General features: G+C 72.1%; 103 protein-coding genes, 2 tRNA genes, 4 pseudogenes and 1 riboswitch (1 of these 110 running past the window's edge). Of the genes and pseudogenes, 47 read left to right on the top strand and 62 right to left on the bottom strand.

Annotation, left to right across the window (positions count from 1 at the left end; genetic code table 11):
* Positions 1-485, bottom strand: partial view of a hypothetical protein gene (locus tag ACIP98_RS03950; protein ID WP_319657436.1) — the 5' portion only. Its footprint begins 469 nt before the window's first position; the window shows 485 of its 954 coding nt (coding positions 1-485); it begins with the start codon at positions 483-485; the stop codon falls past the left edge of the window.
* Between the two features lie 307 nt (positions 486-792).
* Between ACIP98_RS03950 and ACIP98_RS03945 the strand changes: the two genes are divergently transcribed.
* Positions 793-1,137: a hypothetical protein gene (locus tag ACIP98_RS03945; RefSeq protein ID WP_319657435.1), complete on the top strand. Its 345-nt coding sequence runs from the start codon at positions 793-795 to the stop codon at positions 1,135-1,137.
* 284 nt (positions 1,138-1,421) lie between these two features.
* On the opposite strand, the gene ACIP98_RS03940 is transcribed toward ACIP98_RS03945, so the two are convergent.
* From ACIP98_RS03940 to ACIP98_RS03925, 4 genes are all read right to left on the bottom strand, one after another.
* Entirely contained in the window at positions 1,422-2,180 is a 759-nt protein-coding gene (locus ACIP98_RS03940; RefSeq protein WP_319657434.1) for a CbtA family protein, read from the bottom strand.
* A gap of 18 nt (positions 2,181-2,198) precedes the next feature.
* The gene (locus ACIP98_RS03935; RefSeq protein WP_319657433.1) at positions 2,199-2,420 is read right to left on the bottom strand and encodes a CbtB domain-containing protein; all 222 of its coding nucleotides are present in this window, start codon (positions 2,418-2,420) and stop codon (positions 2,199-2,201) included.
* Positions 2,421-2,480: 60 nt separating this feature from the next.
* Positions 2,481-2,560: riboswitch (cobalamin riboswitch) on the bottom strand.
* A gap of 124 nt (positions 2,561-2,684) precedes the next feature.
* Entirely contained in the window at positions 2,685-4,112 is a 1,428-nt protein-coding gene (locus tag ACIP98_RS03930) for a DEAD/DEAH box helicase (RefSeq protein WP_319657432.1), read from the bottom strand.
* Between the two features lie 391 nt (positions 4,113-4,503).
* Positions 4,504-5,610: a ricin-type beta-trefoil lectin domain protein gene (locus ACIP98_RS03925; RefSeq protein ID WP_319657431.1), complete on the bottom strand. Its 1,107-nt coding sequence runs from the start codon at positions 5,608-5,610 to the stop codon at positions 4,504-4,506.
* A 570-nt stretch (positions 5,611-6,180) separates the two neighbouring features.
* Between ACIP98_RS03925 and ACIP98_RS03920 the strand changes: the two genes are divergently transcribed.
* A complete protein-coding gene (locus ACIP98_RS03920; RefSeq protein WP_401973577.1) occupies positions 6,181-6,861 on the top strand; it encodes a response regulator in 681 nt (226 codons plus the stop codon).
* Positions 6,862-6,898: 37 nt separating this feature from the next.
* Here ACIP98_RS03920 and ACIP98_RS03915 read toward each other — a convergent pair.
* A pseudogene (locus ACIP98_RS03915) lies at positions 6,899-7,051 on the bottom strand (response regulator transcription factor); the annotation flags it as partial.
* Between the two features lie 30 nt (positions 7,052-7,081).
* On the opposite strand from ACIP98_RS03915, the gene ACIP98_RS03910 reads away from it, so the two are divergent.
* Positions 7,082-7,210: an NPCBM/NEW2 domain-containing protein gene (locus ACIP98_RS03910; protein WP_319657856.1), complete on the top strand. Its 129-nt coding sequence runs from the start codon at positions 7,082-7,084 to the stop codon at positions 7,208-7,210.
* Positions 7,211-7,328: 118 nt separating this feature from the next.
* A complete protein-coding gene (locus tag ACIP98_RS03905) occupies positions 7,329-8,069 on the top strand; it encodes an SOS response-associated peptidase (RefSeq protein ID WP_319657429.1) in 741 nt (246 codons plus the stop codon).
* Here ACIP98_RS03905 and ACIP98_RS03900 read toward each other — a convergent pair.
* The 9 genes and pseudogenes from ACIP98_RS03900 to ligA form a co-directional block, all read right to left on the bottom strand.
* The gene (locus tag ACIP98_RS03900; RefSeq protein ID WP_401973575.1) at positions 8,064-9,263 is read right to left on the bottom strand and encodes a cytochrome P450; all 1,200 of its coding nucleotides are present in this window, start codon (positions 9,261-9,263) and stop codon (positions 8,064-8,066) included. The two genes, ACIP98_RS03905 and ACIP98_RS03900, sit on opposite strands and share 6 nt — an antisense overlap.
* 31 nt (positions 9,264-9,294) lie before the next feature.
* On the bottom strand, positions 9,295-10,671 hold the full coding sequence (locus tag ACIP98_RS03895) for an NAD(P)/FAD-dependent oxidoreductase (protein ID WP_401973574.1): 1,377 nt from the start codon (positions 10,669-10,671) through the stop codon (positions 9,295-9,297).
* A complete protein-coding gene (locus tag ACIP98_RS03890; RefSeq protein ID WP_319657426.1) occupies positions 10,661-10,870 on the bottom strand; it encodes a ferredoxin in 210 nt (69 codons plus the stop codon). Before ACIP98_RS03890 ends, ACIP98_RS03895 begins: the two co-directional genes overlap by 11 nt.
* A gap of 41 nt (positions 10,871-10,911) precedes the next feature.
* Positions 10,912-11,456 (bottom strand): annotated as a pseudogene (locus ACIP98_RS03885) (hypothetical protein); the annotation flags it as partial.
* 214 nt (positions 11,457-11,670) lie between these two features.
* On the bottom strand, positions 11,671-13,929 hold the full coding sequence (locus ACIP98_RS03880; RefSeq protein ID WP_401973572.1) for a PQQ-binding-like beta-propeller repeat protein: 2,259 nt from the start codon (positions 13,927-13,929) through the stop codon (positions 11,671-11,673).
* A gap of 224 nt (positions 13,930-14,153) precedes the next feature.
* Positions 14,154-14,690 (bottom strand): NUDIX hydrolase family protein, encoded by a 537-nt coding sequence (locus ACIP98_RS03875; RefSeq protein WP_319657424.1) that lies wholly within the window; start codon positions 14,688-14,690, stop codon positions 14,154-14,156.
* 135 nt (positions 14,691-14,825) lie between these two features.
* Complete coding sequence (locus ACIP98_RS03870) at positions 14,826-15,332, bottom strand: hypothetical protein (RefSeq protein WP_401973570.1); 507 nt, start codon at positions 15,330-15,332, stop codon at positions 14,826-14,828.
* A gap of 226 nt (positions 15,333-15,558) precedes the next feature.
* On the bottom strand, positions 15,559-16,032 hold the full coding sequence (locus ACIP98_RS03865) for a carboxymuconolactone decarboxylase family protein (RefSeq protein ID WP_319657422.1): 474 nt from the start codon (positions 16,030-16,032) through the stop codon (positions 15,559-15,561).
* 115 nt (positions 16,033-16,147) lie between these two features.
* Entirely contained in the window at positions 16,148-18,166 is a 2,019-nt protein-coding gene (gene ligA, locus ACIP98_RS03860; RefSeq protein ID WP_319657421.1) for an NAD-dependent DNA ligase LigA, read from the bottom strand.
* A 284-nt stretch (positions 18,167-18,450) separates the two neighbouring features.
* Between ligA and ACIP98_RS03855 the strand changes: the two genes are divergently transcribed.
* The gene (locus tag ACIP98_RS03855; protein WP_319657420.1) at positions 18,451-19,452 is read left to right on the top strand and encodes a fatty acid desaturase; all 1,002 of its coding nucleotides are present in this window, start codon (positions 18,451-18,453) and stop codon (positions 19,450-19,452) included.
* Positions 19,453-19,605: 153 nt separating this feature from the next.
* Here the strand turns inward: ACIP98_RS03855 and ACIP98_RS03850 are convergent, their stop codons facing one another.
* The 3 genes from ACIP98_RS03850 to ACIP98_RS03840 form a co-directional block, all read right to left on the bottom strand.
* Entirely contained in the window at positions 19,606-20,148 is a 543-nt protein-coding gene (locus ACIP98_RS03850; RefSeq protein ID WP_319662479.1) for an EF-hand domain-containing protein, read from the bottom strand.
* 208 nt (positions 20,149-20,356) lie between these two features.
* Positions 20,357-20,926 (bottom strand): GNAT family N-acetyltransferase, encoded by a 570-nt coding sequence (locus ACIP98_RS03845; protein WP_319662477.1) that lies wholly within the window; start codon positions 20,924-20,926, stop codon positions 20,357-20,359.
* A gap of 9 nt (positions 20,927-20,935) precedes the next feature.
* Positions 20,936-21,541 (bottom strand): DUF3293 domain-containing protein, encoded by a 606-nt coding sequence (locus ACIP98_RS03840; protein ID WP_401973568.1) that lies wholly within the window; start codon positions 21,539-21,541, stop codon positions 20,936-20,938.
* 496 nt (positions 21,542-22,037) lie between these two features.
* On the opposite strand from ACIP98_RS03840, the gene ACIP98_RS03835 reads away from it, so the two are divergent.
* Together ACIP98_RS03835 and ACIP98_RS03830 are read left to right on the top strand one after the other, a co-directional pair.
* Entirely contained in the window at positions 22,038-25,463 is a 3,426-nt protein-coding gene (locus ACIP98_RS03835; protein WP_401973566.1) for a CARDB domain-containing protein, read from the top strand.
* Between the two features lie 115 nt (positions 25,464-25,578).
* A complete protein-coding gene (locus ACIP98_RS03830; protein ID WP_319662472.1) occupies positions 25,579-25,929 on the top strand; it encodes a hypothetical protein in 351 nt (116 codons plus the stop codon).
* 91 nt (positions 25,930-26,020) lie between these two features.
* On the opposite strand, the gene ACIP98_RS03825 is transcribed toward ACIP98_RS03830, so the two are convergent.
* The 4 genes from ACIP98_RS03825 to ACIP98_RS03810 form a co-directional block, all read right to left on the bottom strand.
* Complete coding sequence (locus tag ACIP98_RS03825) at positions 26,021-27,208, bottom strand: acyl-CoA dehydrogenase family protein (RefSeq protein WP_401973564.1); 1,188 nt, start codon at positions 27,206-27,208, stop codon at positions 26,021-26,023.
* 133 nt (positions 27,209-27,341) lie between these two features.
* Complete coding sequence (locus ACIP98_RS03820; RefSeq protein WP_401973562.1) at positions 27,342-28,760, bottom strand: cellulose binding domain-containing protein; 1,419 nt, start codon at positions 28,758-28,760, stop codon at positions 27,342-27,344.
* A 205-nt stretch (positions 28,761-28,965) separates the two neighbouring features.
* The gene (locus tag ACIP98_RS03815; RefSeq protein WP_319662466.1) at positions 28,966-30,345 is read right to left on the bottom strand and encodes a glycosyltransferase family 2 protein; all 1,380 of its coding nucleotides are present in this window, start codon (positions 30,343-30,345) and stop codon (positions 28,966-28,968) included.
* A gap of 249 nt (positions 30,346-30,594) precedes the next feature.
* A complete protein-coding gene (locus ACIP98_RS03810; RefSeq protein WP_401973560.1) occupies positions 30,595-31,389 on the bottom strand; it encodes an alpha/beta hydrolase in 795 nt (264 codons plus the stop codon).
* Between the two features lie 423 nt (positions 31,390-31,812).
* Here ACIP98_RS03810 and ACIP98_RS03805 point away from each other — a divergent pair.
* Positions 31,813-32,372: pseudogene (locus tag ACIP98_RS03805) on the top strand (phosphoesterase); the annotation flags it as partial.
* 316 nt (positions 32,373-32,688) lie between these two features.
* Here ACIP98_RS03805 and ACIP98_RS03800 read toward each other — a convergent pair.
* Positions 32,689-33,360, bottom strand: a complete 672-nt coding sequence (locus ACIP98_RS03800; protein WP_319662463.1) for an HAD family hydrolase — start codon at positions 33,358-33,360, stop codon at positions 32,689-32,691.
* Between the two features lie 604 nt (positions 33,361-33,964).
* On the opposite strand from ACIP98_RS03800, the gene ACIP98_RS03795 reads away from it, so the two are divergent.
* The 3 genes from ACIP98_RS03795 to ACIP98_RS03785 all read left to right on the top strand — a co-directional run bounded on the left by ACIP98_RS03795 (position 33,965) and on the right by ACIP98_RS03785 (position 36,567).
* Positions 33,965-34,801 carry a Rieske 2Fe-2S domain-containing protein gene (locus ACIP98_RS03795; protein WP_401973965.1) on the top strand — a complete coding sequence of 279 codons (837 nt, stop codon included), beginning with the start codon at positions 33,965-33,967 and terminating at the stop codon, positions 34,799-34,801.
* A 138-nt stretch (positions 34,802-34,939) separates the two neighbouring features.
* Entirely contained in the window at positions 34,940-35,590 is a 651-nt protein-coding gene (locus ACIP98_RS03790) for a DsbA family oxidoreductase (protein WP_319662461.1), read from the top strand.
* 620 nt (positions 35,591-36,210) lie between these two features.
* On the top strand, positions 36,211-36,567 hold the full coding sequence (locus ACIP98_RS03785; protein ID WP_319662495.1) for a DoxX family protein: 357 nt from the start codon (positions 36,211-36,213) through the stop codon (positions 36,565-36,567).
* Positions 36,568-36,586: 19 nt separating this feature from the next.
* Here the strand turns inward: ACIP98_RS03785 and ACIP98_RS03780 are convergent, their stop codons facing one another.
* The 8 genes from ACIP98_RS03780 to ACIP98_RS03745 form a co-directional block, all read right to left on the bottom strand.
* On the bottom strand, positions 36,587-37,666 hold the full coding sequence (locus tag ACIP98_RS03780) for a HAMP domain-containing sensor histidine kinase (RefSeq protein WP_319662459.1): 1,080 nt from the start codon (positions 37,664-37,666) through the stop codon (positions 36,587-36,589).
* Positions 37,659-38,354 (bottom strand): response regulator transcription factor, encoded by a 696-nt coding sequence (locus tag ACIP98_RS03775; protein ID WP_319662458.1) that lies wholly within the window; start codon positions 38,352-38,354, stop codon positions 37,659-37,661. The genes ACIP98_RS03780 and ACIP98_RS03775 overlap by 8 nt, the downstream gene beginning before the upstream one ends.
* 80 nt (positions 38,355-38,434) lie before the next feature.
* Entirely contained in the window at positions 38,435-39,139 is a 705-nt protein-coding gene (locus ACIP98_RS03770) for a VanZ family protein (RefSeq protein ID WP_401973557.1), read from the bottom strand.
* Positions 39,140-39,258: 119 nt separating this feature from the next.
* Positions 39,259-39,546, bottom strand: a complete 288-nt coding sequence (locus ACIP98_RS03765) for a DUF1905 domain-containing protein (RefSeq protein WP_401973555.1) — start codon at positions 39,544-39,546, stop codon at positions 39,259-39,261.
* Between the two features lie 99 nt (positions 39,547-39,645).
* Positions 39,646-40,614 carry an esterase-like activity of phytase family protein gene (locus tag ACIP98_RS03760; RefSeq protein ID WP_401973553.1) on the bottom strand — a complete coding sequence of 323 codons (969 nt, stop codon included), beginning with the start codon at positions 40,612-40,614 and terminating at the stop codon, positions 39,646-39,648.
* Positions 40,615-40,803: 189 nt separating this feature from the next.
* The gene (locus tag ACIP98_RS03755) at positions 40,804-41,370 is read right to left on the bottom strand and encodes a hypothetical protein (protein ID WP_401973552.1); all 567 of its coding nucleotides are present in this window, start codon (positions 41,368-41,370) and stop codon (positions 40,804-40,806) included.
* 72 nt (positions 41,371-41,442) lie between these two features.
* Entirely contained in the window at positions 41,443-41,724 is a 282-nt protein-coding gene (locus ACIP98_RS03750; protein ID WP_401973551.1) for a hypothetical protein, read from the bottom strand.
* 230 nt (positions 41,725-41,954) lie between these two features.
* Positions 41,955-42,290, bottom strand: coding sequence for a hypothetical protein (locus ACIP98_RS03745; protein ID WP_401973549.1), 336 nt, complete (start codon positions 42,288-42,290; stop codon positions 41,955-41,957).
* A 184-nt stretch (positions 42,291-42,474) separates the two neighbouring features.
* Between ACIP98_RS03745 and ACIP98_RS03740 the strand changes: the two genes are divergently transcribed.
* The 7 genes from ACIP98_RS03740 to ACIP98_RS03710 all read left to right on the top strand — a co-directional run bounded on the left by ACIP98_RS03740 (position 42,475) and on the right by ACIP98_RS03710 (position 51,495).
* Positions 42,475-42,978: a hypothetical protein gene (locus tag ACIP98_RS03740; RefSeq protein ID WP_401973547.1), complete on the top strand. Its 504-nt coding sequence runs from the start codon at positions 42,475-42,477 to the stop codon at positions 42,976-42,978.
* A complete protein-coding gene (locus tag ACIP98_RS03735; RefSeq protein ID WP_401973546.1) occupies positions 42,948-44,369 on the top strand; it encodes a hypothetical protein in 1,422 nt (473 codons plus the stop codon). The genes ACIP98_RS03740 and ACIP98_RS03735 overlap by 31 nt, the downstream gene beginning before the upstream one ends.
* Complete coding sequence (locus ACIP98_RS03730; protein ID WP_401973545.1) at positions 44,366-45,799, top strand: VWA domain-containing protein; 1,434 nt, start codon at positions 44,366-44,368, stop codon at positions 45,797-45,799. The genes ACIP98_RS03735 and ACIP98_RS03730 overlap by 4 nt, the downstream gene beginning before the upstream one ends.
* A gap of 18 nt (positions 45,800-45,817) precedes the next feature.
* Positions 45,818-46,930: an AAA family ATPase gene (locus tag ACIP98_RS03725; protein WP_401973543.1), complete on the top strand. Its 1,113-nt coding sequence runs from the start codon at positions 45,818-45,820 to the stop codon at positions 46,928-46,930.
* Positions 46,927-49,719: a DUF5682 family protein gene (locus tag ACIP98_RS03720; protein WP_401973542.1), complete on the top strand. Its 2,793-nt coding sequence runs from the start codon at positions 46,927-46,929 to the stop codon at positions 49,717-49,719. Before ACIP98_RS03725 ends, ACIP98_RS03720 begins: the two co-directional genes overlap by 4 nt.
* A 127-nt stretch (positions 49,720-49,846) precedes the next feature.
* Positions 49,847-50,953 (top strand): DNA alkylation repair protein, encoded by a 1,107-nt coding sequence (locus tag ACIP98_RS03715; protein WP_401973540.1) that lies wholly within the window; start codon positions 49,847-49,849, stop codon positions 50,951-50,953.
* A gap of 131 nt (positions 50,954-51,084) precedes the next feature.
* Positions 51,085-51,495 (top strand): DUF732 domain-containing protein, encoded by a 411-nt coding sequence (locus ACIP98_RS03710; protein WP_319662444.1) that lies wholly within the window; start codon positions 51,085-51,087, stop codon positions 51,493-51,495.
* Positions 51,496-51,505: 10 nt separating this feature from the next.
* Here the strand turns inward: ACIP98_RS03710 and ACIP98_RS03705 are convergent, their stop codons facing one another.
* From ACIP98_RS03705 to ACIP98_RS03695, 3 genes are read right to left on the bottom strand one after another with little or no spacing between them, the layout of a single operon-like run.
* A complete protein-coding gene (locus tag ACIP98_RS03705) occupies positions 51,506-52,219 on the bottom strand; it encodes an NADPH-dependent F420 reductase (RefSeq protein WP_401973538.1) in 714 nt (237 codons plus the stop codon).
* A 32-nt stretch (positions 52,220-52,251) separates the two neighbouring features.
* Positions 52,252-53,283 carry an LLM class flavin-dependent oxidoreductase gene (locus ACIP98_RS03700; RefSeq protein ID WP_319662442.1) on the bottom strand — a complete coding sequence of 344 codons (1,032 nt, stop codon included), beginning with the start codon at positions 53,281-53,283 and terminating at the stop codon, positions 52,252-52,254.
* Complete coding sequence (locus tag ACIP98_RS03695) at positions 53,276-54,325, bottom strand: LLM class flavin-dependent oxidoreductase (protein WP_319662441.1); 1,050 nt, start codon at positions 54,323-54,325, stop codon at positions 53,276-53,278. The genes ACIP98_RS03700 and ACIP98_RS03695 overlap by 8 nt, the downstream gene beginning before the upstream one ends.
* 106 nt (positions 54,326-54,431) lie before the next feature.
* On the opposite strand from ACIP98_RS03695, the gene ACIP98_RS03690 reads away from it, so the two are divergent.
* From ACIP98_RS03690 to ACIP98_RS03680, 3 genes and pseudogenes are all read left to right on the top strand, one after another.
* Complete coding sequence (locus ACIP98_RS03690; protein ID WP_319662440.1) at positions 54,432-54,902, top strand: MarR family transcriptional regulator; 471 nt, start codon at positions 54,432-54,434, stop codon at positions 54,900-54,902.
* Positions 54,903-55,048: 146 nt separating this feature from the next.
* Positions 55,049-55,126 (top strand): annotated as a pseudogene (locus ACIP98_RS03685) (hypothetical protein); the annotation flags it as partial.
* An 83-nt stretch (positions 55,127-55,209) separates the two neighbouring features.
* Complete coding sequence (locus tag ACIP98_RS03680; protein WP_401973992.1) at positions 55,210-56,091, top strand: hypothetical protein; 882 nt, start codon at positions 55,210-55,212, stop codon at positions 56,089-56,091.
* A gap of 231 nt (positions 56,092-56,322) precedes the next feature.
* On the opposite strand, the gene ACIP98_RS03675 is transcribed toward ACIP98_RS03680, so the two are convergent.
* Together ACIP98_RS03675 and ACIP98_RS03670 are read right to left on the bottom strand one after the other, a co-directional pair.
* Positions 56,323-57,072: a hypothetical protein gene (locus tag ACIP98_RS03675; RefSeq protein WP_401973536.1), complete on the bottom strand. Its 750-nt coding sequence runs from the start codon at positions 57,070-57,072 to the stop codon at positions 56,323-56,325.
* 226 nt (positions 57,073-57,298) lie between these two features.
* Positions 57,299-57,757: a helix-turn-helix domain-containing protein gene (locus ACIP98_RS03670; RefSeq protein WP_319662438.1), complete on the bottom strand. Its 459-nt coding sequence runs from the start codon at positions 57,755-57,757 to the stop codon at positions 57,299-57,301.
* Between the two features lie 111 nt (positions 57,758-57,868).
* Between ACIP98_RS03670 and ACIP98_RS03665 the strand changes: the two genes are divergently transcribed.
* Both ACIP98_RS03665 and ACIP98_RS03660 read left to right on the top strand, forming a co-directional pair.
* Positions 57,869-58,609 (top strand): DsbA family protein, encoded by a 741-nt coding sequence (locus ACIP98_RS03665; RefSeq protein ID WP_401973535.1) that lies wholly within the window; start codon positions 57,869-57,871, stop codon positions 58,607-58,609.
* Positions 58,610-58,694: 85 nt separating this feature from the next.
* Positions 58,695-59,366, top strand: coding sequence for an FMN-dependent NADH-azoreductase (locus ACIP98_RS03660; RefSeq protein ID WP_401973533.1), 672 nt, complete (start codon positions 58,695-58,697; stop codon positions 59,364-59,366).
* Positions 59,367-59,381: 15 nt separating this feature from the next.
* Here ACIP98_RS03660 and ACIP98_RS03655 read toward each other — a convergent pair whose 3' ends face one another.
* Positions 59,382-61,025 carry an aromatic amino acid ammonia-lyase gene (locus ACIP98_RS03655; RefSeq protein ID WP_401973531.1) on the bottom strand — a complete coding sequence of 548 codons (1,644 nt, stop codon included), beginning with the start codon at positions 61,023-61,025 and terminating at the stop codon, positions 59,382-59,384.
* Positions 61,026-61,035: 10 nt separating this feature from the next.
* A complete protein-coding gene (locus ACIP98_RS03650) occupies positions 61,036-62,001 on the bottom strand; it encodes an ABC transporter substrate-binding protein (RefSeq protein ID WP_319662433.1) in 966 nt (321 codons plus the stop codon).
* A 314-nt stretch (positions 62,002-62,315) separates the two neighbouring features.
* Here ACIP98_RS03650 and ACIP98_RS03645 point away from each other — a divergent pair, with 314 nt between their 5' ends.
* The 4 genes from ACIP98_RS03645 to ACIP98_RS03630 are packed head-to-tail and all read left to right on the top strand — an operon-like array spanning position 62,316 to position 66,354.
* Entirely contained in the window at positions 62,316-64,832 is a 2,517-nt protein-coding gene (locus ACIP98_RS03645) for an ATP-binding protein (protein WP_401973529.1), read from the top strand.
* Positions 64,829-65,290, top strand: a complete 462-nt coding sequence (locus tag ACIP98_RS03640; RefSeq protein ID WP_319662430.1) for a roadblock/LC7 domain-containing protein — start codon at positions 64,829-64,831, stop codon at positions 65,288-65,290. The genes ACIP98_RS03645 and ACIP98_RS03640 overlap by 4 nt, the downstream gene beginning before the upstream one ends.
* Positions 65,291-65,327: 37 nt before the next feature.
* Positions 65,328-65,765 carry a DUF742 domain-containing protein gene (locus ACIP98_RS03635; RefSeq protein WP_401973527.1) on the top strand — a complete coding sequence of 146 codons (438 nt, stop codon included), beginning with the start codon at positions 65,328-65,330 and terminating at the stop codon, positions 65,763-65,765.
* On the top strand, positions 65,752-66,354 hold the full coding sequence (locus tag ACIP98_RS03630) for an ATP/GTP-binding protein (protein ID WP_319662428.1): 603 nt from the start codon (positions 65,752-65,754) through the stop codon (positions 66,352-66,354). The genes ACIP98_RS03635 and ACIP98_RS03630 overlap by 14 nt, the downstream gene beginning before the upstream one ends.
* Positions 66,355-66,435: 81 nt before the next feature.
* Here ACIP98_RS03630 and ACIP98_RS03625 read toward each other — a convergent pair whose 3' ends face one another.
* The 4 genes from ACIP98_RS03625 to ACIP98_RS03610 form a co-directional block, all read right to left on the bottom strand.
* Positions 66,436-67,104, bottom strand: coding sequence for an ABC transporter permease (locus ACIP98_RS03625; protein WP_319662427.1), 669 nt, complete (start codon positions 67,102-67,104; stop codon positions 66,436-66,438).
* The gene (locus ACIP98_RS03620) at positions 67,101-67,754 is read right to left on the bottom strand and encodes an ABC transporter permease subunit (protein ID WP_319662426.1); all 654 of its coding nucleotides are present in this window, start codon (positions 67,752-67,754) and stop codon (positions 67,101-67,103) included. Before ACIP98_RS03620 ends, ACIP98_RS03625 begins: the two co-directional genes overlap by 4 nt.
* On the bottom strand, positions 67,751-68,899 hold the full coding sequence (locus ACIP98_RS03615; protein WP_319662425.1) for an ABC transporter ATP-binding protein: 1,149 nt from the start codon (positions 68,897-68,899) through the stop codon (positions 67,751-67,753). The genes ACIP98_RS03620 and ACIP98_RS03615 overlap by 4 nt, the downstream gene beginning before the upstream one ends.
* 156 nt (positions 68,900-69,055) lie before the next feature.
* Entirely contained in the window at positions 69,056-69,964 is a 909-nt protein-coding gene (locus ACIP98_RS03610) for a LysR family transcriptional regulator (RefSeq protein WP_401973525.1), read from the bottom strand.
* A 529-nt stretch (positions 69,965-70,493) separates the two neighbouring features.
* Here ACIP98_RS03610 and ssuE point away from each other — a divergent pair.
* Genes ssuE through ACIP98_RS03595 form a run of 3 tightly spaced genes read left to right on the top strand, consistent with a single transcriptional unit; the run spans position 70,494 to position 73,431 of the window.
* Positions 70,494-71,051, top strand: coding sequence for an NADPH-dependent FMN reductase (ssuE, locus tag ACIP98_RS03605; protein ID WP_401973523.1), 558 nt, complete (start codon positions 70,494-70,496; stop codon positions 71,049-71,051).
* On the top strand, positions 71,048-72,244 hold the full coding sequence (locus ACIP98_RS03600) for an SfnB family sulfur acquisition oxidoreductase (RefSeq protein ID WP_401973522.1): 1,197 nt from the start codon (positions 71,048-71,050) through the stop codon (positions 72,242-72,244). The genes ssuE and ACIP98_RS03600 overlap by 4 nt, the downstream gene beginning before the upstream one ends.
* A gap of 26 nt (positions 72,245-72,270) precedes the next feature.
* The gene (locus tag ACIP98_RS03595; protein WP_319662421.1) at positions 72,271-73,431 is read left to right on the top strand and encodes an LLM class flavin-dependent oxidoreductase; all 1,161 of its coding nucleotides are present in this window, start codon (positions 72,271-72,273) and stop codon (positions 73,429-73,431) included.
* 28 nt (positions 73,432-73,459) lie between these two features.
* Here ACIP98_RS03595 and ACIP98_RS03590 read toward each other — a convergent pair whose 3' ends face one another.
* Entirely contained in the window at positions 73,460-73,942 is a 483-nt protein-coding gene (locus ACIP98_RS03590) for a MarR family transcriptional regulator (protein ID WP_319662420.1), read from the bottom strand.
* Positions 73,943-74,003: 61 nt separating this feature from the next.
* On the opposite strand from ACIP98_RS03590, the gene ACIP98_RS03585 reads away from it, so the two are divergent.
* Together ACIP98_RS03585 and ACIP98_RS03580 are read left to right on the top strand one after the other, a co-directional pair.
* Entirely contained in the window at positions 74,004-74,891 is an 888-nt protein-coding gene (locus ACIP98_RS03585; RefSeq protein ID WP_401973520.1) for an alpha/beta fold hydrolase, read from the top strand.
* Between the two features lie 925 nt (positions 74,892-75,816).
* Positions 75,817-77,064 carry a hypothetical protein gene (locus ACIP98_RS03580; RefSeq protein ID WP_401973519.1) on the top strand — a complete coding sequence of 416 codons (1,248 nt, stop codon included), beginning with the start codon at positions 75,817-75,819 and terminating at the stop codon, positions 77,062-77,064.
* 39 nt (positions 77,065-77,103) lie between these two features.
* Here ACIP98_RS03580 and ACIP98_RS03575 read toward each other — a convergent pair whose 3' ends face one another.
* Positions 77,104-79,392: a hypothetical protein gene (locus ACIP98_RS03575; protein WP_401973517.1), complete on the bottom strand. Its 2,289-nt coding sequence runs from the start codon at positions 79,390-79,392 to the stop codon at positions 77,104-77,106.
* A 3-nt stretch (positions 79,393-79,395) separates the two neighbouring features.
* A tRNA-Pro gene (locus ACIP98_RS03570) sits at positions 79,396-79,467 on the bottom strand.
* Between the two features lie 245 nt (positions 79,468-79,712).
* Here ACIP98_RS03570 and ACIP98_RS03565 point away from each other — a divergent pair.
* On the top strand, positions 79,713-81,923 hold the full coding sequence (locus ACIP98_RS03565) for a UvrD-helicase domain-containing protein (protein WP_319662494.1): 2,211 nt from the start codon (positions 79,713-79,715) through the stop codon (positions 81,921-81,923).
* A 13-nt stretch (positions 81,924-81,936) separates the two neighbouring features.
* On the opposite strand, the gene ACIP98_RS03560 is transcribed toward ACIP98_RS03565, so the two are convergent.
* From ACIP98_RS03560 to ribB, 4 genes are all read right to left on the bottom strand, one after another.
* Positions 81,937-82,230: a hypothetical protein gene (locus tag ACIP98_RS03560; protein ID WP_319662415.1), complete on the bottom strand. Its 294-nt coding sequence runs from the start codon at positions 82,228-82,230 to the stop codon at positions 81,937-81,939.
* Positions 82,231-82,587: 357 nt separating this feature from the next.
* Positions 82,588-82,661, bottom strand: a tRNA-Met gene (locus tag ACIP98_RS03555).
* Between the two features lie 178 nt (positions 82,662-82,839).
* The gene (locus ACIP98_RS03550) at positions 82,840-83,532 is read right to left on the bottom strand and encodes an HAD family hydrolase (protein ID WP_401973515.1); all 693 of its coding nucleotides are present in this window, start codon (positions 83,530-83,532) and stop codon (positions 82,840-82,842) included.
* A gap of 4 nt (positions 83,533-83,536) precedes the next feature.
* On the bottom strand, positions 83,537-84,193 hold the full coding sequence (ribB, locus tag ACIP98_RS03545; RefSeq protein ID WP_401973513.1) for a 3,4-dihydroxy-2-butanone-4-phosphate synthase: 657 nt from the start codon (positions 84,191-84,193) through the stop codon (positions 83,537-83,539).
* A 303-nt stretch (positions 84,194-84,496) separates the two neighbouring features.
* Here ribB and ACIP98_RS03540 point away from each other — a divergent pair, with 303 nt between their 5' ends.
* Positions 84,497-84,874: a nuclear transport factor 2 family protein gene (locus tag ACIP98_RS03540; RefSeq protein WP_319662412.1), complete on the top strand. Its 378-nt coding sequence runs from the start codon at positions 84,497-84,499 to the stop codon at positions 84,872-84,874.
* A gap of 165 nt (positions 84,875-85,039) precedes the next feature.
* On the opposite strand, the gene ACIP98_RS03535 is transcribed toward ACIP98_RS03540, so the two are convergent.
* Together ACIP98_RS03535 and ACIP98_RS03530 are read right to left on the bottom strand one after the other, a co-directional pair.
* Positions 85,040-87,205 (bottom strand): OmpL47-type beta-barrel domain-containing protein, encoded by a 2,166-nt coding sequence (locus tag ACIP98_RS03535; protein ID WP_401973964.1) that lies wholly within the window; start codon positions 87,203-87,205, stop codon positions 85,040-85,042.
* Positions 87,206-87,252: 47 nt separating this feature from the next.
* Complete coding sequence (locus ACIP98_RS03530) at positions 87,253-89,550, bottom strand: ThuA domain-containing protein (protein ID WP_401973512.1); 2,298 nt, start codon at positions 89,548-89,550, stop codon at positions 87,253-87,255.
* A gap of 7 nt (positions 89,551-89,557) precedes the next feature.
* Here ACIP98_RS03530 and ACIP98_RS03525 point away from each other — a divergent pair, with 7 nt between their 5' ends.
* Both ACIP98_RS03525 and ACIP98_RS03520 read left to right on the top strand, forming a co-directional pair.
* A complete protein-coding gene (locus tag ACIP98_RS03525; protein WP_401973510.1) occupies positions 89,558-89,740 on the top strand; it encodes a hypothetical protein in 183 nt (60 codons plus the stop codon).
* A 217-nt stretch (positions 89,741-89,957) separates the two neighbouring features.
* The gene (locus ACIP98_RS03520; RefSeq protein ID WP_401973508.1) at positions 89,958-90,971 is read left to right on the top strand and encodes a multicopper oxidase domain-containing protein; all 1,014 of its coding nucleotides are present in this window, start codon (positions 89,958-89,960) and stop codon (positions 90,969-90,971) included.
* A 234-nt stretch (positions 90,972-91,205) separates the two neighbouring features.
* Here ACIP98_RS03520 and ACIP98_RS03515 read toward each other — a convergent pair whose 3' ends face one another.
* Together ACIP98_RS03515 and ACIP98_RS03510 are read right to left on the bottom strand one after the other, a co-directional pair.
* Entirely contained in the window at positions 91,206-91,733 is a 528-nt protein-coding gene (locus ACIP98_RS03515) for a GNAT family N-acetyltransferase (RefSeq protein ID WP_401973506.1), read from the bottom strand.
* A 268-nt stretch (positions 91,734-92,001) separates the two neighbouring features.
* A complete protein-coding gene (locus ACIP98_RS03510; protein ID WP_401973504.1) occupies positions 92,002-92,562 on the bottom strand; it encodes a hypothetical protein in 561 nt (186 codons plus the stop codon).
* A gap of 185 nt (positions 92,563-92,747) precedes the next feature.
* Between ACIP98_RS03510 and ACIP98_RS03505 the strand changes: the two genes are divergently transcribed.
* Positions 92,748-94,232: an MFS transporter gene (locus tag ACIP98_RS03505; protein ID WP_401973503.1), complete on the top strand. Its 1,485-nt coding sequence runs from the start codon at positions 92,748-92,750 to the stop codon at positions 94,230-94,232.
* Positions 94,229-94,792 (top strand): TetR family transcriptional regulator, encoded by a 564-nt coding sequence (locus tag ACIP98_RS03500; protein ID WP_319662404.1) that lies wholly within the window; start codon positions 94,229-94,231, stop codon positions 94,790-94,792. Before ACIP98_RS03505 ends, ACIP98_RS03500 begins: the two co-directional genes overlap by 4 nt.
* Positions 94,793-94,838: 46 nt before the next feature.
* Here the strand turns inward: ACIP98_RS03500 and ACIP98_RS03495 are convergent, their stop codons facing one another.
* Both ACIP98_RS03495 and ACIP98_RS03490 read right to left on the bottom strand, forming a co-directional pair.
* Positions 94,839-95,336 (bottom strand): signal peptidase II, encoded by a 498-nt coding sequence (locus ACIP98_RS03495; protein WP_401973962.1) that lies wholly within the window; start codon positions 95,334-95,336, stop codon positions 94,839-94,841.
* Between the two features lie 105 nt (positions 95,337-95,441).
* A complete protein-coding gene (locus ACIP98_RS03490; protein WP_401973500.1) occupies positions 95,442-95,930 on the bottom strand; it encodes a hypothetical protein in 489 nt (162 codons plus the stop codon).
* Positions 95,931-96,278: 348 nt separating this feature from the next.
* Here ACIP98_RS03490 and ACIP98_RS03485 point away from each other — a divergent pair, with 348 nt between their 5' ends.
* Positions 96,279-96,734, top strand: a complete 456-nt coding sequence (locus tag ACIP98_RS03485) for a MarR family transcriptional regulator (RefSeq protein WP_401973499.1) — start codon at positions 96,279-96,281, stop codon at positions 96,732-96,734.
* Positions 96,731-97,609: an aldo/keto reductase gene (locus tag ACIP98_RS03480; protein WP_401973497.1), complete on the top strand. Its 879-nt coding sequence runs from the start codon at positions 96,731-96,733 to the stop codon at positions 97,607-97,609. The genes ACIP98_RS03485 and ACIP98_RS03480 overlap by 4 nt, the downstream gene beginning before the upstream one ends.
* Here ACIP98_RS03480 and ACIP98_RS03475 read toward each other — a convergent pair.
* Entirely contained in the window at positions 97,603-98,184 is a 582-nt protein-coding gene (locus ACIP98_RS03475) for a helix-turn-helix domain-containing protein (protein ID WP_319662400.1), read from the bottom strand. The two genes, ACIP98_RS03480 and ACIP98_RS03475, sit on opposite strands and share 7 nt — an antisense overlap.
* A gap of 150 nt (positions 98,185-98,334) precedes the next feature.
* Between ACIP98_RS03475 and ACIP98_RS03470 the strand changes: the two genes are divergently transcribed.
* Together ACIP98_RS03470 and ACIP98_RS03465 are read left to right on the top strand one after the other, a co-directional pair.
* The gene (locus tag ACIP98_RS03470) at positions 98,335-99,243 is read left to right on the top strand and encodes an NmrA family NAD(P)-binding protein (protein WP_319662399.1); all 909 of its coding nucleotides are present in this window, start codon (positions 98,335-98,337) and stop codon (positions 99,241-99,243) included.
* Positions 99,244-99,317: 74 nt separating this feature from the next.
* On the top strand, positions 99,318-100,076 hold the full coding sequence (locus ACIP98_RS03465) for an SDR family oxidoreductase (protein ID WP_319662490.1): 759 nt from the start codon (positions 99,318-99,320) through the stop codon (positions 100,074-100,076).
* 130 nt (positions 100,077-100,206) lie between these two features.
* On the opposite strand, the gene ACIP98_RS03460 is transcribed toward ACIP98_RS03465, so the two are convergent.
* Positions 100,207-101,094, bottom strand: a complete 888-nt coding sequence (locus ACIP98_RS03460; RefSeq protein WP_401973495.1) for a helix-turn-helix domain-containing protein — start codon at positions 101,092-101,094, stop codon at positions 100,207-100,209.
* 194 nt (positions 101,095-101,288) lie between these two features.
* On the opposite strand from ACIP98_RS03460, the gene ACIP98_RS03455 reads away from it, so the two are divergent.
* Positions 101,289-102,116, top strand: coding sequence for an SDR family oxidoreductase (locus ACIP98_RS03455; protein WP_401973494.1), 828 nt, complete (start codon positions 101,289-101,291; stop codon positions 102,114-102,116).
* A 123-nt stretch (positions 102,117-102,239) separates the two neighbouring features.
* Here ACIP98_RS03455 and ACIP98_RS03450 read toward each other — a convergent pair whose 3' ends face one another.
* Positions 102,240-105,410, bottom strand: coding sequence for a discoidin domain-containing protein (locus ACIP98_RS03450; protein WP_401973492.1), 3,171 nt, complete (start codon positions 105,408-105,410; stop codon positions 102,240-102,242).
* Positions 105,411-105,689: 279 nt separating this feature from the next.
* On the opposite strand from ACIP98_RS03450, the gene ACIP98_RS03445 reads away from it, so the two are divergent.
* Positions 105,690-106,361: a TMEM175 family protein gene (locus ACIP98_RS03445; protein ID WP_401973491.1), complete on the top strand. Its 672-nt coding sequence runs from the start codon at positions 105,690-105,692 to the stop codon at positions 106,359-106,361.
* 43 nt (positions 106,362-106,404) lie between these two features.
* Complete coding sequence (locus ACIP98_RS03440) at positions 106,405-106,911, top strand: hypothetical protein (RefSeq protein ID WP_401973489.1); 507 nt, start codon at positions 106,405-106,407, stop codon at positions 106,909-106,911.
* On the opposite strand, the gene ACIP98_RS03435 is transcribed toward ACIP98_RS03440, so the two are convergent.
* From ACIP98_RS03435 to ACIP98_RS03425, 3 genes are all read right to left on the bottom strand, one after another.
* Complete coding sequence (locus tag ACIP98_RS03435) at positions 106,859-107,305, bottom strand: nuclear transport factor 2 family protein (protein ID WP_401973487.1); 447 nt, start codon at positions 107,303-107,305, stop codon at positions 106,859-106,861. The genes ACIP98_RS03440 and ACIP98_RS03435 overlap by 53 nt on opposite strands.
* 426 nt (positions 107,306-107,731) lie before the next feature.
* Positions 107,732-109,876 (bottom strand): PQQ-binding-like beta-propeller repeat protein, encoded by a 2,145-nt coding sequence (locus tag ACIP98_RS03430; RefSeq protein WP_401973485.1) that lies wholly within the window; start codon positions 109,874-109,876, stop codon positions 107,732-107,734.
* A 535-nt stretch (positions 109,877-110,411) separates the two neighbouring features.
* Positions 110,412-111,197, bottom strand: a complete 786-nt coding sequence (locus ACIP98_RS03425; protein ID WP_401973484.1) for a GNAT family N-acetyltransferase — start codon at positions 111,195-111,197, stop codon at positions 110,412-110,414.
* Between the two features lie 317 nt (positions 111,198-111,514).
* On the opposite strand from ACIP98_RS03425, the gene ACIP98_RS03420 reads away from it, so the two are divergent.
* Positions 111,515-111,700: a hypothetical protein gene (locus ACIP98_RS03420; RefSeq protein ID WP_401973482.1), complete on the top strand. Its 186-nt coding sequence runs from the start codon at positions 111,515-111,517 to the stop codon at positions 111,698-111,700.
* 55 nt (positions 111,701-111,755) lie between these two features.
* Here the strand turns inward: ACIP98_RS03420 and ACIP98_RS03415 are convergent, their stop codons facing one another.
* Positions 111,756-112,940, bottom strand: coding sequence for a serpin family protein (locus ACIP98_RS03415; protein ID WP_401973480.1), 1,185 nt, complete (start codon positions 112,938-112,940; stop codon positions 111,756-111,758).
* 265 nt (positions 112,941-113,205) lie between these two features.
* On the opposite strand from ACIP98_RS03415, the gene ACIP98_RS03410 reads away from it, so the two are divergent.
* Positions 113,206-113,409 (top strand): cold-shock protein, encoded by a 204-nt coding sequence (locus ACIP98_RS03410; RefSeq protein WP_319662387.1) that lies wholly within the window; start codon positions 113,206-113,208, stop codon positions 113,407-113,409.
* The last annotated feature ends 108 nt before the right edge of the window (positions 113,410-113,517 follow it).

Genomic DNA, 113,517 nt, shown 5'->3' with positions numbered 1-113,517 from the left:
ACCGTGCGGGGACGGGCGCCGCTGCCGGAGGCGATCTCCACGGTGCCGCCGCCGATGTCCAGCACGAGAAGCGGACCGTCGGCGGGGGCCGCCCAGCGGCGGGCCGCCGCATAGGCGAGCCGGGCCTCCTCCTCGCCGGACAGCACCCGCAGGCGCACGCCGGTGCTGTCCGCGACCCGTTCGATGACGTCGTCGCAGTTGGGCGCGTCCCGGATGACGGAGGTGGCGAACGCGAAGACCTCGGGCAGCCGGAGCCTGGGGTGTGCGGCGACCACCTCGGCCACGGCCTCCTGCACGGTCCTGACGCCCGACCTGCGCAACCGGCCCTCCGGGCCGAGGCTCTGGTGCAGTCCCAACCGCACCTTGCGGGAGAGCACCGGCTCCAGCTCGCTGTCCTCCGACCGTCGCACCACCGTCAACAGGGCGCTGTGGCAGCCGACATCGAGGACCGCCGCCTGCCGCTTCCCACGATCTTCCCGCACCACGAGCCTTTCCGTTCCCGGGTCAGGACCGTTCACCCCGGCCCCTGCCCGGGGCGGTTGCCAGGGGCGGTGACCTGCGCATCGGGGCACCGCGTAGCCATCATGTCACCGCCGGTGCCCCCCTCGGGCCACCACGGCCCTTCGCTACGCGTTTGTGTCGCCCGGCGTGCGGATGTTGACGCCACCCTGCCGCGTCGCCGAGGTGGTGGGAACCGGTCGCGCGGGCGGGCCGTCGCCCGTTCCCTCCTGCTCGGAGGGATGCCCGCCTTACCATGGTCCGGGGCCGAGGCGCGCACGGTGGGGGCGGAAGATGAAGCGCATGGTCGGGAGAGCTGCGGCAGCGGCGTACGTGGCGCTGATCGGGTGCCTTGCCGTGGCGGGGGCCGTCCAGGAACGAGCGGTCTACTACCTGGTGGCGGTCGCTCTGGCCCTGCCCTCGGGTGCCGTGGCGCTGCCGGCGATGTACGGAGGCTATGCGGCGATTTCGGCGATCGGCGCGCTCTGGCTGCCCGTTGCCGGGCCGGACGGCGAGGAAGCCGCTTGGTTGAGCGTCGGGAGCGCGGTGCTGAACGTGGTGGTTCTGACGGCTGCCGCGATCGTCAACGTCGTGCTCGCCGAACGGGTGTTGCGCAGGCAGCGGCTGCTCCGCCGCTGACGTTGCCGATCGGCGTGCGGAGGAAACGCGCTCCCGGGATGTCGGCGTCGCCGCCCATCAGCCGCGAGGACCCGCAAGGTGACCGACGCAGCTGGTTCGCCCCGTCCGCCGGGCGGGACGCGTCGTCAGAGGGAACCTGGTGGGAATCCGGGACTGCTCCGCAGGCGACGAATGGGAATGACCGCCGTCATACGCACTGGGCCCGGTCACCCCGGCCGGCCCGCGGACACGCGAAAGGGCCCGCGGACGGACGGTGCCGCGGGCCCTGTTCGACCGGTGGTGGCTCAGTTGGCCGCCGGTACCGCACGGCCGGACGCGGACGGAGCGGGACGGGGCGACAGCAGCCGGTGGGCCAGTTCGCCGAAGAGGAGTCCGAAGCCGCCCCACAGCGTGACCTGGATGGCCAGGGCGGACAGTCGGAACCGCCACAGCAGGGCGGCCGGGAAGTCCGCCGGCACCTCGTTGACGACCGGCAGGAAGGCGTAGGCCAGCCCGACGGCGACGACGAACGCCGCGACCGCGACCACGGTGGCGTACCAGTTGCCCACACGGGGCGCGAGGCGCTTGCCGAGGATCACGGCGCCGATCGCCAGCAGGACGCTGAGCACCATCATCAGGAAGTACAAGGTGGTGCGCTTGCCGATGGTGTCGGGGTCGCCCACCGACGGCGGATTGGCCGGGTACTTGAGGAACGGAACGACGTACACCGCCAGCAGCGCGCAGCCCGACAGCAGGAGCGCGGTCGCGCGCACCGAGAAGCGGCCGACGCGGCCGAGCGCGAAGCAGTAGGCCAGTGCGGCGATCCCGCCGAAGGCGACGCCGTAGAGGAGGACGCCGGTGGCCAGGCCGGCGGTGGACTGGAGGTGGCGGCTGACGAGTTCGACCTCGTGCTCGTGCGCCGGGGCGTGCGCCTCCTCGAAGCCGATGGCGTCGTCGACGCCGGGCTCACCGAGGAAGTAGGCGACGAGCAGGGCGAACACGCCCGCGGCGAGGCCCGCGAGCATGCCGCGGACGAGGAGGTTCCTCACGGTTGCCGAGTTCATGGGGGTACGGAGTCCTCGTCAGTGGCAGGGGAAGCCGAGCAGGTGACGGGCGTCGTGCACCCACTCGTGGACGTCCGCGCCGTTGACCACGGAGGTGGCGCCCTGCTCGGCGCCGACGAAGTACAGGAGGATCAGCATGAGGACGCCGATGAAGACCGCCCAGGGGGCTATGTCCTTCAGCGGCAGCTTGACCGGGATGACGGGGGTGGTGACTGGCGGCTGGGCGACAGGCTGCGCCATGGCAGGTCCTCCTCGGGAGTTCGCGTCCCATCTCGGTGGTGCACAGGACGGCGGCTGCGGGTCTGACTCACCGGGCGTCCCGCATCTGGGGGCTGCCTGGTTCACAGTGGCGCGACCGTGCCGGGTTCTCACCGGCTTCCGCCATGCCGTCGTCGTATCCGCCAAACCGTATCGCGCCGCGCGTCCGCGGCCAAGACCGCACCGTCTGCGGGGAGTCGCCGTCAGCGCGCCGGGCCCGATGTGCACGTCACCGCGGGACCGCGGTCACTTGCCCCGGCGGATCCGGGCGGCCTCGCGCGCCGCGGCCATCTGGCGGGCCTCGGCCGCCTTGCGCGACTCCCGCCCGGGCCGCGAGCCCAGGCCGCGGAACGGGGCACCGCCACGCGCCGGAGCGCTCACGGGCGCGGCGCCGGCGACGGGGACCCCGGACGGGGCCTGAGCCCCGGTGATCCGGCTCAGCGCCGCCTCACCGGAGCGCACCTGGGTGATCGTGGGGCGGATGCCCGCGTCGGACATGAGCCGCGTCACGGCCCCGCGCTGGTGGGAGGTGACCAGGGTCACCACCGTGCCGGACCGGCCGGCCCGCGCGGTCCGCCCGCCGCGGTGCAGGTAGTCCTTGGCGTCGGCGGGGGGATCGACGTTCACCACGAGGTCCAGGTCGTCGATGTGGATGCCGCGGGCGGCGACGTCGGTCGCCACCAGGGTCGTCACCTCGCCGGCCTTGAACCGGGCGAGGGTCCGGGTGCGCTGCGGCTGGGACTTTCCGCTGTGCAGCCCCGCCGCCGGCACCCCGGACCCCTCCAGGTGCCGGGTGAACTGGTCGACCGCGTGCTTGGTGTCCAGGAACATGATCACTCGGCCGTCCCGGGCGGCGATCTCCGTGGCGGCGGCGAACTTGTCGGCGGCGTGGACGTACAGCACGTGGTGTTCCATGGCCACGACGGCCGCGGCCGCGGGGTCGACGGAGTGGACCACCGGATCGGTCAGGTAGCGGTCGACCAGGGCATCGATGTTCCGGTCCAGGGTCGCGGAGAACAGCATCCGCTGGCCACCGGGGCGCACCTGGTCCAGGAGCTCGGTCACCTGCGGCATGAAGCCCAGGTCGGCCATCTGGTCGGCCTCGTCGAGCACCGTGATCCGCACGTGGTCCAGATGGCAGTCACGGCGCGCGACGAGGTCGCTCAGCCGCCCGGGCGTGGCGACCACGACCTCCGCCCCGGCCCGGATCGCCCCGACCTGCCGGCCGATCGACAGCCCGCCGACCACGGTCGCGAGCCTGAGGTCCAGCGACCGGGCGTACGGGGTGAGGGCCTCCGTGACCTGCTGGGCCAGCTCCCGCGTGGGCACCAGGACCAGGGCCCTGGGCCGCTTGGGCTCGGCCCGTTGCCCGGCGGTACGGGCCAGCAGCGCCAGGCCGAAGGCCAGGGTCTTGCCGGAGCCGGTGCGCCCCCGGCCCAGGACGTCCCGGCCGGCCAGCGCGTTCGGCAGCGTGGCCGCCTGGATGGGGAACGGCTCGTCCACTCCGAGCTCGGTCAGGGTCCTCAACAGGGGCGACGGCAGCTCCAGCTCCGCGAACGCCGCGACCGGCGGGAGGCCGGGGGTGACCGTCCGGGGTGCCGCGAATTCGCCCTGTGGTGCCGTGGGGCGGCCCCTGCCGCCCGAGCGGTGGTCGTTACGGGGCGAACGGTTCATGCGGAACCTTCCTCGACGGGGCTTCGCATCGAGGGATTCCCGGTGGAGCGGTGCGGCCGGAAAGTCGCCAGAACGAGCCGAAGACTGGACAGTGATCAGCAGCGGGCGGTCCCGCACCTTCGGCGCGGGTCCCAGGTGCGTCGTGCGTGCCGGCGCCGGGCGCCGACGCCCGGGCGACGGCGCTGCTCCCCGCGAGTTTACCCGCTGGGTCCGATTCGCCGGGCGGGCCGGCGTGAGCCGTGTGACGTGGGCCGCCGCGCCCGCTCCCGCCGCCGCGGGCGGGCGGCCGCCCGCGCAGGCAGGGCCTCCCGGGTGCTCGATGGTCCCCGACGACCCCGAGCTGCACGAGAGGCCCTGCTGTCACGCGTGTCCGACGGAAACTGCCTTTACGTCAGGAGGGCAGCGTCCACTGCTGGTTGGTGGAGCCGGCACAGGTCCAGATCTGCAGCCGGGTGCCGTTGGCCGAGCTCGGCCCGGTGGCGTCGAGGCACTTGCCGGACTGCGGGTTGACCAGCGTGCTGCCGGACTTCTGCCAGACCTGTGAGCCGGTTCCGTTGCAGTCGTACAGGTCCACCTTGGTGCCGTTGGCGGTGCCGGCGGCGACGACGTCCATGCACTTGCCGAGCGCCCGCAGGGTGCCGTCGCTGCCGACGGTCCACTTCTGGGCGTCGGTGCCGTTGCAGTCGTAGAGCTGGACCGCGGTGCCGTTGGTGCTGGCCGCGCCGGCGATGTCCACGCACTTGCCCGAGTACCCGGAGCGGATCGGCCCCGTGCCGCCCGGGGGCGTGGTGGTGCCGCCGACCCAGGTGGTGGCCGCGGACGCCCCGACGTTGTCGATGGCGGTGTTGCTCTCGATCGGGCTGGCCACCTTGCCCGGGAAGACGATGAACGTGACCGGGCCCTCGGTGCCGCCGGTGGCGGGGTTGGGGTCGATGCCGAGCGCGGTGGCCAGCGCGTAAGAGCCTTCGCCGATGATGTTGTCCGGGCCCTCGTCGGCGAAGGTGGCGTACACCACGTTGCCGTTGTAGACCACGGCCGCCACGCTGCCCGGGGAGATGCCTGCGGACTGGTAGTTGAAGCGGCTGCTCGGCAGCGGGATGACGTAGTAGTGCGTCGTCTCGGAGGTGAAGGGCTGTCCGGTGGAGGTCTCGAAGGACGTCTGCGGCTGGTACCAGGGGTCGGTGGCGGCATTGCAGTGCGTCGTACCCACGCCGTCGCAGTCGATGTCCATGTCCGACGTCCAGGTGTACGCGGAACCGTTCTTGCAGATCTGCACGGTCGCCGCTTCGCCGTCGTCGGTCGCGTATTTGCCGTTCGAGGCCGGTGTACAGCTCTGCGCCTTGGCCAGCAGCTGAGCCGCGGTCGGCCCCGCGGCCGCCGCGGCCTGCGTGGCTCCGGCGGCATTCGATGTGGTCGCGCCGATGCCGACCGTCGCGGTCAGCGTGGCGGCGGCGACGCCGAGGGCAGCGAGGCCCAGGCGAAAGCGAGTACGCGTCATGGGTCACCTCTTCCGATCGTTGGAGAACGTCCGAACGTGTGGGACAGGGGTGGCCACCGGATTGAAAGGAAACCTTACTGACGCATACCTGTCAATGCCTGGAACCTGTGCGTCCGCGGCATGGGGATCCGTGCCACTGAGACGTGTCAACGGGGCGGGGGGCCTGGGCGATTGCCCTTCGGTAGCCTCACTAGATGAACCTATTCTTACGGATAAATGAATGATTGCCGTACGAGGATGGAACGGGGGCGTCGTAGTGGGGGCGCGAGGGGGCCGGGCCGCGTGGTGCGGTCAGGGGCGGTGGCGCGGGGGTGCCGATGGGGCCGGCAGAGCAAGCGCGCGGGGCGGCGAGGTGGGTCACGGCGCGCGTCGCGCCGACGGTGCGAGGGCGGCAGGAAGGGTGCTTCCCGTCCGGGGCGGTTCCGGTGAGTGGCGCCGCTGCCGGGCGGTCGAGCGTGTCACAGGTCGCCGGGGCGTCAGGGGCAGGGTGGTGGACGACGCGCCGGCGCGGGCGTGGCGGCGTTCCGCTTCCGGCGCACACGGCGACCTGCGCCGGTTCCGGAGGTCCCCGTGACCAGGATTCTCGTCGTCGAGGACGATCGGGCGATCAGCCAAGCCCTGTGCCTCGTGCTGCGCGCGGAGGGATACGAAGTCGCCGTCGCGGACACCGGCCCCGACGCGCTGAGTCAGTTCGGCAGCGACGGCGCCGATATGGTCCTGCTGGACTGGATTCTCCCGGAATTGCCGGGACTCGAGGTCTGCCGCAGACTCCGTCAGACGTCGAATGTGCCAGTGATCATGGTCACCGCCAAGGACAGTGAGATCGACAAGGTGGTGGCACTGGAAATGGGCGCGGACGACTACGTGACCAAGCCGTTCTCCAGCCGGGAACTCATCGCCCGCATCCGTGCGGTGCTGCGCGGCCGAGGCAGTCTGGAGCAGGTCCCCTTGAACATACTCGAGGCGGGGCCCGTCCGGATGGACGTCGAAGAGCACCTCACCCTGGTCAACGGAAAGGAGGTCTACTTTCCGTTGAAGGAGTTCGAGCTGCTGCGTTTTCTGTTGCAGAACGTCGGTCGGGTTCTCACCAAGCAGCAGATCCTGGACCAGGTGTGGGGTGCGGACCATTTCGGCGACGGCAAGACCGTCGACGTGCACATGCGGCGCCTGCGCATCAAGATCGAGTCGGACCCGGGAAGGCCGCGTCATCTCCTCACCGTGCGAGGAGTCGGCTACAAGTTCCAGAGATGAACTCCCTCTCGTGCGAGGTGTCGTGCCGTGTGACGCCTCACACGATGCGGTAGCCGACGCCGGGGATGGTGGCCACCGGCCGCCCGCAGAGCGTGCGGCGCGGCCGTCCGACGGTCACCGTCACCGTGTCGGTGACGGGATCGGCGTTCTCGTCCCGGACGAGCAGCGCCTCGGCGCTCTCCGGGCCGCCCGGCCCCCAAGGACCGGCTCCGGCAGCGGCGTGGTCACCCGCGACGACGTCCTCCAGGCCGACGTCGACCTGACCGGCGTCCGGGTGCTCGACCTCGTGGTCGGCGACGGCGGCTACAACGACCGCGCCGACTGGGCCGGCCTGAACGCCACCTGCTGAACCGCCTCGGCCGCGCCCGGGCGACACCTCACCCGGGTGCGCCCGCCGGGCTGCGCAGTCCGCGGGACACCGTGGCGCGGCTGCTGCGGCTGTCACAGTGTCATGGCAGGGTGGGGGCATGTGCGGCCGCTACGTCTCGACTCGACGTCCCGAAGACCTGGTCCAGCAGTTCCGGGTCACCGAGTGGAACCCCGAAGCCCTGGTGGCGCCGAGCTGGAACGTCGCGCCGACCGATGACGTGTGGGCCGTCCTGGAAGGCGTCGACCGGGCGACCGGCGCGCTGGAGCGGCAGTTGCGGCCGCTGCGGTGGGGGCTGGTGCCGTCGTGGGCGAAGAGCCTGAGCGTGGGCTCAAAGATGATCAACGCCCGGGTGGAGACGGTGCACGAGAAGCCCGCCTACCGCCGGGCCTTCGCCAAGCGCCGCTGCCTGCTGCCCGCCGACGGCTTCTACGAGTGGCAGGCCGTCGCGGCGACCGAGGAGAGCAAGGCCCACAAGCAGCCGTACTTCATCAGCCCCGAAGGCGGGCACGGGCAGGGCATGGCCTTCGCCGGGCTGTACGAGTTCTGGCGCGACCGCGAGGTCGTCGGCGATGACGAGCCGGGCGCGTGGTGGACGACGTGCACGATCATCACCACGGAGGCCACCGACGCCGCCGGCCGCGTCCACCCGCGGATGCCGCTGACCATCGGCGCCGCCGACTACGACGCCTGGCTCGACCCCGAGCACCAGGACCTCGACGAACTCCGCGCCCTCCTCACCGCCCCCGCCGAAGGCCACCTGGTCACCCGCCCTGTGTCCACCGCCGTCAACAGTGTCCGCAACAACGGCCCCCACCTGCTGGACCCCGCTTCGTCATAGCTGGACGGGCAGGTGGCGGGGCCCGCGGAGCATGGCGTTCTGCCGGTAGGGGGGCGGGTCCTCGACCAGGTGGGCGGAGCCCAGGTGGGGGAGCAGAGCGGCCAGCGCGGCCTCGGCCTCGATACGCGCCAGGGGTGCGCCGTAGCACAGGTGGATGCCGCTGCCGAAGCCGAAGTGCTCGTTGTCCGGGCGCGTCGGGTCGAACCGGTCGGGCTCGTGGAACCGCTTGGGGTCCCGGCTGCCCGAAGCCAGCGCCAGGATGACGGACGTGCCGCGGGGGATCGTCGTGCCGGCGACGTCGAGATCGGCGAGCGGGATCCGCTCGCGCATGTGGACCGGTGGCTCGTAGCGCAACAGCTCCTCCACCGCCCGCGGCAGCAGCCCGGGTTCGCGGCGCAGGAGGTCCAGCTGGTCGGGCCGGCGCAGCAGGGTGAGGACGCCGTTGGTGATCAGGTTCACCGTGGTCTCGTGTCCGGCGATGAACAACAGCACGGTGGTCTCCGCCAGTTCCTCGGTGGTGAGCCGCAGTGCGGGGTCGGGTTCGCTCACGAAGCCGGAGAGCATGTCCCCGGTGGGGTTGTCGCGGCGCTGCTCGGCGAGGCCGATCAGATACGCGCCCATCTCCTGCCGGGCCCGGCGTCCCGTCCGGTCCCGCTCGGCGGTGTCACCCCCGGGACCGATGTCGGCGGACGCGACGATCGCGTCGGTCCAGGTCTGGAGCAGCGGCTCGTCCTCGTGCGGAACGCCGAGCAGACGGCAGATCACCGTGACGGGCAGCGGGTAGGCGAAGTCGTCGACGAGATCGATCCGCCGGCCCGGCCGGAAGGCCTCCGCCAGCTCCTCGGTGAGCCGGGCGATGTCGCCGCGCAGGGCGTCGATCCGGTCCGGGCTGTGCGGCGGGCCGAACGGCCGCATGGCCGAGTCGCGCAGCCTCTGGTGTTCGGGGTCGTCGAGCCGCAGGAACGGCGGTTTCCGTGTCTCCTCGGGCGCGGACGGGGTGAGGCGTGAGCGCGGATCGGCGCTCATCCGGGGGTCGTGGAGCAGAGCGGCGATCTCGTGGTAGCCGCCGACGAGGTAACTGCCGTCCGCCTGCCGCACCACAGGGCCGGCCTCGCGCAGTTCCGCGTACAGCGGGAAGGGGTCGGGGCGGTTCGCGTAGTCGGTGATCCGTGCCAGCAGTGTGGCGGAGTCCATGATGGCCCCTCGTGGTCGGACGGGACGTGGGTCAGCCGGTGGGTGACACCACTGTCAGCCGGCGATCGGGCAGATGACCGGTGAGCGTGACCGTGGGGCCGTGGGACAGCCCCTTCGGGTCCGGTACGTCGGACGGGATCGGGACGTCGGCGGCGAGCGCGCGGTCCGCGGCGCCGGGCGGGGGCGGGAACGCGGCGGCCGTCTCGATCAGGTGCCGGTAGTAGTCGAGCGACTTGGCCATGTCGACCGTGACCGCGGCGGTGACCCGCCCCCGGTAGCCGTAGACCACCGCCAGACGGCGCGCCTCCAAGGACCCCTGGGCGATGACGATGTGGTCGGAGTACATCGGCACGCCCACCGACTTGATGTTGAGCCCGAACTGGGTCGACCAGAACGTCGGGACGGCGAGGTGCGGGCGCCGCAGCGGGCCCGGGCAGACCATGTTGTGGGCGGCGATCCCGGCCTGCTCGACCGCGTTGCCCCAGTGCTCCAAGGAGAGCATCTGGTACCCGAACAGCGGGTGGGGGAAGCGGGAGACGTCTCCCGCCACGAAGACGTCGTCGGTGACGATGCCGTACCTGGTGAAGGCCCGGCACCCGGCGTCGCAGGCGATGCCGCGCGGGCCGGCCGCCAGCCCCGACTCCGCCAGCCATTCGACGTTGCGGACGGCCCCCAGCGCCACGACGCACACGTCCGCGTCGACACGGCTGCCGTCGGACAGGTCCGCACCGGTGAACCGGCCGTCTCCGTCCCCGTGCAGGGCGGTGACCGTCACTCCGCAGCGCAGGTCCACACCGTGGTTGCGGTGCATGACGGCCGCGAGCTTCGCCAGCGTCCCGCCGAGCGCGCCCACCAGGGGCGCGACGCCGCGTTCGGCGACCGTCACGTCCAGTCCGCGTTCCCGGCAGGCCGAGGCGATCTCCGAACCGGTGAAGCCGCCGCCGATCACCAGCACCCGTTCCGGTCCGGCGGCCAGCCGCTCGGCCAGCGCCCCCGCGTCCTCGCGGGTACGCAGGGTGCACACCCCGTCCAGGGACGCCTCCTCGGGGTTCGGCCAGGGCCGGGCCCGGGTCCCGGTGGCGATCAGCAGCCGGTCGTACGGCAGGGAGTCGCCGTCGGCCAGCAGCACCCGTTTCCCGAGGGGGTCCAGGCCGGTGGCGCGCACGCCCAGCCGCCAGTCGGCGTCCGGGTCCCGGCGCATCGGCAGCCCGGTACTGTCCGCCGCTGCTCTCCCCAGCAGCACCTGCTTGGACAGCGGCGGCCGGTCGTAGGGCGGACACGGTTCGTCCCCCACCACGGTCAGTGAGCCGGTGAAGCCCTCCTCGCGCAGCGCCTCCGCGGCCCTCAGCCCGGCGAGCGACGCGCCGACGACGACGATCCGGCCGTCCTCCTGTGGCTCACCGGGCACCGGCGCCCACCCCCTCGCCCGTGAGGATGGCCTGGACCGGGCACGCGGCCGCGGCCTGGCGCACGCGTTCGGCCTGGTCGTCCGGGACGGCCGGGGAGTACAGCAAGCCCTCTTCCCCGTGCAGCTCGAACACCTTCGGCGCGAGGAACACGCACTGCGCGTAGCCCTGGCAGCGCGTGAGGTCCACCACCATCTGCATGGCCCGTCACTCCCTGAGTCGTACCGGGCCCCCCTTCTTTTCTACGCCCGTGCCGGATCCGGCGCGCGCCGCACGCCTGTGGCGACAGGTGATCGAGCGGGCACCCTTCGTGTTCCCCGGCATTCGTCGGCGGCTACGCGGGGATCGCGCTCGGGGCCGGGCTCACGCAGTCGCCGGAAGAACGTCCGGATCTCGCCCACCAGCAGTGGCCACCGCGGTCGAAGCTCGTCCACCGCACGGTGGTGTTCGTCCGCTCCGCGATGTGCGCAGAGGGACGAAGGTGTGGCGCGGGAAGTCGGCCTGGGCGGTCGGCGCCGTGGACGGTTCGGGCGGCGTGCCGTGCCGGTCAGCCAGGACAGCATCAGGTCGCGGTCGACGGCGTCCTCCGGACGGTCCCGCGAGTCGGTCCACTCCTCGAACCTCTCCGCGATCCAGGCCAATTGGCCGACCGGCGCCTCGGTGAGGGCGTACGGCGCCGGCCTCTGCGGCCGGGTCGACTGGATGTCCGCGGACCCCTGACGTTCCGGCTCCACGCCCGGAGCCCTTCGTCGGAGGCTGCCGTGCGCTCGCGCTCCCGCGGGCTCAGCCGCTGTCGGCAACCGCGTTTGCGGCCTGCGGCACCGTACCTGCACATCACCTTCCGCCCGGGCGGCCGTTCCCGCCGGGGCCTTCGTCGCCGGCGGCCGCTGCACCGGGTCGTGCCACAGGGCACCGGGCGTGATGGCTCGTTCGCACCGTGGGAGTCGGCCCGGCGTGTCCGGGCCCGCCCTGGCGGCGGCGGGCCCGGACGGTCGACCGGGCTACGGCAGGTCGATGCCGGTCACCAGGCCGTTCTGGTTGCCGACGACCAGGACGTCGCCCACGATCGCCGGAGTGCTGAAGCAGTACACCAGGCTGTGCTGCAGCCGGCCCTGCCGGGAGCCGTCGGCCAGGTTCACTCCGAGCAGCTTGCCGTCCGCCGACTGGGCCCAGGCCACGCCGTCGGCGATGACCACACCGGCGTTGAAGACGCGGACCGCCAGGTCGGTCTTCCAGCGCACCGTGCCGGTTGCCAGCTCGACCCGCGACATGACGCCGACCTCCGTCGTGAACAGCGCGGTGCCGTCGCCGAGGACGAGGGTCGGCGCGTACATGGCGCTGCCCGCCAGTTTCCAGCGCAGCGCGCCGGTGGCCGCGTCCAGGCCCCAGGAACTGGAGACCGAGCCGACGACCACGACGCCGTCGCCGACGGCGACAACGTTGTCCCAACCGCTGTACAGGGCGATGTGGTTCTCGGTGCCGGTGGCCATGGAGAACGACCACAGCGGGGCACCGGTCACCGCGTCGTGGGCGCGGGCCCAGCCGTCGTCCGCCGCGGTGTAGACGCGGAGGCCGTCGCTCGCGGCCCGGCCGGAGGAGAAACCGCGGCCGGGCACCGACCAGAGGGCGTTCCCGTTCGCGGCGTCCAGCGCGAACAGCGTGCGGCCGGCCGAGACGAACAGCCGCTCCTGGCCGGCGACCTCGGTCACCAGCGGAGCGCTCAGCACCGGCGCCCCGGCGTCGAAGGCCCACTTCTGGCGGCCGTCGGCGGCGTCGAGGGCGTAGAGCCGGTGGTCCGCGGACGGGACGAAGACCGTACGGGAGCCGGCGTCGACCGCGGGCAGGCGGTAGACCGGTCCGATCCGCGTGTGCCACACGCGGTCCGCGGAGGAGCGGTGGCGGGGACGCAGGGCGACCACGTCGCCGCTGCTGGACGCGATGACGGCGGTCTGCCCGTCGCCCGAGCCGACCGTGGCGATGCCGCCCTGGACCGAACCGGGCAGCTGGTACTCCCAGCGGGGCTTCGGGTCGGCGGCGCCGCGCGCCACCTCGAACAGGGCGGTGTCCTCCCACCAGGTGCCGTCGGCCGCGGTGACCTGCAGGCGAAGGCGCTGCGTTCCGGGGACCACGGAGGAGACGTCGACGCCGCCCTCCCATCGCCGGTCCGAACCCGCCTCGGGGGCAAGGGGCTTCCAGACCGGGGTGGCGGCACCGCCGAAGACCGACTGCGGGTAGAGGTCCACGGCGACCTGGACCGGGGCGGCGTTGCCGTCCAGCCGGACGGAGACCGGCAGCACACCGTCGGCGACCGTGCCGAGGCGGACGCCGCGCGGGCGCTGCGGGCGGCCGAGGCCGTCGCCGGCCAGCGGCATGTCCGCGACCGGCACCTCGGTCTCGGTCCCGTCGGCGGCCACGTTGACCCGGCTGACCCGCAGCACGGGCGTGCCGTCGGAGGCGACGGTGCGCTCCACCCAGTAGTAGAGGGCGCCGTTGCGGACCGCGTTGAGACCGATCTGGGTGAGGCCGTTGAACCGGCTCACGACCTCCTTGTGGATGTGGCCGGCGAAGATGCCGCGGACGTCGTAGTCGGCCAGGAGGTCCAGGACGGCCGGCTGGTCGTCGACGTAGTAGAAGGTGTTGCCCATCGGGAAGTGCTGGAAGAGCACCGCGGGCGTTCCCGGGCGCAGGCCCTCGAGGTCGGCCTCCAGCCACTCCAGGCCGCCGGGGCCGAAGTGCCCGGGCTCCTGGAGCACCTGGGTGGGGTCGAAGCCGATGAAGTGCACGCCACCGGCGTCGAACGAGTAGGGCCCCGGGCCGAAGTGGGAGTGGTACTGCTCCTTGGCGGACGGGTCCCACCGCACGTCGTGGTTGCCGGGCGAGTAGTGCATCCGGCCGTGGAGGGCGGCGGGCAGTACCTCGGCGTACCGGTCGAACTCGTCGGGACGGCCGGTGTCGGTGATGTCGCCGCAGTGCAGCACGAGGTCCGGGGTGCGGGCGGCTATCGAGGCCCACACCTGGGTCAGGTACACGGTCGACTGCGGTGTGTCGACGTTCACGTGTGTGTCCGTCACCAGCGCGAAGCGCAGGGGCGCGTCCGGCTGGACGGCCGGTGCGGCGTTCGCCGGGGCGGCGCCCAGCAGGGAGGCGAGTCCGGCCGAGGCGAGCGTGCCCCCGGCGAGACCGAGGAACCCGCGGCGGCCGACGCCGGCGTGGTGGCAGGCGTCGTGCGTGGAGCCGGACGACTCAGGCAGATCAGACATGTAAGTCCCGAGGGTGCGAGGCGTCTACGCGCCAAGGTGCAAGATCGGAGACACGCTGGTCCGTCCTGGCAACACCGCACTTGATGTAAATGGTCCTTACAAGGAACATCGGATGTCCTGACGTCCGCACCGGTCCGGCCGATTGCCGCGACGGGGCGGGTATCAGGGGGCGACGAAGCCGCCGCCCCCGGTGCTCCCGGACCCCGCCCGGACCGCCGCGGACGTCAGGACAGGCAGCCCACGTGCGCGAGCGCCTGCTTGAGCAGGACGCCCTGGCCGCCCGGCATCTCCTGCTGCAGGTGGGGCGACGACGCCTCCTGGGGAGTGAACCAGACCAGGTCGAGAGCGTCCTGCCGCGGGTGGCAGTCGCCCACCACCGGGACCACGTAGGCCAGCGAGACCGCGTGCTGCCGGGGGTCGTGAAAGTGGGTCACCCCGTGCGTCGGGAAGTACTCGGCGATGGTGAAAGGCTGCGGGGAGGCCGGGATGCGGGGCAGCGCCATCGGCCCGAGGTCCTTCTCCAGATGGCGGATGAGCGCCTCACGGACGCGCTCGTGGTGGAGCACCCGGCCGGAGACGAGGGCGCGGCTGACGGTCCCGTCCGGTCCGATGCGCAGCAGGAGACCGACGTGCGTGACTTCTCCGCTGTCGTCGACCCGGACGGGCACGGCGTCGACGTACAGGATCGGCATACGTGCGCGGGTCAGCTCCAGATCCTCGGGAGACAACCAGCCGGGCGTGGTTTCGGTCTTGTCGGCCATCGGGTGATCGTACGTGGAGAACCGGCCGATCGGGGAGACCGTCGGCGTGCCGCGGTGCCCCGTGTACTGGCTGCTCGCGTCAGGTGCGTCCCCACGCCGGACGGGCGGTTCCCCGGGCCTGTCCCCGGTCGCCGCTCACCGGGGAGGGGCGAACGGATCCCCACTGGGCGACGGCGGGCCGCTCCGCCACACCGGCGGGGGCGGGGCGGGAGCCCAGTGCGGCCCTCTGTGGTCCAGCCACCATCTGCCGATGGTGGCGAGCTTCTCGTCGAAGGCACGGTCCCAGCTGAGGAATCCGGTGAGCGGTGCCCGCAGGCGCGTATGCCGGCCGCCCGCCTCCTGGATGACGACGAACCGGGCGCCGAGGACCGACTCGGTCCCGATCGCCTGCACGTCGGCCCAGGCGATGGTCCGGCGGGTCAGGTTGTGCACAACGGCCCCGGACGGGGTGAGGGTGACGCCGAACGGGTGCGAGGCGATCAGCACGACCAACGGCAGCACGACCGCGCCCGATGCCGCACCTGCCGGCCCCCCGTTCCACCAGAACCAGAGGTGCGACAGTGCGTCGACCAGGGCCACGGGCAGGACCGGCAGGACGCGCTGGAGCGCCGTCGACCGGTAGCGGATGCGCTCCGCAGGCACCGCCTCTTCCCGCAAGCGTCCCATCGGCACAACCCCCGCCTGCTCGCTGCGCGGCCGCGACCGCGCATGATCGTCCCGGTAGTGTGACGAGCCCCTCCCCGCGGTGTCCATGCCCGCGGGCCGCCGATCACGACAGCTGTGACACCCCGGGTACCGCTCCGCGGAGCGGTACCCGGGGTGTGTGCCGCCGCCGAGTCGGGCTCCGGCGGCGGTCACTGGCGTGCCGTCAGTGGTACTGCCCGACCTGGTAGTCGCCCGCGGGCTGCTGGGTGATGACGTTGCCGCGGTTGAAGGCGTTGATGACGGCGATCTGGGTGACCAAGGCGGCGAGTTCGTCCTCGTCGTAGTGCTTGGCGGCGTTGGCCCACACCTCGTCCGGGACGCCGCCGGCCGCGTCGGCGATGCGGGTGCCCTGCTCGGTGAGCTCCAGCGCGGCGCGCTCGGCGTCGGTGAAGACCGTGGCCTCGCGCCAGACCGCGACCAGGTTGAGGCGTACGGCGCTCTCGCCCGCCGCCGCCGCGTCCTTGGTGTGCATGTCGATGCATCCGGCGCAGCCGTTGATCTGGCTGGCGCGGATGTTCACCAGTTCGCGCGTCGCGGCGGGCAGGGTCGACTCGGCGAGCGCCTGGCCCGCGGCGATGAGGTGCTTGATGGCCTTGGCCGCGACCGGGCTGGCCATGACGTTCAACCGTGCTTCCATGGTGCACTCCTGTGTCGTTGCTGGCGGTTACGTCTCTTGGACGGACCGGCCCGGCACGTTGTGACACGGACGCGTGTGATGCGCGTCTCAGCACGAGGCGGCGGCCGGCGGCGGGTCAGGGCAGGAAGTCGGCGAGAAGTCGGGCGAACTCCTCCTCGGTGAGCACCTTGACGTCCAGTTCCCTGGCCTTGGCGAGCTTCGAGCCGGCCTTCTCCCCGGCGACGAGCAGCGTGGTCTTCCGGGAGACGGTGCCCGACGCCGTACCGCCGGCCGCGATGATCACCTCGCTCACCTCGGTCCGGTTCTTTCCGGCGAGTGCCCCCGTCATCCCCCCGGTGACCACCACGGTCTCACCCGTCAGGGGGCCTCCCGCCACGACCGGGGCGGGCGGCTCGGTCATGGTGACACCGGCGGCGACGAGCTTGTCGACGACCGGACCGAGTGCGGCGATGTGCGCGGCGATCTTCGGCGCGTTGGCGGCCGGAAGCTTCGGCACCCTGGCCAGCGTGTCGGCGTCCGCGGCGCGTATCGCCTCCATCGTGCCGAAGTACCGAGCGATCTCACGGGAGAGCGTGCGGCCGGTGCGGACCACGCCGAGCGCGCAGAAGACGCGGCTGAGGGGCTTGGCCTTGGCCGCCTCGATCTGGGCCAGCACGGTGTCGGCACGCTTCTCGCTCCTGGTCGCCTCGACCAGTTGCCCGCGGCTGAGGGTGAACAGGTCGCCGACGTCGGCGACGGCGCCGCTGTCGGCCAGGGCCTCGATGAAGGTGGTGCCGAGACCGTCGATGTCGAGCTGGTCGCGGCCCACGGCGTACCGCAGAGCGGCGAGCAGCCCGCAGCCCCCGCCCGTGCCGCCGGCGCATTCCCAGCGCTCGCCGGAGGCGTCGATGTCGCCGCCGCACTTCGGGCACGCCTCGGGCAGCTCGATCGGCGTCTCCGCGCCCGTGCGGAGGTCCACCACCGGGGCCTCGACGCGCGGGATGATGTCTCCCGCCTTGAAGACGCTGACGGTGTCGCCGATCATCAGCCCGCTGTCGCGGATGAACCGGGGATTGTGCAGCGTGGCGTAGCGGACGACGCTGCCGTCCACCTCCACGGGTTCGAGCTCGGCACGCGGCGCGATGATGCCGGTGCGGCCGACGTTCCACTCGACGGCCAGCAGCTTCGTCCGGCGCTCCATGGCCGGGAGCTTGTACGCCGTGGCCCAGTGGGGGTGGCGCGTGGCGAGACCGGCCTTGTCCTGCTCGGCGACGGCGTTGGCCTTGACGACGACGCCGTCGATACCGAACGGCAGCTCGGCACGCAGGGCGGCGATCTGCTCGACGCGGCGCCGCACCTCTTCCAGCGTCCCGCACACCTGGAGCCCCACCGGCGTCGCGGACGTGGTCTGCACCCCCGCCGCCTCCACCGCGGCCATCATCGCCTCGTGCGTGTCACCTGCCAGGCCGACCACACCGTAGGCGTAGAAGGTCGTCTCGATCACATACGGACGGTCCTTCGCGCGAAGTGTCCCGGCGGTGCCGTTGCGCGGGTTGGAGAAGACCTTCGCGCCGTGCGCCTGGCGGAGGGCATTGGCCCTGTCGAACTGCGCCCGTGTGAGCAGGACTTCGCCGCGCACTTCGATCGACAGCGGCGAGGTGAGCCGTGCGGGCAGACCCACGACGGAGCCGATCGCATGGGAGATGTCCTCGCCGTGCGTTCCGTCGCCACGGGTGACCAGCCGCGTCAGCCGCCCGTCCACGTAGCGCGCGGCGATGGCCGCCCCGTCGAGCTTGGGTTCGGTGACGTAGCCGCCCTGCACCGGGCCGCCGAGCCGGCGTTCCACGGAGGCGCCCCACTTGACGAGGTCCTCGGCGCTGAAGACGTTGTCCAGGGAGAGCATGGGCACCACATGTGCGACATCGCCGGTGGGGGCCGCCCCGCCGCCCACCTTGCCCGTGGGGGAGTCCGCCCGCAGATGGTCCGGGTGCTCCAGCTCGTAGGCGCGGATCCCGGCCGCCAGCAGGTCGTAGGCCGCGTCGTCGAGAGGGCTGGTCCCGTCACGGTAGTAGGCGGCGCACGCCCCCAGGGCGGTGTCCACGGCGGAGTCGTAGTCGTCGCGGGAGGCCGGCGGTGCGGCGATCACTGTCGTCATGCGCCGCATCATGTCGCGGGGGTCTGACACTCGGTCCGTGTGCGGGAGGTTAGCGGCGGCGCGGGTGGGCGGGGTGAGACGGACGGAGTGCCGTGAGGCGTGTCAAGCGCATACAGGTACCGCGCCGTTCACACCCTGGACATCGGCGACGACCTGCGCCGATGCCGTCCGGTGCGATCCTGCGCCGTGGGCGGGCACGTGCGTTTCAACGCGCGCACAGGTGCGCATGATCCCGGTCGGTCCGGCACCACCTCCGTGATGGCTCGAGCAACGGCGAGGAACCCATGAACCCGAGCGACGCTGACCGTGCCGAACAGGTCGTCGCCGAGCGCGACGCCGAAACCGCGGCCGAGGCCAGACCGCTGCTCGACGCCCCGCAGACAGCCGCTGCGGGAGTGGCGATGTGGATCTTCGTTGTCGGCCCGCCGCTCGCCCTGCTCGCCGCGGTGCCGTTCGTGTGGGGATGGGGCCTGTCCACGCTGGACCTCGGCATGGCGGTGGTCGCCTACCTGGTGTCCGGCTTCGGCCTCACGGTCGGCTACCACCGTCTCTTCACGCACCGCTCGTTCAAGGCGCGGCGCGGCCTGCGGATCGCCCTGGCCGTCGCGGGGTCGCTGGGGGTCGAGGGCTCGCCGGTCCAGTGGGTGGCGAACCACCGCCGCCACCACGCCTTCGCCGACCGCGAGGGCGACCCGCACTCGCCCTGGCGCTACGGCTCCGACACCCGCGCTCTCCTCAAGGGGCTTCTGCACGCCCACATCGGCTGGATGCTGAAGCGTGAGCTGAGCAACCGCGCGAGGTTCGCGCCCGACATCGCCGCCGATCCCGACCTGCGGGTCGTCGGCCGGCTCTTCGGGCTGCTGACCGCCGTCTCGCTCCTGGTCCCGGCACTCGTCGGCGGGCTCGTCACCGGCACCTGGACCGGTGCGCTGACCGGGTTCTTCTGGGCCGGTGTGATCCGGATGGCGCTGCTGCACCACGTCACATGGTCGGTGAACTCGGTCTGCCACGTCGCGGGCAACCGCCCCTTCATCAGCCGGGACAAGGCCACCAACTTCTGGCCGCTCGCCCTGCTGTCCTTCGGTGAGAGCTGGCACAACTCGCACCACGCCGATCCCACGGGCGCCCGCCACGGCGTTCTGCCGGGCCAGATCGACCCGTCGGCACGCCTCATCCGGATGTTCGAGAAGCTGGGCTGGGTGCACGACGTGCGCTGGCCGAGGCCGGACCGGGTGAACGCCCGGTTGCTGTCCGGACCGGCCGGCTCGCACGAGCCCGCGGCCTGACGCGATCACTCATCGCGTGCCCCCGGCAGCCGGATTCCGGGCCACCGGGTGGCATTGACGTTCCATCAGAGGAACGCGCGTTTGACGACGCTCGGGCGCTGCGGGTGTGCCGTACTCGTTGCCGCCGCCCCGGGGCAACCCAGCGTGCGTGGCCTAGGCGGCCGGAATCCGGCCGCAGAGCCAGTTGCCGGGCTCCACCGGGTCGTCGCTGATCCAGTACTGACGCCAGAGCAGCGCGAACTCCTCGCGGCTGAGGTGGCCGTCGCCGTTCAGGTCGAGCAGTTCGAAGATGCCCGTCATCTCCACGGGCCGCCCGCTCCAGGTCTCGACGAGCCTGCGGTGTTCCTCCGGGGAGATGCGGCCGTCGCCATTGGCGTCCACGGCGTCGAAGACGGTGTCCGCGGTGGCGGTGACGTCCGCGATCATCGCGGGCAACCTCTCGACGAGCGACAGCAGTTCCCCCATGTCGACGGCGCCGTCGCCGCCCGCGTCCCCGACTTCCAGGAGCGCTGCCCACCACCCCATCAGAAGCGTCTCCACCCGCTCCCGCAGCTCCGTGCCGGGGCCCACTCGCGGCAGCCGGCTCCAGCGGGCGACCAGCGCCCTGAAGTCCTCCTCGCGCAGATAGCCGTCGCTGTCCGCGTCGAACGCGTCGAACATCCCCTTGAGCTTGCGCTCCTGAAACGCACTGGCCACGAGCGGCCCCCTTCGACGCCGAACCGAACCATGCCCCGCCGGCGACCGCCCTCCGAAAGGGCGGCCACGACAAAACTCTAGGTCGCGGTGCGCCCCGGCCTCCACGAGCACATGTGCGCGAGGGATCACCCGCGGGCGGCCCGCTGCGCTCGCGGGCCGCTGAGCCGCTGAGCCGCGACGCCCCTGCGCGGGACCGGCCCGCCGGCCGTCACAGCGGCATCGAGAAGCGCCGGCACACGTGGACCCGGGTGAAGTCGTCGCGCATGTCCACGGCGTCGGCGAGTCGCGCGTGCGAGAAGGAGGCCATCGGGAGCAGGCCGGGGCGGCGTCCGCCGATGGCGCGGTCAGGCTCCCCGGTGTCGGCGGAGTGGCTGGCGTAGACGTGCAGGTAGTGGTCGCTCTCGGCGAAACCCATCGCCCGGTACCAGCGCAGGGTGTCCTCGTCATCCCGGGTCCATGCGTCCAGGGTCGAGGCACCGGCCCGGCGGGCCCGGTCGCGAGTCGGTTCGAGCAGCCTCCCCGCGAGCCCCCGGCGCCGGTGGTCGGGGTGGATGGCCACGGTGTTGATGGTCGCCGACTCGCCTTCGACGGTGGTGTCCATGATCCCCACGACGGAGCCGTCACCGTCCACCACGATCAGGTCGAGCCCGGGCACCGGGGACGGGGACTTCGAGGGCTGGACGTTGTCGAAGTAGGCCGTCCCCAGGAAGGACACGACCCGGCAGCGCAGCCAGGACGTCTCGTCGGCGGGGGTGTACTCGCGGACGGTGTAGGGCAAGCGTGTTCCTCACTCGCGGGATCGGCGAAGCACCGTGGACGCCCACGTCCTTCGCGCGGGCTGATCACCCGTGCCCCACATGCTGAACCACGGCGGCGCGAGTCCGCCACCGGATTTGAACGCTTTCGCCGGTCCGGTCAGGAGCGTCGCGTGCCAGTCGGCGGTGGCGGCGTCGTGCGCTGCGGGCGCGCAGGCCAGCAGCCGCCACGAGGCAGGCGACCAGGCGAAGACGGCGTCCTGACCGAAGCGCCGGCCCAGGGCGCGGGCCCGGGCGTCGGTCAGTCCGGTGACGGCCGCGCTGATCTCGCCGTGCGTGCCGGCCCGGTCACCGCCCACGGCGGGCCACCACGGCAGGCCGGCGGCGTGCAGAAGCGCCAAGAGGTCGTGCTGCGCCCGGAGGCCGGCCCGCGCCGGCGTCGCCCTGCCGGCGGGGTTGCAGGCGGTGATGATGTGGATCGTCCGTGCGCCGGGGAGCGGGTGGGGCAGACCCGTCAGGCCGTGCGGGACGGGGCCCGGCGCGACGCGGACGGTGTGGGTGGGAAAGGCGATGTCCACGACCGCGCGCAGGTAGAGCGGCCACCGCGCGGGCTGGTCGGCATGACGGACGGCAGACACAGGGGTCTCCTTCGAGAGGGAAGACCCCCTTACCTGCCGGCAGGGAGATCGATGCGGTCAGGCAGTGAACCGATCACTTGACGGCCGCTGATGCTCGCACGGGACGCACACGAAGTCCAGGGTGCGGGCCGCACTGCCGGGGAAGGTCCCGTGCCGATCAACACCTGCGATCTTACGTAAAGTTGCTCAATAATTTGCTCTCGTTGTGAAGCTCTGCGAGCGGGCGGCGTCCCACCGCCGCGGGTGCGAGAGGGATCGACCCCGTCCAACGGGCTCTTCGAGTGCCGACCGGTGAACGCAAGCGGAGAGCAGGCCGTGCAAGCGGCACTCGTCCGCAACTGCCGTGACATTACGAGCCGTTGACAAAGCGGAGACACACTAGAAACCTGATGACGCAGTTTCCGCAAGAAGTTGACTGACTCACTCAAGCGCCGTGCACGGCTGTTCCCTCCCGCCCTCCTGCCGCGTTCCCCCCTCCACGGAATAGAGGACCCCCATGCAATGGAGACCCCTTGGCCGACGGTCGCTGTCCGGCGCCGTTCTGGCCGGGCTCATGACGGTCGGGCTGTTACCGCTGCCCTTCGCCTCCGCCGCCCAGGCCGCGCAGGCGGCGGCCGCCGACGTCAACCTCGCGCTCGGACGTCCTGCCACGGCCGGCGGCTCGCTCGGCGCGTACCCGGCAGGGAACACCACCGACGGCGCCCAGGCCTCCTACTGGGAGGGCCCTGCGGGTTCCTTCCCCCAGTGGGTCCAGGTCGACCTCGGCGCCACGCGTGCCGTCGACCGGGTCGTGCTCAAGCTGCCCTCCGGCTGGGAGACCCGGACCCAGACGCTCTCCCTGCAGGGCAGCACCGACGGCTCCGCGTTCGGCACGCTCTCCGGATCGGCCGGACGGGTGTTCAACCCCGCGCAGGCCAACACCGTCACCGTGGACCTGACGTCGCCCACCGACGCCCGGTACGTCCGCGTCAACGTCTCCGGCAACACCGGCTGGAACGCCGCGCAACTGTCGGAACTGGAGGTGTACGGCGAGGAGGGCGGCACCACCGATCCGCCGCCCACCGGCACCAACCTGGCCCGCAACAAGCCGGTCGAGGCCACCTCGTCGACGCAGACCTACGTCGCCGCCAACGCCACCGACGACTCGACCTCCACCTACTGGGAGGCGGCGGGCAACCCCGCGGACCTCACCGTCAAGCTGGGGGCCGCCGCCGACGTCACCGGCGTCGTGGTCAAGCTCAACCCGGACCCGGTGTGGGGCGCCAGGACCCAGGGCATCCAGGTGCTGGGCCGAGGGGCGTCCGACACCGGCTTCACCTCGTTGCGCGACCGCGCCGACTACGCCTTCAGCCCGGGCACCGGCAACGCGGTGACCATCCCGGTCAGCGGCCGCTGGGCCGACGTGCGGCTCCGGTTCTTCTCCAACTCCGGCGCGCCCGGCGGGCAGGTCGCCGAGTTCCAGGTCGTCGGCACCGCCGCACCCGCGCCGGATCTGACCGTCACGAGCCTGGACTGGACACCGGCCGCGCCGTCCGAGCGGGACGCGGTCACCGTGAACGCCGGTGTCCGCAACGCCGGCACCGCGCGTTCGGCCGCGACGACGGTGGACGTCAGCGTGGAGGGGACGGTCGCCGGCAGCGCCGCCGTGCCCGCCCTCGACCCGGGTGCCTCCGCCACCGTCGCCGTGTCCACCGGGACCCGCGCGGCCGGCAGCTACGCGGTCGCCGCGGTGGTCGATCCCCGCAACACGGTCGCCGAACTGGACGACACCAACAACAGCCGGAACGCGGCGAGCCGGCTGGTCGTCAGCCAGGCCCCCGGCCCCGACCTCGAGGTCAGCGCGATCACCACGAGCCCGGCGAACCCGGCCGTGGGCTCGCCCGTGTCGTTCACCGTCGCCGTGCACAACCGCGGCACGACCGCCGCGGCGGCCGGTTCCGTGACCCGGCTGCAGGCCGGCACCACCACGCTGAGCGGCACGACCGGACAGGTCGCGGCCGGTGCCACGGTCAACGTGGCGATCAGCGGCACGTGGACGGCGACCTCCGGCGGCGCCACCCTCACCGCCACCGCGGACGCCACCGGTGTGGTCACCGAGACCAACGAGAACAACAACGTGCTCACCAAGTCGCTCGTGGTCGGACGCGGCGCCGCCGTGCCGTACACCGAGTACGAGGCGGAGGACGGCCGCTACACGGGCACCCTGCTCACGGCGGACGCCAAGCGGACGTTCGGGCACACCAACTTCGCCACCGAGTCCTCGGGCCGCAGGTCTGTCCGGCTCGACTCCGGTGGCCAGTACGTCGAGTTCACCTCGACCACCTCCACCAACTCGATCGTGGTGCGCAACTCCATCCCCGACGCCTCGGCCGGCGGCGGAGCGGACGCCACCATCAGCCTGTACGCCGACGGCACGTTCGTGCAGAAGCTGAACCTGTCCTCCAAGCACAGCTGGCTGTACGGAAGCACCGACGACCCGGAGGGGCTCACCAACCGGCCCGGCGGCGACGCGCGGCGGCTCTTCGACGAGGCGCACGCTCTGCTGTCGCGGGCGTACCCGCAAGGCACGACGTTCCGCCTGCAGCGTGACGCGGGCGACTCGGCGGCCTACTACATCATCGACCTGATCGACCTGGAGCAGGTCGCTCCGCCGGCGGCCAAGCCGGCGAACTGCACCTCGATCACCGAGTACGGGGCGGTGCCCGACGACGGGCTCGACGACACCGACGCCATCCAGCGAGCGGTCACCGCCGACCAGAACGGCCAGATCTCCTGCGTGTGGATCCCGGCGGGGCAGTGGCGCCAGGAGCAGAAGATCCTCACCGACGACCCGCTGAACCGGGGCCAGTACAACCAGGTCGGCATCCGGGACGTCACCATCCGCGGCGCGGGCATGTGGCACTCCCAGCTCTACACCCTCACCCCGCCGCAGAACGCCGGCGGCATCAACCACCCGCACGAGGGCAACTTCGGCTTCGACATCGACGACAACACCCAGATCTCCGACATCGCCATCTTCGGCTCCGGCACCATCCGGGGCGGCGACGGCAACGCCGAGGGCGGCGTGGGCCTCAACGGGCGCTTCGGCAAGAACACGAAGATCACCAACGTGTGGATCGAGCACGCCAACGTCGGCGTCTGGGTCGGTCGCGACTACTCCAACATCCCGGAACTGTGGGGCCCCGCCGACGGGCTGGAGTTCACCGGTGTCCGGGTCCGCGACACCTACGCCGACGGCATCAACTTCGCCAACGGCTCGCGCAACTCGACCGTCTACAACTCCTCGTTCCGCAACACCGGCGACGACTCCCTGGCGGTGTGGGCGAGCAAGTACGTGAAGGACACCTCGGTCGACGTCGGCCACGACAACCACTTCCGCAACAACACCGTCCAGCTGCCCTGGCGGGCCAACGGCATCGCCGTGTACGGCGGGTACGGCAACACCATCGAGAACAACATCGTCTCCGACACGATGAACTACCCGGGCATCATGCTCGCCACCGACCACGACCCGATCCCGTTCTCGGGCCAGACCACCATCTCGGGGAACGCCCTGTACCGGACCGGCGGCGCGTTCTGGGGCGAGGCGCAGGAGTTCGGCGCCATCACGCTCTTCGCCCAGGGCACGGACATCCCGGGCGTGACCATCCAGGACACCGAGATCCACGACTCCACCTACGACGGCATCCAGTTCAAGACGGGCGGCGGCTCGATGCCCGGCGTCAAGGTCACCGACGTCCGCATCGACAACTCCGTGGGCGGCTCCGGCATCCTCGCGATGAGCGGCGCCCGCGGCAGCGCCACCCTGACCAACGTCACGATCACCAACTCGGCGCAGGGCAGCGTGCTCATCGAGCCCGGCTCCCAGTTCACCATCACCGGCGCTCCGGCCGGTCTGACCGCCCGGCGCAAGGCCGACTGATCCCGGACGGGGTCCCCGGCTCCCGTACGGGAGCCGGGGACCCCATCCGTCCACCCTGGATCTGTTGCCGAACAGGCCGCTTCCCTAAAGTTGTTGGCCGGCGAGCGGGGGGCGGATGAAGCTCTGGGGGAGCCGTACGAAGAGACAGCCGGCACCGGACGAGGACGCCGCCACGGCGGCCCGGCTGGTCGAGACCTGGTTCGGCGAGCTCGGACCCGAAGCGGCGGCGGAGCCCGCGCGGCGATGGCGGGAGACGGGCCGTCTCGATCCTGGTGACGCACGCCGGCTCGCGGCCTGGTACCGGGAACGCGCCCGCCTCCACCTGCTCGGCGCACGGGACGGCGAGGGGCCGTTGATACGGCCCGGATCGCCCGAGGACGCCGAGAGAACCCGTGACGAGGCCCTGTCGGTGACCCGCGACGTCCTCGCGCTCGGCCGATGGCTGAGGGCGCGGGGCCACGAGTAGACGCACGGCCGAGTCCGTGACCGCTCGGCGGGAGCGGTCACGGACTCCGCTCGGGCACCGGCCCGGTCCCTCGCGGGCGTTCGACGTAGCGTCAGAACAGGCCGAGGCCGGGCTCCATGCCCAGACGGACGCGGCCCGCCGCCTCCATGGGGAGCGCGGAGTGGTTGGCGTGCTGGAGGGCGGCCATGCCGTCGCGGAAGAGGCGCTCCAGCCGGTTGCCGCGGTAGAGCGAGGTGGAACTGGCCAGCTCGTACAGCGTCACCAGCGTCCGGCGGCTCACCTGCGCGGCGTGCGTCATGGCGGCGCGCAGGGCCGCCCGCTGTTCGAGCGTGGGGGTGTCGCCGCGCTCGGCCGCGTCCTGCAGTGTCTGCGCGGCGGAGGTCAGCAGCAGTCGTGCGGCCTGGAGTGCCGCCTCGGAGTCGGCCAGGACGTACTGGGTGCGCGGGGACTCGGCCAACGTCGCGCCCGTGGAGTTCCTCTTGGTCAGGACGAGCGCGACCGTCTCGTCGAGGGCCGCCTGCGCGATGCCGAGGACGATCGCCGTGCAGCCGGGCAGCACCAGCGAGGGGAGGAAGCCCCGGTACAGCGGTTCGTCGATCCTGAGGGGCGAGTCCAGGGGCGCGAGGAAGTCGGCGGGGACGAAGGCGTCCTCGACCACCACGTCGTTGCTGCCGGTGCCGCGCATGCCGCTGACGTCCCAGGTCTCCTTCACCGACCACTGGTCCCGGCCCAGGACGCACAGCTGTACGTCGGGCGTGCCCGCGGCGGTCATGCGCGGCGCGCCGTCCTCCAGCACGACGACGACCGCCACCAGCCACTCCGCCGCGTTGATCCCGCTGACGATCCTCCAGTGGCCGGAGACCCGGTAGCCGCCCTCGGCGGGAACGGCGGTCCCGGGCATCCCGGAGTTGGCGAAGGCGGGCTCGTGCTCCCGGCCCCAGATCCGTTCCGTCGCGGACTCGTCCAGCAGCGCCCCCACGAAGCCGAAGTTGGCGTTCCACACCAGCCACGCCACGGAGGCGTCGATGCGGCCGAACCCCTCGTACACCTTCAGCACCGTGGTCAGCGGCGTCTGCGATCCGCCGAGTGCCCTGGGAGTGAGCAGGCGGAACGCGCCCGCGTCGCGGAGCGCCCCGTACAGCTCCGTGGGAACGTCGGCACGGCGGTCGGCCTCCTCGCTCGCGGCCTCGATGGCGGGCCGCAGCAGGCCGGGAAGGGCGAGCGGGTCGACGGCCGACGAGCCGGACGCGGTCTCGGAGGTCTCGTGGGTCTCGGACATGGAGTCTCCTTGTGTGGCCCGGGCGCGGTGTGCCGGGCGCCCGGTGGTGCGGTGTCGCCGACAGGACGCGGGAGGCGCGGAGAAGTTCGATGCCCACCGAGTGGTCCGCGTCACATCCTGCCGAGGGACCGGCTCAGGACGTCCCGAGGGTGTTCACGTAGCTCGTGCCGCTGCCGGCGAGGCCGCTCACGGCCTTCTCCACCTCCTGCAGGGACTGGGCCCGCCCGGCGTTGTGGTAGAACCAGGCGACCTGCATGTCCCACGTGCGTTTCCCGCCGAACGGCAGGTCCACGAACCAGGTGTTGAAGTTCACGGACATGTTCTCGGTCGGGTAGTACCCGCCGCTGGTGCGGAACAGGACCTTCCCGTCGAGGCTGTAGGTGACGACCCCGTGTGCGGCGGTGGTCACCATCGTGTGCCATCCGTCGAGGCTGGAGTTCGTGGCGCGGGTGACCCGGTCGCCCTCCACCGCGCTGCGCCAGGTCGTCGTGTCGAGCCTCGGCCCCGGGGCGCCCCAGCCTCCGTTGGGCTGGTACTCGTTGTCGAGCTCGCTGTACCGGGCGCGGTGGTGGGGCGAGATCATGTAGAAGCTCTCGTTGACGTGGTCGCCGTTGGCACCGCTCGTGGGGCGGTCCGTGAAGTGGATCCGGGCGGCGAAGGTCCCCGTCACGAACGTCATGCCGGTGGTGTGCACCTCGGCCTGGGTGGTGCCCTGCCTCGTCCCGTCGGTCGCGGCCCGCAGTTGCAGGACCTGGCCGCCCGGCGCGTCCTTGTCCGCGGGGAAGCTGACGCCGTCGGCCGACCAGGTGTTCCGGATCCCGGGGCCGCCCTCGCTGGTGCGGACCAGCCAGCCGTGCGCGTGCAGCGCCGGGTCGCGGGGGCCGCTGTAGTGGAAGTCGTCGAAGAGGATCCCGGACGGAGGCGCGGGCCGGACGGCGGGGGCGGCGGAGCGGCGGGCGGACGCGGACGAGCCCGCGGAAGGGGACGAGGAGGCGGAGGCGGCGCCGTCGCCGCCGGGTTCGTCGCCCCAGACATGCCTGCCGTCCAGGTAACCGGTCACCAGCTTCGACGCCTGGAAGGTGTCGTGGGTGGGGCTGAAGGACCGGTCGTTGCTCTGGTTCAGCTTCCCGCCGTCCGGGCGGTACAGCTGCAGCCCGATGGCGCCGCTCTTCGCCCCCGGGGCCAGCGCGCCCGCGGCCTTGGTGAAAGTGATCTCCAGGTAGTGGTCGGCTGTGGGGGTGGGGGCGTCCATCGCGACGGACTTCCCGACGACGGCGGAGCAGCCCGTGGAAGCCTGGACGCAGTTGAACGCGTACGGGGAGGGGCCGTCCGCCGTGTAGTAGTACCGCAAGGCCACGTCGCCCAGGCTCACCCGCCGGCCGGAGGTGTTGAGGACCTCCAGCCACGGCCGTGCCGCCGCGGCGGTCGCCGGCGCGCCCGCCTTGTACCGGACGGTCAGCTCGGGGGGCGGCTGGTGCGCGTCACTCCACACGGGGCGCAGCGCCGTGCCGGCCGCGGCCAGGACGACCACCAGCAGCAGGAGCTTCGCCATTCCCCACGCACGCCGGCGCGGACTGCGCCGGCCGGAATCCCCAGGACGGACCGGACGCGTCGGACGGGTGGGACGGCCGGGGCGGCCTGGACCGGTGGAGGGGCGGGCAGAACCCACGGAGGCTCCTAGCTCGGTGGAGGGGCGGTGCCGAGGACATGCGGCGCGTTCCTCGGTCTCGGTCGCCGGCGGCGGGCACGGGTACGCCCTAGGAGGCGCCTCCCGGCGCGGGCACGGTCCAGGAGTCCTCGGCGTTGGTCCGCCGCTGCTCCGGGAGGACGGCCTGGGGCGCCGGGTTCGGGGCGGTCAGATCCGGGGCGTCGGCTCCGACGCCGCCGACCTCGATCTTGGCGCGGGTGCCCCAGTTGGTGCTGCGCAGGGTGGCCAGCGACCACAGCCGGAGCGGCAGCAGCAGCCCGAGGTTGAGCAGCGCGTACAGCGGGGCGGCGAGGAAGGTCAGTACGCGGTCGACGATGCCCACCTGCGCGGCGCCGCGCAGGTAATGGACGGAGCGGACCCAGGCCATGACGCACATGTAGGCGACGTAGCCGGCCAGCAGCGTCCAGCCGTGCGGGTTCATGAGGATCGCGACGAGCGCGGCGAACAGCGCGGCGGTGAAGGCCACCCAGCTGGTGAGTTCGACGAGGTTGAGCCACCAGTACATGCGCCGCAGCCGGAACTTGCCGAGCAGCAGGAAGCCCTCGCGGATGAACGACTTGCCCCAGCGGATCTGCTGCCGGACGTAGTGGCCGAGGCGTTCGGGGACGTCGGTGTAGCCGACGGCGGAGGGCTGGATGAGGGACAGGCCCTCGGTGAGGCAGTAGTACGTCAGGCGCCTGTCGTCGCCGAAGGTGGCGGGGCGTCGCAGGAACCGCTGGTCGAGGAAGTCGTCGAGGTGCTTCCTGACGACCCACCCGCGGTACATCGCCAGCGACCCGCAGGCGCACAGCACCGAGCCGAGGCGCGAGTACGCCACCCGCTCACCGAGGAAGGCGTTGACGTAGCGCATGTCGATGAGGCGGGTGAGCAGGTTCGTGCCGCGGTTGTGCGCGAGCACCAGTCCCGTGACGCACTGCACACGGCGCTTGGAGAAGGGCTCGGCGAGCTCGGCGACGGCGTGCTGGTCGAGCACGGTGTCGGAGTCGACGCACAGGTACACGTCCGCGTGCGGTTCCTGCCGGAAGCCCGCGGCGAGGCCGTGGCGCTTGCCGCGGTTGCCGGGGAAGCGGATGAAGTCGAGGCGCACCCCGGCACGCTGGAACCGGGGTCGCATCTCCTCCACGAGGGCGCCGGCCGAGTGGTCGGCGGAGCAGTCGTCGACGACGGTCAGGGAGTGCGGCGGGAGGGTCTGCGCGAGGATCGACTCCAGGCAGCGGCGGAGCATCTCGGGGGCCTCGTTGTAGGCGGTGACCACACCGTGGATGCGAAGGCGGCCGGCCGGCTCGTTGAACGTCAGTTCCGGACGGCGGCGCCGGCGGATGGACAGCAGCAGCTTGAGGGCGAGGAGGGAACCGACGGCCACTCCGTACCAGTGCAAATGACCGAGGGACCACGAGGTGTGGTCCCAGGAACCCGCGAGATTGCGCATGAAGAGCGAAGACCTCCCTGCGAACACTCCCACCTCCCGGACCGAGCCGATGGCGAACACATGTACTTCGCACGAAGGTAACTCGCGTCAAGGAGCCATGAAAGGTGCATCCGCGATTAATTCCCCTCTCGGGATGTCAATTGGGCACCTATGGACGCCTTGTGAGCCAAGCGGACAAGGGGTGTGAAAGTCCTCACATCGACCGTGCGGTTGTCCGGCGTTGCGTCGTCGCGCGGATGCGCGTCGCCATCAGGAATGGGCGAGCGCCCAGTCGAGGGCGTGATCGGCGATCTCCTGCCAGTTGTCCTGGACGGGCATCAGGTGGGACCGGCCGGGGAACACCGTGACCTCGGTGGTGGCGCCGTCGGCCCGGTAGCGCTCGGCGTTGGACCGCTGCACCTGGGGCGGCATGAGGTGGTCGTGCTCGCCGGAACAGAAGAGCAGGGGCGCCCGGCCGAGGTTGCGGTAGTCGACGTAGGTGCCGGTGTGCCCGGGGTGGAGGGTGGCCAAGGCGCTGCCCCACACGATGCTGCCCGGTGCGGGGACGTGGTGGCGCTCGTAGGCCGTGCGGGCCTGGCCATCGGAAAAGGTGTTGGTGAGGGCGTGGCGCCACTGGGCGTAGTCGAAACCGACGGCGCGGTGGCGGTCGGCCGGGTTCTCCGGTACAGGGAAGAACGGCCGGACCCGGGACAGCGGTGAGACGGCCACGCCCTCGGTGGGTGCGGAGTTGAGCGCCACTCCCGCGGCGCCGAACCCGCGGTCGAGAAGGATCTGGGTGAACGCGCCGCCGGCCGAGTGCCCCATGATGACCGGCGGCCGGTCCAGATCGGCGATGACCTTCTCCAGGGCGGAGACGACGGCGGGGACGGTCACGGTCTCGACGGCGGCCGGGTCGGCGTTCAGGGCCTCGACCCCCGCCTCGAAGCCGGGGTACGCCGGTGCGATGACGCGGAAGCCCTTGTCCTCGTAGTGGGCGATCCAGTTCTCCCAGGCCCGCGGCGTCACCCAGAAGCCGTGGACGAGAACGACGGTGTCGGGTTGCATCAGGGTGCTCCTCAGCGGGTGGGCCGATGGCCGGTCGAACTCAGGACCGGTGGGCGCCCGGGAATGTGACACAGGCGTCAGTGGCCATGCGCCGCGGCGACCGCGCTGACCGACGGTGACCCGGCCCGCACGCCTCGTGGCCGGCGGGCGCCGGCCGGACGGCGACCGGTCCGGTGGCGGGGCCGCGGCCGTGCCCGGGACCGCGGTCCGTGCAGCTTCTCCGGCCTGTTCGTACAGCTGGGAGGCGTGACGGGAGCGCCGGGCGGATGGACCACCGGCCGGCCGCGGGCACGCGAGGCCCCTGCGGTCTCCTCCGGACCATGGACGGCCCTTGGCAATTCTTGCCAGAAGGCAGAACCGGCAGCCATGGACCGTTCATCGTCAGGTCGGGCCCCCGACCCCGGACGGTGCGGAATGGTGGGGGAGCGCACCCTGGCCGGCTACCGCAAGCAGCGCGGCATCGACTTCCTGGTGGTGTTCTTCCACCACTGTGCCTACTCCACCACCAACAACCACGCCTCCGACGGCGGTGTGCAGGCGGAGTGGGTGCCGATCTTCGAGAAGCACCAGGTCGACCTGGTGATCAACGGCCACAACCACGTCTACGAACGGACCGACGCGATCCGCGAGGGCGCGGTGTCGCACCAGGTGCGGATCGGCGACACCACGCGCCCCGCCACCGACGGCACGGTCCACGTCACCGCGGCGGCGCGGGCCGCAGCCTGTACAGATTCCCGGTCGCGGACAGCTACGAGGGCCACGAGAGCGAGATCGACCCGGTCACCACCTGGCACTCGGCCAAGGGCGGCGGCCAGGTCGTGGACACCGTGCACTGGTCGCGGGTCCGCTGCACCGGCTACTCGTTCCTCTCCGTGGACGTCGAGCCGGCCCGCTCCGGGCACGAGGCGAAGCTGAACGTCTCCGCGATCGCCGAGACGGGGCAGCGCATCGACCACTTCACGGTGGCCCGCCGCGCCAAGTGACCTGTGCGGTCGGGGGCGGCCGCGTCGTGGGGACCCACGGCGCGGCCGCCCCGTTCCGTTCTGCCCCGTGGCGCTCTGCTCACCGCGAGGGGTCCGAAGCGCCTGCGGGCGCATCGGCGCGGCGGCGGCGACAGCTGTCGCACCACGGGCAGGTGCGACTGGGGCGGCACGCGCGGACGGCCACGACGAACCGGTCGGGGCGCACGACCCGGCCGTCGTCGAGGCCTACCTCCACGGGACCCTCGATCAGGATCGACCGTCGGCGGTGAGCGCCACCGCGTCGGGGACGGTTCACCGTTCGCCCTGTGGTGGGCGGTCAACGCCACAGGGGGTCGCTGTCGAGACGGGCCAGCATGGACCGGGGGTCCCGGTGCACGGCGGCCGCGCCCGCCGCCTCCAGTTCCGCACGGCCGATGCCGCCGGAGAGCAGCGCCACGCAGGGCACGCCCAGCTTGCCGGCGGCCTCGACGTCCCAGACCGTGTCGCCCACGAAGACCGCCCTGCCGGCCGTCACCCCGGCCCGTTCGAGGGCCCGGGCCACCAGATCGGGAGCCGGTTTGCTCGCGGAGACGTCGTCCTTGCTGGTGGCGTCCGCGATCACGTCGTCGGCGTCGAGGGCGGCACGCATCACCGCGAGCTCCTTGCTGTCGGCCGAGGTGGCCAGGACGACCCGGAAGCCCCGTGCCGCCACGGCGCGCAGCAGGTCCGCGGCGCCGTCCAGCGGCGCGAGCGCCGGGCCCCAGGTGCCGTACAGAGCCTTGTGGGCCGCGCTGATCCCCTCGTCACCGCTGCGGTCGCGGGCCTTGCCCAGCAGACGGTCCAGGAGGTGGTCGGACCCCATGCCGATGCAGTGGTGGATCTCCGCCGTCGGCACGGTGTGCCCGGCCTGCCGGAACGCCTCCCACCACGCGACGACGTGGAGGTAGTTCGTGTCGACGAGAGTGCCGTCCACGTCGAACAGCGCGGCACGCCCATGGTCGTCGCTCATGGTGCCCGCTCCTTCCGCTCGGATGCCTGGGTCACTCCAGCGGCTACCCGACGGGACGCAGGACAGACAGCCGGGGCCCGGACCGCTGGTCCCGCATGGAGCGCCGGGCCCTGGGCAGGCGTCCCCGTGGCCCGACCCGGCGGAGGGAGGGGAGGCGCGTCATGACCCACGCCCCCGACCCGAGGAACGAACCCGCGGCCCCTGGCGCGCGCGGGCCGCTGTCCGCGACCGTCCTGGACGCCCCGACCGCGTGGCCGCCCCGCTGCCCGGGTGCCGGGGTCGGGCGGGCGCATCCCCACGGCGAGGAACTGCACCGGGCCCGACCCTCCGCGTCTCGGCGGCGGGGGTCCCGCGTGCCCGGTGCTTCGGAGACCGCCCGGCACGCGGACAGCCGCCGCGCGACCCCGCGCTCGGGGCGCGCCCGCCGGACTGCTCGAACAAGCCTGGAGGACCACCTGCTGAGCGCATGGCGCAGCGGACGCACGTCCCTGCGAGACCCGACACCGGGCCCGCCCCGGACCACAGAGGAAGGCCGCTCCCTATGAGGCCGACGACGCTGACGACGACAACGCAGAGCACCCCGGGCGGTGTGCTCCCGCGTGCGATGGACACCCTCGAGGAGGGGACGTGGCTGGACGGCCCGGCCGGGATCGTCCGCAAGGCCGTACGGGCCCTTCCCCTGGGCCGGGGCCGGGACGCGCTGCGCGGCCTGTGGCTCGGCCATCCGCTGCACCCGGTCCTGGTGCAGGTGCCGATCGGCGCCTGGACCTCGGCCGGCATCCTCGACCTGCTCCCGGGCGAGAGCCGCGCCGCCCGCCGGCTGGTGGCGGTGGGCCTGGTCTCCGCCGGGCCCGCGGCTCTGGCCGGATGGGTGGACTGGGCGGAGCAGCGTCCCCGGCAGGCCCGCGTGGGCCTGGTGCACGCGGTGGTCAACCTCGCCGCCGTCACCGCGTACGCCGGCTCGTTGACGGCCCGGATCAAGGGACGCCCCTTCCTCGGCAAGGCACTGGGCTTCGGCGGCATGGCCATCGCCACCGTGGGCGGTGTGCTCGGCGGCCATCTCGCGTACCGGCAGGGCGCCGGCGTCAACCACGCGGAATCGGTGTCCGTACTGGTCGAGCCCGGCTGGCACCGCATCGGGGTGCCGGAGGAGTTCCCGGTCGGCGAGCCGGTGCGGCGCATGGCCGACGAGGTGGCGGTCGTCGTGGTCCACGAGGACGACGGCAGGCTCTACGCCCTGGCCGACCGCTGCAGCCACATGGACGGCCCGCTGCACGAGGGCAAGGTCCTCGCGGGGTGCATCGAATGCCCCTGGCACGGCAGCCAGTTCCAGCTCTCGGACGGCAGGAACGTCCAGGGCCCCGCGACCGCGCCGCAGCCCCGGTTCGACTGCCGGATATCCCCGGACGGGCAGGTGGAGGTACGCATCGCGCAGAGCTGAGGCGCCCCCCGCTCCGCGGTCGCGCGGGTGCGGCTCTGCGGTCGCCCCCGGTAGGCGGCGACGTTCTCCGCTTGGAGCTAGTCGATCGGTCGTCTATTTTGTAGTGGACCGAACGTCTATGAGTGGAGACACTGACACATGCGCGTCGAGATCTGGACCGACATCGCCTGCCCCTGGTGCTACATCGGCAGCGCCCGCTTCGAGCGAGCCCTGGCCGCCTTCGAGCACCGGGACGAGGTCGAGGTGGTGCACCGATCGTTCGAGCTCAATCCGGAAGCCGAGAACCGCGCGACACCCATCATCGACGCGGTGGCGGCCCGGTACGGGCGCAGCCGCGAGCAGCAGGTCGCGCGGGAGGAGCAGGCCGCGTCCGAGGCGCGCGCCGAGGGGCTCGGCTTCCGGATCGGCGGCCGTGTGGACGGCAACACCTTCGACCTCCACCGCCTCCTGCACTTCGCCAAGGCCCGCGGCCGCCAGGCCGAGCTGCGGGACCTCGCCTTCAAGGTCAACTTCGCCGACGAGCGCTCGGTGTACGACAGCGAGACCCTGGTGGCACTCGCCGCCGAGGTGGGACTGGACGCGGCAGAGGCGCGCGCCGTGCTCGGCGACCCCGGCGCGTACGCCGAGGACGTCCGGTCCGACGAGCGGCGCGCGGCCGAACTCGGCGCGGGAGGTGTGCCGTTCTTCGTCCTCGACCGGAAGTACGGCGTCACGGGACTGCAGCCGGTGGAGCTGTTCGCCCGGGCGCTGGAGCAGGCGTGGGAGGACCGGACGGCGACCCGGGTCTGATTCACCGCGCCAGGGGACGCGTAGCCGGACGAGCCCAGTTGGCGCAGAGGGACACATGCGTGCCGCCGGCGGGCTGCGCGGGCGGGGGCACCCCCCATGGTGCCGGGAGCCTCGGCGACCGGCCGGAGCAGCGGCGGCCCGGCCCCGTCGGCGGCGCCGGTGAAGATCCGTTCCTACTGGCCGAGAGCGTGGCGCCGAAGTCCTGGTCCGCCGCGGCCGACTTCGTCAGCTGAGCGCGCCGGCGTCCGGTTACGTGGGTCGGCCCGGAGTACGCCGAGGCGGACGCCGCGCCCCGGCTGCGGGCGTTCTCGACCGCGCCCGTGGTCGATGGCGTCCCGGCCACGTCCGGCAGCCTGGCCGGGTTCACCGCGCCGCTCGACGTCGTGGACGGCAACTGGGTCGTCCCGCGCGCATCTCCGCCCCCTCGCAGCCCCACGCCCGGCCGGTGTTCGCGTCCACGGAGCCGAGCCGAGGCGAGCCGAGGCGACGGCTACCGGGCGTCCGGGATCAGTGGCACACTCGGTTGCCCGTCGAGTGCCGCTGAGTCGTCGTGCCCGGAGAACGGCGTTCGCAACGGAGGCCCAGCGGCAGTGTCCCCGTTCCCACAGAAGCGGAGTGTCGTGTTCGCGGCCTACGTCACGGTCACCGTTCTCGGCGCGGTCTTCAACGGTGCCGCTGCCGTCACCTACTTGATCGGCCATGAGTACCCCAAGGCCCAGGCGGACATGAAGGGGCTGCCCCGTCCGTGGGTTCCGGTGCTGGGCACGCTGCTCGCACTGGGCGCCGTGGGGCTGGCGGCCGGACTCGCCGTGCCGCTGCTGGGCACCCTCGCCGCATCCGGCCTCGTGCTGTACTTCATCGGCGCGATCGCCGCCCACCTGCGGGTGGGCTCCCGTGACATCGTCGGCGCTGTCGTGTTCCTCGCCACCGCGGCCGCCGCCCTGACCCTGGGCCTGGTCCACCACGGCCCCTGGTAGTCCGTCCCACCCGCGCCGCCTACGGCGTGCCGGGAAGCCGCACCGTGACGAGGAGACCGCCGGCCGGGCGCGGGGCGAGGTGGAGGCTCCCGCCGTGGGCGCGGACGATGCTGCGCACAATGGCCAGCCCGAGGCCGACGCCGGCGTGCTCGCCGGTGCGGACGCGCTGCGTTCCGCGCTGGAAGGGCTCGGTGAGGGTCGGTACGAGTTCCGGAGGGAGGCGGCGGCCGGTGTTCTCGACCCGCAGCACGCTCGCGTCGCCGTGCGCCTCGGTGCGGACCGTCACGCTGCCGCCCTCTGGAAGGTTGTGCACGATGGCGTTCTGGACGAGGTTCGTCACCATCTGCAGCAGGAGCTCCGCGGAGCCGCTGGTCCGGGCGGCCCCGCCGGTGACGTCGAGCGTGATGCGGCGTTGTTCGGCGAGGGGAAGCAGCGTCTCGGCGGCTTCTTCTGCGGTGAGGGAGAGATCGACGCCCTCGCGGGCGAAGGTGCCGCGGTCGCCGCGGCTGAGCAGCAGAAGGGCTTCCGTGAGGTCGATCGCCCGCGTGTTGACCGCGTGCAGGCGTTCGATGAGTTCGCCTCGGTCGCGCGTGGGGTCCTTGCGGGCGACGTCGAGGAGCGTGCGCGAGATCGCCAGCGGGGTGCGCAGTTCGTGGGAGGCGTTCGCCGCGAACCTCCGCTGCTCGGCGACGTGGGACTCGAGTTGTTCCAGCATCGAGTCGAACGCGTCGGACAGTTCACGGAATTCGTCCTGGCGGCCCTTCATGCGGATCCGGTGGGACAGCGACCCGGTCCCGGCCGTCCGTGCCGCATCCGTGATCCGTGTGAGGGGTGCGAGCATCCGGCCGGCGAGGAGCCAGCCTCCGAGCAGGCCGAAGACGAGCAGGAAGGCCATCGCCACGGCCGCGGCGGGGGCGAAGGTGTGCACGAGGAGGTAGCGATTGGGGGAGACCCCGAGCAGGCCCTGCGAGTTGTCGGGTACGTAGCGCAACAGGAACATCCACACCACGGCCAGCAGGAGGGCGCCGGCGACGGCGAGGAACCCGGCGTAGCTCAGCGCGAGTTTCAGCCGGGCACTGATCCCTGGGCGTCTAGGCATGCGCACTGCCGGGACGGGCGGACTCCGAGCCGGTGCCGATCCGGTAGCCGACGCCGGGCACCGTCGCGATGATCCACGGTTCGCCGAGCCGTTTGCGCAGCGCTGAGACGGTGATGCGCACGGCGTTGGTGAGGGGGTCGGCGTTCTCGTCCCAGGCCCGCGCCAGCAGTTCCTCGGCGCTGACGACCCCGCCCTCGGCGGCGACGAGGACTTCCAGCACGGCGAACTGCTTGCGGGTCAGCGCGACGTGGCGTCCGTCGCGGAAGACCTCCCGGCGGAAGGGGTCGAGCCGAAGGCCCGCGATCTCGCGGACCGGGGGCCGGGCGTGCGCGCGTCTGCGGTCGAGCGCCCTCAGCCGCAGGACGAGCTCGCGCAGCTCGAACGGTTTGGTGAGGTAGTCGTCGGCGCCGAGCCCGAACCCGGAGGCCTTGTCGTCGATCCGGTCGGCAGCGGTGAGCATGAGGATCGGGATGCCGCTGCCGGAGGCGACGATGTGCCGGGCGACCTCGTCGCCGGAGGGGCCGGGAATGTCGCGGTCGAGGACCGCGAGGTCGTAGGAGTTGACGCTGAGCAGTTCCAGGGCGGAGTCGCCGTCGCCGGCGATGTCGGCGGCGATCGCCTCCAGCCGCAGGCCGTCACGGACGGCCTCGGCCAGGTAGGGCTCGTCCTCCACGATCAGTACGCGCATGTCCGAAGCCTAAGCAGCACGCGATATCGCCGACGTATGCAACGACGTGGGCAACGACCCGTGCACGCCGGACGTGCGCCTCAGCCGACCGGTTCGGGCACCGGGCGGAGCCCGTCCGACGGCGCTTCCGCCGTCGTGCGCCACCAGCGGCGCGACGCCAGTCCGGCCAATACGGCGCCGGCGGCGTTGACCAGTACGTCGTCCACGGAGGACACCCGGTCCAGCCGCAGGACGTACTGCGCGGTCTCGACCAGGGCCGAGCAGCCCGCCCCGAGCGCCAGGATCCACGGCAGGGACCTCATCGCCCGGAACCGCAGCGGGGCGAAGAACCCCAGCGACGCGAACACCAGCAGATTGCCGGCGATCCCGAGCGCCCCCATCGTGACCAGGTCCCGCAGCGGCACCAGGCTCACCCGTTCGGGGACGGCGCCGGCCCCGCCGCCCGGCATCATGGTCAGCCACAGGAACGGCACCGTCCCGTGGACCATGCCCACCTCGGCCAGCGACGTCCGCCACGCCGAGGTGACCCCGGCGGCACGCCGGCAGCTCGCCAGAGCCCACACCACCAGCAGCGACAACGGCACCGTGACCAGCGTCATGAGCACCACACCGTTGAACGTGTCGAAGCAGCCGTGCCACCGCCCGGCCATGCACATCGGAGCGGACATCATGAGCGGCCGCCGCACGACGAACGCGGCGGTCGCCACGCCGAGGACCGCCAGGCCGAGGAGCACGATCCCGGGTACGCGGCGGGGCGGTGCCGACAAGGATGTGTCATGGTTCATGGCACCCATTGGACCCGGGGGGCGGTTGCGGTGGCGTATGCGGTTTTCGATACGCCCGCGATACACGGACGCCCCGGCCGATGCCCTCCGGCATCTGACGCCCGGTCACGGAACGCCCTTCAGAGGCGAACGGTCATCCCCACGGTCACCTCGTCGCCTGCCGCAAGGCCCTGCGGCACGCGGACCGCGTTCTTGAGGGGCAGGAGGTAACCACCGTCCTTGGGGAAGAGCGAGGTCGTGAAGGTGACCTCACCGATACACGCCTCGACCGGGATCACCCCCCAGCCGTAGGAGGCCATCGCGGCCACCTCGCGGATGTGCGTGCACTCGTCGTCCGGCACGACGGCGAAGAAGTACGGTGACGGCCCGCGCCACTCGATCACACGGCCGGCGAAGAGGAGTTCCACGACTCAGTCCCGTTCCTGCGGAGGGCCAGATCGCCCCAGGTTACTTCCGGACCGCACACCGAAGGGGCGCCGCCGGGGAGACCGCGAAGCCCGCCGGCCCTAGAGCTCTGGCAGACGGACGGTGAGCCCGTACAACCGGGTGATCTGCTTCTCGCTCTGGTTGTCGTCCGTCACCATGAGCAGCTTCAGACGGCCGTCCTGGGTGCGGCCGGTGACGGTCATTCCCTCGATGTTGCCCAGCAGCGGGTTGGCCTGCGGCTGCGGGTTGGTGGCGCCCAGCGAGGGACAGTTCACCATGTCGACCAGCAGGGTCCGGCTCATGAGCCGGACACCGTCCTGGCGCGTCAGGTTCTCGACGCCGCCCACGTCGCCGGCACCGCGGGGGTCGGCGAGACAGAGCCGGATGATGTTGCCGACGCGCCGGTCGAATCCCCGCTCCACCACCAGGAGCCTGCCGTCGCCCGTCGCGCTGATGTCCGATATGGCCAGACCCGCGTCGCACTCGTAGCCGTACTGCGCGCCGATCCGGAACTCCTCGTCGAGTCCGGCGCGCTCCCAGGTCTGGAAGCGCACGAGGCGGCGGTCGTCCCCCCGCAACGAGCCTTCCATCGAGGCCACCAGAGTGAGACCGCCGGGCAGCAGCGCGAGACCTTCGAACGTCTCGTTGACCCTGGCGCGACCCGCCGGAGCGACCCTGAGGCTGTCGGGCGCCGGCAGCATGCGGACGAACGTCCCCTGCCGCGTGTAGCGCCGGATGTCCGACCGCTCGGAGGCGACCAGGAGCGAGCCGTCGTGGTCGAAGACCAGGGCCTCGAAGTCCGCTTCCTGCCCGTGCTCGTCCAGCAGCCTCATGACACCCACGGGCTCGTGCGTCGCGGCGTCCAGGGTGAAGAGCGTCGAGCGGTCCGAAAGGGCGGCGATGCGCCCATCGGGGTCGAGTGCCAGGGCCGACAGGTTCCCGACGAACACCCCTTGGAAGTACGTCTTGTCGAGGGTGTCCGAGAACCAGTCCACCACCACCTGGGCCGAGGTGGCGTTCGACCCCGCGACATCGGTAACAGTGTCCACACTCAACCCTTCGTACACGACCGACAAACGCCCGGGGTAGATCTACCAGATCCGCCTCGCGGGCCTGGCATCGGCCCCGGCGCCAACCCGCCTGCAGGCCCTGGCCCAGGGCCACTTGAAGCGCAGCGTCGGGGCTTCGCGCCGAGCGCTGAGGGCTGCTCGGGAGTTCGGCGGCCTACAGTTCCTTCCTCAGCCGTTCCCAGATGTGGCGGTCCAGGCAGTCGTGGGGGCCATGCGGGAGAGCTCGGAGCCGTCGTGCCCGAAGGCCACGATGAGGGGACGCCTTGGCCGGGCGGAGTACGGCGACGTGCGGGCGACGATCAGTCTGCGCTGTGCAGGAGCTTCGATCCGGCGGTCGCCGACGAGGACATGGCTGACCTCTGGTCCCACATGGACTTTGACGCAGCTGATCCACGGGCCGATGGGGAGGGAGTCCAGGCGGCGGGTGCGGCTGAGCGCGCCGGAGCCGTCACGGACCTCGATCACGTCCACGTCGGCGGGTTCGTCCAGGGGGCCGATGCCGCCGCCCACGTGCTGCCACCGCTCGCCGTGCCACTCCAGGACCGCGGTGCGCTCGCGTGCCCGGCGGGTCTCAGGACGCCACACGATCCAGACCACCCCGGCTCCGGCAGACGAGTCGACATCGACCGACACCACGGTCAGCACCGTTGTCGCACCCGCCGGCGGCTGCGGCTCGGCCCCTTCCAGCGCGCGCCGCACCACGCCCGGCAGCAGGACGTCCACGTACCGGCCCACCCACAGGTCCTGTCCCCACGGCCGGATACGCCCGCGGTACCCGGTCCACCAGGGCCCGGTGCCGCTCCCGCGTCAGCGCCGGGAGCGGCGTGCGGGCCGGCCGTCGCGCGGGAGGGGCAGCCGCCATCCGTACTGCAGGGCCAGGGCGACGCAGCGGGCGTCACGCCGGTTGTATCCGGTGGACTGCCGTATGTGGTCGACGGCGTCGTTCCAGCGGCGGGCGTGGATGAGACCGCGAGCGGTTTCCTGGACAGGGGAGGGCACGGGCAGCCGCAGCGCCCGCACGATGTCCGGGTCCCAGCCCTGCCTGCGTGCCGTCCACGCGTGCCAGATCGCTGCGATCGACCAGGTCATGGCGGTCCCCCGGGTGGTCTCATCGACGGATCAGGTGTGGTGATCATACGGAGATCGTGTGATGGACCTCGGGGCGGGTCGCCCTCGCGACGGGGGAGGACCTGTCCGAAGCGGCGTGCAGTGACCCTTCCGTGAAGCGGTCGGCCTCAGTGCGTCGCGCGCACGGGGCGGGAGGGCGCTGCCGGCCGTCGGCTCGGACCCGCGGCGGACGACGGCCGCCGCTCACCGGATCACGTCGAGGAGCGAGCGATCTGCTCCCGGGAGAGCCGTATCGGTTCCCCCGTGGAGTCGTCGAACCGGCGCCTGACCAGCACGCTGAAACCGAGCTTGCGCAGCGCCGTCTCGGCGGCGTTCGTGTTGCCCGGTTCCCGGCCGCCCAGGGCGTTGCGCACGAGGGTGAGCGCGGGGAGATTCCTCCCGCCGACCGCCACCAGTACGTCGTACTTCTGATCCTCCGGCGTGTCCAACGCGGCGACCGAGACGTCTGCGAGGGTGAGCACGGCCTCCCCGCCGTCCTTCAACCCGACCCGGGTCTCCGTGGTCGTGGCCCTGTGCTCGGGTGCCATGTCGCGTCCCCTCCCGGATCCTGCCGGCCCGTCCACCGCCGACAGTCCCGCAGGCTACACGCCCCCTGTGACACGTCATCCGGGGCCGAACCTCCGCGACCGGCGTTGTCAGTGATCGGAAGTAGGTTCAGTCGCGTCCCGCCGATCCGGCGTGGATTCCCCCTCGGTGCACAGGAGATGGGCGTTGTCAGATCGGGAGAGGTCGAGCACGGCACGGGTGACGGCACCCGCGCGGCCGCGCAAGCTCGCCAAGGTTCCGTTCGTCGAGCTGGCCGACGGGCGCTTGCAGGGCGTGGTGTCCAGCGGCTCGGACGTCGAGCGGGTGTACGTCTCGTCGGTCAGGGCCGGGACCTATGCGTACGCCTGCAGTACCAACAACAACCGGCCCTGCGGGGGAGCGCGGGGAGGGTTCTGCAATCACATCCGGGCCCTGATCGGCGAGGCGGTCCTGCAATACGGCGCCGACCGTGTCGCCCGCTACCTGCGGGTCGAGCCGACGGCGGGGGAGCCGAGCGCGCAGACCATCACCGACGACATGAGCGGCACGCGCCCGGCCCAGGGGGACACCCAGGCGGCCGCGCTCGTCTTCAGCCGGTTCCTGCGCCACCTGGCCTACCTCGAACTCGCCCCCACCACTGTGCCGTTGCCGGAGATGCAGTGGTTCCCGCCGACCAGGGCGGTGGCGTGATGCGTGCCGACCTGCTCCGCGAGACCGTCGCCGGGCTCGAAGAGGCCCTGGCGGCCGTCGACGCATTCGACCAGGTCCTCGGCGGCGGCCTGCTCCGCCCCCAGCCCGCCCAGGCCGCCGGCCTGACGGAACTGGCCGACGCCGTCGCGGGAACACCGCTGGCCGCCAGGGTCGCCGAGGCGGCCGAGAAGGCGGCAGGCGGAGTCGCGGGCGACGACCACTTCGTCGCTCTCGCCGCGGCACGCACCGCGCTGCTGGGCTCCGTCCACGACGCGCTGACGGCCCGCGCCGCGGAGGCGACCGGGCGGTCCCGCGGCGAGGAGCCGGTTCCGGCCGCGGTCGGAGGGCAGCAGGCGGCGAACCTGCTCGCCGCCGCCCGCTCCTGGCTGTGCGACCTGGCGCGCTCGGGGTGGCGGGGCATCGACCACGACGTGGTCTCCGGGGCGGCCCAAGTGGTCTCGGCGATGCTCCCGGACCCGGCCCTGCGCCGCCTCGCGACGCTGCTCGACGGGTTCTCCGCCGAGCTCGCCGCCTCCTGCCCCGGCGCGGCCCTGGACCGCGTCCCGGTCCGCCGTTGGGCCGACCTGTGGTCGCGCGGGATATTGCTGACCGTGCCGGGGGCGGCCGACGCACCCGCGACCGGGACGGCCACCGGACGCCTCCTGCCCCTCGGCGTCGACCTGCACGAACACGACACCGCCGTACAGGCCCAGGTCCACGCGGTGTTCGAGCCGGCGGACGGTACCGCCGCCCGCCTGGTGCGAGCGAGCGTGTCGGTGCCGAAACCCGACACGGTCGTCGGGGCCGGCATCTGGCAGCTGCTCCGTCCCCACATGTCGCTGCTCGCCGCCGTCGGCGAAGGCCGGTCGATGGACCTCGCCGGCATGCCGGTCACGGCCGGGGGCGACCTGCTCTGGAGCGACCGGCACGCGAACCCCGGCGAGCCCGCCGACGCCTTCGCCACGGCCCGGGTCGCCCTGCCCACCGCCGTCGACACGGCGACCGCACCCCTGGACCGCCATCCGGCGCGCATCGCCGTACCCGTGTTCCTGGAGGGCTACGCCGCCCGGCAGGACGACGACATGGTGGTGTTCACCGTCGCGGGGCAGCCTCTCGCCGTCGACACCGACCGCATTCCGGCCGCCGGACCCCTCACCCCCGAGGCCGTCGCCGCGTCGGGCGCGTGCATCGGGCTGCTCCGCTGGGACGCCGGGACGTATCGCGTGCAGCCTCTCGCCGTGGAGGCGACCGTACGGAACAAAGCGGTCGCGCTCCACGCCGGAGGGTGGGCCGGGGGTACGGCCGACAAGGCGGGCGCCAAGGCCGAGAAGGCGGCCACCGACGCCGTGGCCGTACTGCGGGAACGCGCCGGAAGGCTGCTGCGGAAATGACCGAGCACACCACCGGGGGGTCCACCACGGACGAGGCCGCGCGGCACCTCGACGACGCCGCCCACGACAACCGCCGCCAGGTCCTGTACTGGCGACTCCTGGCCCGGCTCTTCGACCAGGAGGAGCAGGCCGCGCTGGAGTCGGCGAGCCTCGCCGTCGTCGAGGACATCGGCCTGCCGTCCGCGCTCCTGGACCCGCAGGCCTCCGTCGACGCGGTCGTGCAGCGCCACCCTGAACTGGCCGCCGAGTTCGACGGTCTGATGTCGCCCGAGACCGCCCCGGTCATCGACGTCCTCGCCGACGCGGACGCGGACGCCGACGGCCGCGACCGTGCCGCCGAGGTGCGGCGCGCGGCGCTGGTGTCCAAGGTGCTGCTCAACGTCTTCGCCACCGGCTCCGGCACGGTCACCGCCGGACAGCTGGCGCGGTGGCAGGCCGACGCCGGCTGGCTGGAGCGGGCGCTCGGCTGCCGCCCCGGCGAGCTGCGCGGCGGCCGCGGAGGCACGGGCACGCAGACCGATCCGGGCCGGCTGATCCCGGCGATCGGCCCGGAACTCGGCGCGATCGAGGCCGACCTCGTCAAGCGGATGCAACTGCGCGAGGTGCTGGCCGACCCCCGGCTCGCCGCCCGGCTCACTCCGAGCATGTCGCTCATCGAGCAGTTGCTGCGCGACAAGAACAACCTCTCCGGCGTGGCCCTGGCCAACGCCAAGGCCCTGATCCGCCGCTTCGTCGACGAGGTCGCGGAAGTGCTGCGCACGCAGGTGGAGAAGGCCACGGTCGGCGCCGTCGACCGCTCGGTTCCGCCCAAGCGGGTGTTCCGCAACCTCGACCTCGACCGCACGATCTGGAAGAACCTCACCAACTGGAGCCCGGAGGAGGAACGGCTGTACGTCGACCGCCTCTACTACCGACACACGGCGCGGAAGACCACGCCCCAGCGGCTGATCGTCGTGGTGGACCAGTCCGGCTCGATGGTCGACTCCATGGTCAACTGCACCATTCTGGCGTCGATCTTCGCCGGGCTGCCGAAGGTGGACGTCCACCTGATCGCGTACGACACCCGCGCCCTCGATCTCACCCCCTGGGTCGGCGACCCGTTCGAGGTGCTGCTGCGGACCAGCCTCGGGGGCGGCAACGACGGCCCGGTCGCGATGGCGATGGCCCTACCGAAGATCGTCGAACCGCGGAACACCGTGATGGTGTGGATCTCGGACTTCTACGAGTTCAGCCGTTCCCAGCCGTTGTTCGAGGGCATCGAGGCGGTCCACCGCGCCGGAGTGAGGTTCATCCCGGTCGGGTCGGTCACCAGTTCCGGCCGCCAGGAGGTCAACCCGTGGTTCCGGGAGCGCTTCAAGGCCCTGGGCACGCCGGTGGTCTCCGGCCACATCCGCAAGCTCGTCCATGAACTCAAGACGTTCCTCGCCTAGAAAGGCTCCTCTCTCCTCATGTCCGACCTGTTGCGCGCCCCCGCCGAGACCAAGTACGCCGAGGAACTGGACTGGCTGGAGTCCGTCGACGACGGCCCCAAGCCGTTCTCGTGGCGCCTGTCGCCCAAGATGGTCCGTCTGTTCATCCTGGGCTCGGAGCGTTCCGACGGCCTGGACCGCGAGATCGCGCAGAAGTGGTTCGGTGACCGCAGCTTCGTCGAGCGCTCCATCGTCACGCTCGCCTCCGACCGCGGCCTGCTGCTCATCGGCGACCCCGGCACCGGCAAGAGCTGGCTGGCCGAGCTGCTGTCCGCCGCGATCTGCCGGAACTCCACCCTGGTCGTCCAGGGGACCGCCGGAACCACCGAGGACCACATCAAGTACTCGTGGAACGTGTCCATGGTCATCGCCAAGGGCCAGTCGCGGGAGTCGATGATCCCCTCCCCGATCATGACGGCGATGGAGACCGGCGCGATCGGCCGGTTCGAGGAACTCACCCGCTCCACCAGTGACGTCCAGGACGCGCTGATCTCGATTCTCTCCGAGAAGTACATCTCGGTCCCCGAACTGGACAGCGACAACATCGTCTTCGCCAAGCCCGGATTCTCCGTCATCGCCACCGCCAACAGCCGTGACCGGGGCGTCAACGACCTGTCCTCCGCGCTCAAGCGCCGCTTCAACTTCGTCCGCATCCCCGTGGTGACGAACAAGAAGAGCGAGGCGGAGATCGTCCGCTTCCGCACCGAGGAACTGCTGCGCCGCCACCGGATCGAGCTGGACGTGCCGCCGACGCTGCTCGACGTGCTGCTGCAGAGCTTCGCCGACCTGCGCGCCTCGGCCGCCGCGGCCGGCAGCGACGACGAGAAGCTGGAGTCCGCGCTGTCCACCGCGGAGCAGATCGGCGTGCTCGAGGACTCGATCCTGCACAGCAACTTCTTCGGCGAGCGCGCCCTGACCGCCCGCACCCTCGCCTCCTCGCTCGTCGGGTCGCTCGCCCGGCGCGCACCCGAGGACCTGGCCATCCTCAACAAGTACCTGCACGGTGTCGTCGAGCCGCGCAGCAGGGAAGAGGGCGGTTCCTGGCCGGAGTTCCTGGAGGGCGGCCGCGACGCGATCGCCACCCTGTCATGACCGGCACGCACGAGGGCACCTTCGAAGCGCTGCGCAGCCAGTTGCAGGAGGCCGCCGCGACCTTCGCCGACGGGCCCGACACCCTGGAGGGCATCCTCCTGGGCATCGTCGACGACGTCGACCGCGCGGTGCGCGAGCCGCTGGAGATCTTCCCCGTCTGCCATCACTCGCCCGCCTCGGCGATCGCGATGGCGCGCCGCCTGCGGGAGAAGCAGCCGAGGGTCGTGTACCTGGAGCTGTGCGAGGACATGGCGCCGCTGCTGACCGAACTGCGCAACTGCAGGCTCCCGGTGGCGGTCCAGGCGTTCGCCACGGAGGTCGACGGCTTCCCGGCCGACTGGGCTCCGCTGTCGGTGGTCGCGCCGATCACCGAGGCGTCGGCCGAGTACCAGGCCATCGCCTACGCCCTGGACACCCCGGGCGTGGAGCTGGTGCTCGTCGACCGCTCCTCCGACCACGTCTTCCAGTGGGACGCACCGGCGGAGCAGTCCGACGCGCCCGGTGACCCGGACGCGCCGCCCGCCGAGGAGGAGGCCGCGCTGCACGGCGACGCGGTCGGTGTGGAGATCGGCGACCTGCGGCCGCGCTTCGCCGAACTGGAGGAGCACCTGTTGCGCCGCGGCCGGGTGCGGCACTGGTCGGAGTGGTGGCACCAGTACGTGGAGCTGCCGCTCGGCGACAGTGACCACGACACCTATCGGCAGGTCATGCTCCTGATAGGAAGCCTCTTCCGGCGGCTGGCCCCCGGCGACCCCCGGCGGGTACGCGTGGACGAGGACCGGGAGCGCCACATGTGGACCAGGATGCGCGAGCACCTGGCCGCGACCGGCACCGACCCGGCGGACTGCCTCTATGTCTGCGGAGCCTTCCACGCGGCGAGCCGGGTCGAGGAGTTCGGTGTGGACGGCGCCGACACCTTCGAGATCGGCCCGCGCAGCGCCACCAAGTGGCTGCACGGCCTGATCCCGTCCAGCCACGCGGCGATCGAGGCGCAGTTCGGCCTCGCGGCGGGCTCGGTGTCGATCGCCGCGACGCAGTGGACGAAGAACCTCAAGCGGACGCGCGTCACGCCGTACCGTCTGACGGGACAGGAGGGCGCGAAGAAGTCCGCGACCGCCAAGACCCCACCCCCCGTACCGCAGGCACCGGCCGCCGACCAGCTGACCGGCTTCCTCCAGCGCCCGCCGGTCCTGGACCGGCTGGACGAGGCCGAACTGCTCGGCTGGTCGGTGGAGATCGTGCGCGCGGCCCGACGGAACGGCTACCTGGCCTCCACCGCCGACGCGATCGCCGTGTTCGAGACGTCGATCCTGCTGGCCGGGATGCGCGACCGTGCCAGGCCCACGCCGTACGACTTCCAGGACGCGGCGGTCACCTGCATCGAGAAGGACTCCGTGCCCGGCCGGCGCGACGTGCGCCGGCTCGTGGAGATCATGATGGGCGGCGACCGGATCGGCCAGGTCGGCTACGACGCGCTGCCGCCTTTGGCCCGGGACGTGCACGACCGGCTCGCGCCCCTGAACCTGAGGCTCCAGCAGCGCGGTGTGCAGCGGGCACTGCTCGACATCGCCGGGCGGCCGGAACTGGCGCAGTGCTCCGACGTGCTGTGGATGCTGCGCCACCTCCTGCCGCCGGGCACCGCGCGGCCGATCATGGGCGAGCGCACGCTCGGCGAGCGGCCGATCCAGGAGTCCTGGGACCTGGCCCTGGGCACCCACCAGCGTGCGCTCATCGAGCTCGGCTACGAGGGCGTCAGTATCGAGCAGGTCCTGGAGCAGCGCCTGCGCCGCACCGCGTACGGCCCGCAGGCCACCGCGGCGACCGTCCTGGAAGCCGTCGAGGACGCGACGCTGTACCTGCGCAGCCGCCGCATCGCCGACGAACTGGGCAACCACGCGCTGGACGTGCTGTCGTCCGAACGCGGTGTCGACGGCGCGCCCGAAGTGCTGCGCCGGGTACGACGGCTGCTCTCGTACTACCGCACCAGCGAGCCGGTGCTGCCACCGTGGATCGAGTCCTTCACCAAGACCGGATACGCCCACTACTGCACCCTGCTGCCGACGGCGTTCACCGACGAGGACGCCACGGTCGGCCAGGTGGCGGCGATGCTCGGTTTCCTGTTCGGCATGGAGAGCCTGGCGCTGTCGCTCGGCTGCGACCGGACGCAACTCGAGCTGGCGGTCGCCCAGTCGCATCCGCGGGATCCGTCGAAGACGGCCCTGCTGTGGGCGGCCCAGGTACAGCTGGGAGACCTCTCCCGCGCGGACCTTCGGGCCCGGTGCGACGAACTGCTGGGCAACCCCTTGGTGGTGCCCGCCTACCCGCGCTACCTCGGCGGCTTCCTCCACAGTCTGGAGCCCGTTCCCAGCCTCGCCGGCTTCGTCGTGGAGGCGGTGTCCAACGCGTTCGGACGCCTTCCGGACCCGGTGCTGCTGCCGTGGCTGCCCGTCCTGATCGCCCACCTGCGAGCGAGCGGCGCCGAGGCGGCCCCGCTGCTGATCCGCGAGGCCGGACGGACCTTCCCGGGCCGGCTGGAAGCGCTGGACGCGTGGGTGCCGCCGTGGCGCGCGCAGCCCGAGCCGGAGGCCGTGCACGGGGCGCTGCCCGCGAGCGGCACCCGGGCCGGCTCGCTGCTCGCCGCCCACCCCGCCACGTGCGACGCGGTGGCGGACCTCCTCGGCTGCGACGGGACGTGGCTGACGGCGGATCCCGGCTCGCCGGGCGCGGTGCTGGTCGCACGGCATCCCGAAACGGCCGAGGCCCTGGGGGCGCTGCTGGGCGGCGCCTGAGTGCGGCGGGAAGAGGGCCCGCGGCGAGTGACTGCTATTATCGAAGTCGTGCGGCCGTGCCTCCGGCCGCGTGACGCCTACGCCCCGCCCGCGCATCCGGGCGGGAGAAACCGAAAGGACCGCCTCGGTGCCCCTCGCGGAAGAACTGCTGGGCCATGCCGCCGCGGCGGGACTCGGCGCCTGCCTGGAAAGGGCCAACGGGCCGCGGGGCGCGGACGCGGTGCGCGCCGCCGCGGCGCGACTCGACGGACTGGCGCTGCGCGAACGCAGCGACCTGCTGCGCGACGCCCTGCTGGTGGATCTGCCCGGTGGTTACCCTCCCGTGGAGGCGGTCGTCCGCGCCGCGCTCCGGGACCCGGAATTCACCGGATGGATGATCTGGCCCGTCACGGAAGCCGTTGTCTCCCGCGCCCTGGAGGCAGTGGAGCCAGACGCCTTCGAGTCCGCCCTGGCACTGCTCGCCGACCTCACTCCCCGGTTGACGGCCGAATTCGCGATCCGGCGGGTGCTCGTCGCGGACCTCGACCGCGCTCTCGCGGTCGTGGAGCCATGGGTGCGCCACCCGGACGAGCACGTCCGGCGTCTTGCCACGGAAGGGACCCGTCCCAGGCTGCCCTGGGCGATCCGCGTCCCGGAGATCCTCGGCCGGCCCCAGGCGACCCTGCGCATCCTGGACGCCCTCTACCGCGACCCCTCCGCATACGTCCGGCGCTCGGTCGCCAACCACGTCAACGACATCAGCCACGCCGACCCCGACCTCGCCGTCGACGTGGTCACGCGCTGGGCGGCCGCCCCCGACGAGCACACCCCCCGCTTGATCCGGCACGCCCTGCGCACCGCGGTCAAGAAGGGCCACCCGGGCGCCCTGGCCCTGCTGGGATTCGAACCCGCCACCGATGTCGCCCTCACCGGCCCCGAACTGGCCGCGGGGCGGGTGACGGTCGGTGAGGAGCTGACCTTCACCTTCCACCTGGAGAACACGGGCGGGGCCCCGGCCAGGTTGGCGATCGACTACGTCATCCACTACCAGAAGGCCAACGGGCGTACCGCGCCCAAGGTGTTCAAGCTGACGACCAGGACCCTGGAGGCGGGGGAGCGGCTGTCCATCAGCCGTCGGCACTCCTTCAAACGGATCAGCACCCGTGTCCTCCACCCCGGAAGTCATGTGCTGGAACTGCAGATCAACGGTGTGGCCCAGGGGAAGGCCGGGTTCGATCTGGTGGTCCCCGCGTGAGGAAAGGGCAGAGGGGAGCGCTCCGCACGGCGTGATCACGCCGCCGGCCCGTGTCCTCCATTCGGTTGAGCGGCCCGGCGACGTGGCCGGGTGGGCCGACATCGAGGGCGGCGATCGGTGAGTGTAGGGCGATGAGAATCCTCCGCCAGGCCGCCGCGGTCACCCTGTTGATCACCGTCTGCGCGTGCGCCGCGAGCACCACGCGTACCGAGCCGACAACGTCCGGGACCACGGTGTCCGAGGACGTCCTCGCGGAGGCGGTGGCCGACGGTGACGTCCCGTCGTACCTCGGCCCCGCGCATCGCGATGCCTACCTCCGGGCCATCGGCGACATCGATCCCGCGCTGGACGCGGGAGGTATGGACCCGGCCGTCTGGGCGGGCCGGGACATCTGCGTCCTCCTCGCGGCGGACGTCGCCCACGACACCGTGATCGCCCGGACCGCCGATCGTTTCAGCAACTCGGGCCACGAGGTGGCCACGACGGAGGCACGGCGGATCGTCCGCGCGGCGCAGAAGTTCATCTGCCCCGACCTGCACTGACCGGCGGGCGCTACCCGACCGGGTCCGCGGTGGAAGCGGCGGTCCTGGCCCGGGCGACGGCGCGGCCGCGCTCGGTCTCCGGGAAGCGGACGAGCATGGCCGTGAGTTCGTCGCTGTCGACGTTGGCGCCGAACGGCTCGGTGCCCGGTTCGAGGCGGACGCCCCGGGCGAGCGGGCCGGCGACGACGGGGTCGAAGCCGAGCGCGTCGACGAGGCCGGCGACCTCGGCCAGGTCGCCGGGGCTGTCGCCCGCGATGGCGATGGCCTTGCGCCCGGGTGCACCGGTGGCGCGGGCCCCGTCCTCCAGGTCGTGGTACCCCATGTGGTTGAAGGCCTTCACCACGCGCGACCCGGGCAGGAACGCCTGGACGGTCTCGCTCGACGAGGTGCGGGGGTCCGTCAGGTCGTCGCGTATGCCGTCGACCTCCCACCAGTAGTTCATCGCGTCGATCACGAGCTTGCCCCGCAGCGCCTCGACCGGAATGCTGCGGTACTTGCCCAGCGGCAGCGCGAGGATCGTGACATCGGAGCGGGCCGCGGCCTCGGCGGCGGTGACCGCGACGGCGCCCGGGGTGAGGACCTCCACCGTCAGCGCGATGGCCGACGGGTCGCCCGAGCCCGCGATCAGCACCCGGTGACCGGCGGCCAGGGCCAGCCGGCCCAGCACGGTCCCGACCTTCCCCGCGCCCAGGATGCCGATCGTGCGCACGCCCTCGGTGTTCATGACGTCTCCGTTCTCTGCGGTGCGTGCGGGCCTCAGCCCGCGAGGATGTCGCGGACCATGGGGATCACCTTCGTGCCGTAGAGCTCCACCGCACGCATGCGGGCTCCGGCAGGCTGCGGGCCCACGGTGTAGATGAGGTCGAACCGGCCGACCCCGAGGTCGCCGACGGCCCCGGCGATCTTACGGGCCACGGTCTCGGGCGACCCGACATACATGGACCCGTGCTCGACCTCGGCGTCGAACTCCTCGCGGCGGACCGGGGGCCAGCCGCGCAGCTTGCCGATGCGGTCGCGCATCACCTTGTAGCCGGGCCAGAACCCCTCCCGTGCCTCCTCGTCGGTGTCCGCGACGAAGCCGGGGGAATGCATCCCCACCGGGTGGGCGGTCGTGCCGAACTGCTCCGCCGCGCGCCGGTACAGGTCGATGTAGGGCGCGAAGCGTGTGGGGGAGCCGCCGATGATGGCGAGCATCAGCGGGAAGCCGTAGCGCGCGGTGCGGACGACCGACTGGGGCGAGCCGCCGACGCCGACCCAGGTGCTCAGCCGGCCCGACTCGGTCTTGGGGAAGACGTCCGCGTCCTTCAGCGGTGCCCGCGTCGTTCCGCTCCAGGTCACCGGCTTCTCGTCCAGGAGCTTCGCGAAGAGCTCGATCTTCTCCTCGAACAGCACGTCGTAGTCGCTGAGGTCGTATCCGAACAGCGGGAAGGACTCGGTGAAGGACCCGCGGCCGAGGATCACCTCGGCCCGGCCGCCGGAGAGCGCGTCCACCGTCGCGAAGCGCTGGAAGACCCGGACGGGGTCGTCGGAGCTGAGGACGGTCACGCCGGAGGCGAGCTTGATCCGCTCGGTGCGCGTGGCGATGCCGGCGAGCACCGTCTCCGGGGTCGACACCGAGTACTCGGGGCGGTGGTGCTCGCCGAGCGCGATGGCGTCGACGCCGAGCTGGTCCGCCGCGACCGCCTCGTCGAGGACCTGCCGGATGGAGGCGGCGTGGGAGACGGGGGCACCGGTGTCGTCCACCGGTACGTCGCCGAACGTGTCGAGGCCGAACACGATGTCAGACATCAGCGGATTCCTTCGTGAGCAGTTCGCGTACCAGGGGGGCCACTTCGCGGCCCAGGAGCTCGATCGTGCGGGCGCGGGCCCGGCGGGGCAGGTGGAGGATGTCGTACTTCAGGTCGAAGCGGCTCAGGTGGAGGTCACGGGCCGTCCGGGCGATCTTTCGGGCCACGGTCCCGGGTGAGCCGACGTACAGCGCGCCGTCGCGGATCTCCGCCTCGTAGCGCTCCCGCGTGGGCTTGTAGAACCCGCGTTCCTCCGCCAGTGCGGTCACGACCGGCTCCCAGTACCGCCACCAGGTGTCGGCCGCCTCCTCGTCGGTGTCCGCGACCAGGCCCAGCGAGTGCTGGCCGATGGGCAGGGCGGGGTGCCCGAACTGCGTCAGTGCCCGCTGGTAGAGGTCCACGTGGCCGGCGAAGCGCTGCGGGCGGCCCCCGATGATGGCCAGCATCAGCGGCAGGCCGTACCGGGCGGCGCGGATCGTGGAGTTGGGGCTGCCGCCCACGCCGATCCAGGTGGGGATGCCGCCGCCGCGCATCCGGGGCAGCAGGCGCTGGTCGGCCAGCGGTGACCGGACGGTGCCGGACCAGGTCACGCTCTCCTCCCGCTGCAGGCGCATGAACAGGTCCAGGTTCTCGTCGAAGAGCCTGTCGTAGTCGGCGACGTCGTGGCCGAACAGGGCGAAGGACTCGGTGACCGAGGCCCGCCCGAGGACCAGTTGGGCCCTGCCGTCCGAGACGGCGTCCAGGGTGGAGAACGCGTGGTAGAGCCGCACCGGGTCGTTGGTGCTGAGCACGGTCACCGAGGTGCCGAGCCTGATGCGCTCGGTGGCGGTGGCCATCGCGGACAGCAGCACGGGGGTGGCGGTGTCGACATGTCCTGGGCGGTAGTGCTCGCCGACGCTGAAGACGTCGAGTCCCGCCGCCTCGGCCAGGGTGGCCTCCTCGACGAGCAGCCGGACGGTCTCGGCGTCGCTGAGCACGCGACCGCCGTCCGTGGCTACCTCCCCGAACGAGTTCAGACCCAGTTCGAACGCAGGGGCCGTCATGGTCCTCTCCTCCCCGCCCCCGCAACGATCGCGCGCTCGGCGGCCAAGTGATTGACGTGTCAAGCATGCATCGATATGATTGACATGTCAAACAGAGGGGTCGGTCATGGAACGGCGGCACGGGCGTTTGCCCACCACTGAGGAACTGCGGATCTGGCGCGACTTCGTGGAGACGACCGAGCGGCTCCGCTCGGAGCTGGCATCACGTCTCCAGGGCGATTCCGGACTGTCCCCCGGGGACTACTCGGTGCTCCTGGCGCTGCAGGAGGCGGAGGGGCACCGCCTGCGCTCCTCGGAGCTCGCGGCGGCCGTCGGCTGGGAACGCAGCCGGCTGTCGCACCACCTCGGACGGATGGAACGCCGCGGGCTGGTCCGGCGCGTGGAGTGCGTCACCGACAACCGGGGTGCGGAGGTGCTGCTCACCGACGAGGGCGCCCAGGGATTCCGGCGGGCCACGCTGCCGCACCTCAGGGCCGTACGGGAACTGTTCGTCGACGCCCTCACGGTGGAGCAGTTGACCGTCGCGGGTGAGATCGCCGCGGCCCTGCGTGCCCGGCTGGACCCCGGCGCCTCCTGAGCCGGGCGGGGCGTGCCCGGGTGCGGTGGCCGCAGCGGTGATCATTTTGCCGTTGGGCCGCGCATTCAGGTGATTTCGGCGCACCTGCAGATTTTCGGTTACTTGGTATCTGTCTCCGTGAAGACGGTAAGAGCCGGCGGCGGCCGGTGGACCTCACGGCCGATGTGGTCGTCCTCGGGGCCGGGCCGGCCGGGCTCGTGCTCGGCAACATCCTCGTGGACCGGGGGATCGACTGCGTCGTTCTGGAGCGGGCCGAGCGCACGCACGTGCAGGCGCGCGCACGCGCCGGTTCCTGGCCGTCACCACCGTGCGGATCCTGCGGCAGCACGGTCTCGCCGAGGGGCTGCGCCGGCGCGGGCAGATCCACAGCCGCCTGCGCGCGACGGTCGACTTCGTCAAGGAACAGGACACCGCCACGCTGCTCCCGCTCCTGCTTCCCGGGCTCGACGGCCCCGAGTTGCGGGCCCTGGTGGAGCGCTGCGACTTCTCGCACGCGGCGTTGCTGGTCTTCCCGCCCGGTGAGGCGGCGCTGGAGGCCACGCTCGCCGACTGCGGGCTCGTCGCGGACGAGCCGCCGCGGCCGAGCGTCGTGGTGCGCGAACGTCTGGCCGTGCGGCACCACCGGTCGTCGGCGGAGCTCGACGTCGCCGTCCTGGGCCCCGCGGTCGCGTGCCGGGACGGGGCGCGGCGCGTGGTCGAGGTGTTCGCGCTGACCGTGCCGCCGGGCTCCGACCTCGGCACGGTCAGCCGCGCACGAGCGGGAGCGGCAGCACGAGGCGCAGGTCGCCTCCGAGGCCGAGGCACCGGACCCGTTGGTGCTGCGCGGCCTGTGCGCCGCCTTCGGACAGTACGGCGCCGTCCCCGACGGCGGCCCAACCCGCACGAGAACGGCACGGTGTTCTCCTTCACCGCGCCCGCCGAGTCCAAGGCCGAGTACCGGCGCGTGGAGCTGTACGTGCCCGGCGACCACCGCGACGTGCTCGCCGCCCACCTCGACGAGCACCGCAGGCGGCAGCCGGCTGCCCCTGGACGGCAGTGTGCTCCACGTCCGCAGGACCGCTCAGGAGCCGGCGTCGCATGGCATGCCGGCAGCAGGACCCGGGCGAGGATGACGGCTGCCCGGCGGCCTGCGCGGATCCGTCGCGGCGGGGCGGGTATCCGCCCGCCCCGGTGTCGACAACGCTCGTGATCAACACATCCAAGCCTGTCGTCGCATTCCCACCCGGCTACTGCTGGGAGGTGCCCCCACCCCGCGGCCACCGGCACGGCGCTCTCCGGCCTTCGGCCCGGGGGAGTTGCCGAACCGGCCGAGCGGTCCACTCCGAGGACGACTCTCCGCCTGGCGATCCCCCGCACCTGGGGGCACTGGAGGAACCGCGGGGCCGCCTCCGGGCGGCCGGCGCCCATGTGACGACGGGGCCTAGCGTGGAGGTCGCCGGCCGGTGAGTCGCTGCCACCGGTCCTGGGCAGTCTCGAGCCTGGTGAGCGCTTCGTCCAAAGCCCTGTCGCGGCTCTGGCGGGCGGTCACCGCGCTGAGATGACGCCGGGCCCGGTCGGCGGGCCGGGTGTCGGCCCGGGCCTCCTTGAGTGCGTCCTCGGCCTTCTTGACCGAGGCGGCGCGTTCCGCGAGGAACCGGTTCTCCTTGGCGACCTGGTTCTCGATGCGCACGCTGAAGCGGCGCACGCTGTCCTCGCTGTGCTCGCCGGTCGCGTAGGACTCCCAGTGCACGCCGTCCGGACGCCTGAGGTAGATGTGGTGGCCCATCGGGCTGTGCTCGAACTGCACCTGCACACCGCCCAGCGGCAGCACCTTCGCCCCCGGCCCGGATATCACCACCACGTGCTCGTGCAGGGACAGGTGGCCCAGCGCCGAGAGCAAGGCGCCGTTGCCCGACGTGCGCAGTCCCCTCAGCCGACGTTCGGCGGCGCTGATCCGGCTCCGGTAGGACTGCTCGGCCTGTGCCACCCGGCCCTCCGCGACGGCCAGTTCCCGCCGGGCCCTGCCCCGCAACTCCCGAACGGCCCGCCGCTCGCGGTCCAGGCCGTGCCGGTCCGTGTCGTGCCTGCCGGAGAACGCGTAGCTCCAGCCCCCGGGATAGCGGTGCAGCCGCCACGCCGTGCCCGCGAGGAGGAGTACCGAGACGGCCAAGATCACGCGAACGATGCCCACATGCCCACCCCTCCCAGTGACTGCCGCCCGGTGCCGGTGAGCCCGGGCGACGGAACCAGCCGAAGGTGCCGACGCTGACGAATATCTGTAGATATGCCCGGTCAGATTGGCGGGGAAGCGTGAGGGTTGTGTGATATTGCGTTGTGAGTCAACGCATGTGCCTCAAGGGGGCGTCCATGACGGCCGACGGGCATCTCAAACCTCGATCGACCGGCCTGGTGAGGCGTCAGCCGGCCGCGTCGACGTCCGGTGGCTGCGCGTTCCGCGCGTCGTAGTCGCCCTGGTGGTGGCGGATCTCCGCGTGCCTGTCGGCCGACCAGGCCGCCAGTTCCAGCACGGTGGACAGCAGTGACGTGCCGAGCCCGGTCAGGGAGTACTCGACGCGGGGCGGGACTTCGGCGTACGCCGTGCGGTCGACGAGTCCGCTGCGCTGGAGCTGCTTGAGCGTGAGGGTGAGCATCCGCTGGGAGATGCCGGGGATGGCGTGCGCGAGGTCGGAGTAGCGCACGGATCCGTCGGAGAGGGTCCCGATGATCAGCACACTCCACTTGTCGCCGACCAGGTCGAGCACCTCGCGGATGAAATCGGCGTCCTTGTCGTCCCAACGCGCGCAGGGACCCGGTACGCGCCGCACGTTCGCCCGTACATTCGTGCGCCCCTGCCGGAGCTCGCCGCCGGCGCTCACGTCAGCCGCCTCCCTCGTGTTCCACGCACATGGATGTGCCTTTTGTATCGCTTGTCATCCTAATCCACAGTGGGGCTACGAACAGATAGTGAGTTTCGGGAGGAGCCCACCATGAAGATCGAGTTCTGGTCGGACATCATCTGCCCGTACTGCGGCCTGATGGACAACCGGCTGCGACTGGCGCTGGGGCGTTTCGAGCACGCCGACGAGGTCCAGGTCGTCCACCGCTCGTTCCAGGTCCACCCCGACCTGCCCCGGCAGGGCGTCGCCCAGCGGCAGCTGCTCCGGATGCACGACATCCCCGCGCAGGACGGAGAGCGGATGTTCGCGTCGATCGAGGGCGCGGCCCACGCGGAGGGGCTGGATCCCTACCACGCGATGGACCGGACGCTGGGTCCGACCGACTACGCCCACGAGCTCCTCGCCCTCGCCACCGACAAGGGCCGCGGCGGCGAGGTGTGGACCGCGATGTTCCGTGCCCACTTCGGGGCACGGCGCGAGCTGTGGACCAAGGAGCAGGTGCTCGACTTCGCCGCCGGGGCCGGCCTGGACCGCGAGGAGGCGGCGCAGGCGCTGAACCAACGGCGCTACCGGGGCCGGGTCGCCGCCGACCAGCGCGAAGCCGAGCGCCTGGGAGCCCACGGGACGCCCTTCATGGTCATCGACGGACGCTACGCCGTCCCCGGCGCCGTCGGCACCGAGGCGCTGCTGTCGGCGATGGCCCAGGCGTGGGAGGCAGCCCACCTTGTGCCGCGGCCGCTGCAGATCCTCGGCACGACCGATGAGAACGACGCGACCGACGCGGCCTGCGGCCCGGACGGCTGCGCCGTGCCCCCGCATCCCGCGCCCTGACGCCACGAACCACCCGTGCCCGCTCGCCGGCGTCCGGCGAGCGGGTCACCCACCGGACACCCACCCGCACGAAAGAGCCACCACCATGTCCTACCTGCTGCGCATCGACGCCTCCGCCTCCGGCGACGCCTCCGTGTCCCGCCGGGTCGCCGACTCCTGCACCGCCGCCTGGGGCGGCGACATCGTCCGCCGCGACCTCGCGCTCGATCCCGTCGGCCACCTGGACGCGGCCGGCATCACGGCCCGTACCACCCCCGCCCACGAGCACAGCCCTGAGCAGAAGGCCGCCGCACTGCTCCAGGACGAGCTGGTCGAGGAATTCCTCGGAGCGCAGGCGTACCTCTTCGCCGTGCCGCTCTACAACTACTCCATGCCGTCGGTCTTCAAGGCCTGGCTGGACCAGATCATGATCGTGGGCAGGACCATCGGCACGGCCGGCCGCGCCCCGAGCGCCGGGCGCCCTGCCGTCGTCGTCTCCGCCCGGGGAGGCGGCTACGGCCCCGGCGCACCCCAGCACGGCAAGGACTTCCTGGTCCCCGCGTTGCGGACGATGCTCGGCGACCCGAACCTGATGTCCCTGGACGTCCGCCCGATCACGCCCGAACTCACCTATGCCCCCACCGTGGAGTCGCTTCGGCACCTGCTCCCGCAGCACCGTGCCTCCCTGGAGGAGGCGCACGCGCAGGCCCGCCGCCAGGCGGCGGAGATCACCGCCGTCGTGGCCGCCGGGCGGTCCGGCCTCACCGGTGCCCGATGACCGTCGGGGCCGCCCTCAGAGATCCGCCAGCACCGGCAGCAGCTCCGCGGCGGCCGCCACGTCCGCCGTCAGCGGACGGTCCTCGGTGCCGGCCGGAAGGACAGCGGCGGGGACGGTGAACACCGGCACGGGCGGCGGTGACGGGTGCAGCCGCAACGCCCGCACCGCGGTCACGAGTTCGCAGGCCAGCACGGTGGTGTACGCGTCGACGGCGCGCAGCGACTGGCGGGCCGCCTGGGAGGCGAAGCTGGCTGCCTCCTCCAGGCCGTGGGAGAGCACCGCGTGGCCGGCCGACGCGGGCGTGGCGCAGGAGCGCAGTTCCGCCAGGGCCGAGTTGGCGGTGTACTCCAGGATCATCGCGCCCGAACTGCTCGCCGGGCCCGTGGCCAGGAACCCGGGCAGACCGGTCAGGTCGCTGCGGCCGAGGGCGGTCAGCCGGGCGGCGGACAGCTGGGCCGTCTGCAGGACGGCGAGGTTCAGCCCGTCCAGGGCGAGACCGAGCGGGGCGGCGTAGAAGGCCCCGTGATGATGGGCCGCCGTGCCGTCGGCGGAGATCAGAGGGTTCTCCGACGGGCAGTTGATCTCGACTTCCACGATCCGGCGCAGGGCATCCGCGGCGTCCAGGGCGGGGCCGTGTGCCTGCGGGAAGGAACGGAAACCGAACGGGTCCTGGATCCTGCGGCCCGCTCCGTACGGCCGGCCGGGCACGCCGAGCAGCCTGCGCACCTCCGCGGCGGCATGGGCGACTCCCGGATAGGGGCGCAGGGCGTGCACCTCGGGGGCGTACGCCTCCAGTGAGCCGGAGACACCCGCGAGCGACAGGGCGGCGACCGCGTGCGTGGCCCGCAGCAGCACCTCGAGGTGGTGGCAGGCGAGGGCAGCCAGGCCCAGGGTGAGCGCGTTGCTGCTGAGCAGCGCGAGCGCGTCGCCGGGTTGCGGCACCACGGGTGCGGGCAGCGGGGACGACGGACCGGCGGGAGCGGCGTCCGCCGTCGGTCCCGGCTCCGTCCCCGGCACTGCGCCGCGCCGCTGCACGGGGAACCCGGGCGGCAGGAAGCCGGCCTCCGTCGGCGGGGGACCACCGTCGTGACCGACCGGTGGCCCGGACCGCTCCGGGCGGTCGGTCAGCCAGGGGCGTTCGCCGATCAGGGTGAGGCCCGTCTGGGCGAGGGCGGTGAGGTCGCCGGTGCCGAGACCGCCGTACTCGCTGACCGCCGGATGGACCCCGAGGCGCAGGGCGTCGGTGAGGGCGGTGATGAAGGCGGGCTGGATACCGGATCCGCCCGCGAGGAGCTGGTTGGCGCGCACCGCGAGCATCGCCCTGACCTGGCGGGCCGGCAGCAGCGTCCCGGCGCCGCCGGCGTGGCTGCGCAGGAGGCGCAGAGCGTGCTCGGCCTCGTCCTGCGCGGCGACCGGCACCGAGCGGTGCGCGCCCACGCCCGTCCCGCGGCCGTACAGGCGTCCCGCGCCGGCGAGCCGGGCGGCAGCCTGCCAGGAGTGCCGGGCCCGGTCGAGAGCCTCGGGCGGCACGGCCGGCGCGGCGGCCGCGTCGGCCAGCCGCACCACGTCCGGAACGGTGAGGCCACGCCCGTCCAGCTCGACGCCGGCGCCCTCGGGATCCGGTGGCACCCGCGTCGAGCCGTTCAGGGTCGTGTCCATGTGCGGTGGGTCAGCCGAGGCCGACGGACTTCAGCCAGGCCTGGGCCACGTCCAGCGGGTCCTTGCTCTGCGACTGCACCTGGGTGTCCAGGTCGAGCAGGGCCTTTGTGTCGAGCTTGGCGGAGACCGCGTTCAGCGCGTCGATGCCCTTCTGGTCCAGCCCGGACTTGTAGACGAGCGGCTGCACGTTCTCGAACCCGAAGAGGTTCTTCGGGTCCTGCAGGACCACGAACTTCTCCTTGGCGATGGTCGGGTCCGTGGTGAAGATGTCCGCCACCTGCACGGTGTTCTTCGTCAGCGCCGCCGCGGTCAGCGGGCCGCCCGCGTCCAGCGCCTTGAAGGACTTGAAGTCCAGTCCGTACACGTCCTTCAGGCCCACCAGGCCCTGCTGCCGGGTCTGGAACTCGGGGGAGGCCCCGATGGCCAGGTCCTTGGCGATGTCCTTCAGGTCCGCGATCGAGGACGCCGCGGTGAGCTTGTACTTCGCGGCCGTCGCCGCGTTCACCGTGACCGAGTCCTTGTCCTGCGCCGGAGCCGGGTCCAGCAGCGTCAGCTTGGGGTCCAGCTTGGCGCCGATGGCGGCCGTGGTCTCCTCGACCGTCTTGGGCGTGGCGTCCTTGTCGAGGTAGGCCAGCAGCGCGCCGTTGTACTCCGGCAGGACGGTGATGGAGCCGTTCTTCAGCAGGCCGTAGGTGGTCTCACGGCTGCCGATGTTGGGCTTGTAGGTGACGTTGATGCCCTTGGCCTTCAGGGCCTCGCCATAGATGTCGGCCAGCAGGATGCTCTCGGCGAAGTTGTTGGAGCCGACGACGACGTTGTTGCCGCTGGCCTTGCCTTCCGAGAGCGGGTTGTCGGACTTGTCGTCGGAGGACGACGAACACCCGGCGACGAGGGCCGCGGCGGTGGCGGCGAGTGCGACGGCGGCCACGCCGCGGTTTCTCGTGCTTGACCTGGTGCTCTTCGCGTTAGAAGTCACAATTCCCGTTCCGGACTCTGAGGTTGGTGGAGGCTGGGTCGTGGCAGGGCGTGCGGCGTGCGGGGACACGTACGATCCTGATCCAATCCAGCCGGTTCCCAGTCAGTCAAGAGCATTCGGATCGCCGATTGGCCTCCTTGGTACGCAAATGTGGAGAGTGGACGGTCGCCTTGTAACGAACTCTTGACATGGGGCGTGGCGAACGCGGCTTCGAAGGCGCGATACATTCACCGCTGTTGCATCGGCCACAGCTGTGTGCGGGCGCCGCTTCGATGTCGTCGCGCATCATCGACCACCCCCATGAAGGAGGCCAGGTGTCCACGGTGCAGGTGGACGTACCCACCCGCCCGGCTGCCCCGCCGCGGGGCGACGGGCCCTTGGGGTTCGCCGACCGCTGGCCCTTCCGGCGCAAGCTCAACCTCCTGGTCGGTGTCCCGCTGGCGGTGGTGGCCGTGCTGCTCAGCTACCTCATCGCCGACCAGGTGGGACGGGCGCGGGACGCGGCGTCCGCGGCCCAGCTGGTCCGCGACAGCGCCCAAGTGGCGGCCCTGGCCGACCGGGTGGAGGCCGAGCACCAGCAGGCCATTCTGCTGTCGGTGCGGTACGAGGCCGCCGGCCGCGGCGCACGGCCCTCGATCGAGGCGTACCGCAAGGCGCAGCGTTCGGTGGACACCCAGGTGGCGACGGTGCGCCGGGCCTTCGGCGACCGGCTGCCGGACACCGAGGCGCAGTCCCTGCGCGAGATCGAGGGCCTGACCAGCCTGCGCGAGACGGTGGAGCAGAGCTATCTGCCCGCCGACAACATCGACCCCGCCTACACCGGCGTGGCCAAGGGTCTGATCGACGGCCTCGGCCTGGACCGCAACGCGGCGCTCGCTGCCACCTTCACGGGCAATCTGCTCGACTCCCTGCTGCGGGCCGACGCCGCGCACAGCTCCTTCGAGACGAGCGTGTTCTCGGCGACGACCGGTGACGCCAACGCCCTCATCGAGTTCAACGCCGCGGTCGGTTCGTACCAGCTGTACACCTACCAGGCCGACCGCTTCGCCCGGTTCGCCACCGTGGAGCAGGCCGACGAGCTGTCCGGTATCGAGCACAGCGACCCCCAGGGCCGGATCGCGCAGGCCTACGCCGAGCTCCAGATCGACCCCAGCTCCCTGCAGGCGGACACCCCGGCCGAGGTCCACCGGGCGTTCAGGGACGCGCTGACGGACTACCCGGCCTACCCCGCGCAGGCGGCGAACCGGCTGCGGATCACCTCCTCGCTCATCGACCAGATCGCCGACCGCGCCGACGACGCCTCGGGCGACGCGTGGTGGCGGGCCGCGCTGCTGCTGGCCGTCGCGCTGTTCGGCTTCCTGGTGTGGCTGGCGCTCTCGGTCGTGGTCCGGCGGTCGGTGGTCCGCCCGGTGCAGGCGCTCACCGCGGCCGCACAGGAGGTCTCGGCCGCCACCAGCCGTGAGCTCGCCCGGGTGGCCGACGACGACACGGAGGACTCCGGACCGCCGCGGGTGCGCGAGGTGCCCGTCACGGCCCAGGACGAGATCGGCGAGCTCGCCCAGGCGTTCAACCAGGTGCAGACGACCGCGACCGCGCTGCTGGAGCGCCAGGTGCTCAGCCGCCGCAACGTCGCCGAGATGTTCGGCAACGTGGGGCGCCGGGTCAGTAACCTGACGACCCGTCAGCTCGCGCTGATCGACTCGGTCGAACGCGGCGAGACCGACCCGGCGCTCCTGGAGCGGCTGTACTCCATCGACCACATCGCCGTGCGCCTGCGCCGGAACGCCGACAGCCTGATGCTGCTGGCGGGCATCCGGGAGACCGTCCTGGACTCGGGTCCCACCGCGCTCACCAACGTGGTGCGGGCCGCGCTCGGCCAGATCGAGGGCTACCAGCGGGTGCGGCTGTACGCCGAGACCGAGGCCATGGTCGAGCCGGACATCATCGGCGACCTCACGCTGATGGTGGCCGAACTCGTCGAGAACGCCGTCTCGTTCTCCCCGGCGGGCAGCCCCGTCGAGGTGACCGTGCGCTCCGGCGACGGCGACGCCCTGATCGCGGTGGCCGACCACGGCCTCGGCATGAGCGCCGAACGGCTCGAGGAGGAGAACGCCCGGCTGATCCGCCGCGAGCGCCTGGACCTCGTCCCGACGAAGGTGCTCGGCCTGTTCGTGGTCGGTTCGCTGGCGCGTCGCTGGGAGGTGGGGGTGACCCTCTCCCGTACGCCGGGCGGCGGTGTGACCGCCGAGGTCGCGATCCCGGCGACCCTGCTGCTGAGCATGAGCGCGGTGGGCGGATCGGGCGGCGCGGCGACGAGCCCGGCCACCGGCGCCCCGGAGCCCTCGCCGGCCGCGCCGGGCCCCGAAGCCGCCGCCCCCGTCGCGGACACCGTCCCGTCCACGGGCCCCCACTCCGCCACCACCCCGGCCGCCGCCGGGGAAGGGGCGCCGCTCCCGCGGCGCGTGCCCCGGCGCGAGGCGGGCGGATCCGCCGGACAGCGGCCGCTGGTGCCCGGGCCCCGCAAGGAGGTACCGGCCGGCGACTCCGCCGGGCAGCCCGCGCTGCGCCGCAGGGTCCGCGGTGCCACCTTGCGGACGACCACCGGCGCGGCCGCCCAGCAGGCAGGCCTTCAGGACGCGCCCGCGCAACCCGCGGACGCCGATGCCGTACGGTCCGCGCTGGAGGAGTTCGAGGCCGCCGTCGAGCGTGCCCACCGCGACAGCGACACCGGAACCCACGCCACAGCAGACCTCCGCACCGCCACCGGTGCGGACCCGGTAACCGGGACCACGCACCGCCCGAACGACCTCCCAGAAGGAGCCGAGCAGTGAGCACGCCGACAGGTGACACTCCGACGACCGACCTGCAGGCCGCCGCAGCCGACTTCAACTGGCTGCTGAACCGTTTCGCCACCGAGACCGCCGGCGTTGTCGACGCCATCGCGGTCTCCTCCGACGGGCTGCTCATCGCCGTGTCGGAGCTGCGCGAACGCGCTCACTCCGAGCGGCTGGCCGCCATCGTCTCCGGCATCACGAGCCTGGCCGCGGGCGCCTCGGGCAACTACGGCCTCGGCGGCCTGAACAAGGTCATCATCGACCTGGAGGGCGGCCACGTCATCGTCTCCGCGATCGGCAGCGGCGCCGTGCTCGGCGTCGTCACCGACAAGGAGGCCAAACTCGGCAACATCGCCTACGAGATGACGCTGTTCGCCAACCGCGCCGGCACCGCGCTCAGCCCACAGCTGGTGCTCGAACTCAAGAACACCGTCGGCGCCGCGTCGGCCCGCTGACCGGGCGCCCCCGGGTCCGGAGAGGAAGACACGACTTATGGCGGACGGCCGCACACCGGCCGGCGAGGACGGCGCGACGCCCGCGGGATCCGAGCTGGTCGGCCCCGCCTCTGCCGTGCGCCCGTTCCTTCTCACGGCCGGCCGGGTGGCGCCCGCGTCCGGCCGGCCGGTGCCGGTGGAGACCCAGGTGGTGGCCACCGCCGCCGGGCTCAAGACGCTCGACAAGCTCGCCTTCGAGCAGCACGACATCGTTGCCGCCTGCCGGCAGCCGCAGTCCATCGCGGAACTCGCGGCCCGGCTGCGGCTGCATCTGAACGTGGTGCGGGTCCTCGCCGAGGACCTGCGCGCCGCGGGACAGCTCACGGTCCATGTGCCCGACACCGGTGCCACCCATGACGCGTCCGTCCTGCGAAGGGTTATCGATGGCCTGCGGGCCGTCCCCGACTCCCGGGGGGTACTCCGTGACACCGACTGAACCGCTGCTCGGCGCCGGCCCGGCCGCGCAGGCCGTCGTACGGCCGCCGCTGCCGGTCAAGATGGTGATCGCGGGTGGCTTCGGCGTGGGCAAGACCACCGCCGTCGGCTCCATCTCCGAGATCGAGCCGCTCACCACCGAGGCCGCCATCACCGAGGTGGCCGCCGGCGTGGACGACCTCAGCCAGACCCCGCGCAAGACCACGACCACGGTGGCCATGGACTTCGGCTGCCTCACCATCGACCCCACCTTGAAGCTCTACCTGTTCGGCACGCCCGGGCAGGAGCGGTTCGGCTTCATGTGGGACGACATCGTGGAGGGCGCGGTGGGCGGTCTCGTCATCGTCGACAGCCGCCGCCTGGACGACTGCTACGCCGCGGTCGACTACTTCGAGCACCGGCGGATCCCCTTCGCCGTCGCCCTCAACGCCTTCGACGGACACGTCGAGCACTCGCTGGACGAGGTCCGCTGGGCGCTGGACGTCGCCGAGCACGTGCCGGTGGTGGTGTTCGACGCCCGCGAGCGCGGCTCGGTGCGGGACGCCCTGCTGGTGGTACTGGAACTGGCGCTGGAGCGCACCGGCGGCTGAGCCGCGGGCCGGCAGCGGACGGAAGGGCCCGGGGCGATCCGGCATCGCCCCGGGCCCTTCCGTCGGCCACCGCCGCGCCCGTCAGGCGGCGCGGCGCACTCCCGGGGACACCGTGAGGCGGGCGACAGCCCAGAAGACCGCGAGCGTCACCAGCGCCATCACGGCCACCAGCGTGGCGCCGCCCACGACCTTCTCGTAGTTGCGCTGGTAGAGGCCGTCGATGATGTACCGGCCCAGGCCGCCCAGGCCCACGTACGCGGCGATGGTGGCCGTGGAGACGATCTGGATGGCGGCCGAGCGCAGTCCGCTCAGGATCAGCGGGAGCGCGGCCGGGAGTTCCACGTGGAAGAGGATGCGCGACTCCTGCATGCCCGTGCCCCGGGCCGCGTCGACCGACGAGGGATCGACGGAGCGGACCGCTTCGTACGTGGTGACCAGGATCGGCGGCACGGCGAGCACGACCAGCGGGATCATCACGGGCCCCAGGCCGAAGCCCAGCCAGGTGACCACCAGCACCAGCAGACCGAAGGTGGGCAGTGCCCGGGCGGCCGTGGCGGTCATCGCCAGCGTGTTGCCCCCGCGTCCGTAGTGACCGGTGACCATGCCGATCGGCAGCCCGATGACGGCGGCGAGGGCGAGCGCCTCCAGGGAGTACCGGATGTGCTCGACGACGCGGGTGGGGATGCCGTCGTAGCCGTGCCAGTGGGCGCTGTCGCTGAAGAAGGCGTTGATGAAGTGCAGTACGTTCACCGGGCCGCGCTCTCCTTCGGCATCCAGGGGGTCAGCAGCAGGCGCAGGGCGACGAGGACCGCGTCGACCACGACCGCCAGCACGGCCGTCGTCACCACGGAGTTCACCGCGAGCTCGGGCCGGTGGTAGATCTGGGCGTCGTTGAGCAGATTGCCCAGCGCGCCCTGGTTGCCGATCAGCATGCCGACGCTGACGAGGCTGATGCTGGAAACGGTCGCGACCCGGAGCCCCGCGATGATCGCCGGTACCGCGATGGGCAACTGCACCTGGACGTAACGGCGTACGGGTCCGAAGCCCATGGCGGTCGCCGCGGCCAGGGTCTCCTGCGGCACCGAGCGGACGCCGTCGACGATGGCCGGGACCAGTACGACCAGGCTGTAGACGGCGAGCGGGATCATCACGGTCAGTTCGGTCTGGCCGGTGTAGTCGATGAGGACCACGAAGAAGGCCAGCGACGGGATGGCGTACAGCACGGTCGTCACGCCCAGCGTGGGGGCGTAGACCCAGCGGTACCGGACGCAGAGCTGCGCGATGGGCAGGCTGATCACCAGGGCCGCCAGTACCGGCAGCAGCGCCTCGCGCAGATGCAGTCCGATCAGGCCGAACCAGCTGTGCTGGAGGTCGCTCGGGATGTCGAAGAAGCCACTCATCCTGCGGCCTCTGCTCCGGCGCGGACCTGGCCGTCCTCGTGGAGTTCGGCGTGCGCGCTGCGGATGGCCTCGCCGATGGCGCGCTCCGAGACGACGCCGACCACCCGGCCGGTACCGTCCACGCCGACGGCCCAGCCGGTCGGCGACAGCACGGCACCGTCGAGTGCGGCCCGCAACGACTCCCGGCCGTGCTCGAACGGCCGCCCGAAGGGCAGCAGGCGAGCGGGATCGATGGTGCCCGCGGTCAGCAGCCCGGGCTCGCTCCAGCCCAGCGGCCGGCCGTCCAGGTCGGTGACGAGGAGGTAGGGCACGTCCGCGGTGGTGCGGGCGGCGATCTGCTCGGCGCCTGCGTCCACGGCGACGACCGGCTCGCTCCTCAACTCCAGCCGCGAGGAGGAGAAGAAGGACAGCCGCCGGATGCCGCGGTCGGCGCCGAGGAAGTCCTCGACGAACTCGTCCGCCGGTGCGGACAGCAGTTCCGCGGGCGGCGCGAACTGGGCGAGCCGGCCGCCGGTGCGCAGTACCGCGACCGTCGTGCCGAGCTTGATGGCCTCGTCGATGTCGTGGGTGACGAAGACGATGGTCTTGCCCAATTCGTCCTGGATCCGCAGCAGCTCGTCCTGAAGGCCCTTGCGGACCACCGGGTCGACGGCGGAGAACGGCTCGTCCATGAGCAGCACCGGCGGGTCCGCGGCGAGCGCCCGCGCCACGCCGACGCGCTGCTGCTGGCCGCCCGACAGCTGGTACGGGTAGCGCTTGGCGAGCGAGGTGTCGAGCCCCACCCGCTCCATCAGCTCCGCCGCCCGTGCCCGCGCGCGCCGCTTGTCCCAGCCGAGCAGCCGGGGCACGGTGGCGATGTTGTCCAGGATGGTGCGGTGCTGGAAGAGCCCGGCGTTCTGGATGACGTAACCCATCGACCGGCGAAGGGTGTTGACGGGTTGCTCCCGGATGTCGACACCGTCGAGGAGAATCGTTCCCTCGCTGGGTTCGACCATCCGGTTGATCATCCGGAGCGTGGTGGTCTTGCCGCAGCCCGACGGTCCCACGAGCACGGTGATGGAGCGGTCCGGTATCTCGAGTGAGAGCCGGTCGACTGCCACCGTGCCGTCCTGGTACCGCTTGGTAACTGAGTCTATCCGTATCAAAACGCCGAATACCCTTCGGGTCTGGCAGAAGCTGCCCGCTCTCGGCCACGGTCGCGCGGGCCGTTGCGGGGAGAGTGTAGACGCCCTTTGTTGCGGCACTTCGGCGCGGATACCCGTGCGGGCCGTCCGTACGCCCAGGGCGGAGACCGCGGCGGCTCAGGAAGCGGCCTCGTACGCGGCGGCGTTGCGCACGAACAGCTCGTGGAGATCGCGCACGGCCCGCGGTACGGCACCGGAGTGGCGGCGCAGCAGGACCAGCAGCACCTCGGTCGTGTCCCCCGCGAGCGGCCGTACGGTGATCGCGCCGCGCCGCTCCAGCGGGTCGCCGACGACACTGAAGTCCGGGAGCACCGTGGCACCCAGACCCTCGGCGACCATCAGCTTGCCCATCTCCGCCCCGTCGGTGGAGTACGAGAAGGCCGGTGTCCGGCCGCCCAGCAGACGGTGCACGAAGCGGTGCATGACGTAGCCGGACCGCATCACGACCAGCGGCCCGGCCAGCAGGCTGTCCGCGTCCACCGCCTCCAGGGCCGCCAGAGGGCTGTCGGGGCGCACGCACACCACGGGCCGGCCCCGCAGGAGTTCGGTGCTCTCGAAACCGGGCGGCATGTCGTCGCCCTGGAGGTGGTTCACCATCCCCAGGTCGAACGCGCCCTCCAGCAGTCCGCGGTGGATGTCCGCCTGCTGCGCGCCGACCACCTCGACCTGGGTGACCGGGTGCGAGGCACGGAACTCGCGCACGGTCGGGATGAGCAGCGGAACAGTGGCGGTGTTGACCGTGCCGAGCCGGACCATGCGGCTGATGCGGTGGTGGTCGCCCGCCGCGTCGCGGAGCCGGTCGACCGCGTCCAGCACGCTCATGATGTGCGGCAGCAGCTCCGCGCCCTCGTCACTGATCCTCGCCCCGGTCCGCCGGCGCTCCAGCAGGTCCACGCCGAGCTCGCGTTCCAGATTGCGTACGGTCTCGCTCAGCGCGGGCTGGGACAGGTGCAGTTCCTCTGCGGCGCGCCGCAGCGACCCCAGTCGTGTCACGGCGGCGATGTACTCCAGCTGTTCGATGCGCATCACTGGAGACTGCCGACCGCGCCGCGTCGAGTTCAAGGGAAACCCTGTCACGACCTCGTGAATACCGACTCTCAGCATGTGGAATCACTGCTGGGCATTCTTGACCGCCCGGACCGCACGCTGGTTGTATCGATGACATGAAGCGACAGGAGCTCACGCGGCGACGCCACGTAGATCTCGGGCGTGTCTCCAGCGCCCGCTGTCGCCGTTCGGCCTGAGCGCACCCGAGGGAAACCCTCGCACACGCGCCTGTTTCTGTTCATGACGTTCACCCGGGGCCGTTCGCCGTCGCGATGAGGGCCCGCCGTGTGCCTGCATTCCGGTCACCGCGTTCCCCCGCTTGCGCGCCGTCGCCTCTTGGCTCTTCCGCCGACCGGGGGCCGGTCGTGAGCAGCGGCGTGGTCGGGCCGGCGACACCCGCGGGGCAACACCTCGTGCCACCGGGGGGCGTACCCGCCGCGGACAGGCCCGCCGTCACCTGCAGCACCCCTTGCCGACCGCATCCGACATCCCCGTGAGAGGTCCCCGTATGGCCGCCGTCCTGTCCGTCTCCGGAAGCCCCTCCGCCGCCTCGCGCACCGCGCGTCTGCTGCGTCACCTGGACAACCGCCTCAGGGCCCAGGGCCACGACGTGATACCGCTGGACGTCCGCTCGCTGCCGCCCGAGGCACTGCTGCACGCCGACATCGGCCATCCGGCGATCGTCGAGGCCGTCGGCTCGTTCCAGCGGGCGGACGGGGTCGTGATCGGCACACCCGTCTACAAGGCGGCCTACTCCGGGCTGCTCAAGTCGCTGCTCGACCTGCTCCCGCAGTACGCGCTCGCGGGCAAGACCGTCCTCCCGCTGGCCACCGGCGGCACCACCGCCCATGTGCTGGCCATCGACTACGCGCTCCGCCCCGTACTGAGCTCCATGGGCGCGGCACACATCACGCCGGGCTGGTTCACGCTCGACAAGGACATCTCGGTGGACGACAAGGGCACGCTGACCGTCGCGCCGGCCCCGGCCGAGGCGCTGGTCCAGGTCACGGACCAGTTCTCACGTGCGCTCGGTGGGCGCCCCACCCTGCTGGCGGCCACCGCATGAGCGACGCGGCCGTGATCACCGGCGACGCCGAGGCCCTCGCCGTCGCGACCGAACTGGCGGCGGACTTCCGCAAGGGGGCGGCCGAGCGGGACGCGCTGCGCCGGCTTCCGGAGGCGGAACTGGAGCGGCTGTCCGCCTCCGGCCTCCTCGCGGTCACGGTGCCCGCCGAGTTCGGCGGTGCGGACGTCGGCGCGGAGACGCTCGCCCGGGTCTTCCGGATCCTGGCCGCCGCCGACGCCAGCCTCGCCCAGATCCCGCAGAGCCACTTCGTGTACGTCAACGTGCTGCGCCGGCAGGGCACGCGCGAGCAGAAGGAGTTCTTCTTCGGCGAGGTGCTGCGGGGGAGACGGTTCGGCAACGCGCAGTCCGAGGCGGGCACCAAGCACGTGCAGGACATCCGTACGCGGCTCGTGCGCGTCCCGGACGGCGGATACGTCCTCGACGGTGTCAAGCACTACTCCACCGGGGCCCTGTTCGCCGACTGGATTCCGGTCCTCGCCCGCGGCGAGGACGAGAACCTGCACGTGGCGTACGTGCCGCGGCACGCGCCCGGTGTGACGGTGGTCGACGACTGGAACGGCATGGGGCAGCGCACGACCGCCAGCGGCACCGTCCGGCTGGAGTCGGTGCCCGTCCCCGCGGACCGGGTGGTGCCGCACCACCTCACCTTCCAGGGCCCGCAGCTCCACGGCGCCGTGGCCCAGTTGCTGCACGCCGCCATCGACGCCGGTATCGCCTTCGGTGCGCTGGAGGAGGCGGCGGAGTTCGTCCGCACCAAGAGCCGGCCGTGGTTCGAGAGCGTCGACGAGGGACACGGGACGGCGGCACAGGACCCGCTGCTGATCCAGCGGTTCGGTGAACTCGCGATCCGGGTGCGCGCCTGCGACGCGCTGCTCGACGCCGCTGCCCGGGCGGTGGACGCCGCCCGGGCCGATCTCACCGAGGACTCGGCGGCCGAGGCCTCGATCGCGGTGGCCGCGGCCAAGGTGACGGCGGGAGAGGCCGCCGTGGAGGTCGCCAGTGCCCTCTTCGAGGTCTCGGGCACCCGCTCGGCACTCGACTCCCTGGGCCTGCACCGCCACTGGCGGGACGCCCGCACCCACACCCTGCACGACCCGGCCCGCTGGAAGGTCCAGCACATCGGCCGGTACGTGCTCAACGGCACCAGGCCGCCCCGGCACGGCCTGCTGTGACGGACAACCCCGAACGGAGACCTCAGGTGCCCCTCACCTTTCACTGGTTCCTGCCCACCAACGGCGACAGCCGCCACGTCGTCGGCGGCGGCCACGGCACCCCGGCCACCCGGTCCGGCCGCGACCGGCCGCCGACCGTCGCCTACCTGAGCCAGATCGCCCGCGCCGCCGAGGACCTCGGTTTCGTCGGCGCGCTGACCCCCACCGGCGCATGGTGCGAGGACGCCTGGCTGACCACGGCCATGGTCAGCCAGAACACGGAGCGCCTGAAGTTCCTGGTCGCCTTCCGTCCCGGCTTCGTCTCACCGACGCTGGCCGCGCAGATGGCGTCCACCTTCCAGCGCCAGACCGGCGGACGGCTGCTGCTCAACGTCGTCACCGGAGGCGAGAGTCACGAGCAGCGGGCCTACGGCGACTTCCTCGACAAGGACGCCCGCTACCGCCGCACCGGTGAATTCCTCGACATCGTGCGGAGACTGTGGGAGGGCAAGTCCGTCGACCTGCGCGGGGAGCACCTCCACGTCGAGAACGCGCAGCTCGCCCAGGTGCCCGACCCGGTTCCCGAGGTGTACTTCGGCGGTTCCTCGCCGATCGCCGGCGAGGTCGCCGCCCGGTACGTGGACGTCTACCTCACGTGGGGCGAGCCGCCCGCGCAGGTCGCCGAGAAGATCGCGTGGATCCGGGGACTGGCCGCGGAACAGGGGCGGACCGTGCGCTTCGGCATCCGGCTGCACGTCATCACGCGTGACACCTCGGAGCAGGCATGGGCCGAGGCCAACCGCATCCTGGACGGCTTCGACCCGGAGAGCGTCGCGGCCATCCAGGCGGGGCTGGCCCGGAGCGAGTCGGAGGGCCAGCGGCGCATGCTCGCCCTGCACCACGGTGGGAGCCGCGAGCGCCTGGAGATCCACCCCAACCTCTGGGCGGGCATCGGCCTGGTGCGCGGCGGCGCGGGTACCGCGCTGGTCGGCAGCCACGACGAGGTCGCCGAGCGCATCAAGGAGTACCAGGCCCTCGGCATCGAGGAGTTCGTCCTCTCCGGCTATCCGCACCTGGAGGAGGCGTACTGGTTCGGAGAGGGCGTCCTGCCGAAGCTCCAGGCCCAGGGCCTGTGGCAGCACCCCGACGGCAAGCAGGCGGCCCACTCGGCGCACGTACCCTTCGCGGGGGCGGGCAACCCGCGCTGACCCGTGTGGTCACCGACGATCCGGGGGCTCACGACGCGGGCGCCGGCCCGTGGTCGTCCTGCGCGCCGGTGAGGGCGTCCAGCAGGTGCTGCAGGGTGCGGCACGCCGCCGTGAAGTCCCCCGGTCCCACAGCCTCGGACCAGCGTTGCTCGATCTCGGCGACCCGCCCGCCGGCGTCGTCGAGGGCCTGCCGGCCGCGCCCGGTGGGGAAGATCAGTTTCGCCCGCCGGTCGCCGGGGTCGGGGCGGCGCTCCAGATAGCCGAGTTCCTGCAGCTCGTTGACCAGTTCCGAGGTCGCCGCCAGGCTCAACTGCGCCCGTGCCGCGAGGTCGGTGAGGCGGATCCCGTCCACACCGATGTTGCCGAAGATCTGCAGGTGCGGCTCCCGGAGATCGGCATAGCCCCGTTCGGCGGCCGGGGCGAACATCTCGGTCCTGAACTCCCGGAGCAGGCGGACCAGGAGCTGGCCGATGGCGAGACGGTCGACCGGCAGATCGCTTGACGAGGGCATAGCCCCGAAGGATACTTCGGTTGCCGAAGCTTCGGCTACCGAAACGTTTTTGGAGGGCACCATGGACCGGCCTTCGACCGGTGCAGTCGCGTCCGTCCCCACCCGGCTCGGGCCACTGGGCGTCGAGACGGTCGGATCCGGCCCGCCGGTCCTGCTGTGGCACAGCCTCTTCGTCGACTCCACCACCTGGGTGCGCGTCAGGCAGCCGCTGGCCGCCACGCGCCGGCTGGTCATCGTCGACGGCCCGGCCCACGGCCGCAGTGCCGCTCCGCGGCATCCGTTCACACTCGACGACTGCGCAGGAGCCGCGCTCGACGTCCTCGAACACCTCGGCATCGACGAGCCCGTGGACTGGGCCGGCAACGCATGGGGCGGACACGTCGGCATCACCTTCGCCGCCGCCCACCCCCGGCGCCTCCGCAGCCTGGCGACCATCGGCGCGCCCGTCCACGCGCTGACCGCACCGGAACGACGGCAGATCAACCTGCTCGTCCCGCTCTACCGTGCCGTCGGCCCGATCCGCCCCGTGCTCGGCGCCCTCACCACGGCGCTGCTGGGCGCGGCCGCCGATCCCGAGGCGATCACCCTCGTCGCCGAGGCATTCTCCGCCCCCGAGCGGGGAGGCATGGCCCGCGCCATCCGTTCGGCGAGCCTCGACCGGCAGGACCTGACCCCGACCCTGACCTCGGTCCCGGCACCCACGCTGTTCGCCGCCGGGGCCGAGGACACGGCCTGGACGCCCGACGACGCGGCGGCCGCCGCCGCCCGACTGCCCCGAGGCGGCTGGGCCGTTTTGCCCGGAGCAGGACACGTCGCTCCCTTGCTGGAGGCCGCACCCGCTGTCGTCGACCTGCTCACCGCCTTCTGGCGCGACCCGGACGCGGTCGGCGCCCTGCACAGGGACTCCGGCGCCCGATCCGGCCCGCAACAGCCCCAGTCCACGTCCTGATCCGGCCGCGACCGCCAGGGTTCGCGTTCCGGTCCCGACGGGCGGGGGCCGACCCTCCGCCCGTCCCCGCTCACGTGGGCAGCGGCCGGGAGCCCGGCGTCTCGTCGTATCCCAGCGACCACCGCCCAGGGAGCGTTTCGCAGATCCCGTCCAGATCCGCCCGGGTCGGCCCCGGACGTGCAGCCAGCTGTGGACGTCCGAACCGTCCTGACGCAGCAGCTTGCCGGGCGCGGTGAACCAGCGCACGGGAGAGTCCTCCGGCCCGGTCCACGACGGGTGGTCGGGCAGCGGCACCCGCCGGAAGCGAACGGGCACCATATCGGGCAGGTCCGCGGGCAGCTCGCGTGCGTTGTAGAGCCGCCCCCCACCCGCGAACAGCGCTTCGCTCAGGACGAGCTCGACGCAGGCCAGGGACAACCTGCCCAGGAACGGCACCCGGCCCTGCCGCGCCTCGACGAGCACCGGCGGATCGTCCCGGTCGAGATCCGTCAGGCGCACACCCCAGAAGGCACAGTCCTGGTCCTCCGTACGGAACACGAGGACACCGTCCGACCCGTCGTGCACGAACATCTCATGAAGCGGGAGCAGGGGGTCCTGGTGGGCGACGAGGCACCCAGGCGGCGGCGAACCTGCGGACGAACGCCCAGGCCCGCTCGCGGTCGTGGACCCCCGCCGTCCAGCGCACGGGCAACGTCGAAGCCGTCGATCACGGAACGAACCTGTCGGAAGCGGCAGCGGCCGGTGAGCGCGGCGAAGGCGAGCAGGATCGGCTCCGTCACCCTGGAGCTCAGATCGATGAGGGCGCCGGCAGCCGTCGGGCCCCGCTCGACGACCCGGACACCACCGAGTCGATGACCACCCACGTCACTTCGGCCCCTCGACGTCCGCCCGGCGCTGTGTCGGTGCCGCGCTCTAGCCTGACCGCATGCCTCTCGATGACGCACTGGCGGCCCGCATGGCCGAACCGGACTTCTGGCCCGTGTATCTCTTCGACGACGACGCGCCCGACGTCTACGACGACGATGCCGAGGACCAGGAGTCGCACGTCACGCGGTTCGGCACCGGTGGGGATTTCGCGTTGGTCCTCGAGCTCACCCTCGCTCTTGAGTACGTCGATCTCGACCTGGAGGCACCCGGCCTCCCTGAGCCGGCGAACGTCGGCTGGGACGACCAGGCCCACTTCCATCCGCATGTGATGCCCTGGCGGGAACTGGATCTGCTGTGCCGCGCCGTCGCCCTCCACGACGCGGAACTGCGCCACCCCGGCCCGATGCTGGCGTTGCTGTGCCGCTTCGCCTTTCTGGCCGAGAACGACGACCTGGACACCGTCACGCCTCTGGTGGACGCGGCGTTCGAGGCGGTGCGCCCCGGCGCCGCCGGCGGCGGCAAGGTGCGTGCGGAGACGCGTGAGTGGTTCGACCTGCGGAATCTGCGCGGCACCGGGCTGGTGTGGACGACCCGGGCCGACGGGTACGACGCGGTCGGCCAGGACGGCACCGACGGTCTTCCGCTGTACTCCCTGCGAACGCCGTCCTCGGAGGAATTCCCGTTCGCCGCCTGGTCGGCGCTCCTGACATTCGCCCGTGGACGTACGGCCGCGGCGGCCGCCGATCCCGTCCTCGCGCGACCCGCGGTGCGCGAGGCCCTCGACCGGTGCCTCGCCGCCGACGGACACGAACACCTGCGGGCACTGGCCGACGCGCTTGCCGCAGCCGGCTACGGCAACCGCGTCCTGCTGCGCGCGGTCGCCGACCCCGTGGACCGGGCGGAGGCCTGCTGGGCCGTGGAGACCCTGGCCGGGCTGCCCCAGGGCGAGCTCGTGGCCCGGTGGTTCGGTCCCAGCCCGCTGTCGGGCAGCCGGTCCTGGCGGTTGTCGCTCAGCCTCCCGGTGCGGGGACGACCGGAGCGCTTCGGCCCGCAGGCGGCCGAGCAGCTCAACGCCGCCCTCCAGGCGGCGAACCTGGGCAGCGCCGGCCTCGGTGGCAGCAGCCTGCACCCGGAGGACGGCGGCTACGTCCTGGCGGAACAGCACCTCGACATCCTGATCCGCGACGACCTCGCCCGCGGCGTCGAGGTCGTCTCGCGAGTCCTGCACACCCACGCGGCAGCGGGGACCGCCACGTTGCGTCCTCAAGGCAAGCCGGACGTCATCCCCCTGCGTCCGCCGACCTGACGAGATCCACCACGGTCCTGGCGGTGCCGCGGGTTCGGCTCATCGCAGCCAGTGCCGGGTCGTGGTCCAGCCGAGGAACCGGCGCCCGGTGCCGTCCTCGGCGGTGCCGCCGGCGGCGACGTGCCGGAGGCCGGTGAGGGCGGGGGCCAGGCGGGCGGCGACGTGGCCGGGGTGACGGGCCGCTTCGCCGTCCAGGTGGGCGATGAATTCCGCCTGCACGTCGGGGCCGCACAGCGACAGGTAGAACAGCATCTGCCGCCACGCGTAGGCGGCGTCCTTGATCGTGGGCAGCGGCCGCGGGTTGTTGTGGACCCGGGCCGTGGTACGGCACACGGTGGTGAAGCAGCGACGGGCCAGGACGTCCCAGCCGGGTTCGGGCGTGATGCCGACGTGGCCGACGAGGGTGGCCAGATTGTGCGTGGTGAGGATCTGGGCCTGCTCGATGACCATGCCGTTGGCCGCAACTGACCGGCCCCCCGTGCCGGCCCGGCCGGCCCGCTGGGCGCACAGCTCGGCGAATGCCGGTGAACCGGCGCCGAGTCGGGCACCGGCACGTGTGAGCGCCTTACCCGTCTCCGTGATCGCGAGGTTGCGGACGGCCGCGTAGTCGATGGCGTAGTACCGCTCATAGAGGGAGCCGCCGAGGAGCTCCGCGGCGACCCGCGCCGCCGTGAGGAACTTCGGGGTGAAGGTGCCTTCGAAGATGTCCGCGGCCAGTTCCTCGACGAAGGGCGCACCGGTCTCGGCCTGCCGGGACAGCACGCCCAGCTCGCGGACCAGGGGGTTGGGCACAAGCGTGCCGGGAAAAGCCTGTACGGCCAGTTCGCCCAGCTCACGCAGGACGATCTCCGCCGGCTCCCGGCTCTCCTCCGGCGCTCGGTGCCCCTCCACCGCCCGTACCCAGGGAAGTTCCTCGACCCGGACCTGATGGGCGAGGCCGAGCAGGAGCAGCGAGCGGCGGTTCCGGAACGCCCGGTAGTCGGCGGCCACGAGGTGCCGCAGCGCCGGGTCGGGGTAGGCCCGCGCCCTGGCCGCGGCGACGAGTTGCGGCACCAGTTCGGCCAGGACCTCGGCGGAGGGCACCACCCCGCGTTCCACGAGCGTGCGGATCGGTGCGCTCAGAGCCGCTTCCACGACGCGCCGGATCGCCGGCGGTAGCACCGTGCCCGCGGGCAGGCCGCTTTCCCGTGCCTCGGGCTCCGTGACATCCGCGATCAGCTGTGCCGTGTCGGCCGTGCCGGTGTCCTGGGGGAGTGCCGACAGCCTGCGCAGGACGAGTTGGGCCAGGGCGTGGTGCGAGGGCAGGGCCGCCTGGACCGCTTGCCGGGCGCGCAGTCGTGTGTGCCGTTCCGAGCCGGGACGGTCACGCCGGCGCACCATGGACTCCACCGCGTGCCGCAGCAGCCCGAGTTGCCGCGGGTTGAGCGGCCGCCCGGCGGCGGTCTCCTCCAAGGCGCCGCGCAGGATGCCCAGGTTCTCCTTCGGGTCGCGGTGCTTGGTGCAGCGGGTGTGGATCGCGGCGAGATCCTGGTAGCGGCGCAGGAGCGCCGCGCCTCGTTGCCGCCAGGCGTCGTCGGGCAGGTGGTCCAGCACGCGGCCGGTACCGGCGGTCTCCAGCCAATGGGTGAGGAGTTCGTCGCCGAACGGCTGCCAGACGCCGAGCGCCTCACGCTGCGTCTCGACGGCTGAGTGGGGCCGGCGGCGTGCCAGCAACGCAGCGGCGTCGCCGACCGTGCGGCGGTGCACGCCGCGGGGGTCCGGCGCGGGCCGGGCCGAGGGCCGCGGCGTGAACCGGAGCCGGCCGGCGAACGGTTCGAGGACGCGGACCAGGCCGACGGCGGCGGTCACGTCGCCGGCCCGCACCAGCCAGGCCACCGTGAGCAGCGCGGCCTCCTCAGGAATGGCCACCTCGTAGCGGCCGCTGTCGAGCAGCGCGTACAGGCGGTCCAGTCCCCGCTCGGTGAGGCAGTACGCGAAGAGTGCCGAACGCTCGGCCGGCACCCCCGCCGACCGTGCGGCGTCACGCTCGTACGGAAGCAACGGACCCCCGGCGCTCGCGTGGGGCGTGGCGAATCCACCTCGCAGGACCTGCGGGGTCACCCAGGCGGGCAGCCCGGCGACGGGGGTGCGCGAGCCGATGGCCAGGCGCCCGTCGGCCATCCCGTCGATCACCGCCCGCCAGCCCCGGACGCGGCGTCGCGCACGGCTCCGGGTCCCGGCGTCGTCATGCGTCAGGGCGGTCAGGAAGGCCCGGGTCAGCCTGCCGTGCTGGTAGGTCACGGATCCGTCGGACCCGGCGGAAAGCTGCTGCTCAGCGTCATCGTTCATACGCCGACGTGGCAGGTGCCGCCCCTGCGCCCTCCGGGTCCCGAGCCCGGTGCTCTGCTGCTGAGCTACACGCCGATGCACCGGAGACTAGAGCCCGCCCGGCACCCGGCCAAGCGATTTCCGCGCGGCGCCGCCGGCGGGGTGGTCGCCGCGGGGAGGCGCGCGGAAACGGCAATTCCCCGCTCCGCAATTGCGGAGCGGGGAATGCGTCACGTATATTGGGTCGTTCTGTGCACTCACAGAAAAAGCCCCTCACCGGGGGCTACAAGGAACACCATATCGGGCAGGGAGCCGTTTTGTCAACTCGCGGGGACGTCGAATTGCAGCGGGAACAGGAATTCATCGACCGGGTATACGACCGGGTCGACATCCTGCGCGGGGTCGCGGCGCACGGTGTCGAGGACGCGTTGACCCCGGTGGGGAACGGTCTGCAGGCACGCCTCGAACGTGATGTGCTGGTCGCGGAGCGTTCGGGGCTGCTGGCGGCCCTGAACGCGGTGGACGGTTCGCTGTGTTTCGGCCGCATTGATCTGCGCGACGGCGCCGTGCACCATATCGGCCGCATCGGAATTCGTGAGGACGATCCCGACCGCACGCCTTTGCTGATCGACTGGCGGGCACCGGTGGCCCGGCCGTTCTATCTCGCCACCGGGCACACGCCGATGGACCTGCGCCGGCGCAGGCACATCACCACCGAGGGCCGGACGGTGACCGAGCTGCACGACGAGATCCTGGATCTCCACGACGCCGAACGCAGCGGTTTCGAGGATCCCAGTGGCGACGCCGTCCTGCTGGCCGCGCTCGACTCGGCCCGTACCGGCCGCATGGGCGACATCGTGCGGACCATCCAGGCCGAACAGGACCGCATCATCCGTGCCCCGCACCGCGGGGTCCTCGTCGTCGAGGGCGGCCCCGGCACGGGCAAGACGGCGGTCGCGCTGCACCGTGCGGCCTACCTGCTGTACGAGCACCGCGAGCTGCTGTCCAAGCGCGCGGTGCTGGTGGTGGGCCCCAACGCGGCCTTCCTCGGCTACATCGGCGAGGTGCTGCCCGCGCTCGGCGAGACCGGGGTCATGCTGGCCACGCAGGCCGAGCTCTTCCCCGGCGTCCACGCCCGCGGTACCGACACCGCCCGCGCGGCCGCGGTCAAGGGCGGGGCGGAAATGGCCGAGGTCCTCGCCCTGGCCGTGCGCGACCGGCAGCAGCTGCCCGAGCCCGGCGCGCCGGTGGTGATCGCGCACGACGACGGCGAACTCGTCCTGGACTGGGAGATCGCCTACCAGGCCCGGGAAGCGGCCCGCGAGACCCGGCTGCCGCACAACCTCGCCCGCCCGTACTTCGCGTTCCACGTGATCGACGCCCTCACCGCGCAGCTCGCGGAACGGATCGGCGCCGACCCGTACGGCGGCCCGAACTTCCTCGGCGCGGACGACATCGCGCAGCTCGGCAAGGGCGTCGCCGCGAGCCCCGAGGTGCGCGCCGCCATCGCGGACCTGTGGCCGTTGCTCACTCCCGAGGAGTTCGTCACCGGCTATCTGGCCGAACCGGTGTACCTGCCCCAGGGCGACGCCGAGGCCATTCGGCGCGGTCCCGGCGACGGTGAGTGGACCCCGGCCGACGTGCCGCTCCTGGACGAGGCGGCCGAGCTGCTCGGAGCGGACGACAGTGCCGCACGCGCGGCGGCCGAGGCCGAACGCCAGGAGCGGGTCGCCTACGCGCAGGGCGTCCTGGAACTGTCCCGGGGTTCGGAGACGTACGAGTTCGAGGACGAGGAGTCCGAGCGTCTGGCCGCCCACGACATCATCGACGCCGAACGGATGGCCGAACGGCACGAGGAGGCCGATCACCGCAGTGCGGCCGAGCGCGCCGCGGCCGACCGGACCTGGGCGTTCGGGCACATCATCGTCGACGAGGCGCAGGAACTCTCGCCGATGGCCTGGCGCCTGCTGATGCGCCGCTCACCGACCCGTTCGCTGACCCTGGTCGGCGACCCGGCGCAGACCTCCGAGGAAGCGGGCGTCGGTTCGTGGGAGAAGATCCTCCGGCCGTACGTCGGCGACCGCTTCGAGCACGTCAGGCTGGGGGTCAACTACCGTACGCCCGCGGAGATCATGGAACTCGCCGCCAGGGTCGTGCGGGCGAAGGACCCCTCGTTCGAGCCGCCCGGCTCGGTGCGCTCCACCGGCGAGAAGCCGTGGACGCGCGACGCCGGAGCGGACCTGGCGGGCGCGGTGGCGCGGGCCGTCGTGGAACTGACGCCCGAACAGGGGCGGCTCGCGGTGATCGCACCGCGTGAGCTGCACGAGGAGATCGCGGCACCCCTCGACGGGGTCACGGCCGGCGCCGAGCCCGACCTGACCCGTCCGGTGGTGCTGCTGGGCCCGCGGGAGGCCAAGGGCCTGGAATTCGACCACGTCCTGGTCGTGGAGCCGGGGCGGCTCGGGACCAGCGACCTGTACGTCGCGCTGACCCGCGCGACGCAGCGCCTGGGCATCGTCCACCGCGAGGAGCTGCCGGAGTCGCTGCGCTGACCGCCGCGGTCCGTCAGGCGGGCGCCTGCGGGCCGTGACCGGGCAGGAAGAGCCGCAGCGCGCAGTGGTCCTCGGCCTCGACGCGGACCTCGCACCCCCAGTGGGCGCTCAGGCGCTGGGCGACGGCGACCAGCCGTCGCCGCTCCTCCCGCGAGTAGGCGGGAAAGCGCACCCAGCCGCGATCGGCGATCACACGGCCGAGGTCGAGGAACAGCGTGTTCCGCGCACGCTGTTCCTCCTCCTCCGTCAGCGGGGTGGGGGCGTCCTCCGCCGGCACCAGGCGGACGTTGTACAGCTCTCGGGTCACGAATGCCTCGCGTTCTGCTCGATCGGCCGCTCCACAGGGTAGTGGGACACGGGCGAACGGGGCCCTGCCGGATGGTCGCTCCCAACCGCACGGGCTGTGGCTTTTGCACGATGCGCCGCGAGGCCCGCGAGGCCCGTGAGGACGTCTGCGCCGAGGTGACGGAGCGCCGACTCCTCGGGTTCGGCAGGGAGGTTTGCGCCGGCGGCCCGACCGGCGCCTCGGTGGCCGCACTTCGGGAGGGCCACCGCCGTCTCCGTCCCGGACGGTCTCGGCCCTTTTACCGCCGATGGTTCTCCGAAGCACGGTGAACCACGTCAACGGCCCTTTGCGACAAGGTCGGAGAGGGCCGGATGTTCGTAGCGGGCACGGGATGTGAACCCGCGACCTCTGGGTGATGAGCCCAGCGAGCTACCGAGCTGCTCCACCCCGCGTCGGTGGGACCCCCTACGGCCGTGCGGGACGGGCCGGCCGGCAATGACCGCAGGGGAGCTCAAAGGGCGTCGTCCAGCCTCGTCCCCGTGGCTGCTTCCGCCGTCGTCAGCAGGTGAACCGGCCCGCGGCTGGGGGCCGCGGGCCGGTTCTCGGCGTGCGGTGGGGGCCTCAGGCGTGTCAGGGGCCGGCCTCGTGGACCAGGGGTCCGGGTTTGCGGTCGGCTGTGAGGAGCCGGGTCAGGAGGGGCAGGGCCGCCGCCGCGTCGGGTGCCTGTGCGGCGGGCAGGTGGGCGACGGCCGCGGGGAGTGGTGTACCGCCGCGTGGGATGGCGAGGACGGGCATGCCGGCCGCGGTCGCCGAGCGGATGCCGTTGGGGGAGTCCTCGACGGCCAGGCAGTCGGACGGCGGGACGCCGATCCGGGCGGCGGCGAGCAGGTACGCGTCCGGTGCCGGCTTGCCCCGGGTCACCTCCTCGCCGCACACGGCGGCACGGACCCGTCCCGCCAGGCCCAGCGCGTCGAGGACCGCAAGGACGTAGCGGCGCGGGCTGGCCGTGGCCAGTCCGACGGGCCCGTGGCGTCCGGCCTCGAGGACCAGGTCGACCGCCCCGGGCAGGGCCGGGACACGGCCCGCGGCGACTTCGCCGGTCATCGCGGTGGTGCAGGTCTCGACGACCTCACCGGGGCTCGCCGCTCCGCCGCACAGCCCCGCGACGAACGTCGCCCAGCCGCCGTTGCCGTGCAGGGCCGCGTCGTCCTCGGGCTTCCATCGGTGACCGTGGCGGGCGGCGAAAGCGGCGCATACGCGAGACCACGCATGGCCGCTGTCGATCAGCGTGTCGTCCAGGTCGAAGACCGTCGCGCGGTGCATCCGGTCACGCCGTCGAGACGCCGGCGAGCCGCAGCCGGCTCGACAACTGCTCGATCGAGACGAGCGTCAGACCGTGCTCGCCGGCGAACGTGCGCAGCCGGTCCGGTCCGGCGACCGAGCCGTCGTCCGTGCACACCTCGCTGATCATTCCGACCGGCGACAGCCCGGCCAGGCGCAGCAGGTCGACGGTGGCTTCGGTGTGCCCGCGCCGCTCGGCGATGCCCCGGGAGCGGGCCCGCAGCGGGAACACGTGCCCGGGCCGGATCAGCTGGTCGGGGTGGGTGGTGGGGGCGGCCAGCGTCCGAGCGGTGAGCGCGCGGTCCGCGGCGGAGATCCCGGACCCGACACCTGCCGCGTCCACGGACACGGTGAAGGCCGGGGTGTCGCTGACGCCCCCGGTCCCGCGCGGGACCATCAGCGGCAGCTTCAGGGCGTCGGCGATCTCCGGCGCCATGGGGGCGCAGATCAGGCCGCCGGTGTAGCGGACGAAGAACCCCAGTGCCTCCGGGGTGGCGAACTGCGCCGCCATGACCAGATCGCCCTCGTTCTCACGGTCCGCGTCATCGACCACGATGACGGGCCGGCCGGCCTGCAGGTCCTTGATGGCGGCCGCCACCGTGTCCGGGCGCGCAACTGACTGCGGCGTCGATGCAGACGTCACAGGAACCAACCTTCCTCGAATCCCCCCTTCCTGCGGGGTGCATCGGCAACCGAAAGCGAAAGCTTGAGAAATCTGTACGCCGAACGGGCTTTCACCCGGTCCCGCGTTTGACCCGCGAGGCCGACGGGCCACCGCTCACGCGAGGGACAGGTTCACGGGGGGTTCCTCGTCGCCACCGTCCTCATCGGGACCGCCCGCGGCGGGGGCCGGTGGGTGCGGACCGCCGGTGGGGCCGCGCCGCAGATGGCACACGCGGGTCGCTGACACCCGGTGCCTGTCGGTGGAGGGTGCCAGGATGCGGCCATGGACCCTTCGGAGATCGTTCGTGCGCTGTGGGAGCGGATGCAGGCCCGGGACTGGGCCGGGCTGAGCCAGTTGCTGGCCGAGGACCTGGTGGTGGAGTGGCCGGTCAGCGGTGAGCGGATCGTCGGGCGGGAGCGGTACGTGCGCATCAACGCGGAGTACCCCGAGGGGTGGTCGGTCCGGGTGCTGCGGGTCGTCGCCGACGGCGAGCAGGTGGTCTCCGAGGTGGAGGTTCCGCACGAGACGATGGGGCTGCATCGCGTGGCGTCGTTCTGGACGGTGCGGGACGGAAGGATCGCGTCCGGCCGTGAGTACTGGAGCGAAGTGGGCTCGGATCCGTCGCCGGAGTGGCGGGCCGGGCTGGTCGAGCCGTTGTGAAGGAGCCGGCTCTCGAACGCGGACGCGTCGGCGCCTGACCTGTACGCCGTCGATGTCGGCGGGGGATTCCGGCTGACCGGCCTGAGTGCCGGACGCGTGCGCACCGTTGACGGACACCGCCTCGCCGGTGTCCGTCAACGGTGCGCGCCCCCGCGGGGGCGGGGGTTACAGCTCCTTGATGCGGATGTCGCGGTAGGAGATCACGTCCGTCGTGCTGTGGACCTGGAGGCCGATGTAGCCGGTGGCGTACCGCCGGCCGTCGGTGCCCGGGTCACCGGCACGCGGCGGGGCGAAGACCTGTCCGCCCACGTTGTCGAACTCGTTGATCACGACGCCGTTGCGCAGGACGGTGAAGTGCTGGCCCTCCGCGCGGATCTCGTAGTCGTTCCAGGTGCCCTTCGGGGTCACGCCGGCACCGCCCAGGCCCACGCGGTCGAAGCCGTAGACCGAACCGGTCTTGTACATGTCGCCGGCGGGGCTGTCGAGAATCTGGATCTCGTGGCCGTAGTTGATGGCGACCCACTCGGGGCGGGACTCCTCGGGGTGGTCGTGGACGTTCGGGAAGCGGACGAAGACACCGCCGTTGGCGTTGCCCGTGCCCGGGGCGTCGTCACGGAACTGGAGCTTCAGCGAGAAGTCGCCGTACTTGCGCTCCGGGAACCACAGCATGCCCATGCCCGGAACCGTCGTGCTGCTGGTGATGGCGCCGTCGCCGGACAGCGTGAACCGTCCGCCACCGACCTGCTCCCACTTCACCAGGGACGCCTCCGTGCCGTCGAACAGATCGCGGTAGCCCTCGGTCTGGCCGGGCTTGCCGATCCCCGACTGCTTGGCGGCCTTGGTGATCTTGTTGAACTCCCGCTGGTCGATGACGTTGTCGGCCAGCAGCTTGTCGAGCACGCCGTCGACGTGCTTGAGGAACAGGGCGTGCGAGGACCAGTCCTTCTCGTCCTCGATCAGCTCGTTGATCGTGCAGCGGCTGCGGGTGAGCCGGTTCGGCACCCCAGAGTCCACCGTGCCCACGATGACGGTCAGCCGCTCGTCGTACTCGGGGCAGTTGGGCGCCGGAACGCCGCCGCCCTGCGCGATGGTGAACCTCACCTGCTGGGCCGCGGAGGTGTTGCCCGCCTGGTCCGTCGCCCGGTGGGAGAACGTGTGGTAGCCGATCCGGTCGACGATCACGGGGGTGGTGTACGCGAGGTACGGGCCGCCGTCGAGGGAGTACTCGGTGCGGTCCACGCCGGAGCCCGAATCGGTCGCGGTGACGGTGACCTTGGCGCTCGTGACGTACGCGCCGTTGGAATTCCTGGTGCCGGCCACCGTCGCGGAGGTCTCCGGCGCGGTCGTGTCCTGCGTGGGCGGTGCCACGACGGTGAAGGAGACGGACTTCTCGGCCGCCGCGTTCCCCGCCTTGTCGGTCGCGCGGTAGCGGACCGTCTGGGCGCCGAGCTGATGCACCATCACCGGACCGGTGTACGCCTGCCAGGCGCCGCCTGTCCCGACGGCGTACTCGATGGTGTTGACGCCCGACCCGGTGTCCGAGGCGGTGACGGTGACCGTGGCCATGGTGAGGTAGTTGCCCGCCGCGTCCTTCTCGCCGCTCACCGTCGCCGAGGTCTCCGGCGCGGTCGTGTCGTCGGTCGGTGGCGCGACCACGGCGAAGTCGACGGACTTCTCGGGCGCGAGATTGCCCGCCTGATCGGTGGCGCGGTAGCGGACGGTGTGGGAGCCCACCTGGTCGACGACCACCGGGGCGGTGTACGGCTGCCACGGGCCGTCCGCGCCGACCGCGTACTCGGTGGTCTTCACCCCCGAGCCCGAGTCGGTCGCGGTCACGGTGACCGTGGCCGAGCCGACGTAGGCGCCGTCGGCGTTCTTCTGGCCCGTGACCTCGGCCGCCGTGGCGGGCGCGGTGGTGTCCTCGTCGCCCGGCTCGGTCACGGTGAGGATGCCCTGCATCTGCCCGTGGCCGGGGATGCTGCAGAAGAAGCGGTAGCGGCCGGGTGTGAGGGTCACGTCGACGGTGTGCCTGCCGCCCCTGTCGTCGCTGGGGTTGGCCAGGATGTTGACCGGCACGTCGTGGTTGTACTCGGGGTCCGACACGTCGAAGGTCAGCGTGTGCGGCATGCCGATGTCGTTCCCGGTCGCCGCGCTGTTCTCGAAGACGAGGGTCGCCGGGCCGGCCACCGCCGTGGTCGGGAAGCTCGCGTACCTGTCGGTGCGCGAGCTCGCCGTCCAGGTCAGCACCTGGGCCGCGGCCGCGGTGCCGTCGGACGCCGCTCCGGCGCCGGTTCGCCCGTAGGCGGCCGTCGAGGTCAGCCCCACGGTCATCAGCAACGCGCCGAGCAGGGCCGTCCACAGGCGTAGGGATCGCTGTCTCACTGTGCCGCCTTCCTGGCCAGATCCGCGGCGGCGGGAGTGGCCTCGCCGCCCTTGTACGTCACACGCCACAGCGCGGACTGGGAGTCGGAGGTGAAGAAGCCGCGCCCGTAGTCGAGGACGTAGAGCGAGCCGTCCGGGGCGAACTTCCAGTCCATGAGGTTGCGTATGCCGCCCTGGCCGACCGGGATGATCTTCTTCAGCGACTCGGCGGTGACGGGCAGTCCGCCCTTGCCGACGGTCTTGGGGTCGGTCAGCACGGCGTGGCGCGGGTTGTCCGCGTCGTAGAAGTCACCGACGAACCACTTGCCGTCCCAGTACTCCGGCCACGCGTCGGCGCCCGCGGTTGTGGCGTCGTAACGGTAGACCGGGCCGTCCATGGTCGCCTGGCCACCGCCCTTGAGCCACGGCAGGAGGTAGGTGGCCTCCTCGTTCTTGTAGCTGGGGACCCCGTTGGCGTCCCGCGGGAAGTCGGGGGCGCCGCCCTGAGGGGAGTACCAGATGGTGTTGCCGGTGACGGGCGGGAGGTTCACCAGTCCGTCGTTGTTCGGCGACTCGTTCTTCGGGGCGTCGCAGTCGTACCAGCCCAGCGGCTTGCTCGGGTCCGGCAGATTGCGGTCCCGGTAGGGCTGCTTGTTGCCCATGCAGAACGGCCAGCCGTGGTTGCCCGCCTTGGTGATCGCGGCGAACGTGTCGTACTTCGCCGGTCCCCAGGTGGTGCTGGGAGCGCCCGCGTCGGGGCCGACCCAGCCCGCGTAGAGGATGTCGGTCTTCTTGTCGACCGAGATGCGGGCCGGATTGCGCACGCCCATGACGTAGATCTCGCCCCGGGTCTTGCCGCCGCCCTCGTCCTGCTCCGTGCCGGTGAACAGGTTGCCCTCGGGGAGCGTGTAGGTCCCGTCCGGCTCCGGGTGGATGCGCAGGATCTTGCCGTTGAGGTTGTTGGTGTTGCCCGCCGTGCGCCGGGCGTCCGAGAACGACAGGCCCTTGAAGGCGGGCTGCGGGTTGTTGCCCGAGTAACCGTCACTGAATCCGGACGAGTTGTTGTCGCCGGTCGCGATGTAGAGGTTGCCCTTGGAGTCCCAGGCCATCCCGCCGCCGGCATGGCAGCAGCTGTGGACCTGGACGGGCCACTTGAGCAGGACCTTCTCCGAGGTGAGGTCCAGCTTGTCGGTGGTGAGGTCCAACGTGAAGCGGGACACGCGGCGTTCGGCGACGTGCCGGTCCCGGTCGAGGCCGGAGTGCGGGGTGTAGTGCAGGTACACCCAGCCGTTGCTCTCGAAGCCGGGGTCCAGCTCGATGCCGAGCAGCCCCTCCTCGACCTTGGTCAGTTCGTCGCCGCCGCCCTTGTTGCCGAAGACGGTCAGCGCACCGGCGAGCGTCACCTTCTTCGTCGCCGGGTCGTACACGTGGATCTGGCCGAGACCCTTCCCCATGTCGGGGCTGTTCCAGTCGGTCACGACCGGCGCGCCGTTCACGCCGCCGCCCCGGCCGATGTACAGCACCCGTCCGTCCGGCGCCACGACCAGACCGTGCGGCTCGCCGATCTGGTCCTGCTGACCGGGCTGGTTGGGCTGGGTGACCCGCACCGCGGAGTAGTTGGCGTCGATGGTGGCCTTGCAGTCGCCGCGCGAGAGCCGGGTCGTCCAGAGCAGGGCCCCGCGCAGGTGGTCGCGGAAGTCGGTCTCGGCGAAGGACTCCACCGTGCCGCCCATGCCGGTGTAGAAGGACCGGCCGCCGTCGTAGTCACGGCACCAGGAGACGGGGTGGTCGACGCCGTTGGCCCCGGGTCCCGGCTGGTAGCCGGCCTCCCTGACCTTGGCGACGGTGTGCACCTTGCCGGTCGGGTTGGCCGCCCAGTTGATCCACTTGTCGGGCCGCTTCCACTCCACCGGCAGGTTCCTGGTGGCGGGATGGACCCGGTCGGGCACCTCGACCGTGGCGCGCTGCACTCCGGCCGGGCTGGTGGTGGCGGGCCGGGCGCCGATCAGCCCGGCGAACCAGTCCGAGTAGGGCTCCGTCCTGGCCGCGTCGTGGATGCCGAGGAAGCCGCCGCCGGCTTCCATGTAGGCCTCCAGGCCGGCCTCCTGCTCGGGGTCGAGCACGTCGCCGCCCCCGGTCAGGAAGACGACCGCGTTGAAGGTGCCCAGCCGCTTCGCGCTGGTGAAGACCGAGGCGTCGTCGGTCGCCACCGTCTTGAACCGCTGTGCGGCGGGTCCTGACAGGCCGATGGCCTCGATCGCCTCGATGCCCGCGTCGACGGTCGGCGACTCCTCGGTGGCCGACGCGTGGAACACCAGGACCTTGACGTTCCTGCCGCCCGGTGGTGACGGCAGGGATAACGAAGTCGATGTCGATGTCGATGTCGATGTCGATGCCGGCTCCGGATACGGCCTGGCCGTGGCGGCGGTGCCGCTCAGCAGGGACGCCGCCATGGTCCCGGCCACCAGGACAGCGGCTGCGGCGCGGCGCGATCTCGACCGGTGATGTGGTGCGCTCTGCATGGTTCACACCCCTCTTGGGTCACAGGAACAGCGCCTGAAGCTAGACGGCTTTGCGTGGTTCGCCAATACCTATGGGCGGAATCCCACCATCTTTGTCCCGGGTGTGGATAAACGAAGATCCCTGCTCTACCGTGTGGCCGTCCCCGGGGACCCTCGCGCCCCATCCGCTTCCTCACGGCACTGGAGTGTCCGGAATGGCCATGGACAGAAGGAGCTTCAACCGGCGACTGCTGGCGGGTGGCGTGGTCGCCGCCACCGGGACAGCGTCATCAGCCGTGGCGTCCGCGCCCCCGGCCTCGTCCGCGGAATCGCCACCACCCACCGCACCGGCCGGAGGCCAGGTCCGCCATCTCAGGCTCTACGCCGAGACCCTGCCGAACGGTCAGATGGGATACGGCCTGGAGAAGGGCGGGGCCACCGTGCCGGGCCCGCTGATCGAACTGACCGAGGGCGACACGCTGCACATCGAGTTCGAGAACACCACGGACGTGGACGCCAGCCTCCATGTCCACGGCGTGGACTACGACGTCGCCAGCGACGGCACGCGCATGAACCACGGCCACGTGGAGCCCGGCGGCACGCGGACGTACACCTGGCGCACGCACGCGCCGGGCCGGCGCAAGGACGGCACCTGGCAGGCGGGCAGCGCGGGTTACTGGCACTACCACGACCACGTCGTGGGCACCGACCACGGAACGGGCGGGATCCGCAAGGGCCTCTACGGCCCGGTCGTGGTGCGCAGGAAGGGCGACATCCTGCCGGACAAGCAGTTCACGATCGTCTTCAACGACATGACGATCAACAACAGGGCCGCTCACGAGACCCCGAACTTCGAGGCGACGGTGGGCGACCGAGTCGAGATCGTCATGATCACGCACGGCGAGTACTACCACACGTTCCACATGCACGGTCATCGCTGGGCGGACAACAGAACGGGCCTCCTGACCGGCCCGGAGGACCCCAGCCGCGTCGTCGACAACAAGATCACCGGACCGGCGGACTCCTTCGGCTTCCAGGTCATCGCGGGCGAACACGTGGGCGCCGGCGCCTGGATGTACCACTGCCACGTGCAGAGCCACTCGGACATGGGGATGGCCGGTCTGTTCCTGGTCGCGAAGCCGGACGGCACGATCCCGGGCTACGAGCCGCACCACCCGGACCACGCCGCCGCGAAGGGCGCGGACGCGCCCGCGGGACACCACGCGCACCACTGAGCCGGTCCCCGAAGCGGGCGGGGCGGCCCAGGTCCACCGCCGGTCAGGGTCCCCGCCGTCACCCGTCAGGCGTCCCCGGCGTGCGCCCGCCGGTGGGACGGGAGAGGCTCGGGGACGGCAGGCACACCGGCTGGGCCCTTCCGTGCCGTAGCCTCCGGGACCCCCGCCGCTGGGAAGCGACGGGGGTCCTGGCCATGCCGGAGCCGGCCGGCGGACGGGGCCAGGGCCTGGGGCCTACAGCGTGATCCAGTAGCGGCGCTTGAGGCCCGCGCCGGTGGCGCGGACGTCCTCCAGGACGCCACCGTTGTGCTCGATGCTCCGCGCCGACCCGATGTTGTCGTCGTCGCACGTGACGAGGACCCGGTCCAGGCCCAGCGCACGCGCCTCGGGGAGAACCGCCCCGAGGGCCCACGTCGCCAGTCCGCGTCGCCGTGCGGAGGGCCGGATGCTGTAGCCGATGTGCCCGCCGACGTCGAGCAGAAAGGCGTTCAGGTAGTGCCGCACGTCGATGGCTCCCAGATAGCGGTCGTCCTCGACGATCCACCAATGCGTGGCGTGAACGCGCTCCTCTCCCACGGGAACCGACGTGTCCGACTGCTGTCGCAGCCGCGCGACCCACTCCGAGAAGACCTCGGGGCTGCCGAGGTCGCCGTCAGGCGCGAGGCGCAGGCCCGACCCGTCCTGGTGGGAACCGGGCCACTCGTCACGCGCCGCCAGCCATGAGGACTGCAACCGGCTTGTGGGGGCGATCAGTTCAGGCATGCGGCGGACGCTAGCACTTGTTCGTCGTCCGTGATCACCCATGGCTCGGGCCGGTACGGACCGTTGACCGCCCGGTTGGCCGCCGGCGGTGTCCGGCCGGCGGAGTGCGCCGGGGATGGTGCGTGGCCGGGCAGGCGGTCGAGGACGCCGAGCGGTGCTGCTTCGCGAACGCGTGGATCGGTGCGGAGAAGTGTGCGAAGCGCGCGGCGACCTGTCCGACGTGCCCGCTCAGGCCCGACCCGCCTGAGCGTGGCTCCGCCTCCCCGGGTCAAGGCTGTCCACCGAGACCCAGTTTCCGCACACCGAATGGCGAGAAGATCATGTGGCGGGCCCAGCCGTTGTGGATCAGCGCCACCTGAGACGGCAGCGGCACCACCGGATACAGGGCCCTGCCGCGCGACCAGTTCGCCAGCAGTCCCTCGGTGGTGTCGACCGCGGAGACGACCATCGTCACCTTCATCCGATCGTCGTCACCCCAGGTGTTCCACAGCGCCCAGCCCTCCGGCCTCGCCTCGACGCCGAGCCGGGTGCATGCCGCCTCGTAGCTTTCGGCCATGCCCGCCGGCATGACCTCCGGCCGGAGCAGTACGACGCCCGCGAGCCTCAGGAGCGGCCGATCCGCCTCTTCACCGAGGCAGCCGTCGCCTTGGAAATGGTAGCGGCGCAGCCCGCGGGCCAGCGCGTTCACCGTCCGTTGCAAGGCGGTGGCGTTTCCTTCCTCGGACGAGTACGAGAGCAGGCCCTCGCTCGACGCGGCGTCCCTGACGGCACGGGCAAGCCGCTCGATCTCGCGCAGATGGTCGAGCTCGGAGACCTCGGGTCGTGTCACGGGGGCCAGTGTTCCAACGGCCGATCGGCCCGGCACCCGGTTTTCCCGTCGGGCCGGACAGCGATCCGGTGGCTGCTGAAGGCGGTGCGCAGGGGCGAGCCGCGACGTTATGGGGGCGCCTGGAATAGATGTCATCATGCGATGTCTTCAGTTGGTGACGTCGACTGATGACATCGAGGAGAGTCGTGGGCAATCCCGCAACAACGGAGCCGCGGTCCGGGCGGCAGCGGGCGCTGGTTCCCGTGCTGGTCTCGCTCGGCATGCTGGTCGCCGTGGTCAGCAGCCTCGGCGCCCCGCTGGTGCCGACCATCGCCGCCGAGGAGCACGTCTCCCTCAACGACGCCCAGTGGTCGCTGACCGTCACGCTGCTGGTCGGCGCGGTGGTCACGCCGGTGATGGGCCGGCTGGGCGACGGTCCGCGCCGCCGGCCGGTGATCCTCGGCGCTCTGGCCGCGGTACTGGCCGGCTGTGTTCTGGCGGCGCTGCCGCTGGGCTTCGGCGCCCTGGTGACCGGGCGCGCACTGCAGGGACTCGGACTGGGCCTCACCCCGCTGGCCATCGCCACCGCCCGGGACGCCCTGCCGCCGGAGCGGGCGCGCCCCGCGGTGGCCCTGCTGTCGATCACCACCGTCGCCGGCGTCGGCCTGGGCTACCCGGTCACCGGGTTGATCGCGCAGTCCTTCGGGCTGTACGCGGGCTTCTGGTTCGGTGCGGCGGTGAGCGTCGCCGCGCTGGTGGCGGCCGTCGTGGTCCTGCCGCCGTCCCCGAGCCGTGCCGCGCCGCGGCTGGACGTGCCCGGCGCGGCGCTGCTGGGCGCAGGACTCGCCGGTTTGCTGCTCGCGCTGAGCGAGGCCGAGCTCTGGGGCTGGAACTCGGCGCGGCTGCTCGTCCTGGTCGGGGTCTGCGTGCTGCTGCTCGGGGCGTGGGTCGTGCACGAGCTGCGGACCGCGCAGCCGTTGGTCGATCTGCGCCTGACCAGGGACCGTACGGTGCTGACCGCCGATGCGACCGCGCTGGTGGCCGGCCTCGGGATGTACCTGCTGCTGTCGCTGGTCACCCGGTTCGTGCAGACGCCGCGCGAGGCCGGCTACGGATTCGGTGCCTCCGTTGCCGTCACCGGGCTGGTGCTGCTGCCGTTCTCCCTCGCCGGCATGGCCGCCGGCCGGATGGTGCCGTTGCTGGCCAGGCGCGCCGGGACCGCCCTCGTGCTGCCGCTCGGGTGCGCGGTCTCGCTGGCCGCCGTGCTCGCGTTCGCCCTCGTTCGCGGACAGCTCTGGGAGCTGTTCGCCATCATGGCGGTGGCCGGATTCGGGATCGGGTGGATGTTCGCCGTGATGCCCGGAATGATCGTGGGCTCGGTGCCCGCGCACGAGACGGGCAGCGCGATGAGCTTCAACCAAGTGCTGCGCTACGTCGGCTACTCCACCGGCAGCGTGCTGAGCGCCACCGTCCTGCAAGCCCACACGGCCACCGGGAGCGTGCTGCCCACGGGCGACGGTTACCGGACGGCCGCGCTGCTGGCCTGCGGGGTGTGGGTGGTCATGATCGTGGTGACCGCCGTCCTGCCGCCGCGGCACCGGCGTGGTGCGGTCGCGGCGACGGCACCGGGGGCGGCCGCCGCGCCTCGAACCGCAGGTGACGACGCGGCCCGGCAGAAGGCGGCGCGATGACCGACGGCACACCGTCCCGCAAACGGGACTCCGCGCGCAGCCGCGAACTGCTGCTCCGGGCGGCGGGCGAGCTCTTCAGCGAGCGCGGCTTCGACCGGACCACCATCCGCGACATCGGGGAGCGTGCGGGTGTCGACCCGGCGCTGATCGCCCGGTACTTCAACAACAAGAGCGGCCTGTACCTCGCGGTGCTGCGCACGGAGCTGGGCGACGCCACTCCGCCCGATCTGCTCGGACCCGAACGGCTCCGCGCTCTCCTGGAGCGTGCGGACCGGCGCGGCGCCGGCCCGGTCTTCCGGTCGACCGTGCAGGCCGAGGGCGACCCCGCGGTACAGGACGCCGCCCGCGCCCAGCTGTACGTGCGCCTGGTCGATCCGCTGCGCGAGCGGTTCGCCGCGAGCGGACTGGACCGGCCGCAACTGCGGGCCGAGATCGCGGTATCCGCCTTCATCGGGGTGCTGCTGGCCCGGGGCACGGGGACGCTCGACGAGCTCGCGGCAGCGGACCTCGACGACCTGGTGCCCCTGGTCCGCGCGACCCTGGAGGGCTTGGACACCTGACGGCAGGACGGGGGACAGCCGGGGGCGACGGGTGTGCGCCGCGGGCTCACTGCTCCAGCGGGCGGCTGCCGGGCGGGCTCGCCACCACGGTGCGCAGCGGAACGCCGCGGAACGTCTGGATGAGCACGATCACCGCACCGGCGGTCACGCACTGGTCGGCGAGGTTGAAGATCCCCGAATCGCCGAACTGGATGAAGTCCAGCACGGCGCCACGACCGAATCCGGGGGTGCGGAACACCCGGTCGGCGAGGTTCCCGCCCGCGCCCGCGAAGATCAGCCCGAGTCCGGCCGCCCACCCGGTGGACCGGACGGAGGGAGCGACCCGGGCGATGAGGACGAGCACGACGATCGCAAGGAGCGTGAACACCAGGGTCGCGCGGGGTGCGAAGGAGCCGGCCGCTCCCGGGTTCCGGAACGCGGTGAAGGTCAGCGCACCGCCCAGGGCGTGCCTGGGTTCATGGCCCTCGACGACGACCGCGGCGATCGCCTTCGTGATCTGGTCCACGGCGAATCCGGCCGCCGCAACCGTCCACAGCAGATACATCCGCCGCACTGCCCACCTCCTGATCGCCGACCGCCGTCCGTCGAGCGTACGCGCAGCTCGGGGTGAGGGGGGAAGCGCCCGGAGGAAGGCGGCGGCGGACAGGCCTCACCACGTCAGGGTCAGCGAACCCCCGACCGGCAGCGCGTGCCAGCGGTCGGCGTACTCGTCGAACCGGGACACGATCCGGTCGACCTCCGCGGGGATCTCGCCTGCCGGCACGTACGCGGGCAGCTCCCGCGCGTGGCCGTGCCGGACCTCCCACACCGGCAGGGCGATGGCCGCCAGCTGCTCGGACCGGGCCATGTCCGCCTGCGCCCGGGCGGACGGTCTGACCGGGTTCGACTTGCGGCGCCGCGCGGCCTTGGCGCGCTCCGCGGGGTCGGCGGGCCAGAACATGCCGTTGTCACCGGCGGCCAGCCTGCCGTACACCCCGAGTCCGATGCCCACCTCCGACTCGACCAGGAAGTGCACCAGGTCGTGCGGCAGATACCGGTGACCGCCGGGGCCGTTGCGCGGGGCGAGTTCCGCCCCGGTCTCCCGATGCACCGCGATGCCGTAGCTCGTACCGGGTCCCTTGGTGAAAACGACGCGCATGCCGGAACGGTAGGAGGTGGCGGCAGCCGGACGCACCTGGTTTTCGGCGGTGCCGGGGCGAGCCCCACCCGCCGCAAGCCGGTCGGCGTGGGTGACGCGTCGAACCGATGTGCGTGCGGCTGAGCACGACGGGTACGACGACCGTGACCACGAAGACGCGGCCCGGCGGTCCGAACGGGCAACCCGGTTCGGCTGGGCGGCGATCGCCGGGATCACAGGGGTGCTCGGCCGTGCGCTGATCGCCATGGCGGTCGTCTGCGCGGTCGCGGCCGTCGCGGGTCTCTACGTCGTGTTGGCGAGTCACCAGCGCTGGACGGCGGGCGCAGGCGCAGCACATAGGGTGGTGAGGTGGCCGATCAGCGAGACGACGCGCCCCGGACGGAGCGGCGGCCGGCCTGCTTCGCGCCCACCGAGGCGGTCGGCATGCCGCGACACACCTGCGGCCGGCAGGCGCGGGCCGGAGGCGGCCTAGGGTGCGTGCGGTTCCGGCTTCCGGCCCGGCTGTCCGGCGCCGTGGGCAGCCTCACGACGACCGAACTCGCCGACGGTGTCGTCCACGGCCGCGGCGGTCTCACCTGCCAGGCGGACCTGCGGGATGAGGCCGGTCCGATCACCCGCGCGCCCGGCCCCGACGACGAACGCCCCGCCCTCGTCACGATCACCCACGGCGGCCGCGCCTGTCCCGCCCGCGTCCTGCCCGGCCCCGTCCAGGTCGCCCGGCAATCCCGCGAGAAGGACCGCGCCGCGCGCGGGGTGCCCGCTGCCGGGCCGGCCGGTCACGGCGAACCGGAGGGGACGGCATGAGCCCGGCACCGCGCCGCATCGGCGCGACCGAGGTCCACCCCGTGGGCCTCGGCCTGGCGGCCCTGTCCTTCGACCGGGCCCATGATCCCGAAGGGGCGGCCCACGCCGTCACGGCGGCCCTCGACGCGGGCATTCGGCTTCTCGACACCGCCCGCGCCTACACCACGGCGACCGAGGACCGCCACAACGAACGCCTCGTCGCCCGCTCGCTGCGTGGCGTCCCCCCGGGCGACCGCCCGGTGATCTCCACCAAGGGCGGCCACTACCGCAGCGGGGACAGCTTCCCCGTCGACGGCCGTCCCGAGACGCTCCGCCGCGACTGCGAGGGCAGCCTCCGTGCCCTGGAGGTCGAACGGATCGACCTGTACCACCTGCACTGGCCCGACCCGCACGTCCCGATCACGGAAAGCGTCGGCGCCCTGGCCGAACTGCAGCTGCAGGGGAAGATCGGCCTGATCGGCCTGTCCAACGTCGACCTGGGGCAACTCATCCTGGCCCAGGACGAGGCGCCGGTCGCCGCCGTGCAGAACCCCTGGTCGGTCTTCGACCCCGGAGACCGCGAGGTGCTCGCGTACTGCGAGCGGGGCGGCATCGCCTTCCTCGCCTACTCCCCACTGCGGGGTATGAGCGCCGCCGGGCCCCATCTCGCCCGTGTGCTCGAGGACGTGGCGGCTCAGCACGACGCCACCACCGCGCGGATCGCCCTGGCCTGGCTGCTCGCACGGTCGCCGTCCCTGCTCGCGGTCTCCGGCGCCACGCGGCCGACGACGGTGCGCGACTCGGCGGCCGCCGCAACGACCACCCTGGCGCCGGATCACCTTCAGCTGCTGAACGGGGCCGCCGACGGGCCTGCGCGGGAAGGGCCCGGCTACTGAGCGACGGTGGTGCCGCGGGGTTCACCGGGTTCGCCTGACGGACGCGTCCGCGAGGCCGTCACCGGTTCGAGGAGCCGCCGCGGCCCGTTGAGCAGCGCGGACACAGGATCGCGCGCCGAGTCCGCCGCCGCGTCGAAGCCGGGACCGGGTTCGATGCGGATCTCCGGGACCGCCGCGACGGAGCCGCACGCCTGGCAGCGTCCCTCGTGGTCGAGCGGGCCTCCGTCCACGTCGTGGCGCAGGGCGCGCTTCACTCCGGCGGGGGAGTAGAAGGCGTCGCCCCAGGCCATCATGGCCCGCACGATCGGCCACAGGGCGATGCCCTTGTCGGTCAGCCGGTACCCGACGCTTCCCGCTCCGTCGTCGTCCCGGGTGAGCACGCCCTCCCGGACGAGGAGCTTGAGCCGGTTGGTCAGGACGGCGCGGGGGATCCCCAGCTGCGTGGCCAGGTCCCCGAACCGGCTCACCCCGTAGAAGGCGTCACGGACGATGAGGAGGGTCCACCGCTCGCCGATGACCTCCAGCGCTCGTGCCAGCGAGCAATTGGAATCGGGGTAGGTGCTGGGCAGGGTCATGTCCCCACTTTACCGCCGCATGGTTCACTCACTGAACTGCATGGGGTTACGGTGAAGGAGTTCAGTGACTGAACTGTCAACGTCCCTCCTGCTCGGAACCAGGGGCTGCGGGCACGGAAGCATGCGGCCGGCAGCCGGGAAGGTGTTCTGATGACCAACGACGACAGGCTGTTCCTGATCACCGGTGCGGCCGGCAAGACCGGCGTCGGAACGGTCGACCTGCTGCTGGAGCGCGGACACCGCGTCCGTGCCCTGGTGCGCCGCGAGGACGAGCGTTCCCGCAGGCTGGCGGAGGCCGGCGCCGAGATCGCCGTGGCGGACCTGCACGACCTCGACGGCGTGACCGCGGCTGTGCAGGGCGTCACCGGCGCCTACCTGTGTCACCCGATCCTCCCGGGCCTGATCGAGGCGACCGCCCTTTTCGCCCGGGCGGCGACCGGGGCGGGCGTCCGGTCCGTGGTCGACATGTCGCAGATCTCCGCCCGCCCGGATGCGGGCAGCGACGCCGCTCGGGAGCACTGGCTGGCCGAGCGCCTGCTGGACCGGACCGGCCTGCTCACGGCGCACATCCGGCCGACCTTCTTCGCCGAGTGGCTCCCGTCGTGGTGGGAGCGGCGCGAGGGGGAGGGCCGTCTCCGGCTCCCGTTCGGCGACGGGCGTCACGCCCCGATCGCCGCGGCTGACCAGTCCTACGTGATCGCCGCCCTGCTGCTCGACCCGGAGCCGTACGACCGCGCGATCCTCACCCTGCACGGCCCGGTCGAACTCGACCACCACGCCATCGCCCGGACCATGTCCGGGACGCTCGGCATCCCGGTGCGCTACGAGCCGATCAGCGTCGAGGAGTTCGCCTCGGCCATGACCGAACGCGGGATGCACCCGCACACCGTTCAGCACCTGAGCAACGTCGCTGTCGACTACCGGAACGGTGTCTTCGCCGGAACGAACGACAACGTCGAACGGATCGGTCACCGTGTGCCGCTGTCCGTCGAGCAGTTCACCGTCGCGCACAAGCACGACTTCGAGGCCAGCGGGCCCTACTTCGTCCCGGCCCCCTGACCGGGCCGGGTCACCGCGTCGCCCGCGTCGCGGGAACAACGAACGTGTCCATGAGGAGAAAAGCCTTGTCTTCCGTGCTCATCACCGGCGCTTCCCAGGGAATCGGCCGGGCCGTCGCCGTCGAACTGGCCCGTCGCGGCCATCGGGTGATCGCCACCGCTCGCCGGCCGGAAACGCTGGCCGACCTCCCCGTGGACCAGCGCCTGCGCCTCGACGTCACCGATCAGGACAGCGTCGACCAGGCCGTCAATGCCGCCGGCGAGGTGGACGTGCTGGTCAGCAACGCCGGATCGACGGTGCGCGCGCCGCTGGAGAGCGTCCCGCTCGCGGAGGTCGAACGGCTCTACCAGCTCAACACCTTGGGCGCGCTGCGCGTCGTCCAGGGGGTGCTGCCGGCGATGCGGGAACGAGGATCCGGCCGCCTCGTCTTCGTCTCCAGCATCCAAGGACGACTGGTACTGCCGATCATCGGCCCGTACGGCGCCAGCAAATGGGCGCTGGAGGCGATGGCGGAGACACTGGCCGTGGAAACGGGCCACTTCGGCATCAAGGTGAGCATCGTGCAGCCGGGGGCGGTGTCCACGAACGGCGCCCAGCAGGCCCCGTCGTTCATCGCGGAGGACAGCCCGTACGCGCCTCTGTACCGGCAACTCGCCGCTCTGCGCGGCGAGGTCATCACCCCGGAGGAGGTGGCCGCGGTCGTGGCCGACACGATCGAGCAGCCCGAGCCCGCCCTGCGCGTGCCCGCCGGCGCCCCCGCCGAACGAGTCCTGAAGGCCCGCAAGGAGGCGCCCGAGAGCGAGCCGTTCATGCCGGCCGCCATCGACTGGTAGCAGCCGGGGCGGGGCCAGGAGCATCACGCGGGTGAGGTTCGGCGTGCGGGGACGGGAGGGCGACCGGAAACGGTGTACGCCGTCCCGTCCCCGCCGAAGCGCCCGGCGCGCCCGCGGGCGGGCCGCCGGCTCACTTGTGCGAGACGGCCCGGGCCGATGCCCCGTCACCCGCGCGACCGTGGTCGGTGGCCCACGCGGACAGCAGCGTCAGGGCCTCGTCCGACGGCGAGCCGGGGTCGGCGAGGAATGCCAGCAGGGTCTGGTCCGCGTCGCCGGGAAAGGCCAGCGCCTCGGTGCGGAGCACGAGGTGGCCGACGACCGGGTGGTGCAGATGCTTGGTGTGGTGGCTGAACTGCACCACCTTCTGCGCGGCCCACCACCGGCGGAAGCGTTCGCTCTCCATCGACAACTCGCCCACCAGGTCGGCGGTACGCGGGTCCTCGGGATGGCGGGCGGCATCCATGCGCAGCGTGCCCACGAATTCTGAGGCGACCTTCTCCCAGCGCTCGCCGAACAGTGATCGCGCCGTCTCGTCGAGCACGATCCAGCGCGTGGCGTTGCGCTGCCGGGCGGGCATCGCGTCGAAGTCGGCGAGCAGCGCACGCCCCATCCGGTTGACCACCAGGATGTCGGTCCGGCGCCCCAGCACCAGGGCCGGGGTGTCCTCGAGCCGGGCGAGGAGCGCGTGGATCCCCGGGCGTACCTTCTGCACGGCACGCGAGGCCCGGCGGCGCCCTCCGGTCACCGGACGGGCCACCGCGTTCAGATAGCTGCGTTCCGCCGGGTCGAGCCGGAGGGCGTTCGCCAGGGCGTCGAGGACGGAGTCCGAGGGAGTGATCGGCCGGCCCTGCTCCAGACGCGTGTAGTAGTCGACGCTCACACCGGCCAGCGCCGCGAGTTCCTCCCGGCGCAGCCCGGGGACGCGCCGTGGCGCCATGTCGTGCAGACCGAGTCGCTCGGGATCCATCGCCGCGCGCCGGGCGCGCAGGAACTCGCTGAGCCCTTCGTTCCGCTCCATACCCCCATGGTCCCTCCCGCCGGGGCGTCGTGTCCCGGCGAAGGTGGTCCTGCGGATCCCAGGAAGCGGCGGGCCGGTCCGGCGGCCCTCACGGCCGTCCGCCGGCGTTCTGCTGGAGTACGCGGACGCCGGTCCCTCGGTCCCGCATTCCAAGCCGCCGTGCGCAGCGCACGGCCTTCCACAGGGAGTTCCCCATGACTTCGACCTGGCTCATCACCGGCGCGACCTCGGGCTTCGGCCGCATGGTCGCCGAGCGAGCGCTCGCGGGCGACGCCCACGTCATCGCCGTCGGGCGCCGCGGCGACCGACTCGCGGAGCTGGCGGACCACGCCCCGCAGGGGAGGGTCACCACGATCCGGCTGGACATCACCGAACCCGCCGCGGAGCAGGTGATCGCCGACGCCGTGCGGACGGCGGGCGGGCTGGACGTCCTGGTGAACAACGCCGGCTACGGGCTGTTCGGCTCCGTCGAGCAGATCGACGCGGACCAGGCGCGCGCGCTCTTCGACACCAACGTCCTGGCCAACTTCGCCGTCCTGCGCGCCACCCTCCCGGCGCTGCGCGCGTCCCGCGGCAGGGTCGTGCAGATCTCCTCGGTGAACGGCCAGTGCGCATGGGCCTCGTCGGGCCTCTACTCGGCCTCCAAGGCCGCCGTGGATCTCGCCGGCGAAGCACTCGCCCGTGAACTCGCCCCCACGGGCGTGCGGGTGAGCATCGTCGAACCCGGCATCTTCGCCACCGAGTTCGCCACCAGCCTCCACGTCGTCCTCCCGGACGACGTCTACGCCCCGACCGTCGGGAAGTTCCTGGCCGACTTCTCCGCGCTGCCCCCGTCGGCGTACGGCAACGCCGAGAAGGTGGCGGACGCGATCATGACGGTCGCGACGATGGAGGAGCCGCCCCTGCGCCTGGCCGTCGGCGCGGACGCCGTGGAGCGGATCCGGGAGTCGCTGCGCGCCCGCCTCGCCGAGCTCGAGCGCTGGGAGTCGTTCTCGACCGGACCGGTCGGCCGGACCGTCTGACGAGGGCCGGCCCGGGCCGGGCCGGGCCGGCGGTGACGGGGGAGCTCTCCTGCCCCGAACGCACGGGAGCGTCCGGGGCAGGAGGGCCCGGCGGCGGGTTCCGGCCGTGGGTTCCGCCGCGCGTCAGGTGGCCCAGACCTGGAACTCCGAGAGCTGACCGGCCGGCCAGCCGGTGTTGGCGCCGATGGTCAGGCGGAAGTAGCGCTGGGTGGTGGCGGGGAAGGTGATCGTGACGGTGTTGTCCGCCGCGGGGTCGAAGGTGTAGGCCGCCGAGGACGTGACGGTGGTGAGGTTCGAGCCGTCGGTACTGCCCAGGACGGACAGCGTCTGGGTCCGCGCGCCCCAGCCGGCGGGCAGTTGCAGCACGATTCGGGACGCGCTGCGAGCCGACCCCAGGTCGACCTGGACCCACTGCGGGAACGCGTTGTTGGCGCTCTCCCAGTAGGTCGACCGGGAGCCGTCGGTCACGTTCGACGAGGGATAGACGTCGGTGTGGCTCGACTCGCTGGTCGGGCGTCCCGCGGCCAGGTTGACGTTCGTGCCGCCGGTCCCGGTGCCCGACAGGGGGACGGTGGTCGGGCTGTTGGCCGCGTTGCCGGTGACGGTGACCGTACCCGTGCGGGTGCCGGTGGCCGTCGGGGTGAAGGTGACGCTGACCGTGCAGGAGGCCCCGGCGGCGAGGGACGATCCGCAGGAGTTGGTCTGCGCGAAGTCACCGCCGGCGGTGATCGAGGTGATCGAGGCCGCGGCGCCGCCGGAGTTGGTGACGGTGACCGACTGCGCGGCGCTGGTGGTGTTCAGCGCCTGGCCGCCGAAGGCGAGCGAGGCGGGGGAGGTCGTCAGACTGGCCGGCGGGGTGCCCCCCGCCGCCGTGAAGGTGAGGGAGTTGACGTTCCAGCCCCCGTTGTCCTGGTTGAGCGTCAGGACCTGGCGGCCCGCGGGCAGAGTCACCCGTGCGGTGACGGTGGCCCAGATCTGCCAGTCGCCGGTGGCGGGCACGTCGACGGCGCCGCTGAGATCGGCACCGGAAGCGTTGGACAGGTGCAGGGCACCCGCCACCGCCGAGGGGGCAGCCAGACGCAGGCCCACCGTGTACGTCCCCGCCGCGGCGACGTCGACGGTGTAGCGGAACCACTGCCCGCTCCCGGTCCAGCCCAGGTTGTGACCGCCGCCGGTGTCCGAGGTGGTCTCGAGGTCGACGCCGTCGGCCCGGTAGCCGTTGGCGTTGCCGTTGACGCTGGTGACGTTGTAGGCCACGCCCTGGCCGCCGGTGTCGTAGTTCTCCGCCTGCACGGTGCCGGGGATCGCGGCGGGGGTGCCGCCGTACGGGCCCTGGGGTGCGGAGGGCTCCCAGTTGTTGCCGTTCAGGGTGGCCGAGAAACCGGCGGAGTTGTTGACGAAGGCCGTGGCGCCGGGGTGCAGGCCCGTGACGGTGTTGCCGGTGATGGCGGCGGAGCCGCTCGGCGCGGGGTAGAACGGCGGGGACACGGCGATGCCGTTGCGGCCGGGGCCGGTGACGGTGTTGCTCTGCAGCAGGGTGTTCGTCGACGTGGAGAAGCCGATTCCGTCGTAGAGCGAGTCCGCGACCGTGTTGCCGGTGGCGGTGACGTGGTCGACGATCCCGGTGTTCTGTCCGTCGCCGCCGTTGCCGATGTGCAGGGCCGGCTGCCCCTGGCTGTAGGCGTTGCCGCCGGAGCGGACGACGGTGTTGTCGGAGACCGTCGCGGACAGCAGGTCACTGCCGTTGACACCGAACCGGCCGGCGCCCAGGCCGATGTAGCGGGCGGTGTCGCTGATGTAGTTGCCGGTCACGTGGTGGCCGCTGCCGCCGTAGATCCCGATGCCCTTGCCGCCCCACGGTGCGATCGAGGTGTTGTTGCTCACCGTGACGTTCGTCATGGGCTGGTAGAACGTCTGGGAGCCGTCGCCGTTGGTGTTGTAGTGCACGGAGTTGATGGCGATGGCGTCGTCCCCGGTGCCGCGGACGAAGTTGTTCGTGACGGTCAGGTTGTTGCCGGTGTCGGCGCCGAGCGACACGTTGTTGACGTTGATGCCGTCCGCCCAGATCGCCGTCAGCCTGCTGTTGCGGACGGTGCCGCCGGTGCCCGAGGCCCAGAAACCGGACATGGTGTGCTGGGTCCAGATGCCGTCGGCCACCCAGTTGGTGCCGGTGGTGTCCATCGCGCCGCCGTCGCCGCCGATGGTGCTGCGGCTGATCGCGTTGGCGTCGACGTGGAAGTTCTGCACGGTGCAGGAGGTCACGTCGAACAGCGCCGCCAGCGGGGTGCTGTTGGGGACCGGTACATCGCGGTAGACCGTGCTGTACCACATGCCCGCGCCCGCGATGGTGATCCCCTGCGCGGTCAGGCCGGCGGTGCCCTTCACGTAGAAGGTGCCCTGCGGGATCCAGAGGATCTTGCCCTGCGACTGCGCCTGGTTGATGCAGTTCTGGATCGCGGCCCGGCTGTCCACGGCCTGGCTGTCGGCCGCCCCGTTGGTCGGGTTGGTGTCCGGGACCGCGCCGCAACTGGTGATCGAGACCGAGTTCGCCGGCTGGGAGAGCGGCGCCGGCGGGTTCTCCACGTCGACGGAGTCCACGTCGTAGAAGGACGCGCCGTTGGCGGCGTCCTTGCGGAGCGAGAAGGTGGCTCCGGCCGGGATCGGCGCGCCGGTGACGAAGGCGTGCGACTCGTCCCAGAAGACCCGGGGACTGCCGTCCGCCGGGTTCTGGTTGTCGCTGGTGTTGTAGTTGTTGTTGCCCTCGTACACCCAGGTCTGCTTGGAGTTGAGGTTGAGGGCCTGCCGGAAGACGCCGTTCACGTACAGGTTCAGCGTCGCCGTCGTGCCGCCGCCGGAGGCCGAGTCGGGGATGCTCGCACGGACGTTGAGGAAACTGATGGGCGCTCCGGTGGTGTTCGTCCACTGCACGGAGCTGCCGGTGCCGGTCAGGTGCGCGTACGCGTGGCCGGATGCTTCGAGGGCGGCGCTGGAGTACTGCGTCGTGGGGGGTGCCGTCAGCGACGTGACGGTGGCACCGCCGCCGGTCGCACCCGCTTCGGCCTCGTAGATCCGGAACGCCGTGGTCGCGCCGGCCGTGGCGGCGGCGTCCGAGGCCTGCCGGGCCGCGGACGCCGTGTGGCCGGCCCGGGGGGTCTCGGGCGCCGGGGCGCGGTGGGGCGCGGCAGCCGCGGGTAACGCCGAAACGCACACAGCGGCGACCGCTGCGAGAGCGATCGCCGCCAACCTGTGCCCGGCGTGGTGGGGGCCACGCGAAGGTCTGGGGATCGCCCGCATCTGAAGCTCCTTCAGGAACGTGGAGGACCGGCGTCCCGAACGTACAGACCGCCCTCGGCCCCCGCAAGGTTCTGAGCAAGCAGGGCAAAATCCCGGCACATCGATGAAAGATTGACACCCACGCCCCGGTGTCGGAGCCGGCCGCCGTCACCGGGTCGGCGGAGCTGACCGGCAAGTGCCGTCCATGACACGGGTGTTCATTCGAAGGCAGCGGACGGTGCACTCATGTGGCGTGGGTAGACTCCGGCGAACACATGCTGGGACGACGAGTCGGGGCGGGTGGCTGTGTCGAAGGGGTCCGGGCCGGGCGAGTCCGTGGTCGTGCGGGAGCACGAGGAGGCGGCCCCGGGCGAGGAGACGCGTCCCACCCCGGCGGCCGAACGCATCCTGCTGTTCACCGACGCCGTGGTGGCCATCGCGATCACGCTGCTCGCCCTCGAACTGCCGCTGCCCCACGGGCAGACGAACTCGGAATTGTGGCACTCGGCCGGCGAGGGCCGCAGTGAGTACCAGTCGTTCCTGATCAGCTTCGCGGTCGTCTGGGCCCACTGGTCGTCACACCGCGGGATCTTCCGCGCGGTACGGGGTTTCGACAGCGTCCTCAGCGCGCTCAACGGCCTGTGGCTGCTGATGGTCGTGCTGATCCCCTTCGCCATGAAGGTGCTGGCCGCGGACGGCGCGTTCCAGGCGCGGTTCGGCTTCTTCGCGGTGATCCAGACGATCGCAGCCCTGCTCTTCGCCCTGATGGCCCGGCACATACCGCGAGCCGGGCTGGCCGGCCCGGGGGTGCCGCCCGGGACCTTCCCCCTCTCGGTGGCGAAGAGCATCGCCATCGCCGCGTGCTTCGCCGTGTCGGTGCCGGTCTCCCTGACCGGCGAATGGGCCTATCTGTGCTGGGGAGCGGCGCCGTTCGCCACCCGCCTGGTGGCGCGTTGGCGATCACGAGCCTGACTGTTCCGGAGCGCCGGGGGTGAACCCGTGACAGCAGGCACTGATGCCGGCCGCGGCGGCGGGAAGTAGGCTGCCCCGGCTCGGCCTTGTCACATGGGCAGGCCTGCCGGGGGTGGTCGACCTGATGGCTCGTCAATATCCGGTGGCCCGCCGGGTCGGCAGGGCACTGACCGTGGTCACGGCCGCGGCGGTCGCCCTGACGCTGGTGCTGCTGTCCCCCTTCGCGCCGGCGGAGGTCTCCGGCTCCAAGAACGTGGACTGGAGCCGGCTGAGCCAGATCGGCGCGGCGTACGGTTTCACGTCGGCGATCGTCTCGGCGCTGGCGCTGGCGCTGGCCGGCGTCGCGGTGTCACTGATCGTTCAGAACCGGGTTCCGGGGACATCGCAGGTGTGGCGAGCGGCGGCCGGCGCCCTGGTCGGCCTGGGTGCCGGATGGGCACTCGGATCGCGGATGCGCCTCCGGCGCCAGGGCCTCATCGGCGGCTTGCGGCACGTCGTCAGAAACCGGGCATCGACTCCACCCACTGGGCGCGCCAGGCGGGGCGGGTGAACGGGTCCGCGAAGTACTGGGTCTCGTGGACGACCTTGCCGTCAAGGAACTCCATGATGCTGACGGTGGACGCGGGTTTCCCGTCGTAGTCGATCACGTATTCGGTGATCCAGAGATCCCCGTTGCCGAGAATCCTGCGGATGGTGAAGTCGAGCTCGGCGGGATGGTGCGAGCGCAGCGCCTGCAGATTGGCGCGGCCGTGGATGCGCTCGCCGGACTGGAGATAGTCGGTGATCACGTCGGCGTGGTAGATCTCGTGCTCCGCGTCCTGGTCCCCGGCGGCGGACGCCGCCCAGTGCCGGTCCAGCGCCGTGCGGGTCTCCCGGTCCCCCATCGCGTTCCCTCCGATCACAGCGGTGTCGGACGAGATCCCTTCCCGAAGTCCCAGCCTCATCGGCGACCAGCCTACTCTCGCCCCACAGCGGTCGCGCGGTGTGCGGCTCCCGCTCCCACGTTCCAGGCCGGCGCACGGAGCCGTCGCCGACCCGGCGCGTCACCCGCGGGTCGCCGTCGGTCGCGGCGGCCCGGCGGCCGCCTTCGACCGCCGTCCGTTCCGGGCGCCGGCTCGGGCGAATGAGCCGACGAGGCCCACCGGCGGATGGATGCGAGGGAGGCCACCAGGAGCCTGGTCCAGACAGTGTGAGCCTTCCTGACGGGCTGCCGGGGACGTCCTCGAAGCCGATGTCCTGGCGCCCGACGATGCGTCACCGCGACCCGGGGTGTCCGGGGTGCTCGTCGGCGTTGTGCCGGACGAGGCGGCCTTCGGTGAGCGGGAGCACCTCCACGAGGTGCCGGTGGTCGGCCGACGTAAAAGCTCGCTCTACGGCGTGTCCTCGACGGCCAGGGCGTACATCTTCCTGTCCTCACCGGCCACATAGACGATGCCGTCGGCCACGGCGGGTGCCGAAGTGACATCTCCGTCGAGCGCGTAGGACCACCGGACCTTTCCGGAGGCCGCATCCACCGCGTACAGCCTGACGTCGCCCGCGTAGACCGTGCCGCCGTCCACTGCGGGGCCCGTCGCGAAGGCGTCATCCGTGAGCCGGGCGAGCCACCGCTTGTCACCGGTGGCGGCGTCGATCGCGGCGAGCTTCCCGGCCGGCCGCGTGTCCCCGACCGGCCCGGCAGCCCGGCCGAACACCACATCGCGGGTGGCCGCCTGCACGTCGACGTCGTCGTTCGCCCACTTGAGTTCGCCGCTGGCGGCGTCCAGGGCGTACGAGGTGTGACGGTAGTCGCTGTACACGTACACAGTCCCGCCGGCGACGGTGGGGGTCGTGTCGAGATAACTTCTGGTGTTGTACGCCCACTTCTTGGCACCCGTGGCCGCGTCGAGCGCGTACAGGCGGTAGTCGTAGCTGCTGATGTAGACCTGACCGCCGGCCACCGCGGGGGAGGACTCGATCTTCTCGGCGGTGCGATAGGTCCATTTCTCCTTGCCGGTGACGGCGTCCACCGCGTGGAGCTTGCCGTCGACGGTCCCGAAGTACACCACGCCGTCGGCCACGGCCGGAGTGGAGTAGACCCCGAAACCCGTGAAGAATTTCCACTTCGGCCGACCGGTCGCCGCGTCCAGTGCGTACAGATCCCCGTCCTTGCCGCCGGCGTACACGGTGCCCTCGCCGACCGCGGGCGACGCGTCGTGCCAACTGGGGGCGGCGTAGGTCCACTTCGTCCGACCGGTGGCTGCGTCCCAGGCGTACACCTTGCCGTCGTCAGCGTTGGCGTACACGATCCCGCCGGCCACCACCGGCCTGGCCGACACCTTCCCCTCGAGAGCGGCGGCCCACAGTCTCTTCACGCGCGGTTTTTTGACGGTGTCCACGGCGGTCGGCTGCTCGCCCTTCCGGTGGTCACCCCCCGCGACCCAGGCGGCGACCCCCACACCCGCACCGACCGTCAAGAGCGCCACCGCGCAAGCCGCGACCAGGCGACGCGACGTACGCCGCGAGGAACCGTCCCGCGCCGCCCGCTCCGCGCCGGGGGGCACCACTTCGCTGCCCGCACCCGCCTCATCAGTGGCGGCCGGATCCGACGACTCCGCCCCGTCCGACGCGACGCCTTCCGGGGCATCCCCGCCCGCATCCACCTCGGTGAGCGGCGCCGTGCGTGCCGCCCGCGCCTTCACCGAAACCGCCGTCGACGTCGCGGCCCCGGCGGACACCACGGCCCGAAGCCGGTCGCGAACCTCGCCGGCGGAAGCAGGCCGGTCCTCGGGCTTCTTCGCCAGCAGCTGCGCGACCAGCGCATCGAGAGCCTCGGGCACCTCCGGCCGCCGAACGCTCGGCGCATCCGGGACCCGGTGCACATGGGCGAACATCAGGGCACTCGTCGACAGGTCCCCGAACGGACTGCTGCCCGTGAGGAGCTCGTGCAGAACGCATCCGAGCGCGTACAGGTCGCCCCGGGCGTCCTGCCGGCCGTTGTCGAACCGCTCCGGCGGCATATAGGCCAAAGTGCCCATGACGCGGGTGTTCGACAGAGTCCCCGTGTCGAGATGACGGGCGATACCGAAGTCCAGGACCTTCACGCCCCCGGACTCGGTGAGCATCACATTCGCCGGCTTCAGGTCCCGATGGACGATCCCCGCCGCATGCGAGGCCGCCAGAGCGTCGGCGATCCGGGCGGTCCACTCGACCGCCTCGGTGATCGAAGGGGTCCCGGTCTCCCGCAGCACCTGCCCGAGGTTCCGGCCCCCCACGAGTTCCATCACCAGGAGCAGCGTCCCGTCGGCGTCCTGACCCAGATCGAAGACCGTGACCACACCCGGATGATTGAGCGCGCCGGCGGTCCGCGCCTCCCGGAAGAACAACTGCGCCGCGTCATCACCCGTCAGATGCGACTGCAGCAGCTTGACCGCGACCTCACGACCGATGACCCGGTCATGGGCGGACCACACCTCGCCCATGCCGCCACGGCCCAACCGGGACCGCAACTCGTATCGGCCCGCCAGAACACGCCCCACACCAACCCCCACCGGTCACCCCCGTCCAGCTCCACCGGACTCGGAAGCCGGACCACGGCATGGTATCGGCCACGTCGCCCTGAAGGCCCCGGAGGACGGACAGCGACCGGTCCTCCGGGGAGGCGGCAGGCAGCATGGATCGTGCTGGTCCGGAACTGTATCGTCGCCGCATGCCCGAACGGATCGCACCCACGGTGCGACTGCACTCCGCCTGGCTCGAGGCCCATCGCGACTGAGGTCCCGATCCGTACGTGGGGGCGTGACCATCGCGGCGGCATAAGTCGATGCGGGAGCTGGAGCGCAAGCACGGTGTGAGGTGGCGGACGGTCCGGAAGGCGCTGGATTCGTTCTGGCCGGATACGCGCAGGAAGCCGCCGCCAGAGCCACCACGCCGGACCAGTACAAGTCGGCTGCCTGATCGGGGACTCCGGCACCGGCACGTCCTTTCCCACATGCTCATCGCCCTGGGCACCGACTCCTACCGCCTCGCCACCACCCGCGCACAAGCCGAAGAGCCGGCCAAGGCCGGCTGAACTCAGGGCGACCACACATACGGCGTCGTCGTGGTGACCGCGTGCAGACCGAGGCGGGTGAGGATCGGGGCGCTGTCAGCTGAGGCGTCGACATAGACGTAGCGGACATCGCGGGCAGCAGCGAGTTGTGCTCGGTGGGCGACCATGGCCCGATAGATGCCGCGCCCCCGCCATTCCTTGAGCGTTGAGCCGCCCCACAGGCCACCGAAGTCGACGCCGTCCTTGAACACCAGCCAGGCGGCGCAGACGACTTCGGCGCGTGCCTCGGCGACGAGGACGATGGTGTTCTCTGGGGCGTTGTCGATCCGCGCGGCCAGGTCGTCGGCGAGCCAGCCCCAGTCCTCGCCCCAGACTGCACTCTCCATAGCGGCGATGCGCTGGAGGTCTGACCTGGCGGTGACACGGCGGAGCGTCACGCCGTCGGGCAGGACAGGGTCTGCGGCAAGGTCTGCGGACCGCCCGACAAGCACGGTCTCGCTGTCCTCGGCGAAGAAGCCGGCCGCCGTGAGCCGGTCGGTGAGGTCGGCAGGGAGATCATGGCCGCGAGTCTTCCATTCGACCGCCTCACCACGGGCAGCGTAGAAGTCTCGCTGCCGCGCTATGAGCGTGTCGAGTTCCGCTCCGCGCACACCGAGGTCGCGTGGGCCCGTGACGAAACCACGGTGCCACCCGACGACACGGGTCAACGGGCCGTCCTTCTCGATGCGAGCACTGCCGCCAGGCGGGGTGACACCACGGAGCTGGGCGTCATACGCAGTGCGGAGTTCGTCGATCAGAGTGTCCTTCACCCGAACACCGTACGGACCGGGTCAAGCGATTAAACGCCGGCCGAGACCACGCGAACATCGGGGGCTTCACTCTCTCTGCCACTACCGGCCTTGACGGCCAGCCGCCCTGCGGGTGACTGGCCGTCTCCCACGTTCGCATCCCCACAGTGCCGTCGTTTCTCATCCACATTCCAGAGCCGGTTGATCACCAACCGCCTCCGGAAACCCTTGGACAAACGCTGTCCTCGGAGATCAACGAAGCCAGGTGCGGCCACATCGGCTACGGCATCCGGCCGTCCTCACGCCGCCGGGGACTGGCCGTATGGGCACGTGGCCGGATGCTCGACGAGGCACGCGTACGGGGCCTGGGGCGGTCGCTGCTCCTCTGCGGGGCCGGCAACATTGCGTCGGCGAGGACGATCGACCGCAACGGCGGCGTGCTCGACGGCGTCCGGGACACCGAGCACGGTGCCGTGCGACGGCACCGGATCACCTTCCCGCCGGAGATCCAGCCGCCGCGCTGATCCACAAGGGAGCACATCCCAGCACGTCGCCGGGGCCGTGGGCCGGGCTCCCGCCTCAGCCCTGGTCGTCCCAATCCTCGTCTTCCTCGTCGTGCCCGGCCCACATCTCGTCGACGCTCGGCGTGCACACCCACCCGGCGTTCAGCACCAGCCGCGAGGTCCTGTGCACCGCGAGGAAACCGATCGGCCCGGCGAACTCGACGGCCACGCGCTTCGCTGTCGCGGGCGGCACGCCCCCGGCCGCGAAGCCGAACGCGGTCACGGCGGCGGATCGGTAGCCGAGGGCGGAGAAGGAGGCCGCCACCGTCTGACCCGCGGCGCCCACGGCCAGGGGATTCCTGCTGATGCCGGGGAAGTGCCCGCGGGAGGTGTCCACGGCCAGGGCGAGCCCGAACAGTTCGGCATGGTCGAGCAGATCGTGATGTGCCGTCACCTCAAACGGGACCACGGTCACGTCCAGGGACGGCTGCCGGTCCCAGCTGCACACGCGGGAGACCGTGACCCCGGGGCCCGGCTCCCCGTACGGCAGGCGATCGCCGGGAACGGCCGGGTGGGCACGCCGCAGGGCTCCGATGCCCGCCGCCAGCACCTCGCCGCCGCCCGTACCCGCCTCTCCGCGCAGCAGGTGCACGTCGATCCCACCGGTGCCCAGCACCTTCAGTACGGTCACCGGACCGCAAGGAGCCGCCACGACCTCGGTCCGGTCCAGCAGCGCGGTCTCGCGGTAGAGGACACCGCTGACCTCCGTGAACGGCCGGAGCCAGTCCGTCCTGACCGTCAGCGCACCGGCCAGCACCAGCTCGGTCTCCTCGTCGAAGGGGATCGGCAACCCGGGGACCAGACCGCCTGTCCGCTTGTCGGCCCAGGCGTCCATGGCCGCGCGGTCAGCGGCCACATCCCCGCTGAGCATCCCGTGCGAGGCCGGCGGAAGCATGCCCACCCACCCGGGCTCCAGCGGCAGGGTCGCCTTGCTCCACAGCCCGACAGCGGCGGCCACGCCAGGCAACCCGTCCATGCGCGCCAACAGCCGGCCCGCGGCCTCGGCGGCCTCGCCGGCCCCGATTCCGGTGGCCCGTTCGAGGTCGTCCCGCGCGGGCCCGCCCGACCCCGCCGCCAGCAGGGCCAGGAGGGGCCACACCCCCGCGGCGGAGAGCACCGTCTCCCGGCCCGGCCGCAGCGCCTGACCCGCCCACCCCGCGGTCAGCGTGTTGACCGCCCGGACCGCCGTCGCATCTCCCATGGCTCGCGATCATGGCAGCATCTCGGACCCGCCACCCCGGTTCCCGGAAATCGGAGCGGCCCCACTGCCTCCGGCGGCGCGGGATCGCCGCCCCTGAGAACGGTGGCGTTCGAGGCTTTTGCGGCGAGTGTGGGGCGCGACGCGGCGTATGTGGTGGCGGAGGAACTGGATCATCGGGTAAGTAGATACCCGGGGGCCCAGCAACGGGGTCCGCCGACGCACCGTGCCGGTGCGTCGCAGCAGCATGATGTGAGGGACGAACACAGTGGCTTCAGGCGTCGTGAAGTGGTTCAACTCGGAGAAGGGCTTCGGCTTCATCGCTCAGGACGGGGGAGGGCCGGACGTGTTCGCCCACTACTCCAACATCTCCGGCAACGGCTACCGCGAGCTCGTCGAGGGTGAGCAGGTCACCTTCGACGTGACGCAGGGACAGAAGGGCCCGCAGGCGGAGAACATCGTCCGCGGCTGACTCCTGCCCCTCCGGGCGGGACCCGGGGGGGGGGGGGGGGGGGGGGGGGGGGGGGGGGCCCCCCGCGGCCCCCCCCCCCCCGCCCCCCGCCCCCCCCCCCCCCCCCGG

The organism is Streptomyces sp. NPDC088354 (assembly GCF_044753585.1).
In the GTDB taxonomy this organism is placed as follows: Bacteria; Actinomycetota; Actinomycetes; order Streptomycetales; family Streptomycetaceae; genus Actinacidiphila.
The sequence above is the reverse complement of the archived record's forward strand: the minus strand, read 5'-3'. Positions and strand labels throughout refer to the sequence as shown.

Coding starts and splice junctions, on each gene's coding strand:
- ACIP98_RS03945 (WP_319657435.1), top strand. CDS start 793: ATGAAGCGCATGGTCGGGAGAGCTGCGGCAGCGGCGTACGTGGCGCTG.
- ACIP98_RS03940 (WP_319657434.1), bottom strand. CDS start 2,180: ATGAACTCGGCAACCGTGAGGAACCTCCTCGTCCGCGGCATGCTCGCG.
- ACIP98_RS03935 (WP_319657433.1), bottom strand. CDS start 2,420: ATGGCGCAGCCTGTCGCCCAGCCGCCAGTCACCACCCCCGTCATCCCG.
- ACIP98_RS03930 (WP_319657432.1), bottom strand. CDS start 4,112: ATGAACCGTTCGCCCCGTAACGACCACCGCTCGGGCGGCAGGGGCCGC.
- ACIP98_RS03925 (WP_319657431.1), bottom strand. CDS start 5,610: ATGACGCGTACTCGCTTTCGCCTGGGCCTCGCTGCCCTCGGCGTCGCC.
- ACIP98_RS03905 (WP_319657429.1), top strand. CDS start 7,329: ATGTGCGGCCGCTACGTCTCGACTCGACGTCCCGAAGACCTGGTCCAG.
- ACIP98_RS03900 (WP_401973575.1), bottom strand. CDS start 9,263: ATGGACTCCGCCACACTGCTGGCACGGATCACCGACTACGCGAACCGC.
- ACIP98_RS03890 (WP_319657426.1), bottom strand. CDS start 10,870: ATGCAGATGGTGGTGGACCTCACGCGCTGCCAGGGCTACGCGCAGTGC.
- ACIP98_RS03880 (WP_401973572.1), bottom strand. CDS start 13,929: ATGTCTGATCTGCCTGAGTCGTCCGGCTCCACGCACGACGCCTGCCAC.
- ACIP98_RS03875 (WP_319657424.1), bottom strand. CDS start 14,690: ATGGCCGACAAGACCGAAACCACGCCCGGCTGGTTGTCTCCCGAGGAT.
- ACIP98_RS03865 (WP_319657422.1), bottom strand. CDS start 16,032: ATGGAAGCACGGTTGAACGTCATGGCCAGCCCGGTCGCGGCCAAGGCC.
- ligA (WP_319657421.1), bottom strand. CDS start 18,166: ATGACGACAGTGATCGCCGCACCGCCGGCCTCCCGCGACGACTACGAC.
- ACIP98_RS03855 (WP_319657420.1), top strand. CDS start 18,451: ATGAACCCGAGCGACGCTGACCGTGCCGAACAGGTCGTCGCCGAGCGC.
- ACIP98_RS03835 (WP_401973566.1), top strand. CDS start 22,038: ATGCAATGGAGACCCCTTGGCCGACGGTCGCTGTCCGGCGCCGTTCTG.
- ACIP98_RS03830 (WP_319662472.1), top strand. CDS start 25,579: ATGAAGCTCTGGGGGAGCCGTACGAAGAGACAGCCGGCACCGGACGAG.
- ACIP98_RS03825 (WP_401973564.1), bottom strand. CDS start 27,208: ATGTCCGAGACCCACGAGACCTCCGAGACCGCGTCCGGCTCGTCGGCC.
- ACIP98_RS03820 (WP_401973562.1), bottom strand. CDS start 28,760: ATGGCGAAGCTCCTGCTGCTGGTGGTCGTCCTGGCCGCGGCCGGCACG.
- ACIP98_RS03815 (WP_319662466.1), bottom strand. CDS start 30,345: ATGCGCAATCTCGCGGGTTCCTGGGACCACACCTCGTGGTCCCTCGGT.
- ACIP98_RS03810 (WP_401973560.1), bottom strand. CDS start 31,389: ATGCAACCCGACACCGTCGTTCTCGTCCACGGCTTCTGGGTGACGCCG.
- ACIP98_RS03800 (WP_319662463.1), bottom strand. CDS start 33,360: ATGAGCGACGACCATGGGCGTGCCGCGCTGTTCGACGTGGACGGCACT.
- ACIP98_RS03795 (WP_401973965.1), top strand. CDS start 33,965: ATGGACACCCTCGAGGAGGGGACGTGGCTGGACGGCCCGGCCGGGATC.
- ACIP98_RS03790 (WP_319662461.1), top strand. CDS start 34,940: ATGCGCGTCGAGATCTGGACCGACATCGCCTGCCCCTGGTGCTACATC.
- ACIP98_RS03780 (WP_319662459.1), bottom strand. CDS start 37,666: ATGCCTAGACGCCCAGGGATCAGTGCCCGGCTGAAACTCGCGCTGAGC.
- ACIP98_RS03775 (WP_319662458.1), bottom strand. CDS start 38,354: ATGCGCGTACTGATCGTGGAGGACGAGCCCTACCTGGCCGAGGCCGTC.
- ACIP98_RS03770 (WP_401973557.1), bottom strand. CDS start 39,139: ATGAACCATGACACATCCTTGTCGGCACCGCCCCGCCGCGTACCCGGG.
- ACIP98_RS03750 (WP_401973551.1), bottom strand. CDS start 41,724: ATGACCTGGTCGATCGCAGCGATCTGGCACGCGTGGACGGCACGCAGG.
- ACIP98_RS03745 (WP_401973549.1), bottom strand. CDS start 42,290: ATGGCACCCGAGCACAGGGCCACGACCACGGAGACCCGGGTCGGGTTG.
- ACIP98_RS03730 (WP_401973545.1), top strand. CDS start 44,366: ATGACCGAGCACACCACCGGGGGGTCCACCACGGACGAGGCCGCGCGG.
- ACIP98_RS03725 (WP_401973543.1), top strand. CDS start 45,818: ATGTCCGACCTGTTGCGCGCCCCCGCCGAGACCAAGTACGCCGAGGAA.
- ACIP98_RS03720 (WP_401973542.1), top strand. CDS start 46,927: ATGACCGGCACGCACGAGGGCACCTTCGAAGCGCTGCGCAGCCAGTTG.
- ACIP98_RS03710 (WP_319662444.1), top strand. CDS start 51,085: ATGAGAATCCTCCGCCAGGCCGCCGCGGTCACCCTGTTGATCACCGTC.
- ACIP98_RS03705 (WP_401973538.1), bottom strand. CDS start 52,219: ATGAACACCGAGGGCGTGCGCACGATCGGCATCCTGGGCGCGGGGAAG.
- ACIP98_RS03700 (WP_319662442.1), bottom strand. CDS start 53,283: ATGTCTGACATCGTGTTCGGCCTCGACACGTTCGGCGACGTACCGGTG.
- ACIP98_RS03695 (WP_319662441.1), bottom strand. CDS start 54,325: ATGACGGCCCCTGCGTTCGAACTGGGTCTGAACTCGTTCGGGGAGGTA.
- ACIP98_RS03690 (WP_319662440.1), top strand. CDS start 54,432: ATGGAACGGCGGCACGGGCGTTTGCCCACCACTGAGGAACTGCGGATC.
- ACIP98_RS03665 (WP_401973535.1), top strand. CDS start 57,869: ATGAAGATCGAGTTCTGGTCGGACATCATCTGCCCGTACTGCGGCCTG.
- ACIP98_RS03660 (WP_401973533.1), top strand. CDS start 58,695: ATGTCCTACCTGCTGCGCATCGACGCCTCCGCCTCCGGCGACGCCTCC.
- ACIP98_RS03655 (WP_401973531.1), bottom strand. CDS start 61,025: ATGGACACGACCCTGAACGGCTCGACGCGGGTGCCACCGGATCCCGAG.
- ACIP98_RS03635 (WP_401973527.1), top strand. CDS start 65,328: ATGGCGGACGGCCGCACACCGGCCGGCGAGGACGGCGCGACGCCCGCG.
- ACIP98_RS03620 (WP_319662426.1), bottom strand. CDS start 67,754: ATGAGTGGCTTCTTCGACATCCCGAGCGACCTCCAGCACAGCTGGTTC.
- ACIP98_RS03610 (WP_401973525.1), bottom strand. CDS start 69,964: ATGCGCATCGAACAGCTGGAGTACATCGCCGCCGTGACACGACTGGGG.
- ssuE (WP_401973523.1), top strand. CDS start 70,494: ATGGCCGCCGTCCTGTCCGTCTCCGGAAGCCCCTCCGCCGCCTCGCGC.
- ACIP98_RS03600 (WP_401973522.1), top strand. CDS start 71,048: ATGAGCGACGCGGCCGTGATCACCGGCGACGCCGAGGCCCTCGCCGTC.
- ACIP98_RS03590 (WP_319662420.1), bottom strand. CDS start 73,942: ATGCCCTCGTCAAGCGATCTGCCGGTCGACCGTCTCGCCATCGGCCAG.
- ACIP98_RS03585 (WP_401973520.1), top strand. CDS start 74,004: ATGGACCGGCCTTCGACCGGTGCAGTCGCGTCCGTCCCCACCCGGCTC.
- ACIP98_RS03580 (WP_401973519.1), top strand. CDS start 75,817: ATGCCTCTCGATGACGCACTGGCGGCCCGCATGGCCGAACCGGACTTC.
- ACIP98_RS03575 (WP_401973517.1), bottom strand. CDS start 79,392: ATGAACGATGACGCTGAGCAGCAGCTTTCCGCCGGGTCCGACGGATCC.
- ACIP98_RS03550 (WP_401973515.1), bottom strand. CDS start 83,532: ATGCACCGCGCGACGGTCTTCGACCTGGACGACACGCTGATCGACAGC.
- ACIP98_RS03540 (WP_319662412.1), top strand. CDS start 84,497: ATGGACCCTTCGGAGATCGTTCGTGCGCTGTGGGAGCGGATGCAGGCC.
- ACIP98_RS03535 (WP_401973964.1), bottom strand. CDS start 87,205: ATGACCGTGGGGCTGACCTCGACGGCCGCCTACGGGCGAACCGGCGCC.
- ACIP98_RS03520 (WP_401973508.1), top strand. CDS start 89,958: ATGGACAGAAGGAGCTTCAACCGGCGACTGCTGGCGGGTGGCGTGGTC.
- ACIP98_RS03515 (WP_401973506.1), bottom strand. CDS start 91,733: ATGCCTGAACTGATCGCCCCCACAAGCCGGTTGCAGTCCTCATGGCTG.
- ACIP98_RS03500 (WP_319662404.1), top strand. CDS start 94,229: ATGACCGACGGCACACCGTCCCGCAAACGGGACTCCGCGCGCAGCCGC.
- ACIP98_RS03495 (WP_401973962.1), bottom strand. CDS start 95,336: ATGTATCTGCTGTGGACGGTTGCGGCGGCCGGATTCGCCGTGGACCAG.
- ACIP98_RS03490 (WP_401973500.1), bottom strand. CDS start 95,930: ATGCGCGTCGTTTTCACCAAGGGACCCGGTACGAGCTACGGCATCGCG.
- ACIP98_RS03480 (WP_401973497.1), top strand. CDS start 96,731: ATGAGCCCGGCACCGCGCCGCATCGGCGCGACCGAGGTCCACCCCGTG.
- ACIP98_RS03475 (WP_319662400.1), bottom strand. CDS start 98,184: ATGACCCTGCCCAGCACCTACCCCGATTCCAATTGCTCGCTGGCACGA.
- ACIP98_RS03470 (WP_319662399.1), top strand. CDS start 98,335: ATGACCAACGACGACAGGCTGTTCCTGATCACCGGTGCGGCCGGCAAG.
- ACIP98_RS03460 (WP_401973495.1), bottom strand. CDS start 101,094: ATGGAGCGGAACGAAGGGCTCAGCGAGTTCCTGCGCGCCCGGCGCGCG.
- ACIP98_RS03455 (WP_401973494.1), top strand. CDS start 101,289: ATGACTTCGACCTGGCTCATCACCGGCGCGACCTCGGGCTTCGGCCGC.
- ACIP98_RS03450 (WP_401973492.1), bottom strand. CDS start 105,410: ATGCGGGCGATCCCCAGACCTTCGCGTGGCCCCCACCACGCCGGGCAC.
- ACIP98_RS03440 (WP_401973489.1), top strand. CDS start 106,405: ATGCCGGCCGCGGCGGCGGGAAGTAGGCTGCCCCGGCTCGGCCTTGTC.
- ACIP98_RS03435 (WP_401973487.1), bottom strand. CDS start 107,305: ATGAGGCTGGGACTTCGGGAAGGGATCTCGTCCGACACCGCTGTGATC.
- ACIP98_RS03420 (WP_401973482.1), top strand. CDS start 111,515: ATGCTCGACGAGGCACGCGTACGGGGCCTGGGGCGGTCGCTGCTCCTC.
- ACIP98_RS03415 (WP_401973480.1), bottom strand. CDS start 112,940: ATGGGAGATGCGACGGCGGTCCGGGCGGTCAACACGCTGACCGCGGGG.